Genomic DNA, 115,343 nt, shown 5'->3' on the forward strand with positions numbered 1-115,343 from the left:
ATTAAGCGAGTTCATTGGAGACTTCTTTCTAGAATTAGGTTGGTAATTACATTCTATCAGAGAAGTCCAATGGACTTTTTTCATTTTCTAATCAGCGCAAGTGTTCAACTTCATTTTACAATTTACCGTTTAGTTATTTTAATTAACTTCTTTCCTAAATCATTACTTACACTGGTTAACAGGTGAAATACTTCTATTGGAAAAAATGATTTTTTCTAAAATTTGCCCTAAAATATTATTTTTTCTTTTTCCACCATTAATTTTACTTAATTCTTCTTCATTTAGTAAATGAAATTCGTTTATTTTTGTTTCTTTCATTTTCAACCTCTTTTTAAAGCAAAATTGGGATCTACCCAATTTTCATATGTTGATTAATATCTTTTAACGCCTTAAAAACAGTTTCTTTTTTATCTTTTAAATCCCCCTATTTGAACTTTCAAGATAATATTTATTTTATGATTAAAATAATCATTTTCTCAAGCTAAATTTCTAAGAGATGCATCAAAGGCTGATTTATCATGCTTCCAGAAATTACTTAATTAAAGCAAAATTATTTTTAACCAAGATTATTCTTTTACAATTTGCGCATTCTTGTGTTCAATTAGCTCTAGATTTTACCAGTTCATAGACGTAGGAAATTTCATTAGGCCGGTAAACACCATGAAGCGTTCCAACCTTGGTAAAGCCCATCTTAGTAATCAGATGCTGCATGGCTTTGTTATCTTTATGCGTATCAATTCTGATTGAAGCTACATCATCGCGCTTGGTCTTGATGTCGTCAATAACTGAACTGAGCAGCTGGGTGGCATAGCCCTTGCCTGCATGCTGGGAATGAATGGCTACACGGTGAATAACTACATACTTGTCCGTGTCAATGAGCCACTCACCATTTAAGTGGTCATAAGAATGGTCGGGTGCGTCTACGATGGCAATTGCCCCAACGGTTTCATGATCATCAGATTCAGCCAAGAAGGCCCAGCCTTTTGCTATGTCCTCTTCGATCTGACCGGTAGAGGGATAGTCCCCCTGCCACTGGTTGACACCACTTTCTGCCAGTTGGTTGGCTCCATCCTTTAAAATGGCGATAATTTGCTTAAAATCCGCCCTCGTTGCTTTTCTTAACTGCAAGTTGCTTAACTCCTTTTTTGAAATACCGTATTATTATATATACTCACACGGCATTTGTAAAAAAAAACGTCTAACTTTTATATTTTTGCACCAATAATTTTTAGTATCATGAAGAATAGATGAAATGAAGTCTGGTACTGACAGTCCAAATATATTATAATATTGATATATAAGTACAGTACCGTCTGTATAATGGCGATTATCAAAATTTAAAGGCAGGTTAAACAATGAATAAGAAACATAATTTTTGCATCAATATTAGAAAATTTGCTCTCAGCAGTATTACTATAGCTTCTCTGGGTATACTATTTGTCAATAATAGTGAAACAGTCCACAGCGCAAGTTTAACTGGAAGTCAGTCACTACTGGTTCGTACGTCTCCAATAAATGTTAAACTTGAATACAGGGACACAGCAGGCAAGTTGCTGTCGCCATCATCCCAACCCAAAAGTGTTATTCCAGGCAGTGTAATTTTACCCAAGGCAGACTTTGATCAAGTCCTTGCTTTATATAGTAGTCAGGGCTATTCCTTTATTGCCGCTGCTTCAACTATTGTACCTGATTCAAATGGTGACTTGGTCTTACCAAATACTGTTACAACAGACCAGACCTACACAATAGTTTTTCAAGCCAATTCAACCCCTGTACGCGGTGGTAATGTAACCGTACATTACCAAGATGAAAATGGTAATAAGCTGACTGATGATGAGGTATGGGGTGGTGATATTGGTGATACCTATAGCAGCAGACAAAAACCAATTGACGGATACAGTTTTAAATTGGTTAAGGGACAAGCTGCTGGATACTTCACCCGTTTTCCCCAAAGTCTTACTTATATATACACTAAAGATGAAATAAGTGATGATACCATGAAGCCGGTTAATCCTGTTGAGCCAGCCATTGATGATCCAATTGCTGATACTACCACGAGTGAAACTGTAGATCCTGGCAGCAAACACGAAGTAGATGGTAAGAAGATAAATAAGCAGAAAGTCAATTCAAACTCCTTCCCTGTAAGAGAAAATAATTTAGCAAAGAACAAGTCAGAATTACCCCAAACCGGTCAAGATGCTAGACTCCAATGGGCAATGATAACCAGCGGAATAATTGCAGTCATCATTGCGCTTGGTAGTGCATTGAAGTTGCGCAAACATCAATAATGAATTAGGCTGTTTTGATACTTCTATAGAAGATCAAAAAGTAATATTGACGCAGACATATAGTTTACATGCTAAAGATAAAAAGGCTGTTACTCCAAAGTAACAGCCTTTTTATCTATCTTTAAACACTATGATTTTTAAGCTCCATGGAATTGCGTAAGTGAAAACACATCAAGTCCAGGCAATTTTTCCTTGCCCTTAAGATCTGGCAATTCGATGTAAAAGGCAGCTCCAACTAGATTGCCGCCCAAATTTTCAACCAACTGCTTGCATGCCCGCAAGGTTCCCGCAGTAGCTAGAAGATCATCACAGATGACCACCCTTTGACCTGGTTTGATTGCATCCTTGTGCATCTCCAAGCTGTTAGAACCATATTCTAAATCATAGGAAGCACGTTCAACATCGCGTGGAAGCTTGTGAGGCTTTCTTGCTGGCACAAACCCTATTCCTAATTCAGTTGCCACTGGACAACCCACGATAAAACCACGGGCTTCAGGACCAACAATAACATCTGCCTGCCGGCTTTTAGCGTAGTCAGCTAGTTTGTGGGTCGCTGTCCTAAATAGTTCTCCGTCTTGCAGAATAGGAGTAATATCACGAAAAATGATGCCCTCATTGGGAAAATCATCAACACTTGCAATGTGTCTTTCAAAATCGTTTGCCATAAGAAGAAAAAACCTCCAAAACTTCAATTGCTTGCTAAAGCTTCTTTGACTTTACTATTCTAACAGACTTTAACCCTAAAAGCATTAACTAGCCCTAATTAATGTCGTTTTAACTGCTGTTTCACATACATTAAGAGCTGACTGCTAGACATTTGACGCAATTCTTGGACGAACTTGACCTGGGTCTGCGTTGCCCTATAGTACCTGGAAGCCGTAAGTGGTTGTTTGCTGGGGTTAGGGTTGGCAAAAAGCTTATCTTGGTCAAGATTGACAAATTTTAATTCAAAAAAGACCCGCAAGACAAAGAGCAAGGTGGGATAGTCCACTTTTAGGAAACTTGCAACTTGACGATAATCTTTAATTGTCAGTCCCCCATGTAAATAGACATACTTCAGTACGCTGGCAAAAAGTTCCTTGCCCGGAATGCTTTGAACTGGCAATTGGTCCAGCAAAAAGCGCAAATACAGCTGCTGGTAGTCGGCTTGCAAGGCTGAGTTTAATTCCTGCTGGCTGTGCGGGGTATCCAACAAGACCGCAACTTCACCGCTGTCATTATAGTCACTGACTAAGGCTAGCTTTTGAGGATCAATATTCAAGCTGCCAATAGCTGCTGCCCTATTTTTTTCATCAAATAGCAGGTATCGATCCGCAAAGCCCATCACATGTTTTTCCTGGCGCAAGTCAACGACCGGCAATGATTTAATGACCTGGGGCGCTGCAAAAATGATGCCTTGCATTATCCCTTGCACCTTGACCTGGCCCCGAAAGCAATTTTCTTCCAGCTGGATGAAGAGCTGGTCAATATACGCCAATAAGGGCTTGGTGAGGAACTTTTTGTTAAAGCCAACCACGTCCAATTTGTCACTATCTTTAGTGATCGTTAATTTGATGTGATTTTTATCCTTGCCCATAAAAAAGCAGCCGCTGATTTGGGGGTGGGAAATACTGAAAATGGGCTGACTATTGTCTGTCCCAAATGGGCCAACTTGATTGATTGCAGCAGTTGTATCCAAGTCAAGGCCAGTAAATGGCAGTTCCCCATCATAATGCTTCACAAGACTTGTATGCGGACTATGAAAACTTTTTTCAAAAGCATCCCTCAGCGGGGCAATTTTGTCTTCTTCAAGGGACAGGCCACAGGCAAAATCATGGCCGCCAAACTTGAGCAAAAGATCTTCTTTCAACGGATTAAGGGCATCAAAGAGGTTGAAGCCAGGAATAGACCGACCTGACCCCTTGATTATTCCTTCATCGTTTTTGGTTAAAACAATTGTCGGCTTATGCATCTGCTCGGCCATTCTATTGGCTACCAATCCTAAAACGCCTTCGTGAAAATCTGGGTCATAAATTACTAGCGTATTTTTAACCTGCCAGCCCCTGGTCTTGACTTGCTTTAAGCAAGTCTTGTTAACTTGCAAGGTCAGGTCCTTACGCTCTTCATTAAGGTGCTCAACCTGATCAGCAATTTCTTGTGCCTTGTCTTCATCGTCACACAAAAGCAGTTCAACAGCTAATTGAGCATTGGCAAGACGGCCCACCGCGTTCAGGCGGGGAGCAATATTGAAGCCTACATCAGTCTCATTGATCTGACCTAAAGTTAAGCCGGCATTTTTGATTAAGGCGCGCAATCCTGGTCTTTCAGTCTGATTGAGCATTTCCAGGCCACGTTTAACAATGATATGGCCCTCGCCCGAAACCTTGACCATGTCGCCAATCGTTCCAATCATTGCCAGTTCAAGCAGTTCAGACATCGGATCTTGCATTAATTCACGGCAAATGGTATAGGCAACGCCAGCACCACAATAGTCGTCAAAGGGATAATCTTGACCTGGAAAATTGCAGTGCACCAGTGCATAACAGTCGGGTATCGCTTCTTGCATCTTATGGTGGTCGCTAATGATGGTGTCAACTCCCTGGCTATTGGCATAAGCCACCTCTTCAATCCCGGTAATGCCATTGTCAACCGTAATAATTAGCTTTGTACCATCTGCCACAATTCGTTTGTACGCTTGCAAATTGGGACCATACCCGTCACGAAAACGATCCGGAATGAAAAAGTGGACATCAGCCCCTAAAATACTGAGCGTCTCCACCATGATAGTGGTAGCTGTGATGCCATCAGCATCATAGTCGCCATAAATAGTGATCTTTTCACCATTGTCAATTGCTTGGTTAATCCGCTTGACAGCCTTGGCCAAATCGTGCATTAACTTAGGATCAGCCAAGTCTTCTTCGCTGGCATTGAGCCAGAAATCAAGTTTTTCTTTGGTGTCAATTCCACGCAAAGAAAACAACTTAGCTGCAATTGGGCTAAGTTGGTAAAATGAAACTAATTCGGGCGCCAGCTCGCTGCTTGTCCTTTGTTTCCATTCTATCATCTGTTAATTAAACCTTTTTTCTGAATCCTTGAGCAATAACTTGGACCCTTTAGCTTGTTAAATCGTCGTCGTTCATCTTTAAAACAGCCATAAATGCTTCTTGAGGAACTTCAACTCGGCCAACTGACTTCATCCGCTTCTTGCCCCGCTTCTGCTTTTCCAGCAGCTTGGCTCGCCGGTCAGGATCACCAGTATGGATCTTCCATGTAACATCTTTGCGGTATGGTTTGACAGTTGCGCGCGAGATGATTTTTGCTCCAATCGCTCCCTGAATATCAACTTCAAAGTTTTGCCGTGGAATTAGCTTTTTCAGCATTGATGTCATCTGCCTTGCCCGCTTTTGGGCCTCATCACGATGAGCAATAAAACTCAAGGCATCAATCGCCTGTTTATTTAGCAAAATATCGATTTTTACCAGGTCAGTAGCCTGATAACCGGTGATTTCATAATCAAGCGATGCGTAGCCCTTGGTCGAAGACTTCAAATCATCAAAAAAGTCATAAATGATTTCCGCCAACGGCATATTGTAGATGACATTAACCCGGTACTTGTCTAAGTAGTCCATTGTGACAAATTCACCGCGCTTACGCTGACACAGCTCCATCACTGGGCCCACAAAGTCATTAGGCACCATTACTTCTGCCTTAACATAGGGCTCTTGTACTTCCTTATACTCGCCGGCAGTAGGCAAGTCAGACGGATTATCGATTACCTTGGTCGTTCCATCATTCATAAGAGCATGATAGTCAACAGACGGTGCAGTCATAATCAAGTCTAGGTCAAATTCTTGCTCTAGCCGTTCCTGGACCACATCCATGTGCAGCAAGCCTAAGAAGCCGCACCGAAAACCAAAGCCTAAAGCAGTTGAAGTTTCTGGTTCAAACTCTAGTGCCGCATCGTTCAACTGCAACTTTTGCAGAGCCTCTTTTAAGTCATCATACTTGGAATTGTCCACCGGGTACATACCAGAATAAACCATAGGCGGAATCTGCCGGTAGCCCGGAAGTGGTTCCGCAGTAGGCTTTTGCGCTGAAGTAATGGTGTCGCCCACTCCTGTTTCCCGCACCGACTTGATATTAGCTGTCAAGTAACCTACGTCGCCCGCAATCAAAATGTCCTTTTTAACGGGATGAGGACTCAAGACACCCACTTCAGTTACTTCATATTCCTTACCCGTATTCATAATCCGAATGTGGTCACCGGGCTTAACCATGCCATCTTCGATCCGGACGGATAAAACTACCCCGCGATAGTCATCGTACTTGGAATCAAAAATCAAGGCCTTTAAAGGTGCTTCCAGGTCCCCGCTTGGTGCTGGCACGCCTTGGACAATATACTCCAAAAGCTCCGCAATTCCTTGTCCGGTCTTGCCCGAAACCTCAACGGCATCATCGGCATCAATGCCCAGCATCTCAGCAATTTCTTCCTTGGCTTGGTCGGGATCCGCTGATGGCAAGTCAATCTTGTTAATCACCGGTAAAATCTCCAAGTCATTATCGACAGCCAAATATGTATTGGCAAGTGTCTGAGCCTGGACGCCTTGGGAGGCATCAACTACTAAAAGAGCGCCCTCACAAGCAGCCAATGACCGGGATACCTCGTATGAAAAATCAACGTGGCCCGGTGTGTCAATCAGGTGAAAAATATAGTCTTCCCCATCATGAGCATGGTACTTAATCTCAACTGAGTTCATCTTGATCGTAATACCACGTTGACGTTCAAGCGGCATGTCATCCAGCATTTGATTCTTAAGCTGGCGCTCTGATACCGTATCTGTTAGTTCCAGTATGCGGTCGGCAATGGTCGACTTGCCATGGTCAATATGCGCTACAATGGAAAAGTTGCGAATATGTTTTTGATAGTCTTGTAATTTTTTGATGTCCATAAATAATTTGCATCCTTTGATTCTATTATTCTATTATAGCAAATTCACCAGGGGGATAAAATCAAATAAGCCCAATCTTGTCTGTCCCTTGACACACAAAAAGGACTGACTCGGATTAAAACGCGAGCTAGTCCCATTGAATTTGCTTTTACTGTAACTTTTCCTTCAATCGTTCAAAGAAGCCTTTTTCTTGCGGCGTAATTGATCCACCACCAGCCTTGACAAAGTCAACTAAGGCTTGTTTTTGTTCTTCGTTGATTGTCTTGGGAATTTGTACTTCAACTGTCGTTATTTGGTCGCCCTTGCCGTTGCCACGCAGGTAGGGTACACCCTCACCATGCAAGGTAAACTTTTTGTTGGGCTGGGTGCCAGCTGGAATCTTTAGCTTTTGGTCGCCATGCACAGTCTTGATCGTAATTTCATCACCAAGAGTTGCTTGAGCAAAGGAAATAGGCACGGTCGTATAAATCGTTGTCCCCTGCCGTTCAAATTCCTTGGATGGTTTGATCCGGTAACTAATGTACAAGTCACCGTAAGGCCCGCCATTCTTGCCGGCCTCACCCTGGCCCTCATATCGTAGTTGTTGACCATTATCAATGCCAGCTGGGATATTGACTTCGATTGTATTTTTACCCTGGACTACTCCCTTGCCATGGCAAGTTTGGCAGGGGTGTTCGATAATAACGCCGCGGCCATGACACTTGTCACAGACTGTTTGCCGGCGGATTACGCCCAGCACAGAGTTCTGAGTAACTGTCATATAGCCTGAACCATTGCATTTGTCACAGGTGATTGGGTGCGTGCCCTTTTCGGCACCTGTTCCCTGACAGGTTGAACAAGTCTCACTACGTGTATATGATACTTGTGTCTTTTTACCCGTAATTGCATCCATGAATTCAATAGTCAGAGTATAGTCAAGATCTTGTCCCCGCGTTGGCGCAGTCGGATCTGTCCGGCGTTGACCGCCCGTGGCACCACCGAAGAAGTCATTGAAAATATCACCGAAATCACCAAAGCCGCCAAAGTCACTGTAACCTTGGCCGCCACCGCCAAAGCCTTGACCATTGACACCTGCAGAGCCAAATTGGTCATACTGAGCACGTTTTTGCTCGTCATGGAGCACCTCATAAGCCTCATTGATTTTCTTATATTTTTCTTCTGCACCCGGCTCATGATTAATATCCGGGTGGTATTTCTTTGCTAATTTACGGTAAGCAGAGTTAATTTCTTTATCACTAGCATTGCGACCAACACCAAGCACGCCGTAATAATCTTCCTGTGCCATCTAAAAGCTCCTCACTCTCAAAAGAAAAGAACTACTATTGTGGCAGTTCTTTTCTAATTTATTCAATTATAAACCCATTACTTGTCTGGGTCTACCTTATGAAACTCACCTTTATCAGCAGAACCATCGCTTGCTTTGCCTTGAGCACCTGGATCTTGTGGACCTGCGCCCGCTTGACCACCGGCACCCTGGGCACCGCCATTTGCTTGGTAAAGCTTAACAGCTAGGTCTTGGGCAACCTTGGACAAGTCATCCTTCTTGGCCTTCATTTCATCCAAGTTGTTGTCTTTTTGGGCCTTCTTTAGTGCGTCAAGCGCTTCTTGAACCTTCTTGGTATCATCTTCAGATACTTTATCCTTGGTATCCTTCAGCGTCTTTTCCGTGGTGAAGATTAGTTGGTCAACTTCATTGCGTAAGTCGACTTCTTCTTTCTTCTTCTTGTCTTCTTCAGCATGCTCTTCAGCCTCTTTTTGCATCTTTTGAATTTCTTCATCAGACAGGCCAGACGAGCTCTTAATGGTGATCTTTTGTTCTTTGCCAGTCCCCATGTCCTTGGCTGAAACGTTAACGATACCATTCTTGTCAATGTCGAAGGTAACTTGAATTTGTGGAACGCCTCGCGGAGCAGCCGGAATATCAGTCAATTCAAAGCGGCCCAAGGTCTTGTCGTCTGCTGCCATTGGACGTTCACCCTGCAGAACGTGTACGTCAACGGCTGGCTGATTGTCAGCTGCAGTGGAGAAAATTTGACTCTTAGAAGTTGGAATAGTTGTGTTCTTCTCAATTAACTTAGTGAAGACTCCACCCATAGTTTCAATACCAAGGGAAAGCGGCGTAACATCAAGCAAGACAACGTCTTTCACATCCCCAGAGATAACTCCACCCTGGATAGCAGCACCAAGGGCCACAGCTTCATCAGGATTGATTGAGTGGTCGGGCTCTTTGCCAGCCCACTTCTTAACAGCATCTTGAACTGCTGGAATTCGCGTTGAACCACCATTTAGGATCACCTTGTCAATATCATTAACGGTGAGGTCAGCATCTTTTAATGCGTTGTCAAATGGAATCTTGGTCCGGTCAACTAAGTCAGCAGTTAACTCATCAAACTTGGCCCGGGTTAGGTCAGCTTCAAGGTGCAAAGGACCAGCTTCACCAGCAGAAATAAACGGCAGCGAAATGTGGGTTGAAGAAACGCCAGACAGGTCCTTCTTAGCCTTTTCAGCGGCATCCTTAAGTCTTTGCAGAGCCATCTTGTCTTTGGCCAGATCTACCCCATTTTCATCTTTGAAGTTCTTGATTAACCAGTCGATAATCTTGTTGTCAAAGTCGTCCCCACCAAGATTAGTGTCACCATTAGTAGATAGCACTTGGAAGACGCCATCGCCTAATTGCAAAACAGAGACATCGAAGGTACCACCACCAAGGTCGTAAACCAAAACTTTTTCATCTTCAGCTTCCTTGTCAAGGCCGTATGCCAAAGAAGAAGCGGTTGGCTCATTGATAATTCGTTTTACCTCAAGACCGGCAATCTTGCCTGCATCCTTAGTCGCTTGCCGTTGGGCATCGTTAAAGTAAGCTGGCACCGTGATAACAGCCTCAGTTACCTTTTCACCAAGATAATCTTCCGAAAACTTCTTAATGTATTGTAAAATCATTGCGGAAATTTCTTGAGGCGTATAAGCCTTGTCGCCAATCTTAACCTTATAGTCAGCTTCACCCATGTGACGCTTAATCGATGAGATCGTGTTCGGATTGGTGATTGCTTGCCGCTTGGCAACTTCACCAACCTGAATTTCGCCATCTTTAAAAGCAACTACAGATGGTGTAGTCCGATTACCTTCTGGGTTAGTAATGATTTTTGGTTCCTTGCCTTCAAGAACTGCAACTGCTGAGTTGGTTGTTCCTAGGTCAATACCGATAACTTTTGACATTGATAAACTTCCTTTCACTTATTGTGCAACAACAACCATTGCTGGTCTTAATGTTCGATCTTTGTACAAGTATCCTTTTTGTAAAACTTGGACAACATGGTCCTTTTGATCATCATTTTCTGCCTCAACTGTTTGAACAGCCTGGTGCAATGTCGGATCAAACTTGGCGCCCTTTGCCGCAATTTCGTTAATTCCATGGTCTTTCATGGCCTTAACTAGTGCATCCAAAGTCATTTGAACACCTTTTTTGAGTTGCTCTGCAGCCTTGTCCTCTACCTTAGTAGACAAGGCTCGTTCCAAGTTATCCATTGCAGGTAAGACATCCTTAGCCAAAGATTGCGACTCATATTTAATGAGCTGGGCCCGTTCATTATTGTAACGGTTTTGCATATTTTGCATCTCTGCCTGACTGCGCAAGAACTTATCTTCTAAGTCCTTGCTGTGCGCCTCAGCTTGCGCTAATTTAGCCGCCATTTTTTCCTGGGGTGATTTTTCTTGCTTAGTCTTATCAGGCTTGGCCTTATCTGTCTCTGACTTTTTAGGTGAGACTTCTGATTGGTGCCCCTGATCTTTCTTCATTTCTTTTTCGCTCGGAAACTTTTCCTTACTCACGGCTAACCTCCTTTATTTAAATCGACCGTAATATTCGAGCAGCTTCTTGGCCAATTCGTTTCTGAAATATTCCAGAAGACCAATTACTTGCGAATACGGCATGTTATTTGGGCCAAGCAAAGCAATTACGCCCTTACCATGTGAGCCAACGCTGTACTCTGCCGTAAGCAAACTATAATCTTTTAACAAGTCGTTGGATAATTCCGAGCCTAGGCTAACGCGGATTGGCTGTCGGTCGACACTGCTAGTATTTCGTTGATCAACCAAACTTGAAATCAAATCATTGTGGTCAATCAGTTCATAAAGCGATCGCAAGTTGGCAACATCGCTTAGTGTTGCACTATTCAACAAGTTAATCTGGCCATCAACATACATTTGCTCGCTAGCTGCATCATTAATTACATCTTCAACCAAGTCTAGCAATTCATCAGCATGTTCGCTGCTGAGCCTCTTGCCCAGGCCGCGATTAAGAAGAGCAGGTGTAACTTCGTTAAGCGTCTTGCCCACCAGCTCATCATTGATCATGCGTACAGCCTTTTCAATTTCATCACCATGGACATTGTATGGGAGACTGTATACTTGATTATGCACATTGCCGTCGCTTGTCACCAATATTGCCATGATTTGCCGACTAAACAGAGGAACAATGCGAAAACCAGTAATAGTTATGTCACTACTTTCTGGTCCCTCCGCAAAGGCCGTATAGTTAGTCAAATCAGACAAAATCTTAGCTGCCTCTTGCACAATTTCATTCACTTGGTGAAATGGTTGGTCAAGCTGGTCCACAATCCTTTGGTATACGGAAGACGGAATTTGTAAGGGTTCAACTAGGTTGTCCAGATAGTAGCGGTAGCCATCAGTTGATGGCACCCGCCCACTGGACAGGTGTGTCTTTTCGATTAAGCCCTCATCTTCCAGAACAGCCATTTCATTACGAATAGTTGCACTTGAAACCTTGATCGGCAGTTGCTTCATCACAGTCTTTGATCCAACTGGATCATGTGTTTGCGTAAAATCGTTAATAATTGTTTTCAAAATTAATTCTTGACGTTCGGTCAACATAAATATCGCCCTCACTTTTAGCACTCATGCTTATCAGGTGCTAACAATTATTATGATACTAGTATTTAGCAGAATGTCAAGTTGAGTGCTAACTTTTTTAAAACAAAATTGCTCTTCTGGGTCTTGCTACCATAATAGTTTATTCTAACTGGGCAAAATAAGCCTTAATCTCTGCTTCGTCCTGCTTCATCTGTTTCTTCAACTCATCCAAGTTAGCAAACTTGATCTCTCCACGCGTGTACTGGTACCACTTGATAACCATATTTTGATCATAAGCCTCTTCATTAAAGCCAAAAAGATTTGATTCAATATAGATTTTTTGACCTTTGTGAATGGTTACGTTGTAGCCGACGCTAGTCATTGAATCATACCACTTGCCCTTGATCTTAGTTTTTGTAGCATAAACTCCTAACTTGGGAACAACCTTGTTGTCCTGCCAGACTAAATTGGCAGTTGGATAGCCCAACTTGTGGCCATTGCGCAAGCCATGGCCCACAGTCCCTGACATGACATAGGCCGCTCCCAGCAACTTGCTTGCCAGCGGCATATTGCCGCTTCTAATCGCCTTTTTAATCTCAGTTGATCCAATTTTTTGGCCATCATAGGACTGCTTGGGCACATCAATAATCTTAAAGCGTCCACGGGCAAAGTGGGGGAAATTTTGCATGTTGGCAATATCTTTAGGCCCGTAAGTATAATCAAAGCCCGCCACCACCGTATCTGCATGAAGCTTAATGATAATTTCATCAACAAATTCTTGGGCGGACAACTTGCTGAAGGAGTCATTAAAGTGCATTACCAGCAGATAATCAACACCCAGCTTGCGCATCTTATAAGCCTTTTCGTCCAGGCTATCAATATAAGAAACATCAGCCTTTTGGTACACCTCTTTGGGGTGACGGTCAAAAGTCATCACCATTAGCGGTAATTTTTCTTTTTTAGCAGCTTGCTGGGCCAGCGTTATTAATTGCTGGTGTCCGCGGTGAACGCCATCAAAAAAGCCAAGAGCTAAGACGGTTTTGTCCGGGATTAAATTTTCGTCAACCGGATAAGTTAAATGGATAATTTGCACGATAAAACCTTCATTTCACCTAATTATTTTGTAAGAGCATTAAATAAGGGCGATACTTGCTGCCATCTTTTTGATATATAGCCTTAACCCTTTTATTGTACCGTAATGCCAGGCTTTTTGCATTTGTTTCTAAGGCAAGAGCGACACCATTTTTTACCTTAAGCCATTGCTGGTCAGTCAAGTCTACTTGCTGGTATTCTCCAAAGAAAGCGTCAATGGGCTGAATAAGTTCCAAAGCGCGACTTGGATCCTTGACCAAGTCATCTAACTTAACTGCCTGGCTAATATCAAAGCCAGAACTAGCAGTTCGTCGCAAGCTTGCCATAGCAGCAGGAACGCCTAATCGAGCGCCTAAGTCGTTAACCAATGAGCGGACATAGGTGCCTTTACTGCACTCAATTTTAAAAGCAAAGCTCTCTTGCCCCTTATCTTGATCAAAGACTGGTTCACCATTCAGTTCATACGATAAGACTTGGACTGCCCGCTTAGGCCGTTCTACCTCAATCCCAGCTCGTGCATATTCATATAAATGCTTGCCATTAACGCGGACAGCCGAATAAATTGGGGGAACTTGCTCAATCTGACCAAGAAAGGACTGCATGCTTTTTTGAATTGAATCACCCGCAATCAACTGGGTGAGTTGCTCTTCTTTTAGCACTTTTCCGCTAAGATCATAGCTATCTGTAGCCACACCCAGAAGACCAGTGCCTTCGTACTTCTTGTTTTTGGTATGCATTAGTTCTATCAGCTTAGTAGCCTGTCCGATTGCAATTGGCAAGACGCCGGTCACGTCAGGGTCAAGCGTCCCGGCATGGCCGACTTTTTTAATGTGCAGGAGCCGCCTTAATTGGTAGACGACGTCACTGCTAGTCATCCCTTTATCTTTGTCGATCACTAAAATTCCATTCATCATTTTATCCCCGTCCATTAAAAAAGCGCCATTCGGCGCTTTTATTAATTGTTCCGCTCTGCATCTTGTTTCTTTAAGTCAGCAAGCATGCGATCAATTTTACTACCATATTTGACTGAGTTGTCACGTTTGAAAATCAGTTCCGGAACCTTATAAACGGTTAGTACCTGCCCCAGCAAGTGCCGCATCATGCCCTTAGCCTTTTCCAAACCCGCAGCCGCTTCTTCTTCTTTTTGCGGATCTTCAGAAAGAATGCTGTAGTAAATTGTTGCATAAGACAAATCATTGGTACATTCGACCGCAGTAATCGTGACATCGCTGACGCGAGGATCACGAATATTTTTGCGCAAAATCTTAGTTAATTCACGGAGGATTTCTCCTTCAACACGTCCTATTCTGTGCTTCATGCTTTCCTCCTAATCAATTACTTAGGTTGAACTTCCTGCTGCTCAACGGCTTCAAGTTCGTCGCCAATCTTAATGTCATTATAACCTTCAATGGTCAAACCACAGTCAAAGCCTTGCTTGACAACTTTAACGTCGTCTTTGAAGCGCTTAAGTGAAGCAACTTTACCAGTATAAATCACTACCCCATTACGAATGAGGTTGACTTCTGAATCACGAGAGACATAACCAGAATCAACGAAAGCACCAGCAATGGTCCCTACCTTCGAAACCTTCCAAGTCTCACGAACAGTCATATTGCCAACTACCTTGTCTTCGTAGGTTGGCTCAAGCATGCCTTGCATCGCAGCCTTAACGTCGTCAATAGCCTTGTAAATGATACTGTATAGACGAATATCAACTCCGTCGGCCTCTGCTTGTGACTTGGCTGTCGCCGTTGGTCGAACATTAAAGCCAATAATAAAGCCATTTGATGCACCAGCAAGAGTAACATCGGATTCGTTAACAGCACCAACGCCTGCATGGACAATGTTAACCCGAACACCTTCGACTTCAATCTTTTCAAGCGATTGTTGCAGGGCCTCAACAGATCCCTGAACATCAGCCTTCAAAACAATGTCGACTTCTTTCATGTTCTCTTTCTTCATTGTGTCGAACAAGTTGTCGAGTGTCACGTGTTGCACGTTTTCACGTGCATGCTGCAATGCTTGCTGAGCTCTTTGTTCACCAACGCTACGAGCAGTCTTTTCATCGTCAAAGACGACAATCTTATCAGCAGATTCAGGAACATCATTCAAGCCCGTGATTTCAACTGGCATTGAAGGAGTCGCTTTTTCAACCTGGTGGCCCCGGTCATTAGTCATGACCCGTACCCGACCGAAACGATTACCAACCACGATTGGATCACCAGTATGCAGCGTACCTTGTTGTACTAACAAGTCAGCAACAGGACCACGTCCTCTTGACAGTCTGGCCTCGATAACCGTACCAATCGCCTTTTGCTCTGGGTCAGCTTTGAGTTCCATCACGTCAGCTTGCAGCAAGATCATTTGCAATAAATCGTCAACATTTTCGCCTGTCTTGGCTGAAATGTTAACAAAAATAGTATCACCACCATAGTTTTCTGGAATAAGGTTGTACTTCATCAGTTGCTCGGTAACATGCTCTGGGTTGGCTCCAGGTACATCCATCTTGTTGATAGCCACGATAATCGGCACATTAGCGCTCTTTGCATGGTCAATTGCCTCGATTGTTTGAGGCATAACCCCATCGTCAGCAGCAACAACTAGGATAACAATATCCGTAATTTCTGCTCCACGTTCACGCATGTTAGAAAAAGCCGCGTGTCCGGGTGTATCCAAAAATGTAATCGGCTTACCGTCAATCTTAACTTGGTAAGCACCGATCTTCTGGGTAATACCGCCAGCTTCATGGGCAGAAACATGGGTGTGACGCAAGCGATCAAGCAAGGTGGTCTTACCATGGTCAACGTGTCCCATAATAGTCACAACTGGTGGACGCTTCACTTGATGCTTAGATTCTTTGGAAGCTGCCATTCGCTTGTCGTAAAGGCTATCAATGTCAGAAATATCCTCATGGAGTTTTTCTTCTGCATTAATTCCATATTCGGCCGCGATTAGTTCGATTGCCTCCTTATCAAGGGACTGGTTCTGGTTAGTCATGACCCCAAGCATAAAGAGCTTTTTAACAATTTCAGCAGGTTCGCGGTGCAGCAACTTGCCCAGATCCTGAGCATTCATCCCAACTTCATAGACTAAAGTTTCTGGCAACGGACGCTCTTTTCTCTGAGTTGGTTGCTTCTTAGGCACTTGTTCAAACTGTCTCTTCTTATTCTTACGCTTACGTTTAGGATAATTATTATTGCCATAAGTTTGGTTTCTGCCCTTGCGTCCTGGCTTGCCTGAATTACGGGTATGACCATTGCCGCGACGGTTTTCTTCCTTAACTGGTTCTGGACCCGCAGCATGCTTTACGTCCTGCGGCTTACCTGCTGCACCAGTCGCATTTTGATTTTGCTTCATGCGGGCTGGGGACGGTTTAATAATCTTGGGACCAGTTACTTGCGGCGTGGCACTTTCTACCTTAACAACTTTTCTCACGGTATTCTTAGCTGGAGTTTCCTTGACATCTTCGCTAGTCTTATCTTTTGCGTTATTTTGAGTATAAGACTTGTGGGCTTCTTCAGTTTGCTGAGTTAACGTATTTTCTTCGACGCGTTGACGCTGCTTTAATTGCTTAAGCAAGTCTTGAGCAGCCGGCTTAGGCGTGTTTGGACGCGAATCTTGGTTTGAGCGATGATTTGACCGGCTTTGACCATCCTGAGAGCGGTTATTTGAATGGCGATTTTTACGTCGACCATTATTTTTGCCGCTTGCTTCTTCGTGTTTTTTCTCATTTTTACGAATGGAGTGGACAGAAATCTTGATTTTACCACCCTTAGGTGCAGAACTTTCGTGCTTTTTGGCGGGAGCGGGGCTGCTAAAACTTCCCTTTAATTGATTCGCTTGTGAATCCTCTAATGATGACATATGGTTCTTAACATCGAAGCCAAGATCCTTCGCCTTAGTGACCACAACTTTATTTTCGATGCCTAACTCTTTCGCAATTTCATAAATTCTTTTCTTAGCCATCCAATCACACTCCTTCATTAATCTTTTGTACTAATGCTTTGAAAAAACCGGCATCAGTTATACCTAATACCTTGCGTTCTTTGCCAACTGCATGCGAAATTTCGCTGCTGCTAAAGTCAGTAATGATTTGTGTGTCATTCTGTTCTGCAGTTCGGGCGACCTTTTCACATGTATCTGCGTGACTGTCATTAGCCAAAATAACTACTTTAACTTTTTGCGCCTTGAGGCCGATAAGGACCATTTCAAGTCCTGTAACCAACTTCCCAGCTCGCTGGGCAAGTCCCAGCAAATTTAATGCTTTTTGTTTACTTTGCAAATTTATTTATCACCAAATAATTCTTTCCTGGCCTTTTGATGATCAACATAAGAATATAATTCTTCGTAAAAGCTTTCAGGAACTTTGGTTCCCAAGCTTCGTTCAAGAATACCCTTTTTTTGAGCACGTTTGATTTCATTCGGTTCAAGTGAAACGTAAGCGCCTCGGCCTGGTTTCTTTCCAGTTGGATCAACCGAAACTTGTTTTTCTTTGTCAACCACAATGCGCACCAATTCTTTTTTAGGCTGCATTGTGTTGGTCAACAGATCCTTCCGCATTGGAATTTTTCTTTTTTTCAAAAGAACTCACCCCTTGCCTTATTCTTCGTCAGTACTTTCACTGTCATCACTTACTGCACTGTCACTAGCAGTTTCTATCTCATCTTCATCTTCTGTCACATCATCTTCTGCAACTTCTGTAGACTCTTCTGCATCTAGATCTGTGTCCTGCTCTTCTACAGAAGGATCAGTGTCTTCATCAGTGGCCGCTACTGCTTCATCAGGGACTTCAGGGTTTGCCTCTTCACTAGTCTCATCAGTGCCTTCATCAACAAATTCTACTTCTGATTCAGGTCGAATATCTATCTTATAGCCGGTTAAACGCGCAGCCAACCGAACATTCTGCCCCTTTTTGCCAATTGCTAGCGATAGCTGGTAATCAGGAACAATAACCAAGGCGCTCTTTTCATCCTCTTCATCACCGAATTGAACAGCAATGACTTCAGCTGGATTCAATGCATTAGCAATAAAGTCAGACGGGTCTTCTTCATATTTAACAACGTCAATGTTTTCCCCGTCAAGTTCATTAACCACATTTTGGACCCGTGCACCGCGCTGGCCAACACAAGTACCAACCGGATCAATATTGGGGTCATTCGACTTGACTGCAATTTTGGTTCGGTCACCAGCTTCACGGGCAATGGACACAATTTCAACCGTCCCATCAAAAATTTCTGGAACTTCTTGTTCAAATAGCCGTTTAACCATATCAGGAGCAGTACGTGAAACCACAATTTGCGCACCCTTTGGGTCAGAACCAACATGTGTCACCAAGACCCGAATTTGATCTTGTGGGTTGTAGTTTTCATTTGGCATCTGATCATTACGTGGCATCACTGCTTCAACATTACCAATTTTAACATAAACAAAGCGATTATCGCGTCTTTCAACTGTTCCTGTGATCAATTCGTCCTCATATTGCGAATATTCATCGATAATATGGTTCCGCTCTGCTTCACGCAAGTGCTGCATAATAACCTGCTTGGCAGTTTGCGCAGCAATCCGACCAAAGTTCTTTGGTGCAACTTCAAACCGAATTTTATCGCCCAATTCATAAGCCTTGTTAATCGTCAAAGCATCTTTTAAGCTGATCTCCAAGCGGTCGTCATGAACTTCTTCAACAACAACCTTTTCACTCATCAGTTTAAAGTTGCCCTTGCGTTCATCAAACTCAACCACAACGTTGGTTGCTTGATTATAATTCTTTTTATAAGCGGCAACAAGTGCGGCTTCAATTGCCTCAACGATCACGTCCTGCTTGATACCCTTGGTTTTTTCTAAAGTCGCAAACGCCTCTAGCATTTCTTTAGACATAAGTTTTAATCAGCCTTTCTAAAATTCAATTGCAAACCGAATGCTTGCAACCAGCTCGCGGGGAATAGTTAATGTCTGCCGCCTTGTTTTGATCTTGATTTCCAGTACAATTTGTTCGTCGTCATAGGATTGAAGTGTGCCTTCATATTCCTTTTCACCTTCAACTTTTTGGTAGAGGCTAACATGAACATAATTATTCAGCGCCTTTTGCCAGTCTTTCTCGGACTTGAGTGGGCGTTCAACGCCAGGTGAGGATACTTCCAAGACATAGGGATCAGGGAGTGGATCAGGGGAAATCTCATCCAGCTTAGCCGAGATCAACTCGCTTAAGCCGGCGATTTCATCCATATCGATGCCATTTTCACGGTCAACGTATATCCTAAGATAATTTTGTCCCCGTTCTTTTACGTATTCCATATCTACAAATTCGTCATTACGCGCCGCAATGATTGGTTTGATCTCTGCAAGAACAGAATCTTTAACTTTCGCCAAGTACTTTCCTCCGTAATAAAAAGAGTGAGCAGAAATTGCTCACTCCGAATCATTATTCGAACTTCTATAAGAAGTATATCACATTTATATTAATACTGCAAAAGTTTAAAAGAGTGAGAGCTGATTTTGGTCAGGCATGCCTGCCAAAACCTCATTGTTCTCAAGGTAATCCATAATTGATTGGGAGACCTTGCCCCGCTTTGCCAGGTCCTCTTTTGATAAAAACTTTTGCTCTGCCCGGGCCGCAACGATTTGTTTGGCCGCATTGATACCCAATCCGGGCACAGCATTAAAGGGGGCCAAGATGGTATGTTCGTCGACTATCTTAAAGTTTGTAGCTTCGGACTCATTGATATCAACCATCTTAATCTTGATCCCGCGTTCTAGACACTCGTTGGCAATTTCCAAAACTGTGAGCAAACTCTTGTCCTTAGCCGAAGCATCATTGCCCTGGTTTTGAATATCTGCCATTGCCTTTTTAACAGTGTTTTTTCCGTGACTCATTGCAACCAAGTCAAAGAGATCGGCACGCACAGAAAAGTATGCAGCATAGTAAATTTCTGGATAGTAGACCTTAAACCAGGCAATACGCAAAGCCATAAGAATATAGGCTGTTGCGTGGGCTTTAGGGAACATGTACTTGATCTTGAGACAAGACGGAATATACCAGTCTGGGATCTTGTCATTCTTTTTCAATTCAGCCATGTCTTCGTCGCTGATGCCGCGACCGTGGCGGACCGATTCCATCGTGGAAAAGGCCACTTCTGGCTTTACTCCCCAGTGGATAAGGTCCATCATGATGTTGTCGCGACAACCAATGACGTCTTTTAACTTGCAAGTTCCATTGTCGATTAACTCTTCAGCATTACCCAGCCACACATCTGTACCATGAGAAAGCCCGGAGATCTGCAGCAATTCTGAAAAAGTTGTCGGCTTGGTCTCTTCAAGCATGCCCCGGACAAACCTGGTTCCAAATTCAGGGACGCCTAGCGTTCCGGTCTTAGACTGAATCTGCTCTGGACTTACGCCCAAAACTTCAGGACTAGAAAACAGAGACATCACGCCCGGATCATCCGGAGGAATGGTCAAGGGATCGACACCCGAAAGATCTTGCAGCATCCTGATCATGGTTGGGTCATCATGGCCTAAAATATCAAATTTTAAAATATTATCATGAATGGAGTGGAAGTCAAAGTGGGTGGTCAGCCAGGCTGCATTCACATCATCAGCAGGGTACTGCACAGGTGTAAAGTCATAAATATCCATATCATCAGGAACAACCACGATACCGGCCGGATGCTGCCCAGTCGTTCGTTTAACACCACTGACGCCAGCAGCCAGGCGGTCAAGTTCAGCCCGGCGCAAGTTTAATTCCTTTTCTTCATCATAATGCCTAGCATAGCCGTAGGCAGTCTTATCTGCAACAGTGGCAATTGTACCCGCACGATAAGAGTTCCCCGGGCCAAACATTACGCGGATAAAGTTGTGCGCTACCGGCTGGTAGTCTCCTGAAAAGTTCAAATCAATATCAGGAACCTTGTCGCCATGAAAGCCTAAGAAAGTGGCAAAGGGAATATCTTGGCCATCTTTGACTAGTTCAGCACCACATTCAGGACACTTGTCATCAGGCAAGTCATAGCCAGAGCCATACTCACCATTTTCAAAAAACTTAGAATAATGGCACTCTGGGCAGCGATAATGAGGCGCCAATGGATTAACTTCAGTAATTCCGGACATTGTAGCTACTAAACTTGAACCAACAGATCCTCTTGAACCGACCAAGTAGCCATCCTTGTTTGACTTTGCAACCAAACGCTGCGAGATCAAGTAAATAACCGCATAACCATTGGAAATGATCGAATTCAATTCCATATCTAGACGGTCTTGAACAATTTTAGGCAGAGGATCGCCGTATAATTCATGGGCCTTGTCAAAGGTTAACCGCTTCATTTCTTCATCAGCATTTTCAATGTGTGGTGGATATAATCCATCCTTGATTGGAGCGATCTCTTCTGTAGCTGCAGCAATCTTATTGGGATTAGTAATAACTATTTCCTTGGCTGCATCTTCTCCTAAGAAGCTGAATGCTTCAAGCATCTCCTGCGTGGTGTAGAAATGCAAATCAGGCTGCTTCTTGTTGCGGTCAGGATTGCTTCTTTGTGCAGCAATCAAAATTGTGCGGTAGACCGCCTCGTGTTTTTCAAGATAGTGGGCATCCCCTGTAGCCACAACTGGCTTACCCAACTCCTTACCAAGCTTGTAAATATTGGTCAAAATTTCTTCAAGCTCAGCTTCATCAGTAATGAGATGGCTGGCAATCATTTCTGCATAATTTGCAGGCGGTTGCACTTCCAAGTAGTCATAAAATCTAGCCTTTTTACGAGCTTCATCATAGCCCTTCTGCATCATGGCGACGAATACTTCACCTTCCAAGCAGCCAGAGCCATATAACAAGCCCTCATGGTTTTTGAGCAAGTCTGACTTGGGTGTTCGCGGTATTCGATAGAAGTACTTGGTGCTAGCAAGCGAAACTAAGCGGTACAAATTTTTAAGTCCTGCCTGCGTTTGCGCAATAATTGTCATGTGCTGCGGACGAGCCCGCTTGAAGATCTGACCTCGGGCAGCATAATCATTCATCTTGCCCAAATCGTCTTCATTATATTTTTTGGTAAAGGCTGCTAGCAGCTTGAACATCAAGTAGCCAGTAGCTTCTGCGTCTTGGTTGGCCCGGTGGTGGTGTTCAAGAACAACGTTATACTTCTTAGCCAGCGAATCCAGTGTGTGTCTAGTCTGCTCCGGGTGCAGCAGGCGCGATACTTCCAGGGTATCAACCACTGGTTGGGTTACTTCTGCAAGCTGCGCTCGGCGCAAAGCTGCATTGACGAAACCAATATCAAACTGAACATTGTGCCCGCATAGCGGGCGGTCACCATAAAAGTCTTGGAATTGCTTGATGACGACCGCTTCATCATCGGCTGCTCCAACCATCTCGTCAGTGATTGAGGTTAAGTTGATCGTCTGTTCGCTTAGAGGGTGGTGTGGATTGATAAACTTGTCGAAGCGTTCAATCACTTCCCCATTTTTCATCTTAACTGCACCGATTTCAATAATTGTGTCATAAACAGAAGAAAGCCCTGTTGTTTCGACGTCAAAAATCACAAACTCGCGGTCTTCATAAGTCATTGGAGCAGGATTAAGCACAAGTAGCGCATGATCATCAATCATATTAGCTTCAAGACCATAGATAATCTTGATATCATTCTTGTGACCGGCACTATATGCTTCAGGAAAGGCTTGAACATCAGCGTGGTCGGTAATGGCTACTGCTTTTTGCCCAAATTTTTTGGCTGCTAATACAAAGTCAGTCGCTGTGTTAGTGGCATCAAGCTGGCTCATGTTGGTATGTAAGTGAAGCTCTACCCGCTTTTCTGCCCCCTCGTATTTTTCCTGGCGACCCACATGTTCAATTACTTCAAAGCAGGAAATATTAAAGACTGTATCATGAGACCACTGGTCTTCTGCCGCTGATCCCTGCATCTTAGCCCATGTCCCAGGCTTTAACGCACTGATACTCTTCATTTGCTCTTCATCAGAGACAAATTTTTTAAAGGAAATGGAATCAGTATAGTCAGTTATTTCGCCAGTGAAAATGACCGACCCATTCTTTAGTTCACGTCGGTCAACATTAAAAATATTGCCCTCAATTACAACATTGCGCGTGCCATCAGCCACTTCCTTAATCTGAGTGATTGGCAAACTCTCATCAAGCTTGCGGTTGCCATAGCGGGTTTTACGCGTTGAATAGCCTTGGGGCTTGGCATGCTCTTTAGGAGGAGCTGCATTATAGGCTTCTTGCATGACTTGCTCGTGCTGCTCTTGAAGCTGCTGGAGACTGGCCAAGTTGCTTTGTGAATCTTCCTCATCAATTTCAGTTACAAACTTTAAGTTAAAAAAGCCATACTTTCGCATCTCTTCAGCAAGTTGGTCCAGCATTGACTGCTCAATCAGGCCATCAACAACCAAGTTGTCAACGGGAATGATCCAGCGACCCTGCTCCTTTTTTGGTTTATGGCTGGAAATAAATTCACGAGCCACGGGCTGCAAAATCTGCGAATTTTGCACTGCATAATGCCAATAGTCTGTCAAATAATCATCATTGCCGTCCTGTGAGCGAACCAGCAGGCGCGTCTTGACAAAGGATGAAAAGTTGGCGGTAATAGCCTTCTGAAGTGCATTATAAGTTTCAAACTTTAAGGGTGTAGTAAAAAGAACATGAATATCCCACCTATGTTCTCTAGCGTAAACATCCACGTTCTCAATTTCGCCCTTTTGCAATACATCGTTGTCTGCAAACTGGTCCGGAAAATGAACTTGTTGCAAAAGTCGTATGAAAAGCTCGTTTTTATTAGTCACGAAAATTATCCTAACTCTTTATTGATAAAAGCATCTAATTCGGTAAGATTCATCTCCACTGCCTTTTCATCTGTTGAGCGCTTAACCTCAACCACACCATCAGCAGCCTTTTTGCCAATAGTGATGCGCAGTGGTGCGCCAACTAGGTCAGCATCAGCAAACTTAACTCCCGCACGCTCATTACGGTCATCATATAAGACATCATACTTAGTTCCATACTTTTGTTCAAGCTGTTCAGCTAAGTCCGTTTGCACTTGGTCTTTCATTTTCATCTGTACAATGTGAATACCAAATGGAGCAATTTCCTTGGGCCAGGCAATGCCTGATTCGGTTAAGTGCTGTTCCACCACAGCAGACAAGACTCTGGTCACGCCAATTCCGTATGAACCCATAATTACAGGCTGAGCGCGTCCATTTTGATCCAAAAAATCAGCTCCCATCGTCTTGGTATAGTATGTACCAAGCTTAAAGATGTGACCAACTTCAATCGAGGTAGTGAATTGGAGAGGAAGCTGGTCTATTGGATCTGGTTCTCCTTCGTTAGCAATGCGAATGTCGCCCAACTGATCAACCGTGAAATCACGGTCCAAGTTGACATTCTTGAGCTGGCAGTCGTCCTTACCTGCGCCAACAATAACATTGAACAGGTTTTTAACCGTATTATCTGCAATAATCTGGTCAGCCCAGTCAGCCTTTATCGGTCCCAGACCACCCTTGCCAACACCGGCAATTTGCTGCAGTTCTCCGTCCGTTGCCACACGCACTGAATCTGCATCAAGGAGGTGGGTCAATTTAACCTCATTTACTTGCTTATCGCCGCGAATCAAGACCAAGACATGCTTGTGCTCGTCAACAATATATAAGACACTCTTGACGATTCTGGTAGCAGGAACATGCAAAAAGTTGACCAAATCCGCAATTGTTTCTTGGCCTGGTGTTGCCACTTCTTCTACAGGAAGTAATTCTTCCTTCTCCTGCTTAAATTGGTCAAGACTAACAGCCATTTCCAAGTTGGCAGAATATGTACCTGTCTCATTGGTTGCAATTGTGTCCTCACCAATAGCAGCAGGGGCCTGAAATTCAGTTGAATTTTTGCCACCCATAGTTCCTGAGTCGGCAATTACGGGTGTTACTTTAACGCCGCAACGGCGGTAAATAGCCTCAAAAGCCCGCTTTTCATCATCAAATTGTTGGTCAAGCTGTTCTTTAGTTGCAGCAAAGCTGTAAGCGTCAAGCATCACAAATTCGCGCGTCCGCAACAAACCAAAGCGAGGACGATTCTCATCCCGAAACTTGTTTTGAATTTGATAAAGGGCAATTGGCATCTGCTTGTAGCTCTTCAGATTTTTGGCTACAATTTCCGTAAAAGTTTCCTCGTGAGTTGGGCCCAACATGCTAGGACGACCGTGGCGGTCCTCTAACTTGAACATTTCAGGTCCATACTTTTGCCAGCGGCCGGATTCTTCCCATAGTGAAGATGGCAGAAGTTCAGGCATGGTCATTTCAGGAACATCGATCTTGGCCATTTCTTCTCGCATGATCTTTTCAGCCTTGCCTAAAACGCGAAAGCCAAGCGGTAGGTATGCATAGACGCCAGCAGTAACCTGGCGAACATAGCCACCACGAAGCATCAGCTTGTGGCTTTCTACAACGGCATCCGAAGGTGCTTCCTTCAAAGTAGGCATAAACAATTTTGATTGACGCATTAATTCTCTCCCAAGAAAAACATTTTTATTCTTATTTAATAAAGTAACGGTAAATATCGTTGCCAGTAACTGCAATAATTAAAAGTAACAACAAGCCAAAGCCAATTAATTCAACGATTGCCTCGTGGTCTTCTGAAATTGGCTTGCGCCTCACTATTTCAATCAGATTCAGAAAGAACTTCCCTCCATCAAGACCAGGAATAGGAATTAGGTTGACTATTCCCAGGTTGATCGAAATCATTGCCAAAAAGGCTAAAAGGTATGAAAAGCCCATCTGAGAGACCTGTGAAGTCTGCGAATAAATGCCAACAGGACCAGATAACTTATTCAAGCTGAAGTGTCTAAACAAGTTGCCCACTGCACTAAAAATCATTCCAGTCGTCGACACAGCCGTACTCCAGCCACGCTTGAGTTTGGCCATGAAATGTTCATCACTTTGAGCCTGAATACCGATTTGGTAGGTGGTTTGCTTTTGTACTTTAACTGCCTTAGGTTGTACCCTAACTTTCTGAGTTTGCCCATTTTTAGACAGTTCAAGGTAAATTGGGTGGCCTTTGCTTTGGTCAATTTGACGGGAAACTTCTTCAAAAGTAGTAGTTTTTTGCCCATTTATTGCTTGAATAGTAGCGCCAGTTTTCACCTGAGCGCTTGCTGCTGGAGAACCCGCTACCACCTTATTAATCGTGGTCGTTGCCGGACCCGGTACAGTAAAAGTCCAAACCATAAAAACAACAAAGCCCAAAAGAATATTCATCAGAGGCCCAGCCAAATTAGTAGCAAGCTTGCGCCAAACACTAGCCTCTTGAAACTGCGTATCGCGTGGAGCAATAATTAATTCTGTCTTTGAAGAGTCAATAATAGTAGCATCGTGGTCTACATGGTAGCTAACAATCTTTTCTTCGTCACCATTTTCATAACCAGTAATTACTAGATCATCAACCAGGTCAGCCTTGGTAATCTGAACCGGTATACCCTCAATTGGCAAGTCGGATTCTGATGCATCAATTCTGGTAACCTGGTCTTGATCATTCAACTGCAAAATAACTGTCATGCCGGGAGCCAAAGCTGCACCATCGTCTTTACTGGCTAGGCGGACATATCCGCCTAAAGGTAGCCAGCGAATCGTATAGGTAGTAGGATTGCGCCTTACTTGAAACAGTTTGGGTCCCATGCCGATTGAAAATTCGCGCACTAAAATACCACACCTTTTGGCAACGATAAAGTGCCCAAACTCATGGACAAAGACCAAGAGGCCAAATACAACTAAAAAAATCAGTATACCCTTCAATTAGAACTCTCCTAGTGCACTATACCCAGTAAAGCAGCGAAAACCGGTAAGACAAACAACATGCTGTCAAAGCGATCCAATATTCCACCGTGTCCGGGCAAAATCTTACCCGAATCTTTTACGCCATAATACCGTTTGTAAGCTGATTCAACCAGATCACCCATCTGGCCAACAATCGATAAAACTAATGCAATGACAATCATTTGCACTAGTGAATAACCAGTGTCGACAAAGTAAACATAAATTGCGGCACATACAACAGCACACAAAGTGCCGCCAATAGAGCCTTCCCAAGTTTTATTAGGGCTAATTGTGGGCCATAACTTATGTTTGCCAATCTTACGACCAATCATATAGGCACCAGTATCAGTCAGCCAAACAACTACAAAAATATAGCAAAGCAGCGCTAGTCCGCTTGAACTATTCCTGATGCTGGCCATGTAATGAAAGCCCGTTCCTATGTACAAAGATCCGAGCGTGTACACACCCACATCATCAAAGGTTGTCTTGTTCTTAGACAGAACCGTCCAGGTCAACATCAGCATAATCAGTGCAAAGTAGACCCCATACTTGGACCAGTGAAAGGGTGCACCACTAAAAAAGCTGTCAGGCACCGCCCAAGTGATCGTTGCAAAAAGTGCCAGTAAAAAATTCACTGAGACCAAGATCTGCTTTTTCATCAAAAAGATTTCACTAATGCCCACTGCCGCAAAAGCCACGGTCAGCCAATCCATCCAGGCACCGCCCATTAGGACAATGGGAATAAACAATATTAAAGCAATAACTGCTGTAATTACACGTTGTTTCATATCTTTACCTAACTATCTGACTCGTCAACCTTACCAAAGCGGCGGTGACGATTCTGAAAATCACTGACAAATTCTTGTAAGTCTTGTGCAGTAAAATCTGGCCAGTTTTTGAGACTGAAGGCGAGCTCCGCATAGGCTAACTGCCACAGCATAAAGTTGGAGATTCGTTGTTCCCCAGACGTTCTGATTAGTAAGTCGGGATCGTCATATCCACCCAGTTTAGCCGTCATCAACCTGCTGGCAATCATCTGTTCATCAATCTGGTCACTGGTAATAGCTCCTGTTTCGACCAAGCTGCCTAGTTCCTTGACAGCAGAAGTAATCTCACTTCTTGATCCATAATTAAAAGCAAAATTCAAAATTAGACCAGTATTGTCTGCCGTCTCCACCATTGCTTTTTCCACGATTGCCCGTGTTTTGGCTGGCAATTCTTCTAAGTAGCCCATAATATTGACCTTGACGTTATTCTCCATCAGAGTAGGCATGAACTTATCAAAGAAGCGAACGGGCAGATTCATCAAATATGCCACTTCTTCTTTGGGCCGAGCCCAATTTTCCGTAGAAAAGGCATAAAGAGACAAGACTTTGATCCCTAGCTGGTCAGCTGCCAGGGTAATACGCTCAACGTTATTCATGCCTTCATAGTGGCCAGCAATGCGTGGTTTACCCTGCTTTCTGGCCCAACGACCATTGCCATCCATGATAATTGCAAGGTGGTTAAGCTGGTTTCTTTTTTCTGCCATTTAATTAGCCTTGCGTAATTTCTTTACGTTTTTGGTCAGCCAATTGGTCAACTTGCTTAGTGGCATCATCAGTAATCTTTTGAACTTGTTTTTCCAGATTACGTTGCTCATCTTCGGTAATTTCATCATCCTTTAGCTGCTTTTTAAGGCTATTCATTGCATCCCGACGGACATTTCTGATCGAAATTTTTCCTTCTTCAGCCAGCTGATTTACTTGCTTGGCAATTTCTTGCCGGCGTTCACCCGTTAATTGCGGAATTACCAATCTGATTACCTTGCCATCATTAGCTGGTGTTAACCCTAGATTTGAAGCCATAAGCGCATGTTCGATGTTGTCAAGACTGTTTTGATCGTATGGGGTAATTAATAGCACTCGTGGTTCTGGAATTGTTATGCTCGACATCTGAGTTAAGGGTGTTGGTGCTCCATAATAGTCAACCTGAATCCCATCTAGAATAGCGGCATTAGCCACGCCAGCACGAATTGAGCGCAAGTTTTTTTCAAAAACATTGATTGACTTGTCCATGTTCTCCTGCGCTTTTTTAATAGCATCGTTGTTCATTATTTTCCTCCTTCAATTACTGTTCCGATATGCTCACCCATGACAACCTTCTTAATGTTGCCTTCGGTATTAACATTAAACACAATTAGTGGGATATTTGTATCCATTGATAGCGAACTGGCCGTTCTATCCATGACTCTTAAGTTCTTGGAAATCACGTCAAGCTGAGTTAATTCACTATACTTTTTGGCATTTGGGTCAATTTTGGGATCAGCGGAGTAAACCCCGTCAACGCCATTTTTGGCCATTAAGATTACATTGGCGCCGATCTCAGCAGCTCGCAGCGCCGCTGTCGTATCAGTGGAAAAATAAGGGTTGCCAGTTCCACCACCCATGATTACTACCCGGCCCTTTTCAAGGTGCCGGATTGCCTTTCTTCTGATGTATGGTTCTGCAATTTGCCGCATTTCAATTGATGTCTGCAGTCTAGTAGGAACGCCGACATGCTCCAAACCATCCTGAAGAGCTAAACCGTTCATAATGGTAGCAAGCATACCCATGTAATCTGCTTGCGAGCGTTCCATTCCAAGCTTGGCGCCTGTTTCGCCGCGCCACATATTGCCGCCGCCGCATACAATGCCGATATCGACTCCCAAGTCGTGTACTGACTTGATTTCTTGGGCTAAGTGGCTGATGACCGTTGGGTTAATTCCAGTCCCCTCTTTACCGGCCAAAGCTTCACCAGAAATTTTCAAAACAATGCGATGATATTTGACTTCAGTCATGACAACCTCCTCTATTAACTTAAATTATTCTACCATACAAAGCGGACAAATGTAGATAACAAAACGAAAGGAGTCAACTTTTATCGCTTAAAGAATCAGTCATTGATCTTAACTATTTTGTAAAAATAGCACAGTTAACCAAATGCCTTTCAATCATGATGAGCAAAAGCAGATGATTTAAAGTTTTGCTAAATTTATGTATACGAACTTAAGCGATCACATTGGTAACCACTATTTTTTAAGCTGGTATAATTGGCAGTGAGGTAACACATACTTTTCCTTAAAAATAAAGCCGCCCAGTTATTTACCATGCTGGACGGCTTTTATATGCAAAAAGGCTCTTATCTATATAGATAAGAGCCTTTTACTTAATATACTTATTTCATTTGTTCTTGAACTTCAGCTGCAAAGTCTTCTTGCTTCTTTTCGATGCCTTCGCCCACTTCGTAGCGGGCAAAGCCAACAACTTCACAATTTTGTGACTTAGCATACTCAGCAACTGTCATGTCGCCATCCTTGACGTAAGGTTGGTCAACCAAGCAGATTTCACTTAAGTACTTGTTAACCCGGCCCTCGACGATCTTAGGAATAATCTTGGCAGGCTTACCTTCATTTTCGGTTTCCTTAGTGAAGACTTCCTTTTGCCGATCAAAGTCAGCTTTAGGAACAGATTCCTTATTCAAGTATTCTGGGTTGATAGCAGCAACGTGCATCGCAATGTTCTTAGCTGCTTCTTCGCTGGCGCCTTTAAGGGTAACCAAAGCAACAATTGCACCACCATTATGCTTGTAAGCACCGAATACTTCGTCATCGTTCTTTGAAACCAAGTCAAATCTTCTTAAAGTAATCTTCTCGCCAATCACAGCAGTCAAATTGGTGATTGCATCGCCAACAGTTGAGCCGTTCATTGGTGCCTTCAATGCTTCTTCAACATTAGCAGGTTTAGCTGCCAGAATAGCCTTAGTAACATCATCGACTAATTTGATGAACTTGTCGTTTGATGAAACAAAGTCTGTTTCTGAGTTGACTTCAACTAGGGCACCTGTGTTGCCGTTAAAGGCAAATTCAGCAAGACCCTCAGCTGCAATTCGGCCACTCTTCTTAGCAGCCTTGGCAACACCATTTTCTCTCAAAATGTCGATTGCCTTTTCAATGTCTCCATCAGCTTTAACTAAAGCCTTTTTGGCATCCATCATGCCGGCACCGGTACGATCACGTAACTCTTTAACTTGTTTAGCAGTAATATTAGCCATTAATGTATCCTTCCAAATAAAAGCCTAACAGTAAAAACTAGTCTTTGTCTGCGTTCTCTTCAATTGCAGTTTCATCAGCCTTGGCAGCTTCTTCATAGCCTTCTGCTTCAGCTTTTTCGCTGCCCTTAGCCATTTCTGCTTCAGCACTTTCGCCTTCATCAGCGCCTTGCTTGCCTTCGATTACGGCATCAGCCATAGCACCAGAAATCAAGCGAATAGCACGGATAGCATCATCGTTTGAAGGAATAACTACGTCAATTGGGTCTGGATCAGTGTTGGTGTCAACCATGGCTACAACTGGGATACCCAGAATGTTAGCTTCGTGAACCGCAATCTTTTCCTTCTTTGGGTCAACTACGAACAAAACATCTGGAATTCTTGGCATATCTTCAATACCGCCCAAGAATCTTTCCAGCTTGTCCTTTTCCTTAGTCAAAAGTGAGGCTTCCTTCTTTGGTAATACATCAAAGGTACCATCTTCTGACATCTTCTTTAAATCTTTTAATCTTTGTACTCGGCTCTGGATAGTCTTCCAGTTAGTCAAAGTACCGCCAAGCCAGCGTTGGTTAATAAAGTATTGACCAGCACGGGTTGCTTCTTCAGCAATTGCATCTTGCGCTTGCTTCTTTGTACCAACAAAGAGAATAACGCCACCATCTTGAGCAACAGCTCTAACAAAGGCATAAGCGTCATCTAACATCTTGATTGTCTTCTGCAAGTCAATGATGTAGATACCGTTTCTCTGTGTGAAAATGTACGGAGCCATCTTTGGATCCCATCTTCTGGTTTGGTGACCGAAGTGAACACCGGCTTCAAGCAATTGTTTCATTGAAACTTCTGACATAATAATTCCTCCTATGGTTTTAATCCTCTCAAGCGGTCATTTCAACGTCTCACCATTGTGTGGCACCAAAACGTTGATCGCCCTTGATGTATTTTACAAGTGTGTCTATTAAAGCACACCTTAAAATCATACAAGATTAGCAGGCAAGATGCAAGCCTAAAAATCAACTCTGTGCTCTTGCAAGAACTCTTCCTTCCACTTTCTCGGGTGGTGCTTGAACCAATATTCCCGCTTCATAGCCAGCCGCTTGTCATTAAATTGCTCGTGATAAATCATTTTGACGGGGCGACGGGCTTTGGTGTACTTGGCCCCCTTACCGCTGTTATGGGCAATCAGGCGCTTATCTAAGTCATCAGTGAAGCCACCATAAAAGGTGCCATCATTGCACAAAAGTACATAAAAATAATATTTTTTTTGCTTGTGGCGTTCGTCTCTGTCCTCATCTGGTTCACGAATAATGCGCTGGATCGCAGGCAGGTAGTTGCCAGCCTGGTCATGCACCTCAATTGCATCCCTTAAAAGCAGGCCATCACTTCCAGTATGCTTAACCGCTTCAATGACAACTAGGTTGCTATCTTCACCGCGATGGGCAACATAAGGCTGCACCACTTTGACGCTGAGGTCATGCTTGATACATAGGTAGGCGATATCGCCTAAGCGCTCAGGACGGTGAACCATGAAGAGCTTGCCCTTCATCTTTAAAAGGCCACTGGCTACGCTGATTATTTCTTCCAGGTTAACCAAGATTTCATGACGCGCAATTGCCTTTTTGGGGTCTGGATTAACCTTATGATCTGGGCTAACCTTAAAGTATGGTGGATTAACTACCACAATGTCGTAGGTATCTTTGCGTAAAAAATCATGCGCATCCTTAACATTCTTTTGGTACACCTTGATCCGGTTTTCCATCTGATTAAGTTCAATGGACCGTCTAGCTTGTGAAGCCACTTCTTCCTGAATTTCAACTGCATCATACTTGGCCTGGTTGAAGTAAGCCATATACATTGTAGCAGCACAATTTCCTGCACACAGGTCAGCCACTTTTGACTTATCGTTAATTGCATCCTTGGCAGCGGCTGCAAGTAGTAAGGTATCAAGCGAAAAACTAAAAGATGTCTTATCCTGGATGATTTTCAGGTCATCGCTATACATATAGTCGATCCGTTCATTTCTTTGCAAATTGTCCATAAAAATTTTATCCTCTTATTAAGCTCTGCTATAATATTCTACATCAATTGGAGGAAATTATGTTTTACCACTTTATTCGCCCAGTTGCCCGCTTAATTGTGTGGCTGCTCAACGGGCACCTACATGTCAACCACAAGGAACGAATTCCCGAAGGCAATTATATTCTAGCAGCTCCGCATCGCACATGGTGGGAGCCAATCCTATTTGCCTTAGCAGGCAGTCCCAAAGAATTTATGTTCATGGCCAAGATTGAACTCTTTAAGAATCCCTTTTTGCGGTACATTCTTAAACATGCCCACGCCTTCCCTGTTGATCGCGCCCACCCGGGACCATCAGCATTAAAGATTCCAATTAATGGGTTAAAAAAGGGAAATTATTCCTTAATCATTTTTCCGTCTGGAACGCGCCATTCAACAGAATTAAAGGGCGGCACAATCGCAATTGCCAAGCTTTCTGGCACGCCGATTGTGCCTGTTGTCTACCAAGGCCCCTTAAGCTTTATTGGACTACTCAAGCGGCAACCTTTAGAAGTTTGCTTTGGAAAACCCATCTACGTTGACCGCAAGATTAAGTTAAACCATGACAATGAAGCAGTGCTGGACAAGCAGATGCAGACAGCCTGGAATGAACTTGATTATGAGCAAAATCCCCACTTTCACTACCTGGCTAAATAAAAGATTGAATCATTTAGCGATTCAATCTTTTTTGCTAGTGTTAAAATAGACAGAATGAGCAAAATAAAATTAATGGAAGGACCAATAAATTGTTAGAAAAAGCTTTTTATAAGAAGATGTTAAGCAAATCGTTTCCTTTTCCAGTTAAGGTTACTTACTGGGATGGCAAGAGTGAAGTTTACGGAAATGGCAATCCTAGCATCGAAATTATTTTTAACGAAAAAATTCCAATTGCTTCCATCATGAATAACGCCTCCCTAGCCCTGGGTGAGGCATACATGGACAAGCGGATTGAGATTAAGGGAAGTTTGCAAAAGCTGATTTGCGGGGCCTATGACAGTACCAGCAGTTTTTTACGAGCTAAGAAATTTCGCAAGTTCATGCCTCACGACAAACATACTGAACAGCAAAGTGAAAAAGACGTCCAAAGTCACTACGATATTGGCAACGACTTCTACAAATTGTGGCTAGACCCTACCCTTACTTATTCTTGCGCTTACTTTGACGATGACAACCCGGATGACCTGGAAAAGGCACAGTATGCAAAAATTCATCACATACTTGATAAATTGCATCCCAGCAAGGGCAAAACTCTACTCGACATTGGCTGCGGTTGGGGCACCCTGATGCTCACTGCAGCTAAAGAATATGGTCTCAAGGTCACGGGCGTAACTTTGAGTGAGGAGCAGTACAAACTGGTCCAAAAGAAGATTTACGACCAAAATCTGCAAGATGTAGCTGAGGTCAAGCTTGAAGACTACCGCGAACTAGGCGACCAAGAGTGGGACTATATCACTTCTGTTGGCATGTTCGAACACGTGGGTAAGGAAAACTTGGGCCAGTATTTTGACGATGTGGCCAAGTACCTCAAAAAAGATGGCGTAGCCTTGATTCATGGCATTACCCGCCAACAAGGCGGGGCCAGCAATGCCTGGCTCGACAAGTATATTTTCCCAGGTGGCTATGTTCCTGGTTTGAGTGAAAACGTCCAGCACATTATTTCGAGCAACCTCCAAATCGATGATGTTGAGATGCTAAGGCGCCACTACCAGCGAACGCTTGAGATTTGGGACAAAAACTTTAACAAGCAGCGAGAAACAATTGAAAGCAAGATGGGCGGACGTTTTGTCAGGATGTGGGACTTATACCTGCAGGCCTGTGCTGCTTCTTTTGAGTCAGGCAACATTGATGTAGTCCAGTACCTTTTGAGCAAGGGACCATCCGGCAAGAACTTGCCAATGACGAGAAATTATATGGTTACCAAGTAACAAAACAAAAAGCATGGCTTAAAGCCATGCTTTTTTGTTAGTCCAATTTTCTATTCTTCTTTAAAGATCTTGCCTGGGTTAAGGACATAGTGCGGATCGAATAGCTTCTTAACTTCTCTTAGCAATTCAGTGTAGTCGTGCCCATAGAAGTCCTCATAGTAGTTTGCACGAGCATAACCAATGCCATGTTCACCAGACATGTTGCCATCCAAAGACTTAGCCGTCTTGTATAATTCTGAAATAACAATATTGCTGATTTTTGCATACTCTTCATCAGTCATGTCATCTGAACACAGGTAAATGTGCAGGTTGCCATCGCCGGCGTGACCAAAGTTTGGAATGCGAATATTCAATTCAGCTTCAAGCTCCTCAATCCGGTCCAAAACTTCTGGAATATGGTTGATTGGCACACAGACATCGATTTCATCCATTTTCGGCGTAGATTGCTGGATTGCCAGCAATAATTCTTCACGACACTTCCACACCTTCTTGGCTTCTTCAGAATCTGCACTCATCACAATTGCGTCTCCTGCTTTAAAGCCCTTTGCCACTTCAAGTGTCCGGTCTAATTCAGCACGCCATTCGTCATCCGTGAACGAATCAATCCCAATAATGATAAAACCATCGCCTTGTTTAATCGGAAATTGATCATCAGCAAACTTTTCCCACAGGTCAATAACCTTACGCCCCATAAACTCTACTGTAGTCGGAACCACTCCTGAAGCCAAAATAGCAGGAACAGACCTGATAGCATCATTCAAAGTTGGGAAAGGAATGACGGCATTAATTGACTTGCGTGGTCTTGGGTAAAGCCGCAACGTAATTTCAGTAACAACTCCTAGCGTTCCTTCGGCGCCAATAACTAAATCCCTTAGGGAATAGCCTGAAGATGACTTGACAGCTTTTGAACCAAACTTGTACAACTTGCCGTCGGTCAAAACCACTTTCAACTCACGAATATGTTCCCGCGTAACACCATACTTGATGGCCTTCAAGCCACCAGCATTCGTGGAAACATTGCCGCCAATTGTGGCCCAGTGCATGGCTGGAGCCGGCATGTAAGCAAAAGGCTTGTCTTCTAAGTATGAATCAAGATCATTCAACCTCATTCCCGCCTGCACGGTCATGGTTAAACTGTCTGGATCATACTCTAAGACCTTGTTCATTTTGATCATATCAAGAGAAATACCACCTTCAACGGACAAGTTTGCCCCCATCAATCCAGTTGAGTTACCTCTTGGTACCAAGGGAATGTTGTGGTCACTTGCATACTTTACAACATGCATGACCTCCTCATTGTTAACCGGTTGAATGACCAAGTCAGGCATTGCTTTAATGGTCCTGAACTGGTCATGGTCCCAATGCTCGTTTGGCTTGGTAACAAAACGCTCTGGATCGGTAATGAATTTTTGTAAATTCTCCAAATCGGTTTGATTAATCTTATGGTATTCCATAATATTCTCCTTCTTAATTATCAAAATTCACAAGTCAATTAAAACTATATTCTTAATCTACTCCTTTATGTAACCGTTATCAATAATCTTTTAAAAAATATCTTTTTCACAAATAGCCACCTTATTTTTGACCATTTTGCAGTGAATATAAGTTGTAATAATAGCCCTTGTGCTCCAGCAATTGGGCATGCGTTCCCTGCTCAACAATGTGGCCATCATCCAAAACAATAATTTGGTCGGCATCGACAATCGTTGACAAACGGTGTGCAATCGCTAATGTAGTCCGGCCGCGACGTAAACTCTTTAATCCCTCTTGGATAAGCGTTTCAGTCTCAGTATCAACGTTTGCCGTGGCCTCATCCAAGACTAAAATCTTCGGATCAGTTACCAGCGTCCTGGCAAAGGAAATTAGTTGCCGCTGGCCCTGGCTAAATTCGCCTCCACCTTCACCTACTTTGGCATGATACTGGCCGGGCAGATTTTTGATAAAACTATCTGCCTGGACGGTTTTAGCGGCTTCTGCAATCTCTTCATCAGTAATATTCTCGTTGTATAGTCTGATATTAGAATTGATGTCGCCATAGAACATGAAGGGCTCCTGCAGAACTAGGCCCAACTTTTGGCGCAATTCGGCTTTGGGATATTTCTTAATGTCAACCCCATCAATCAGGACTTCACCCTGGTAAAATTCATAAAACCGCATCATCACGTTGATAATCGAACTCTTGCCCGATCCAGTATGACCAACTATCCCCAACGTTTCACCAGGATTAACAGTAAAGGAAATATCGTGGAGAATTTCATTTTTGCCGTCATAAGAAAAACTTACATGCTTAAATTCAATCTTACCCTGGCTGACTGTTAGTCCTTCCTGGGCATCCTGCTCAGGTTCATAGTCAGTATTGTCAAGTATGCGAAAGATACGCTTACCGGCAACGATACCGTCCTGGAAGAAGGTCATCTGGTCCATCATATTGGAAATAGGGTTGAAAAATTGGGAAATATACTGGGAAAATGCGTAAACCACTCCGGCCGGAACAAAAGTAGACCGCAAAGGAAAGCCGAAGTACATCAAGGTTAATGCCAATGCCAAAGAATATAAGAGGCTAGTTAACGGTGAAAGCAAGAGCGAGTTAAGATTAATCATATAAAACCGGGTCTTCATCAGGGCTGAATTTTCCTGCTCAAAGTTACCAGTCATGCGATCTTCCTGCTTGAATTGCTGGATCAATGAAACACCTTCAATGGATTCATTCAGGTTAGTGTTGATCCGACTGAGTCGTTCCCGGTAGCTACGGTAGAGCTTGGAGCTACGCTTAGAATATTCCCAAATAATAAACAAGAGCAGGGGCAAAAAGGCTAGCACAATGATTCCCGCCCAAAAGTTAGTCGAAAACATGGCTACCAAGGCTGAAATAATTGAGAAAAATGAAATGACTACACTGGACAAAACCGTCAAGAAATTGCTCAGGGTCATCGTGTCGTTGGTTACTCGGGACACAATCGAGCCTGCAGGTGTCTGGTCAAAGTAGCGCATCCCTAAGGTATGCAATTTTTGGTAAAGTTCCAAGCGCAATCCCTCTAGCGACTTTTCCGAACCTAGGGCGAAGAAATACTCATAGGTAAACTGAAGGATGCCCTTAATAACAGATCCTAAGGCATAGAGCAGACCAGCAAACAAGATTACTTGCGTGGTTACGTCAACCTTGACCAGGTAATTGTCCAAAAAGTACTGCAGACCATATGGCAAGAGCACGTTAATAACGCTGACCAAAAAAGCACCGATACCGGCAATAATCATCTCCCTTTTGAAGTGCAGCACAAAGCGCAGCAACCGCTTGAAGATACTGAATTGTTCCCTGACTGGTATTTCTTGCGCCCAAACAGACTGCTTAGTATTTTGTTCATCCATCTTATTCACCTACCTTTTCTTCGAGTTCTTGCCTCTGCCACATATCGGCATACCAGCCATTTTGGGCCAATAATTGCTCATGGGTGCCGCGTTCAACAATCTGGCCATCTTTGAGTACAAGTATCATGTCTGCTTTCATCACTGAAGTTAGTCTGTGTGTAGCAATCATTGTCGTTTTGCCTGCCCGTTCTCGCCGCAGCGACTTCAAAATAGCTTGCTCCGTTCTGGCATCAACTGCCGACAGGGCATCATCTAAGACCAGGATCTGACTCTGCTTGAGCAAAGCACGCGCAATTGACATGCGTTGCTTTTGGCCACCTGATAAAGAAACGCCATTTTCGCCTACCAAAGTGTTGTAGCCTCCAGGCATTTGCAGGATATCATTATGAAGATCGCTCTTTTTGGCAGCAGCAACAATTGCTTCTTCACTAGAATCAGCCTCAGAAAAAGCAATATTTTTCTGAATGCTGGTTGAGAACAGGTAATTGTCTTGGGGAACGTATGCTATCTGGCGCAATAAAACGTTAAGCGGAATTTTACGGATGTCATGCCCGTTTAGAGTAATTTGACCATTATATTGGTCAAATTCCCGCAGCAAAAGTTGAATAATCGTAGTTTTGCCTGCTCCCACCTTGCCAACTAATCCCAGTGTTTGGCCAGTTTTGAGGGTAAAATCAATATTGCGCAAGACAGGCAATTGGGGTTCATCAGGATAGGCAAAGGATTCAATTTGAAATTTCAAGTCGCCTGCAATGTCCTGTGCTCCGATTTGCAGGTCAGCATTTTGGTCGGTAATTGCCGGCGTCTCCTTGAGCAGCTTTTCGATTCGGTCGTAACTAGCGCTTCCACGCTCTAAAATATTAAAGAGGTAGCCAATGGCAAACATTGGCCAGACCATGTTGCCAATATAGGCAATAAAGGAGACCAACTGACCAATCGTCAAGGACTTGCTGCTGACAAGAATACCGCCATAGATTATCGTTATCGTATATGTTAAGCCAATAAGAAAACTGCCGAGCGGGTCAAACATTGAATCCCACTTGAAAACCCGCTTATTAATTTTAATCGTATCCACAATCATCCCATTAAAGGCCTGGGTATCTTCTCTGCCCTGACCAAAGGTTTTTAATACCTTGATTCCAGAAACCGACTCTTGCGTCTTGTTGTTAAGCCGCGAAAATGCCGCTTGCGACTGGTCGAAGGCATCATGGAGCTGGTCACCCAGTTTCCAAGCACCCCAGGCCAAAAAAGGCAGGGGTAAAAGGGCCACAATTGTTAGGCGCCAATCAACAAAAATAATCATCGCTACCATCGTTGACACGCTCATGATTAGCGAGTCAACTAAGGTTAAAACCCCTTCACCCGCAACTTCCTGAACAGCAGAAACATCGTTAGTGGCATGGGCCATTAAGTCTCCTGTTCTGTGACGCTGGTAGAAGGTGCGGTCCATTTCCATAAAATGAGCAAATAGTTTTGCTCGTAGCTGCAATTCCAATTCAGCTGCCCCACCCCAAATTTGCCTGCGCCAAAAATAACGGAAACCATAAAGCAGCAGAGCAGCTAGGACGATTGCCAGAATCAGTAACCCATATTTTTGCCAAGTGATGTGGTCCAACTCTAACTGGTCGGCCATTAAACCTAGAATACGCGGCGGAACCAGGTTAACCACAGAAGTCAGCGCCAAAAAGAAGATGCCGACCAAGTAACGTTTTTTCTCCTCTTTGAAGAACCATCCTAGTTTAAAAAATATTCTCATGTCCTTTATCTTTCGTATATAAAAAAGGCGGAGACAATCCTCCGTCTTTTACTTAATCCAGCAAGACCACTATTTTTGATGCTTCATCATGTTCATCACTTGGTTTACCTTCTTGGCTGAAGGTTTTTGCCCCATTTGTGACATCATAGCAACAATCATGTCTTCACTGATTGGTGGATTATCCTTAAAATACTTCTTCATATATGTCCTAGCACCATAAAATCCGCCTACTAAGCCTACTAACAGTGCTACTACAATTAAAAAGATTGCTAATCCCATATTCATAAAATGTTCACCTCAATTTGTCCAATAAATATATCTTACCTAAAAATTAAGTAAAATTAAAGGTTAATGTTAATCTTTTCTTAAACCCTTTTTGCGTTGAGCCTCTTTAGCCTTTTCTGATGTGACTTCTTTGCCATCTTTATCAACTAAAACTAGGTTTTCAACGTCTTGTTTAAAGCTAGCCCGGAAATTCTTAATGAACTCTTGGTGTAGTTTTTGGCGTTCATTTTCTTCTTCAGACGTCAGACCAGTAGTTTTTTTCTTATGATACAGTTCGTTGATTCGGTTAATCAGCTTTTTTTCTTTATCTTCAGTCATCATTTACACCTCTCATCCTAAAAAAGTCTACCCTATTTTGGGCAATAAAAAAAGTTTAATTTATTAGAACGTTTGTTTGTGTTTATGCGGATTATTTGCTAGAATAGGCGTAACAGTAGTTTACCGATAATATTATAAGGGAGTAAGATTATGACCAACAGTCAGGATAACAAGCAAGTACAAATTCTACGCTATATATATGATACTGTTCAAAAAAGAGGCTTCCCCCCTACAGTACGTGAAATCTGCCATGCCGTTAATTTATCTTCAACTTCCACAGTCCACGGCCACTTGTCGCGTCTGGAGCGCAAAGGACTTCTTATCAAGGATGCGACCAAGCCGCGCGCGCTTGAAGTAACTGAAGAAGGCAAGAAGGCAATTGGCGTTAAACCAACTGAAATCCCAGTTGTCGGGGTGGTTACTGCTGGTCAACCTATTCTTGCTGTTGAAGATATTGAAGACTACTTTCCCCTCCCACCTGATTTGGTCAATGATGCCGGCGACTTGTTCATGTTGCGGGTGCATGGCGAAAGCATGATCAATGCGGGGATTTTGAACGGCGATAGCGTGATCGTGCGCAAGCAGGCAAGTGCAACTAACGGCGAGATCGTGGTGGCCATGACTGATGAAAACGAGGCCACCGTCAAGCGCTTTTATAAGGAAAAGGACCACTTCCGTCTGCAGCCAGAAAACGATACAATGGCACCTATCATCTTGTCTAATGTCCATATTTTAGGCAAGGTAGTCGGACTCTACCGCAGTCGTATCATTTAGCTCACTGACAGTTATCACACGTAAGAAGCCTTCCCAGTTTTACTTAAATACTAGGAAGGTTTCTTTTTTGTAAATTTCGCAGCAACTGCTCTAGTTTATCCTGTCTTCCATTAGGATTTTGACTTTCTGACCGCGCTTGCTGCAGCCTTTTCCTAATTAATTGTAAATTCTCAACTCGCTGGTTTTCAGACCCACACGTCTGGTTGTAAACCTGCCTGATTAGCTGGACTCATTGATTTACTTGCTTGTCTTTGACTTGTATCCTATTCTGGCCTAACTGTTTTTTTAACTTTAAAGGCTGCTAGGGTCTTCTGCCAAGCGGAAGTCAGAACTTTCCACATTTAATATTGATTTGCCATTCACAAATTATTGACCACATTTTTAGAAAAAGAGACTGAATTATCAGTCTTTTTTATTTTGCTTGTGAAATTTCTGCCTGTTACACGCAAGTTTCATGGACCATAATTTTCACAAAGTCCAAGTTAAAGATCTTTCAGAATTTGACTAGCCAGCTTAAGAGCCTGTTCGTGTGCACCCCGGCCCCAGTCACGTTCAATGTGCTGGTCAAGGTCACTAAGCGAGTCTGCAGTGAAGAGAATTTGGGCAAAATAAACACCGCGAAATTGAGCACATGCTGCCATCGCTGCACATTCCATCTCTACACATGAAGCACCAAGGGCCTTAAACTGCTCAGCCTTCTTAGGCGTCTCCCGGAAGAAGCCGTCAGTCGTCCAAGTCGTTACCTCCTTGACCTTAAAATCGGACTGGACCATTAATTCTTCCACCCTACTTAAAAAGGATGAATGCAAGTCAACAAAGTTGCTGGGCGCAGCATAATGAAAGGAGGTGCCTTCATCGCGAATGGCTTTTGTTGGTACTAGAAAGTAGTTTTCAGGTAGGTCAATCAGTGAGCCAGCTGACCCAATGGCTAGAACTTGCTGCACGCCATAGCCAATTAGCCAGTCAAGCAACTGGGTTGCAGCTGCTGCACCTAATTTGGCCTGGCAGAGGGCAATTTTTTCGCCAGGGAGGTCAACTTCGTAGATTAAAGTATCGCCCTCAAAGCAGTCAAACCGCCCCGCAATCCGGTGGGGGTATTGTGACAAGAACTGAGCAATGGCATCACTAGTAAGGAAGGCAAAGAGCAATTTGGATTGAAAATGATAATGCAGTTCATCTTTTTCATGGGCTGGCTCAAGCACCGCCCGCCGACTGTTGTCAAAGTCCATTAAAAATAGTTCATCCATTTTTCTTTTCCTCCTTTAATATTTTGTTCTTAATTTTACCATAGACAAAAAAGAGAACCATCCTTTCACAAGGATGATTCTCTTTTGCGATAAATTAACGGCGCTTTTCAGCAATTCTAGCTGCCTTACCGTGACGTTCACGCAGGTAGTAAAGCTTAGCACGACGTACACGACCGTGACGCAGTACTTCTACTTTAGCAACGCGTGGGTCATTAACAGGGAAGGTACGCTCAACGCCAACACCAGAAGCCATCTTACGAACAGTGTAAGTTGCAGCAATTCCGGCACCCTTCTTCTTGATAACAACGCCTTCAAACATCTGAATACGTTCATGAGTTCCTTCAACAACGCGGACGTGAACACGGACAGTGTCACCAGCGCGGAAGTCAGGAATGTCATCACGCAATTGTTCTTTGGTCAATTCTTGAATTAATGGATCCATTGTTTTCTCCTTCTACGGCATTCATCAACGCTTTCTAGCGCCAGCGGAACACCCCTAACTATTAGTGTAAAAATTACACCTAAATTATTCTAGCAAACTAGCCACATGAAATCAAGCCTGGTCTTCTTCCTGCTTGATTTCTTCTAGCATGGCTTTTTCTTTGCCGGACAAGTTGTACTCTTCCAGCAAGTCAGGTCGGTGCAGGTAAGTCGCCCGCAATGCCTCCTTGTGACGCCAGTCAGCAATCTTTTGGTGGTTGCCCGACAAGAGCACTGCTGGCACCTTCATCCCATCAAAATCTTCTGGACGAGTGTACTGAGGGTATTCGAGCAAGCCGCGGGCAAAGCTCTCTTCAACTGGAGACGCTGCATTGCCTAAAATTCCAGGAATCAGCCGCACAGTCGCGTCAATCATGCTCATAGTTGGCAACTCGCCACCGGTCAATACATAGTCACCAATTGATACAACTTCATCGGCCAGGTCATAGACGCGCTGGTCAAAGCCTTCATAGTGGCCACAAATAAAAGTCAGGTTTTCTTCGTGGGACCACTTTTGAGCCATTTTTTGGTTAAAGGTCTGCCCCTGAGGCGCAGTGATAATTACTCTGCCCTTGCTTTTTACCGTATCAAGCGCTTTTTTAATAGGCATAATTTGCAAGACCATTCCGGCACCGCCTCCATACGGAGCATCATCTACGTGGTGGTGAACATCACTGGTGAAGTCGCGGAAGTTAACCAGGTTTAGCTGCCACTTCCCATCTTCTAGTCCACGCCCGAGCATTGAAGTTGTAAGCGGCGTAAACATGTCAGGAAAAAGCGTTAGGACGTTAATCTTCATCGCGCAGTCCCTCCAATAATTCGACGTAAACTTTCTTAGCACCCACGTCAACCTTTTTTACGACCGAATCAATGTAAGGAATGAGATAGGTCTTGCCAGATTCTTCAGTGACTTCCCAGACGTCATTAGCTCCTGGTGACTCAATATCTGTAATCTGGCCTAAAAGAGCTCCAGTCTGCTTGTCTACTACTGTGCATCCCAAAATATCGCGGTAGTAAAAGGCACCTTCCGGCAAATCATGTTGCTCTTCTTGGCTCACAACCAAGGTCTTGCCCCTTAGTTTTTCAGCAGCCGCAATATCAGTAATCTCAACAAACTGGACCAGCCAAAATTGCTTGAAAGGCCGGCTGCTGGCCACTGTCAAAACCATTTCCAGATTGTCTTTTAAGGTCAACTGGCTTCCGGGAGCAAAACGGCGGTCTGGAAAGTCAGTAATCACGTTGAGCTTGAGCTCGCCCTTAAGACCGTGAGTGGTCAATATTTGTGCAACATCATAAAATTGCATTTTTTCTCCTCACCAAGAAAGAAAAAAGCTTGAAGCAACTGGCTCCAAACTTTTAACTAACAAATTCATTATTTAGTGAACTTTGATTCATGCAGCTTCTTCATTAAGCCAGCACCGGACAGCAGTGACCTAACAGTGTCTGAAGGTTGTGCACCCTTCTTAAGCCATTCAAAAATCTTGTCTTCTTCAAGCTTCAATTCCTTAGGCTCTGAAACAGGATTATAGTAGCCTACTTCTTCGATGAAACGACCATCGCGTGGCATCCTTGAGTCTGCGACAACGATTCTGTAGAAAGGCTTTCTCTTAGCACCCATGCGGCGCATACGAATTTTTACTGACATAGTTAATTTCCTCCTAAAAGATACGAGTATTAATATAGCACTTTAATTTCGTGGTGTAAAGTGTTTTCCCTTAACAGGTTAAAATTATGAGTGGTAGCGCTTGAACTTCATGCGCTTTTTCTTGTTCTTCTTAAAGTTCTTGCCCATATGCCGCATCGCCATCTTGGCCATCGGTGAGTCCATGCCCGGCAAGTTCTCCATTCCCTTGAAGTTGCCCTTGGTAATCTTGCTCATCATGTCGCGCGCCTGCTTGAACTGCTTGATCATGCGGTTAACTTCCACAATCGGTCGACCTGACCCTGCCGCAATCCGCCGCCGGCGACTTGGATTAAGCAATTCTGGATTTTCACGTTCGGCCGTGGTCATTGATGAAACAATGGCTTTAACATAGGTGATTTGCTTTTTGTCAAAGTTGACATTCTTAAGCTGGGGGTTATTGGCCATCCCAGGAATCATTTTCATGATCTGATCCAAAGGACCCATCTTTTCCACTTGGTCAAGTTGGTCCACGAAATCGTTGAAGTCAAAGGTATTTTCCTTCATCTTCTGAGCAACTTCTTCGGCCTTCTTGGCATCATAGTCCTGTTGGGCCTTCTCAATCAAGGTCAGCATGTCGCCCATGCCTAAGATTCTAGAGGCCATCCGGTCCGGATAAAACTGTTCCAGATCCGTCAGCTTTTCACCTTGCCCGGTATAAATAATCGGCTTGCCCGTCACTGCCCTAATTGAAAGCGCAGCACCGCCCCGCGTATCACCATCGAGCTTGGTTAAAATGATGCCCGTAATGTCTAAGCGACTATCAAAGCCCTTGGCCACATCAGTTGCGGCCTGACCCGTCATCGCATCAACGACCAGCAAAATATTGTCGGGCTGAGCTACAGCCTTGACCTGCTCTAACTCTTCCATTAATGGTTCATCAATTTCGAGTCGGCCGGCAGTATCGATAATTACGTAGTCATTCTTGTTTTCTTCTGCCCGTTGCAGTCCATTTTTAACAATTTGTGCTACATTTTGCTGGTCTTGTTCACTATAAACGGGTACCTGCAGCTCATCCCCAATCTGTTGGAGCTGGTCAATGGCAGCTGGCCGGTAGATGTCGCCAGCAATCAAAAGTGGACGGGCCTTTTCATCCTTCATCAAACGACTGGCCAACTTGCCAACAGTCGTCGTCTTACCCGTACCTTGCAGCCCCACCATCATGATGACAGTTGGAATGTGCTTGGACTTGTTCAAACGCGCTGCACTAGTCCCCATCATCTTGGTCAATTCGTCATTAACGATTTTGATAACCTGTTGACCCGGATTCAAGCTTTCCTGGACTTCCTTGCCCAGGGTCTCTTCTTTGATCTTCTTAATGAAGTCCTTAACCACCTTGAAGTTAACATCGGCTTCAAGTAAGGCCAATCTGATTTCTCGGCTGGCAGCGTTGACGTCTTCTGCTGAAATCTTGCCCTTGCCCGTTAAATTTTTGAGCGCCTTTTGAATTCTTTCACTTAAATTTTCAAAAGCCATGGATTATTCTCCCCTCATTTGCATTAATAGTTCATTGAGTGCACGCGCAGCTTCTTCTTGCTTTTCTGCTTGCAAGCAAGATGAAATAACCGCTAATTTTTGTTCAATTTCATTATAGTCCTTCTTCATGTGCAGCTTGGCTTCATAATTGCTTAAAAGCTTGCGACAGCGGCGAAGGTTGTCATAAACCGCCTGCCGCGAAACCTTATGGTTGGCAGCAATCTCACCCAAAGAAAGATCATTATAATAGTAATCTTCAAAATAGTCTTGCTGGCTCTTAGTCAAGAGCCGACCGTAATAGGCGTACAGGTCGCCCAACTCCTCATTTTTTTCGAGTTCATTCATTAAGTTTCACCTTGAACCAGTATAGCAAAAAAGCAGGCTCTTGACGATTGCCAAAGTCATTAACCTACCAAAAAATCCCGACTTTCTTGCATTTTAGCCAGAAAATTTGTATGATGGTTACTGATTATTTTTTAGTTGGAGGTTTATTAGCCCGAAAGGCCCAATAAGTTATCCATTAAGTTTGAAACGATTATTTACGGTACTTGAAGTCTGACCCACAGTGCCGTATTTTTATTTAACGGTTAAGGAGGCATAAACGGATAATGACAGCCTGGCTGGCACAAATAGAGCAATTAAGCCTTGTGCTCACCAATGCGCCATATGCGTTTTGCCCTTAAGTTATAGCAACAATGAGGAGTAATGTTTAAGTGAATTTATGGAAAGCAATGAACCGGAAAGAAGATCCTAGTATTTATCAGGAAAAAGACGGTCGACTCATTCGTACGCTGAAGGTACGTGACTTCCTAGCTCTTGGAGTGGGGACGATTGTCTCTACGTCGATTTTCACCCTGCCAGGTGAAGTGGCTGCTCTGCACGCTGGCCCTGCCGTTGCCCTTTCTTGCATTATTGCTTCGATTGTAGCTGGGCTGGTGGCCTTTGCCTATGCAGAAATGGCGGCAGCAATGCCTTTTGCTGGTTCGGTCTATTCCTGGATCAATGTGATCTTTGGCGAGTTTTGGGGCTGGATATCTGGCTGGGCATTGCTGGCTGAGTACTTGATCGGAATGGCCTTCATTAGTTCGGGCTTGTCTGCCAACCTGCGAGCTTTGATTGCACCATGGGGGTGGAAATTGCCGGCTGCATTGTCCAACCCGCTTGGAGTTAATGGCGGCATCCTCGACTTAGTGGCCATGATTGCAATTGTGATTGCCGCCGTTTTGGTTAGCTTTGGAGTTTCTAAAGCCTCCAAAGTAGAAAACATCTTGGTGGTCGTCAAGGTGGCCGCCATTTTGCTATTCGTGGTGGTTGGACTCACAGTGATTAGAAAGGCCAACTTCATGCCCTTCATCCCTCACTACCGGGTTACCTCCCACGGTCCCTTTGGCGGCTGGCAGGGAATTTATGCCGGTGTATCCATGATTTATATCTCCTTTTTAGGTTTTGATACCATTGCCTCCAATTCTGCTGAAGCGGTTAATCCGCAAAAAACGATGCCGCGCGGCATTATCGGTTCACTACTAATTGCAGTGGTCTTGTTCGTTGCGGTTAGCTTGGTCCTTGTTGGTATGGTGCCCTACCACCAATACCTGAATTCAGCTGAACCGGTTGGCTATGCACTGCGGCAAACAGGCTATGGCAAAATCGCCGTGGTCGTTCAATCAATTGCCATTTTGGGCATGTTTACCGCCCTCATAGGTTTGGCCATGGCTAGTTCACGCCTAGTATATTCCTTTGGTCGCGATGGCATGATGCCCCGCTTTTTAGGCAAGTTAAATGCTGACCATCGTCCAGCCAACTCTTTGTGGACGGTAGCAGTTATTGCCATTGTGATTTCAGCCTTTATTCCCTTCTCCTTTTTGACTCAGCTAGTTTCTGCTGGGACCTTGATAGCCTTCATGTTTGTTTCGATTGGAATTTACAAGTTGCGTCCGCGCGAAGGGGGCGACATTGCTGATCCAGCCTTCAAGATGCCCCTTTATCCAGTACTGCCTGGTCTGGCATTCTTAGGTTCACTGGCCGTCTTCTGGGGCTTGGACATGCAAGCTAAAAAATACATGTTGGTCTGGACCATTATTGGCCTGTTTATCTACTACCTATATGGTATTCACCACTCAGTCATTGTCACGAAAAAAGAACAATAATATTTAATCTTGAGCTCCAAAAATCAAAAACTTTTGGGGCTATTTTAATGACCAAATCAGCGCAAAAAGGCTGACTCCCAAACAAATACTGGAAATCAGCCCTAGGTGATTTTTTAATATTAAGCTAGACCTTTGCAGAGGCGTTATTTGGTCTACTTAAACATTCCTTTAGCGTATAGAAGATCATATATGTGATGAGTAAAATTAGATCCTACCGGTGTAGCAAGGAAAATTGCGCCAGCCACCAAAATGACACCTATTGCTAAAAGTATGCTTTTATTTATTTTCACAAAATCTTTTTTCAGTCCTAGAATAATGCATATTAAGCCAATTATAAAACATGAAACCATTATTATAAAACCCATATTATTACTTCTCCTTGCAACTTTTTTGGATAACTGCGCTACTTTATGTTTGAAAAGTTTCTATGACAGCTTTTATCGACTGCCTCTGCTTACTCTCAATATTATCTTTCAGGCTCAATAACAATACTTTAATTCACATGAATAGCAGTCTGTAGTCTTGGCAACATTGGCGGCTTGCAGTAGCGGCGCTTGCTGAAAAAGAGAACCAAAAGACGTTTTTAAGATGTTTTACATAATTTTAAAAAATTATCATGGGTATCACAGTTTTATATTATTACAAAAAAACATTTTCTCAACAAAATAGTGAAAAAATGTTTTTTAAATCTATATATGATTACAAGTTAGCATCCATATTGAAGGTTAACTTGGACATGTTGATGGAATCAATCATCATTTGACCCCAGAATTGTTCAGACCGCTTGCGGGTGTATGCGACTGTCTCCTGGTTAGCCTGGGTCAAGTATTCTGTCAGCTTGGCACCAGTCTTGCCTTCTGCACCAGCAATTACATCCTCAATGCGGCCCCGGTAGTACTGGTTGAGCTCATTCAAATAGTCTGTGTCCAGCTGGACAAACTGTGGATAGTGACTTTCAACTAGCACGGCTAAGGACTTATAGTACCACCAAGCATCCTTCATATTGTAGTCCATTGAGGTGTTATTGTATGAGGGATCAGTATCACTCATATTGGCAAAGAATGGCACAAATGGGGTGAAAGTAGGTCCACCAATACAGAGCCACATAATGGCTGCACGATCTTTAGGCACATCGCTTCTAATTTGCAAAATATGGGAATTCTGCGTCCGATTCAAGCCGATTGGGCGGAAACGGTGCTTTTCCTCATCACTGCCATGGCCAAAGGGATCATATGGCGTATTCTGATAGTGACTGCCTAAGACAAATTCGATGTCTTCACGCGTAATCTTCTTAGCGGCCCGACGAATAAAAGGCAAGTCCCCATCGGTTGGGTCCTGCTCAATTTCTGGATTGAAGTACTTTTGTCCGTACCAAACCCGGTTAGTGTTGTAGAAACGGTCTTGTTGACTGTAGGTACCAAAGATATGGCGGAAGTTCCAACCTTCATGGTCAACATTTAAGTGGTGGCCTGTAACAAAGTCCTGGATGCCCTCACTCCAGATAAAGTTATCGGGATCGTTAAAGTCAACTTGTTCAATTGAAACACGGTTGGCAGCCACGGCATAAGCATCATCAGGAATACGCTGGGCTACCCAATGGTGACCCGTAACAATTTCCATGTACCAGATTTCATTCTTGTCGCTAAACAAAACAGAATTGCCAGCAGGTGAACCGTACTTTTTAATTAGCTTGCCCAAATATTCCACGCCGCCGCGCGCAGAATGGATGTAAGGCAAAACAACTGTTTGCATACAGTCCTCATCCAGGCCATCCTTGACTAGCGGGTCAAAAGCTAGCGCCCTTTCATTGCCGTATGTAGACTCAGTACAAGACATTGCAACATTTTCCTGGTTAATGCCACTTTCATCGTAATAGCCCCGGTGCTTGTAATCAACGTTAGGCACGGCAGGAACGGCCTGGGCGTCTTCAGGCAGGTCCATGGCAAACTTATTCAGCCAGGACTTAATCTTGCGGTCCTTTTCACCCTTGACAGCTGGTTCAATCACGAATTTCTGCGGGGTAATGGGACGGAAGGTGTCATCGTTGCGGGCAATCATTGTTGATCCGTCCACTGAGGCCTTCTTCCCAACCAAAATCGTTGTACATGCGCTATATTCTTTCATAAAAAACTCCTTTAATCTATTTAAACCAAGTCGTGGAAAAGTCCCACGGCATAATTGGCAGCGTTAAAGTCGGCTAAGTCGCTGGCCTTTTCACCCAGACCAACCAACTTCACTGGCAACTTCATTTCATTCCTGATAGCTAGGACCACGCCACCTTTAGAAGAACCATCAAGCTTGGTCAAGACCAGGCCGGTTAACTTGGTCGTCTTGTCAAAGTCCTTGGCCTGCAGCAGAGCATTCTGCCCCGTTGACCCATCCAAAACTAATAAGGTTTCGGTCGGCTCATCTGGCGCCTGCTTCTTAATCGTACGCTCAATCTTTTCCAGCTCGTTCATCAGGTTCTTCTTGTTTTGCAAGCGTCCTGCCGTATCAATTAGCAGGTAGTCAGCATGCTCGGCTAAAGCACGACCGGTGGCATCAAAGACAACTGAAGCAGGGTCCGCCTGGTCTTGGCCGGTCACAACCGGTACATCAACCCGCTTGCCCCACTCAACTAGTTGCTCAACCGCTCCGGCTCTAAAAGTATCAGCAGCAGCCAGCAGAACTGACTTACCCTCATCCTTGAAGCGCTTGGCCAACTTGCCAATAGTCGTCGTCTTGCCCGCTCCATTGACCCCAACAAAGAGGTAGATGTTAGGCTTGCCATCTTGGTGGACGCGTAAGTGCTCATTTTCTGCGTCACCATTTTGATCATACAGGTTGACCAATTTTTCAACAATAACCCTCTTTAAGTCATCGCGGGACTTAGCCTTTTGCAGCTTGGCTTCATCTCGTAATTCACTGGTCAAAGTCTCAGCTGTCTCGTAGCCCACATCGGATTCAATTAACAATTCTTCTAAATCATCGAAGAAGTCTTCATCAACGGTCCGGAACTGGGCAAAAAATTGGTTGAGCCGGGCACCAAAACCCTTGTTAGTCTTTTCCAAGCCTTTCTCATAGAGTTCGGCCTGGTCAACTAGCGGATTATCTGCATCTTCTGTTGCTGAATTAGTAGTTGCCGGTTGAGCAGCTTCTACTTTATCCTCATTTTCAGCTACCTGATCTTCAATGTCACTTGCAGGTTCAACTGCATCTTCGGCCTCTTCTTCATGATCAGGAACCGATTCAGCTTCCTTGACTCCACCTTCTTCAACAGCTTTCTCTTTATCAGTTTCATCCTGCTTTTTATCTTGGGTCTGGTCACTATCATCGCCAAAAAGCGACTTCTTAATCTTATCAAATAAACCCACTCTTAGTTCACCTCATCTTTTAATTCTTTTAACGAAACCGACAAAACCTGCGATACCCCTGATTCTTGCATCACCACGCCGTATAGTTGGTCAGCCCGCTCCATCGTGCCCCGTCTGTGGGTAATCACGATAAATTGCGTGTGCATGTCGTAGTGTTCCAAAAACTGGGCAAAGCGGGTCACATTGGCATCATCAAGCGCAGCTTCCACCTCGTCCAGGACACAGAAAGGCACCGGCTTAACCTTGAGCATCGCAAAGAGCAATGTAATGGCTGTAAGTGCACGCTCACCACCGGACAGCAGACTCAAGCGCTGCAATTTTTTGCCTGGTGGCTGGGCCACAATCTCCACGCCGGTGGTCAAAAGGTCATCTGGATCAGTTAAGACTAGCTTAGCATTACCTCCCCCAAAAACGACGGGATAAAGCTCAGCAAAGCTCTTAGCAACAGCACAAAAAGTCTCATTAAAGCGACTAGAGACTTCAGAATCAAGCTCAGCCATAGACTTGCGCAAGTTATCGCGTCCTTGCAGCAGGTCATTTTGCTGTCCTGTCAAAAAGTCGTACCGCTTCTTGACATCCTCATACTCTTCGATTGCCTGCAAGTTGACCGGACCAATATCAGACAAGGACATCTGGTGGAGCTTGACGCTTTTTTGGAGTCGACTCCTAGTTTCCTCAGTATTGTCCTCTTCAGCCTGGTTTAAAGCGGCCTCATAAGTCAATGCATAATCCTTGCGCAATTTTACTAAGCGCTGATCAATCTTGCTAGTTAATTGGGCAATCTTAACCGAAAAGTCCTGCTGTTCGCTTGCAGCGGTCTTGCGCAAGTCATAGTTCCGGCTGGCCACTTGGTCAAGTTGGTTGATCTTGGCATCGCAGCGACCCAGTTTCCCGCTCAAGGTATTGAGTTGGTCTTGTAAGTCTTCCTTGCGGGCAGATTCCCGCTTTACTTCAGCAGCTAGTTTTTGTTTCTTTTCCTGGTCCAAAGTTCCACTTTGCTCAAGCGCGGCTAATTTGGCCGTTAGTGTCTTAATTTGATCTTGGGACTGGGCTAAAGTTCGCGACTTCTCGGCCTTTTGCTTGGCCAAGTTCTCTAGCTTATTGGTAAAGACGGCAATTTGTGGATCAAGGGCTGCCAGCTTTTCTTGGACCTGCTGGTTAAAGCTTGCATAGTTCTTAATCTGCTCTTGAACAGCTGCAATTGCTGCTTTTTGCTGGTCGATCTGCTCGTCAAAGACCACCTTCTGCTTCTCAGCTGCCACAATTTTGCCCTTGATTGTCTCTACTTGCTTAATTCGCTCTTCTGTGCGCTGAGCAAAGAGCCTGCTAGCTGCCTTAAGGCGGTTAACTTCTTTTTCTTGATTTTGAAAAGAAAGGACAGCTTCGCCTAAGTCACGGCTATAATCCTGAAGCTTGGCCTGAGAAGAAGCAATTTCTTGATCTAGCTTGCTGCTTGCCTTTGTCAGCTCATCAAAGTGGGCCTGGTCCTGGTCGAGTTGCTTCTTCAGTTGCTTGATCTTCTGCTTTAACTCGTTGAGTTCTGTAGTTGTTTGCAGTGGTGAATTATTCTTCTGGTTACGCGCACCCCCAGTCATTGAACCACCAGGTGCAATCACGTCACCGTCCAGCGTGACGATGCGATAGCGGGCAATACGCTGCCTGATCTTCATTGCATTGTCAATCGTATCAACAATCACGGTACTGCCTAGCAAGTAGTTGATTGCTGGGCTAATGTCAAGATCAGATGAACTTTCAACCAGCTCGCTGGCAATGCCCTGGTAGCCAGAATAAGAAGTTAGAATTTTAGCCGTTGACGGTGGAATCGCATATTCACGCAGTCCATCCAACGGCAAAAAAGTTGCTCTGCCCGCATGGTCCCTTTTCAACTGGTTGATAGCATCCCGCGCACTGATGCGAGTCTTAGTAACCAAGTCCTGGACACCACCACCTAAGGCGGTGGACATTGCTGCTTCCAGTCGGGCTGGAAAAGTAATTAGTTCACCCACAGCCCCAATGACACCCGGATAGCGGTCCAAGTGATTCAGGACGGTTTTTACGCCATAATAGTATCCTTCATGGCGTTTGCGAATATTTTCCAAAGCCTCATAGCGTGCTTGCACCTGACTATAGCGTTGACTGTTGCTATTTACTAGCTTGCGCAGGTCCGCGAGTTTAGTCTGGTGCTGGGATTGTTGACCCTCTAGCTCGCTAAGCTGGTCTTTGGCACTTTGATATTTTTGCTTGAGCATCTGACCCTGCTGGCGCAAGCGTTCCAATTCCTCAATCGACTTTTCCAGTTGCTCTGACACATCATCATTTTGATACTCACTGTCGTTAGCCGTTCGGCTTAATTCAGACTTGAGGTAGACTAGCTGGTTATTGTTAGACGTCTGGTCCTGGAGCAGCTGAATATAGTTTGCTCGTTGTTCTTCAAGTTGCTGGTTGAGCTGGTCAGGATCCGTGTCCAAGCTAGTCGTTAGCTTTTGCCGCTTGGCTTGCAGTTCAGCTCGACTTTCTTTGAGCTCTTTTTCCTGTTGGACTAGTTCCGCGCACTCCTTGGTCAAAGTTGCAGTACGTTTATTAAGGTCTGCCAGTTCCGCCTCATATTCTTTTTTGGTGGCTTCACTATACTGCCTGCTTTGCTGGGTTACTTGCAGACTAGTATTAAAATCGGAAAGCTTCTTTGTCAGTGCCAACAAGTCACTTTGAATTTGCTCGCGTTGCGCACTAATCTGCTTATACTCGTTTCGCTTAGCCGTAACTGCACTCTGGGATTCCTTAACCTCGCGGTCTAATTTCGATAATAAAACTTGATTTTGCTCAGCCTGCTGGTCTAATTTTTGCTTTTGTTTATCCAAATCCGCAATTTCAAAGGCCAAGAGCGTTTTTAAGTCATGGTCAAGGCCCTGCTTTTGAAATTGATATTCCTGAGCAAGTGAGCTCTGCTCATGGAGCGGTTCAATTCGCTGCTCCAATTCCTTAACCAAGTCATTGATTCTTACCAAGTTTTCAGTTGTTTGATCAAGTTGAGCGCTAGCTTCTTCCTTCTGCTTTTTAAAGTGGAGAATACCGGCCGCCTCTTCAAATAATCCTCGGCGGTCTTCTGGACGCGAATTCAGGATCCCATCGACTCTGCCCTGGGAGATAATCGCCAGACTATCCGGAGAAATACCTGAATCCAAAAAGAGGGCCCGGACATCGCGCTGGCGCACATTGTGCTTGTTTATCTGGTATTCACTTTCACCAGAACGCAAAATACGCCGGGTAACTACTACCTGGTCGTTTTCAAAGTTAAGTTCGTGGCCCCGATTGTCAAAGATTAGCGTCACTTCAGCATGGCTGGATGGTTTGCGAAATTGGCTGCCTGCAAAAATAACATCTTTCATATTAGAGCCACGCAAAGACTTAGCACTTGCTTCACCCATCACCCATCGAATGGCTTCAGTAATATTACTTTTGCCACTACCATTGGGGCCGACAACGCCTGTAATTCCGCTATCGAACTTGATCTTTGTTTTTTCAGCAAATGACTTAAAGCCATCAATAATAAGTTCAGTTAAAGGCACTAACTCATCCTCCTAGTTGAGAAGCTTCAAGGCAACCTTGGCAGCCTCTTGTTCAGCGGCCTTCTTGTTGTGGCCCTTGCCCTGTGACAGAACCTTGCCATTAACTGTCAGTTGAACAGTAAAACGCGAAGGCATCTGCTCTTCTCTCAGCACCGCATATTCAATTGCTACTGGACCATCTTGTTGCAGAAATTCCTGCAAGTCAGTCTTGTAGTCACGCGAGGAATCAAACTTGCCTGCATTAATCAGCGGATAAACCGTCAAGCTTAAAAAGTGTTCGACTGCATCCAAGCCCTGATCAAGAAAAAGCGCACCATTGAAAGCCTCAAAGACATCTTCTAGAAGTGTCTTTCGTGCACGGGCCCCCGCTTTTTCTTCACCATGACCTAGATTGATCTGCTCTGAAAAGCCAAACTCCCGGGCAAATTCTGCAAAACCCTCAGTGTCTACAATGTTGGACCGCATCCGGGTCAGTTCTCCCTCGTTTAGGTTGGGAAAGTGCCGGTAGAGGTAATTGGAAATGGCCAATTCCAGCACCGCATCGCCTAAGAATTCCAACTTTTCATAATCGCGAATCCCATCGCTGGGATGTTCATTAGCATAGGAAGAATGAGTAAAAGCTTCTTCTAAAATTTTTGGGTTGTCAAACTTGATTTTATATTTGGTATTTAATTGTTTAACAAATTTTGTACTAACCATCTTTTCAGCCCCTTATCTTCTTAGATTATACCAGTTTTTACCAGCTAAAATGAAAAAGAAAACTATTGCGTAAATTTTTGCAATAGTTTTCTCGATTTGTTGTCTAATTAATCTTGATAGGAAGGCTTATTTAGCATAGCCAACTTGGTACCATAATTGGTGCTCGTTGTTATTTTGAGATGGTTTAAGAGAATATCCTGCCACCTTACTGTTAACTGCATCAATTTCATATTCATTGTAGGTTGGGATGACATAGGCCTGATCAACCATGTACTTTTGCCATTCATGGAATTTCTGTACCCGGTACTTGTGATTAAAAGCCTTCTGCGAATCCATTTCTTCAATTAACTTTGTGTTCTCTGGCGTGACAAAGCGTGAATAGTTAGACATCGTCCCTTCACTGAACATCTGTTGCTGTGAAGGTTCTGAAGATAAAGTCCATCCGGCCATAAACATATCAACTTTCGGGTCATCATGCTGAACCTTATCATAGAAGGAGTTAAATTCAGTCAAACGGCCGCCAAGTAGCTTTACATTTAGCCCAACTTTATTCCATTGCTGGATGTAGTTTTGCACAATTGGTTCTTGGATTGCAGAACCCGACATAGCTGCAAAGGTAATTGTTAACGGTTTGCCGTTAGGCTGCACACGCCACTTACCCTTCTTCTTGTAACCAGCCTTATCTAAAATTTTGTTAGCTTTCTTTAAATTATATGTATAGCCCCTGTTAGATTTGTCGAAGTAATCACCAAACTGTGCCGGAATAAGTGTTGGAACCTGGAAACTCAAGCCGTCGGTATAGTGTTTATACACCGCATCGGTATTCATGGCATAAGCCATTGCCTGCCGCAAAGACTTATTCCCCATTTTAGCTTTCGGGTTCATGACATTCTTGGATTTCTTATCGTCCCATTTACCAACTTTGAAAGCAACGTAACGGTAGGCAAGTGGAACATGAGCAACAAAGGTTACATCTTTCGTATCTTTAACCTGCTTCCACTGGGCGTTAACCACTCGTGCAATATCAAATTTATGGCTCTTAATTGCTTGGGAAGCCGAGTTAGGATTAACTACTTGGTAGATAATCTTGTCAAGTTTTGGCCGACCACGCCAATAGTACTTATTAGGAACCCACGTTACCGATTGTCCTCGTATAATGTGGTCCACCTTGTACGGCCCAAAGTATAGCGGCTGCTTTCTTATTTGGTCAGAAGCTTCCATTTTGGCAAATGGAATATTCTTCAAGTAGTGGTAAGGAGCAGCATTTTCCCAAATATAACCATTGCCACTGTAATACATTCCCGGCTTTAGTTCCTTACAATGCAACACAGCTACGCGGCCGTTCTCACCATTTGGCATTTCAATACCAGAAATAGTTTTAGCCTTACCCTCATGGTACTCTTTCATACCATTAATGATATTAAATTGGCTGGAATAGCGCTGCGATTTTGTAGCCTTATTCGCAATAATTTCGTAGGCAAATTCAATATCTTTAGCAGTAACTTGTTTGCCATCAGACCACTTAACACCCTTCTTAACCGTAATCGTAATTGTTCTGGCTTTACGATTTAGCCTTAGGGTTGCAGGACCCTTGTCATTAATCTTGTAGTGGTCATCGGTATCAAATAAGGATTCTTGACCGGGAGATGCAACATCACTGTCAGGTTGGCTCATTGCCAGCTCTTCATTAAATACACCAGTAAAAGGAGTATCTGTTTCTTCTGCAACCTTTATTGTTCCACCTTGTTTTGCAATCTTTGCAGAACTAGCAATTGGAAACTTGCTGGCTGTTTTGGCCCCTTCATTGCTGCTGCCACCCTTACCACATGCAACCAAGGCAAGTGCAGCAGCGCTCACTAATCCAATTGAGCTAAATACTTTTGCTTTCTTCATTTAATACGACTCCTTTTTAATTTGGATGGAATAGTTTTTAAGACAAGTTAATTATTAAATAATATCACATTAAATTAATATTTCAACATATTTGTTCATTTTAATTTAACTTATTTGAAACAAAATTATTAATACCAAAAATCCCAAGCCAAAGCTTGAGATTTTAAATATATTTTATATAGTCAATGTCTAGGATTATTTAACAAACCCAACTTTGTACCATAATGGGTATCCATTAGTGCTTTCAGATGGTCTCAAAGAATAGCCAGAAATCTTATTGTTAACTGCTTTAACACTATAAGAACTTTGTTCTGGAATAACAAATGCTTGGTCAAACATATACTTTTGCCATTCATGGAATTTTTCAACTCTATACCTGTGGTTAAATGCTTTCTTAGAGTCTATTTCTTCAAGCAGTTTGTTGTTCTCTGGCGTTACAAATCTGGTATAGTTGAATGGATCTTTTTCACCATATAGCCCAAGCGGGGATGGTTCAGATGAAAGCGACCACCCTGCTTCAAACATATCATATGACGGATCATCATTATGAATCTTATCATAAAAAGAGTTGCCTTCTGTCAGTCGACCACCAGTCAGAGTTACATTCAACCCAATCTTGTGCCATTGCTGTAAGTAGTTTTGAATAATTGGCTCTTGAGTGACACCACCTGACAAGGCCATGAATTTAATGCTCAAAGGCTTGCCGTTTGGCTGAACACGCCACTTACCTTTCTTCTTATAGCCTGCCTTGTCCAAAATTTGGTTGGCCTTCTTCAAATTATATGTGTAGCCCTTAATATCCTTATTAAAATAGTCACCAAACTGGGCTGGAATTAAGGTCGGAACTCTAAAAGACATACCGTGAGTATAGTGATTCATGACCTCATCAACATTCATAGCATAGCCGATAGCTTGACGCAGTGCTTTGTTATTCATCTTTGACTTAGGATCCATCACGTTTTTGCCGGTCTTAGCGTCCCACTTACCAAGACGGAAACCTACATACCAATAAACTAATGGAATATTTGCTACAAAGTTAACACCCTTAGTGTCCTTAACTTGATTCCATTGTGAATTAATCACTTGCGTGATATCGAATTTGTGGCTCTTGATAGCTTGCGTTGCTGATTGCGATGAAACTACTTGATAAATAATTTTGTCTAGTTTTGGCTTACCACGCCAATAATACTTGTTTGGTGTCCAAGTTGCAGCTTGGCCACGTACCAACTTGGTCAAGACGAAGGGGCCGAAGTAAAGTGGCTTTTTCCTAATCTTGTCAGACGACATTAGCTTACTAAATGGCACATCCTTTAAGTAATGGTAGGGCGAAGCTGATTCCCAGAAGTAATCATTACCTGAGTTGGTCATACCTGGCTTCAATTCCTTATAATGCAGAATTACTGTACGTCCATTTTCGCCATCTGGCATTTCAATGCCAGAAATCGTCTTAGACTTACCATCATGATATTCCTTCATTCCCTTAATAAGCCCTAGTTTTGAAGTATATCGTTGTGACTTGGAAGCTTTGTTTGCCATAATTTCGTATGGATACTCAACATCTTTAGCAGTAACTTGTTTGCCATCAGACCACTTAACACCCTTTTTAATCGTGATAGTTACCGTATTGTTCTTATTATCCAATTTCATTGTGGCCGGACCCTTGTCGTTAATCCGGTAGTTATCATCAGTATCAAATAAGCCTTCATTACCAGGTGAAGCTACTTCTGAATCAGTTGTAACCGTTGATAATTCATTAGAGAAAATTCCAGTGAACGGAGAATTAGCAATCAGGGCAAGCTTTAACGTACCACCTTGTTTAGTTGCTTTATTCGGCACAGCGATTGGGAACTTGCTTGCCGTCTTACCAGCATTAGTATCGTCTGCCTTGTTGCCACCCTTGCCACAAGCAACCAAGGCAAGTGCTGCTGCACTCACGATTCCTAATGAACTAAGTAATTTTGTCTTTTTCATCTTACATGTCTCCTTCTTGTTTCAGGATTGATGAGTTTTTAAAACAAGTTAACAATTAAATAGTAACACATTAATTTTTGATTGCAATGATTATTATTGATTTAATTTAAATTTCCAAAATTAAATAACTGCTCATAAAAAAATCCCAAGCTTTTGCTTGGGATTAAAACAAATACTATTCTTAGTTATTATTTAGCATAACCAACTTGATACCATAATTGGTGCCCATTGTTATTTTGAGATGGCTTCATTGAGTAGCCGGTTACCTTATCGTTGACTGCCACAACCTTGTATGAATTATTAACTGGGATGACATATGCTTGATCAAACATATATTGTTGCCATTCGTGGAATTTCTGTACGCGGTACTTGTGGTTAAAGGCTTTTTGAGAGTTAAGCTCTTTGATTAACTTAGTATTCTCTGGCGTTGCAAACCGTGAATAGTTCCATGAAGCATTTGGGGCATACAAGGTTGCTGGTGATGGCTCACTAGCTAGACTGATTGCAGCCATAAACATGTCTACGCCTGGTGCATCGTTTCGCAGCTTGTCATAGAAGGAATTAAATTCAGTCAAGCGACCACCGGTGAGACTAACGTCCAAGCCGATCTTATGCCACTGTTGCAGGTAATTTTGCATGATTGGTTCTTTGGTAGAATCACCAGAACTTGCCATAAACTTAATCTTCAGTGGCTTGCCATTAGGTTGTACGCGCCACTTGCCCTTCTTTTTGTAGCCGGCCTTGTCCAAAATCTGGTTGGCCTTCTTCAAGTTGTAGCTGAAGCCCTTAGTATCCTTGTCGAAGTAGTCACCAAATTGAGCTGGAATAAGAGTTGGCACTTGGAATGACAAACCATGGGTGTAGTGTTGGTTAACATCAGAAACGTTCATTGCATAGCCAATAGCCTGGCGCAACGCCTTATTGTTCATCTTAGACTTTGGATCCATCACGTTCTTGCCGGTCTTAGGATCCCACTTACCAACTTTAAAGCCCATGTAGCTGTATTGTAGCGGAATTTGTGCAACAAACTTAACGTCCTTGGTATTCTTAACTTCAGTCCATTGAGAATTGACAACATCTGCGACGTCAAACTTGTGACTCTTGATGGATTGAGAAGCTGAGTTCTGCGAAACAACCTGGTAGATAATCTTATCTAGCTTAGGTTGACCTCGCCAATAGTACTTGTTGGGCGTCCACGTAGCAGATTGTCCCCGAACCAGCTTAGAAAGCTTAAATGGACCAAAGTAAAGAGGTCTCTTTCTAATCTTGTCAGAGGATTCCAGCTTGTTAAATGGAACATCCTTAAGGTAGTGGTAAGGTGCAGCACCTTCCCAGAAATAACCATTACCAGAGTTGTACATGCCTGGCTTTAATTCCGTATAGTGCAGGACCATGGTCCGGCCAGACTCACCATCTGGCATCTCGATACCAGAAATTGTATCAGCCTTACCCTCGTGGTAGTCTTTCATACCCTTGATGAGTTCAAACTTGGAGTCATACCGCTGAGACTTGGTTGCCTTGTTGGCCATAATCTCGTATGAATATTCCATATCCTTGGCTGTTACCTGCTTGCCATCTGACCACTTAACACCCTTTTTCATTGTGATAGTGACAGTATTGTTCTCACGATCAAGCTTCAATGTGGCTGGACCCTTGTCATTGATCCGGTAGTTATCATCAGTATCAAACAAAGATTCTTCACCAGGAGAGGCTACGTCAGCATCAAAGGCAGTCGAAGCCAGTTCATCTGAGAAGATCCCTGTAAATGGTGATTCAGTCTCAAGTGCTACCTTAAGCGTGCCACCTGGTTTAATATCCTTCTTAGGCATTTCACTAGGAAACTTGCTAGCCGTTTTGGCATCATTGGCATTATTATCGCCACTCTTACCACAGGCAACCAGTGCAAGCGCAGCTGCACTCACAATTCCTAATGAACCCAGTAATTTTGTTTTTTTCATTTATACATAACTCCTTCTTATTGTTGGAATAGAAAAAGTTTTTAAAACAAGTTAACAATTAAATATTAGCATAGATAATTAATAGTTCAACTGCTAAACGCCTATAAACTACTGTTATTCAGGAATCTTGATTATCATTTTTAGATCAAAGCACCAAAAAAGTGCTACTAGCAGCTAGCTCAATGTCTAACTATTAGTAGCACTTCATTAATCAATAAACCTTACTAGTTCTCACGTTGTCTTGCATCACCGGCACGTTGCAGTGCTCGACCAACATAGTTAATGCTGAGTGAGATTGCCAGCAGCAAAATTGTAGCTGGCAACCATAGCCATGGCCGACTAACAACGTTAACAGGGTCGTTGGCAAAGCCAATCAGGTTACCCAGTGATGGAACTGTTGGCGGCAAACCATAACCGATGAAGGACAAGGTTGTCTCAATACCGATATTGCCGGCTATAGTCAAGACCAAGTCAATAATCAGCATCGAAGTAATGTTGGGCAAAACCTCTCGGAACATAATCTTCAAGTCCGATGAACCAGAAGTCTTAGATGCCAGAACATAGTCTCGACCACGTTGGGACAGGACAAAGGCCCTGAATAAGCGCGCTGTTGATGTCCAGCCAAAGAGGGAGATAATCCAAACCAAAGTTATCGGACTAAATTTAGGAACAACTGTAACCAATACAATTTCAATTGGCATAGCTGGCAAGACCTGAACAAAGTCAACAATTCTCATGATAACGGCATCAATCCAGCCACCATAGTATCCTGACACAAGCCCGACAATCAAGCCAACCGTTTCACAGACAGCAGTAACACCAAGTCCAATCAAGATTGAATTTCGACCACCCATCATCAAAAGACTAAGGATGTCACGGCCACCATCATCAGTACCAAACAGGTGCCCATTAGTAGCCCAACCACTGTAAGCGTCAAGAATGTTAGTTTCTGATACCTTATCTGCGTTCAAGAACAGAGAACCACCAAAGGTGAACAACAAAGCTAATACAATAACTATGAATGCGGTCAAAGCAACTTTATCTTTGACAATTTCATGGACAACAACCCTGAACCCCGAAGTTGGAGAAGAGATTTTGCGCTTTTTAGCTTCTGTTTTCGAAGTGTTTTCTTTCTTTTCAGACATTTCTTTTCTCCTCCCTTATTTAATCCGGATCCGTGGGTCAATGATACTCATAATGATATCCGATAGCAAGTTGCCCAGCAAGGTCAAGATACCAAAGATTAGAATCAAAGCCGTCAAGGTCGTATAGTCACGTTGACTAATCGAATCAAGGAAGAGCTTGCCCATGCCTGGGTAACTGAAGACCGACTCAATAATCATCGAACCGCTCAAAAGACCAGTAATAACTGTACCGAATGAAGAAGCAATTGGTAACAATGAGTTGCGCAAGATATGCTTTCTGAAGACCACGTTTTCCGGTACGCCCTTACTGTGAGCTGTCCGGACATAGTCCTCGACCTTGTTGTCGACAATTCCTGTCCGCAAGTATTGCACAATGCTAGTAGTGGTTACCAAGGCGCTTAAAGCTGCCGGCAGCAAGATGTGATACAACTGACTGCCAATCGTTCCCCAAAAGCCTGAAGCATTAGGTGAGACCGACCCAGAAATTGGGAACCAGCCTAGAGTAAAACCAAAGAGCCAAATCCCTAAAATGTAAAAGACAAACGCTGGCACCGCAAAGGTAACATAGTTAAAAATCTGCACTGCCTGGTCTTGCCACTCGTCTTGGTGACGACCAGCAGTCACTCCCAGCGGAATTGCCAATGAATAGGAAAAGATTGTGGTCACAAGCGATAACCAGAAGGTGTTGACCGCCCGGTCCGCAATTAGCGAAGTTACTGGAACGTGTTGGATATAACTAGTCCCCAAATCACCCTTAAACAAGTTGCCCAACCAGCGAGCATATTGAACTGGAGCTGGATCATAAAGACCCGCGGCCCGCTTCAAAGCCTCTAACTGCTTAGGATCAGTGTTTGGATTGATTTGCCCACTAAATGGGTCACCTGGCATCATTTTAGCCAAGAAGAAGACCAAGATACTCAAAATGACCAACTGTGGGATCATGATTAATATACGTCTTAAGACTGTTTTCCACATTATTAGTCGCTCCCCTTTTCATTTAACGTTTCTTGTCGCACTTCATCTGCCGGAAGGGCTACCCAATGCTTGCCAGAAACTTGCTGCAAGGGGAAGACGCGACCATCTTTGTCATACCACTTGCTCTGGTCGTTTTGAAATTCTTGTTCAACTTCTTCACGGTGCTTCTTGTGCTCTTCCCTATTTTCAACGTCAACCATTGGAATAGCAGAAAGAAGACGTTTAGTGTAGATATGCATTGGATGCTTGTAGATGTCTTCCCGGCTGCCGATTTCAACTAGGCGGCCACGGTGCATAATTGCCAGGTTCTCGGACATGTGCTTAACCACGCCCAAGTCATGGGAAATAAACAAGTAGGCAATGTCATATTGCTGCTGGATGTGCTTCATGAAGTTCAGCACCTGGGCCTGAACAGACAGGTCAAGGGCACTGGTAGGCTCATCAGCCACGATCAAGCGCGGGTTAGTGGCCACCGCACGGGCAACCCCAATTCTCTGCCGCTGACCACCAGAAAACTCATGGGGAAACTTATAAATTGAATCGCTAGGCATCCCAACGATGTCTAAAAGTTCTTGAACGCGTTCACGTTCCTGGTCGGTAGTCATGTTTTCAAAGTTGCGGATTGGTTCGGCAATGATGTCTTCAATTCTCTTTCGCGGATTCAAGCTTGACATTGAATCCTGAAAGATCATCTGGACATCCTTGTTGTAGTTAAGCTTGCGGCGGTTTGCTGACCTTGTAATATCAACACCCTTGTAGATGATCTCGCCGCTAGTAACCGGCTCAACCCCAACAATTGCTTTACCAGTCGTTGACTTGCCTGAACCAGATTCACCAATCAAGCCGTACGTTTCGCCTTCATTAATAGTGATGCTGACACCGTCAACAGCGCGTACATAATCGGTAATCCGGTTCCAAAACCCTGATCTGATTGGGTAGTGAACTTTCAAATTTTTTACTTGAACAATTTCTTTAGCCATAAAACTACTCCCCACTCGCTTCATTCTGGAAGTGGAACGTCTTCCAGCAGGTACATCTTACCCAGTGGCCTGGGTCAACTTCGTGCATGGTTGGGTTCTCTTCGTGCGCACTAGCAGGAATCCATGGGATTCGTGCTGCAAAGCGATCACCTTCACGAGGCATATTCTGCAAGGACGGAACTGTCCCCTGAATTACGTGCAGGTCATCTTCTTCATCTTCGGTTTGCGGCATCGAATTGAGCAATGAACGGGTATATGGGTGCAGCGGATGTTCAAAAATAGTTTTGACATCAGCCTTTTCTACTATTTGGCCCGCATACATAACCGCAACTTGGTCAGCCGTTTCAGCAACAACACCCAAGTCGTGGGTAATCAAGATAATGCCAGAGTGGGACTGGCGTTGAATGTCTTCCAGCAGGTCCAAAATCTGGGCCTGAATCGTCACATCCAAAGCAGTAGTCGGCTCATCAGCAATAATAACCTCAGGCTTGCAGGCAATCGCCATCGCAATCACGATCCGTTGCCGCAATCCACCAGAAAGCTCAAAGGGGTACATTGCATAAGTTTCTTCAGGTTTAGGCATCCCTACCTGGTTGAACAACTCGATCACGCGTTCATGGCGTTGCTTCTCGTTCATATCCGTATGGTAGTAGAGCGTCTCGGCCACTTGGTCACCAACCCGCATTAACGGGTTGAGGCTGGCAAGGGGATCCTGGAAAATCATTCCAATCTTATTCCCACGGATTTTATCAAACAGGGTTTCATTCAAGCCTACTAGGTTCAACTCATTATACAGAATATCGCCTGTAACTTTCGTATTCTTGTGGTCATACAACCCAATAATACTTGCAGCAATTGTACTCTTACCACAACCAGATTCACCCACAACTGACAAAATCTCGTCACGCTTCAGCGTGATGTTGATATCGTCCGCAGCATCATAAAATTTTCCTTGCAAGCGGTATGCAGTGTGCAAATGCTGGATATCTAGCAAGAGATCACTTTGTCTTTCCAAAGGTCATTTCCCCTCTCAAATCTTGTAGCAATTTATTAAAGATATTTAATAAATTTATTTAATTTCTAATTATAAACATCAAATCGGTCAGATGCAAATTACAAACCGAATATTTAGAAATTATTTTTGGTGGTCTGCAATATAGTCTACAGCATCACCCACCGTCTTGATCTTTTCGGCGTCTTCATCAGCAATCTCGGCGCCAAATTCATCCTCTAGCTGCAGAATAAACTCAACCAGATCAATGGAATCAGCGTCCAAATCATTGGTGAAGTTGGTCTCCTTAGTGATCTTTTCCTTATCAACTTCAAAATTATCCGCCAGGATCGTCTGAATTTTGGTAAAAATTTCTTCCTTAGTCATTATTTTTCTCCTTATTAAAGGTATACACCAAATTACTTAGTCTGACCAAATTCTGCTCTGAACTCATCAATGATCTTCTCTTGCAAAATTTTATCAACCTGCTTGATTGTATAGTAAATTGCGCGCTGGTCAGAGCGTCCGTGTGTCTTAACTACGGGGGCATCAAGTCCAAGCAGCACAGCTCCGCCATACTTTTCGACGTCAAACTTTGACATCAAACCCTTCAGTGCCTTCTTGCTTAGTAAAGCACCAATTTTAACAAAAAGCCCATTATTTAACAAACTATCCTTGAGCAAATGAATCAAGACACTGGCTGTGCCTTCGATATTTTTCAAGACTGCATTCCCGGTGAAACCGTCTGTCACTACCACATCAGCCTTGCCTTCCAGCAATTCATTGCCCTCAATATTGCCAATGAAGTTCAACTTGCTGCTCAAAAGCAACTGGTATGCCTGCTGGTGCAGGTCGTCGCCCTTGTCGCTTTCGGCCCCATTATTGAGCAAGGCAACTCGCGGATTCTTAACACCGCGCACTCGTTCAGCATAGTAGGAGGCCATCTTGGCCCAATTCAGCAGGTATTCTGGCTTGCTCTTAGCATTGGCACCAACATCAATCATGTTGAAGCCATCGTCAGAACTTTTGACTGGTAAGGTAGGCATCAAGCCTGGGCGTTCAATTCCCTTAATCCGCCCAATAATGAAAATGCCACTTGCCAAAATCGCACCCGTATTGCCCAGCGAGAGCAGCGCATCGGCTTGACCCTGCTTGACGTATCTGGCTGCAGCAACAAGCGATGAATCCTTCTTAGACCGAATCGCCTTTACTGGTTCGTCATCGTCGCTAATGACCTCAGAAGTTCCGACAACTTCTACCCGCTCATTATCACTGCCTACTAACTCATCTAATCGCTTTTGGTCACCAAAAAGAATGAATTTAGTTTCATTTAGTTCAGCCTTTGCTTGTAAAACGGCTTGAACGATCGCTTCTGGGGCATGTTCGCCACCCATCGCATCAACTGCAATTGTTCTCATTTCTTCCCACAATCTTTCCTAGGTTCGTTCTTGCTGTAATTGTTTATATTCTATCACTTGTTTTAAATTTTTATGTAATGGATTTTGTATTTCTGGATCTTCTTTGACTAAAGCGCGGGCTACCTTCTGGGCAACTACCATCGTTTCATAATTATTGACGACATTGCCCACTTGAAACTCAGGTAGACCCGACTGGGCCCTGCCAAAGAGGTCGCCTTCGCCACGCATTTTCATGTCCTCTTCGGCCAATTTGAAGCCGTTTGTCGTTGCGGCCACTGCCTGCATCCTTTTTTTGCCAGCCTCGGTCTTGGGATCAGCCAGGAAAACACAATAACTCTGTGTCTTGCCCCTGCCAATCCGACCGCGCAGCTGGTGCAGCTGGCTTATGCCAAAGCGATCAGCATTATAAATGACCATCATGTTGGCATTGGCTACATCAACGCCAACCTCAATCACACTGGTTGCTACCAAGATATTAATCTGCCCGTCTGCAAAAGCTGTCATGATCTCCTCTTTTTTGGCACCTGGCATTTGCCCATGAAGCAGTGCTACTTCTTGGTCAGGAAAGTCATGACTCAGCTTCTTAAAAAGTTCCTCGGCATTTTTCAAATCCAGCGCCTCTGATTCTGTAATCAAAGGCGTGACGGCATATACTTGAAAGCCTTGATTGAGCTGGGCTTTTATCAAAGCATAAACTTCATCCATTTGACTGCTGGTCTTCCAGGCAGAAATGATCTGCTTGCGTCCAGCTGGCAGGTGGCGAATTTCAGAAATGCTCATGTCGCCATAAACAGTCAACGCCAGCGTGCGCGGAATCGGTGTCGCAGTCATCGCCAAAACGTCTGGTGCATTGCCCTTGTTGACCAATGCCTGCCGCTGCCCGACGCCAAAACGGTGCTGTTCATCAATGATTACCAAGCCTAGTTTATGAAAAACCACCTTATCTTGGATGAGGGCGTGGGTCCCAATTACCGCATTGATCGTTCCATCAGTCAATTCCTGGTATATTTCACGACGCTCCAATGTTTTGCTTGTGCCTGTTAAGAGGGCAATTCGCACGCCCAGCGGTCTGAGCAGGTCATCGATCTTTTTAAAGTGCTGCGTAGTCAAAATCTCAGTTGGAACCATTAAAGCCGCTTGAAAGCCAGCAGTAATTGCAGCAAAAATAGCGTAAACCGCCACAATCGTCTTGCCTGATCCAACGTCTCCTTGAAGAAGGCGCTGCATTTGGTGGTTAGAATGCAGGTCAGCAAAAATTTCATTGATCACTTGCTTTTGGTCGACCGAAAGCTCAAAAGGCAAGGACGTGGTCAACTTACCCACTTCTTTTAGGTTGTATTGTTTAGCAAAGCCCTTGTTCTTAGAATTGCTAGTACCCAGCCGGGCCAGTTCCGTTTGAAAAATAAAAAATTCACGGAAAATGGCGCTCCTTTTTGCCAATTCAGCTTCTCGACCATTTTTGGGATGGTGCATCAACTTGACGATTTCTTGCTCCGGCATGAGCCGGTACTTCTGACGCACCTCCATTGGAACAATGTCTTCAACTTCTGGCAAAAATTCTGCTATGGCCAGATCAATCAATTCAACCAGTTTCTTTTGGCGCAGGTGCCGGTTAACTGAATAAATTGGCGCCATGCCACTGTCATTTTCTTTAGCAGCTACGAACTTGAAGGCAGATAAGGACTGCCTAGCCACGTTGAATTTGCCGTAAACTGCAACTTCGCCGCCAATCTCAACCTTGTCCTTGAGCCAGGGCTGGTTAAAAAAATTGACCATGACAACATCATGGTCAATTCGCAATTTAAAACTGAGCCTGCTTTTTTTATAGCCGAAACGACTGACAAATGCTTCTGTAGCAACTACACCCTTTAACATCACCTTTTGACCATCCATGATCTGGTCAAGGGGAATCGTTTGAAGCTCGTCGTAGCGGAAGGGGAAGTAGAATAACAAGTCATAAATGCTATAAATACCTAAATGCCCAAGGGCAGCTGCAGTTTTTGTACCTACGCCCTTTAAGTCAGTTACCGGGGCAAATACCTTGCTCGCATCCATTTTTATTCAACGGAAACCAAGAAGTTGTACACTGGCTGACCACCATCGTGAACTTCAAATTCAAGGTCGTCATGCTTTTCTTCTAAAGCAGCAACAACTTTTTGGGCTTCCCGTTTGTCAGAATCACGGCCAAACATAATAGTAATGATCTCTGAATCTTCATCCAGCATTTTTTCAATCATGTCTACCGTTGCACTAACAGCATCGGGACCCGTCAACTTGATGTCGCCATCAACAATTCCGAGATAGTCATTTTGGTGAATTTCGATTCCATTGATCGATGTATCTCGGTTTGCTTGGGTAACCTCGCCAGAAACCACTTCTTCAAGCGCCTCTGACATATTGTCCACGTTTTCATCCAGTGAATTGTCAGGATCAAAGGACAACATTGCGGTCAGTCCCTGAGAAATAGTCTTGCTAGGAACAATCCCGACTGGGATGTCACTAACTTCAGCTGCTTGCTTAGCGGCCATGATAATGTTGCCATTATTAGGCAAGACAATGGCCTTCTTGGCACCAGACTTCTTGATTGCATCAATAATATCTTGAGTAGAAGGATTCATTGTTTGGCCGCCGGAAATAATGCGGTTGACCCCCTCGCTTTCAAACAGGGTGCGGATACCGTTGCCGGAAGCAACAGCGATCACAGCAAAGTCAACACTTTCCTGGTCTTGGGCACTATTATTAACAATCGTTTCATGCTGAATACGCATGTTGTCAATCTTAATCTTGCCCAGCTGGCCAAATTGGCTGCCATATGCAAAGATTTTGCCAGGATACTCTGTGTGCACGTGAACCTTGGCAATTTCGTCATCAGAAACAGCTAGGAGCGAGTCTCCCAACTTGGACAAGTATGCCCGAAATTCTTCCAGGTCAAACGGCTTTTTATTGGGAACATCAGCAGTCAAATCAACCATGATTTCCGTGCAATATCCGTTGGCAATGTCCTGAGTAGCCAGTTGAGACTGAACAGATTGGTGGTGCATCGCATTGATCATCTCATCCATTTCACCCTCATCTGGTTGGTATTGGTCAGCAAAATTTTCGCCGAGCAAGCCTTCCAAAAAGCCTTCATAGATAAAGAGCAGGCCCTGTCCACCAGAATCAACCACGCCAACCTGCTTTAACACGGGCAAGAGGTCAGGCGTTGTCTTCAAAGCCGCCTTGGCGCCTTCAACGATTGCCTTCATTACCTCTTCGACATCATCAGTTTCGCTTGCCTTATTGGCACCCGCCTGGGCAGCTAAGCGAGCTACTGTCAAGATCGTCCCCTCTACAGGCTTCATTACAGCCTTGTAGGCCGTTGCAACCCCATTTGAGAAGGCATTAGCCAGTTCTTGGGCGTTGAGCGTCTCCATGTCCACTGTGGCCTTATAGACACCTCTAAACAACTGTGAAGAAATAACTCCACTGTTGCCGCGGGCACCCATCAGCATTCCTTTAGCAAAACTCTTGGTCAGATCGCCAACGTTTGAACTGGTATTTTCAGCAACTGCCTTAACCCCACTTTCAATGGTCAAGTTCATGTTAGTCCCAGTATCGCCATCAGGAACGGGGAAAACGTTCAAAGAGTTGATAAATTCGGCGTTACGGCCCAGTCGGTGCGCGGCTACGCGAACCATATCCCTAAATTTTTTACTATCTATTTCCTTTAAAACCAAAATTATTAACCTCCGCTTGAGTTATTCGTCAAGCACTTTAACACTTTGAACGATGACATTAACAGCTTTTGTATCTATTCCAAGCTGGTTCTTCAAGTTAAACTTAACGCTCTCTTGAACGTTGCGGCTTACTTCAGATATCTTTAAACCATAGCCGACAATGATGTAAACATCAACCGTGATTTCATTATCTTCTGACTTAACGACAACGCCGCGCTTATAATTGGCCCGGTTCAAGATGCCGTCAAAGCCATCACGAATGGCATTTTTAGATGCCATTCCAACAACACCGTAATTTGATGTAGCTGCACAACCAACGACAATTGCAACAACACCGTTTGAAATATCAATCAAACCATCTTTAGTTTTGATTTTAACAGCCATGTTTGTCCTCCGTATCATGTTCTCAATATTATGAATCTATTTTATCATAGTAAGCAAGTATAAATACAATATTCCCCTTCAAAAATACTTTTGTGGTTGCATTGCCGAAAAAGATATGCTATCGTAACTGAGTATGAAAACACAAATAAAGGAGGTTTAGCAAATGGCAAAAGATTATATCACTGGTAAAAAGACCACTTTTGGTAACTCTCGTTCGCACTCACTGAATTCATCACGTCGGACCTGGAAGCCAAACCTTCAAAAAGTTCGTATTCTTGTTGATGGTAAACCAAAGCGTGTATGGGTTTCAACCAAGACTTTGAAGTCTGGTAAAGTTACCCGCGCATAATAACGATAAGAAGCCAGCGATTTAGGTCGCTGGTTTTTTTGTTTGCCATCGGATTCTATTGCCCTTACTTTTTTCTTTCACCAATACAAACAGTTGGTCATTATATTAACAAAAAAATCTTAGTGAAAAAAATATACTAGCTAACTTGCTTTTCACTAAGATTAAAATTTAAATATTTTGGTAGCGATCGATATCTTTAGATTGAATAACCGCCACAACGCCCTTGGCAAATGACAATTCAAATGTGTCTTGTCCGGGCAAAAATTCATTAGAACTTAAAGATAAGGCAAACGTGCCTTGGTAATGCGCCAAGTTGTACTTGGCCTGGTTAATATTTAAATCGCTAACAGCAGTTAGCGGCGCAACGCCAAAGTATGTGCAGCCTATCTGCCGTTTAACTGAATGCTGGCCTGGATTATAAAAACTAACCCAATTCTGGCGGTCGATCAGCTTTATCCTTTCTGCATATGCATTAAATTCAGGCTTGTTCACCATCAAAAGATTGGTTAAGAAGTGGTCGAGGCGGCCGCCTGTTGCTCCTAGCATGGTCAATTCATCAACTTGGTAGTCCAAAAAAGCATACTTCACTGCTAGTTCTGTGTCCGTATAATCTTTTTCCGGAACTGAATAACGAATGTCAGCCACTTCTTGTTCAATTCGATCTAATTCGCTTGCCTGCAAGGAGTCAAAGTCGCCTACGGCTATGTCTGGTACCAAGCCCAATTCATCAAGGAGGAGACTTCCCCGGTCTACGCCGATTAGCAAGTTTCCTGCCGCTTGCCAAGTTGCCAAAGTTTTCTTCATTTCTTCAGGCCACTGGCCTTGGGGGCCGCCCAGCAATGCTAGTGCCCTCATTGCAAAATCTCCTTTAATTCTTCAACTTGCGCTTGCACGCTGTCTTGGCAAAAAAGATAAGAGCCTGCTACAAAGATGCTGGCCCCAGCATCTCTGGCTTGCTTGGCAGTTTGGGCGTTAATGCCGCCATCGACTTCAATCGGAACCTTTCCTGCTAGTAAGTCTTTAGCTTGATTAATTCTGGCATCAGATTCAGGAATATACTTTTGCCCGCCAAAGCCAGGATATACCATCATTAGCAATACCTGGTCCAGCTTGTCCGCATACTTAGACAGGACAGACACTGGCGTATCAGGATTAAGTACTAAACCAGCCTTAACACCGTGTTCTTTTAAGTAGTCCAGCCACTTATTCAATTCACTTGCAGACATTGCTTCATAATGCAGAAGCATAATGTCTGCTCCGGCCTTTACAAAGGCGGGTACCAAGATATCTGGTTGATTGCTCATCAGGTGAACTTCTGCATCCAGTTTGGGAAATTCTTGCTTGAAGTCATTAACTAGCTGAGGTCCAAAAGACAAGTTGGGGACAAAGTGCCCGTCCATAATGTCGATGTGAAATCTTTTAATTCCAGCATTAGCTGCTGTTTTAATATCCTTTGCCAAGTCTAAATTATTAATGTTTAAAATTGATGGTGCAATTAACATAGTCTTCCTCACTTTAAGTATTCTGGCAACTTGCTATTCGTTATTTCTGCCCGCATCAAAAGGTAGTCATCATAGCGGCTTTGCTTGATCTTGCCCTCCTCCACTAGACGCTTAACCTCACACTTGGGTTCTTGCAGGTGCTGACAAGTGCGGAACTTGCACTGACTGCTCGCCCTTTTGAATTCGCTAAAGTAGTTGCACAGTTGATTAACCTTAATAGGTGACAGGTCAATCGCAGAAAAGCCAGGCGTGTCAGCTAAAAACCCCTGACCCAAGGAAAAGAGTTGGACGGTTCTAGTTGTGTGCTTGCCCCGGTTCAAGCTAGCGGAAATGGCCGCCGTTTCTTGTTTTAAGTCCTTTTTGAGGTGGTTGATCAAAGTTGACTTGCCCGCTCCCGACTGGCCGGCTAGTGTCCAAATCTGCTCAGGCCCAATAGTGAGAGGCAGTCTCTTTTCCAATTCATCCCAATCATCAAAGGTAGGGTAGCCAATCTCGGCATAATAGCCAAGGTTAGCCTTAATGGCCTCCAATTTGTCTTGATCAGCCAAGTCACTCTTGGACAAGTAAATGCTGACGTCTACTCCCTTCCAAGAAAAGAAGGTTAGATAGCGGTCTAGCAATTGTAGTGAAAAGTCTGGCTCAACCGCTGACATGACTAGCAATACCTGGGCTACATTGGCTAGTGCTGGCCGACCAATCAAATTAGTTCGCTTTAGGACCTCGACCAGGTAATTTGTGCCCTGCTCGTTCAATTGGACCTTAACCCGATCACCAACTGTGGGCTTCAAGTTGTTTTTCCGAAAAACGCCTCGGGCCCTGGTTCGCACAACTCCTTGGTCCGTTTGCACATCATAAAAGCCGGCAATAAGACCTACAACAATTCCTTCTGCTTGCCTAATCATTTATTTACTCTTTCATTCAAAATCGTTTGACCATCACGGACCACGCGTAAAGCGCCAGGGCCCTTCTTTAATTGGAAGGGGATAGAAAAGCTGGTGTCTCGCTTAATATAAAGGTCACGATAAACATTATTCTTGGAATGGTTGTCGTCATCAACATAGATTTGGACGTGGTTGCCCTGCCTGTCACCAGCATCCCCCTCATTGCTGCCCTCATGGGTAACAGTGAATGTTCTAATGGCAGTAGAGTCGTTTTCTTCTTTAGGTCCTTCTGAAACACTGACGGTAATCGTACTGCCTCGCGGTACTTTGGTGCCAGCGTCTGGACTCATTGAAATAATCATGCCCTTCTTCACCGAGTCAGAATATGACGAACTTACCTGAAGAGTCAGACCATGCTTTTGTGCATACTTCTTGGCCTCTTTAAGCGAGTATTTTTCAAGGTTAGGTAACTTTACCAGATTGTGCTTAACGTGCTCGTTGCGCCCTTTTGACACGCTCAGCGTGATCGTCGTTTGAGTTGGTTTGACTTCTACACCAGGTGCAATACTTTGAGAAATAATGTGGTCAGGTGGGACATCATCCGCAAATTGATTCTCCCGAATGACATCAAAGCCAACCTTCTCCAGCTTTTCAACAGCTGTCCGGTAGTCATCTCCCGTTACGTCCGGAACCTGAACCATGCCTGCTCCGTCGGATATATATAAGTCAACAAAGCGGCCCCGTTTTATTTGTTCTCCAGCTGGTGGTGAGGTTTCTATCACCCTGCCCGAATCAATACTGTCAGAACTTTTATGCTTGACGCGACCAACTTTTAAGCCCATCTTTTCTAGCCTGGCCCGGGCACTCTGTTCGCTCAGGTTAGTTACGTCTGGTATCCTTACTTCACCATTATTGTGGTCAGATAAAACATAAAACATTAAGCCAACTACAGCAATAGCTGCCACACCAACAAACAGCCACCACCACTTGTACTTGCGCAAGTTTTGCATAAAGGCAACCTTGTTACTTTTTTGTGGCTTTTCTTCTTGCTGGTCATCGGCATCACGCTGACTACTGTCTTCGGCTTCATGATTAGACTTAAAATTGGGCAAGATAATTGTTTCATCATTGTTAAGACCTGAATCTGCTATAAAAGCGGGTTCACTGGCACGAGCTGGATCCAGACTTGTGTCTAAGTCAGCCTGCATCTCACTGGTTGAATTATAGCGGTCCCGCGGATTCTTTGCAGTAGCCCTTAAAACCACGTTTTCAAGCGCTTGGGGGACCTTTGCATCCTTTTTTCTAATTGAAGGAATGGGCTCTTGTGCATGTTTAAGTGCAATTGCAACGGCAGAATCACCATTAAAAGGAACAGAGCCAGTTATCAGTTCATAAAGAATTATTCCCAAGGAATAAACATCGGACTGCTTGGTAACCAGTCCTCCCCGGGTCTGTTCAGGGGACATGTAGTGAACAGACCCCACCGCTGAGTTAGTCTGGGTAATTGAATTTTGATTCAAGGCAACAGCAATGCCAAAATCTGCAATTTTTATATTGCCCTTTTTATCCATCAATATGTTCTGTGGCTTGAGGTCGCGGTGAATCACATTGTGCTTATGAGCTAAAGTCATTGCACTCAAAATTTGGTCCATAATGCGCAACACAGTGTGCAGGTCAAGTGGAGCATTCTGCCGGATATAGTCCTTTAAATCAGGACCATCAACATATTCCATGACCATATAGGGAACGCCATGATCCGTGTCCACATCCAAGACCATAACAATATTGGGGTGACTCAATTCACTTGTAGCCAGTGCTTCACGCTGAAAGCGTGCCAGAGTTTGCGGCTCCTTTTGCAGGTCAAGGCGCAAGATTTTAACTGCCACCTTACGCTGCAAAATGATGTCATCAGCCAGATAGACATTAGACATTCCGCCTTCACCCAAGGTGTCAATTATGCGGTAGCGGTCACCGAGTAAGTATCCTTTGGTGATCACTGGTCTTCACCGCCTTCATTCAATACCAAGCAAACAGTAATATTATCGCCACCGCCTAAACGGTTGGCTTCATTAATCAGCTTGTGACACCGGTCCTTAAGTGTCAAGTCCCTTGTTGCCAATATTTGTTGGATCTGAGGATCAGTGAGGGAATTGGTCAAGCCATCCGTACACAGCAAAATAATATCATTATCAGACAGGTCAATTTGGCGGTATTCTGGATTGATCGTGCTGGACACGCCCAATGACTGCGTAATGATATTCTTTTGCGGGTGATTCTGCGCCTGCTGTTTGGTAATTTGACCCATTTTTACTAGTTCATTCACTAGCGAATGGTCCTCTACTAATTGGTTAAATTTGCCATCCTTGTAACCATAAGCCCGCGAGTCACCTAGATGGGCAATAAGCGCCTCGTCTGCAAAAACAATGGCCAATACGATTGTCGTGCCCATCCCGTTAAGGTCAGGAAAACGGTCAGCTGTCTTCAAAATGGTTTCATTTTCTGCGCTTAATTGCACATCGAGCCATTGCCGCGCGCTTGTACAATCATGAATGTCAGTCAGACTGAAGCTGTGTCCCAAGTGGTTGACTGCCATCGCCGAAGCGACGTCACCGCCTTGGTGACCGCCCATGCCATCGCAGACAACTGCCATTGTTGCACCACTTTTATTATTAAAAACCTGGACAAAATCTTGATTGCTCTTTCGTATTCGTCCAATGCTTGAAGCAAATGCTGTTTTGATCAAAACTTTAACCTCGCATTACAAACTTGGCAATGAAAAAGCCATCACTGCCATAACTATCCGGCAAAATCTTAAGGGTCCCGTCGGTTGCTGAAACCTTCCCAGCTGTGAATGGTTTTAGCCTAAATTGAGGATTTTCCTTCAAAAAGGCCTCAACCACATCTTCGTTTTCTTCACTAGAAATCGTACATGTGGAGTATACTAACTCGCCATCTTCAGCCAAGAGTGGCGCCACATTCTGCAAGATTGCCAACTGGATTTGAGCTAGGTTAGTCAGGTCAGCAAGACTCTTGTTATAGCGAATCTCGGGTTTGCGACGCAAGAGTCCCAAGCCCGAGCATGGTGCATCTACTAAAATTTTAGCAAATTGTCTGGACTTAAACGCTGTCGGAGCATTGCGGGCATCTAGTGCCTTAGTGCTTACCCGGTCACTAACATGCATACGTTCACAATTCTGCTTAACTAGGCGCAGCTTGTTTTCGTGGATGTCTAGCGCCGTCACGTGGCCGTTGGGTAGATTTTCTGCCAATTGAACCGTCTTGCCACCAGGTGCACTGCATGCATCAAGGACTTCTTCGTTCCCAGCAAAGTCAAAGGCACTTACTGCCAAACTAGCAGCTTCATCTTGGATTGTCAATTCACCATTTTTGAACTGGGCAGTTTCACTGATACCGCCGCGGCTTAAAACTAGTTCTTGACTGCTGAGTTCCGATTCTTGTGGATCAAAGCCTAGGTCAGTCAATTCAGCACGCACATTGGCAGCATTAGCACCTTGCGCAATGCGGACTGTATTCTTAGCTGCTTCATTGATACTGGTTAAAATAGCAGCACTGCGCTCTTCTCCCCAATGGTCAAGCAGGTACTGAACAAGCCACTTGGGAACGCTTGATTGAACACTGAGGTAGTTAACTTGGTCACTGGCATCAGGCAAGATGGGCCCACGTCTGATTAGGGCGCGCAATACGCCATTGGCAATCTTGAAGCCTGCAGAATGGTTTTTACCATACTGCTTGGCTAGGACATTAGCCTCATTCACCACTGCTCGGTTGGGTACCTTGTCCATAAAAACAACCTGATAGGCCGACATAAGCAGCAGGGGGAGCAAATAATCCTCCTTGAGCTTGGTCTTAACTAAGTCATGCAGCTGAAATTCAAGGTAAATTTTGTATTGGATCGTGCCATAGACTAGACGGGTCGCAAAGTTGCGATCAATTGGCGATAAAGCAGCATTGCGCAGACTGTTATTCAAACTAATATTAGAGTATGATCCAGCCCGCAAAACGCGAATCAGGGTTTCCAATGCAACGGCGCGTGCGCTTTTATTCTTCAACAATTTTTTCTCCTACATTGAACTTGCTGCCCTGGCCATTAAGAAAGTTCTTAACTGTCATTGCTTTTTTACCGGCAGGCTGTACCTCTACCAGGTCTAGTACCGTTCCTTGAGCAAAACTGATTGCAAAGCGACCTTCGTTTGCTACCAGGTAGCCAGCTGGCAGGTCAGTCTTTTCAGCACTCACCTTTGCACGCCAGACTTTGAGTCGTTTTTGACCGACAATCAGGTATGCGCCCGGGTCAGGGTTAAGGCCCCGAATTAAGTTATTGGTCTCAGCTGCAGTCAGTGCAAGCTTAACTTGTTCTTGATCCTTGCTGATATTAGGCGAAAAAACAACCTTGGAGGCATCTTGCGGTGTTTTAGCAGTTGGATCAGTAATGATCTGGGGGAGCGTGGCCAGCAACAAGTCCCGGCCAACTATTGCCAGTTTAGCAAAAATGCTGCCCGCAGTATCATCATCTGCGATCTTGATTGCTTTTTGAGCATAAATGTCGCCTGCATCCATCTCCTTGACCATCTCCATAATGGTCACGCCCGTTTCTTGGTCACCGTTAATCAGTGCATGCTGGATTGGAGCACCCCCACGGTACTTTGGCAGCAGAGACCCATGGACGTTTACTGCTGCAATCTTAACTGACTGCAAGAACTTGGTAGGCAAGAACTGCCCATACGCTGCTGTGACAATTAAGTCAGCGTGCAGTGCAATTAGGTCAGCAAGTTCAGGTGAGCGCGGCAGCTTGACTGGTTGAACAACTGGCAAATGCAGCTCTTCAGCAGCAATCTTAACCGCAGTTTTTGCAACTTCTTGCTTGCGGCCCACCTTCTTGTCTGGCTGTGTAACTACTGCATTAATATCATAATTATTTGCGACTAAGGCTTGCAAGATTGGCACGCCAAAGTTTGGTGTGCCCATAAAAATAACTGATGTCATTGGATTATCCCCTTTACATAATGCGCTCAGGTTCGTTATCGATGTAGACATTTAATCCATACTTTTTAACTTCCTGCGCAGAATTTTGAATTTGGTGCAATAAATTATTTAAGTTGTCTTCTTTTTTATATTTTACCAGTATTTGATAATAATATTGCTTTTTTAAGCGGGAAATTGCACTTGGCGTTGGACCCAAAATAATAGTCGCCTGGTGCAAGTGCTGCTGCAGCTGCCTTTTGATTTTGAAGGCCTCTCGCGCCGCATTTTGTTCCTTCTTGGAAGCCACTGAAATGAGGGCGGTGTAAAAGTAAGGCGGATAATTGCCAGCATGGCGAACTTTCATTTCATAAGAATAAAAGCGCTCATAATCCTGGGTCTGGGCAAACTTAATTGCATAGTGGTCCGGGTTAAAGGTCTGGATGATTACCTCACCCGTCTTGCTTGAGCGACCGGCCCGACCAGCAACCTGCGTCAGCAGTTCAAAGGTGCGTTCTGAGGCATTATAGTCAGGCAGCCATAGTCCTGTGTCAGCATTAATGACGCCTACTAGGGTCACGTTAGGAAAGTCTAGCCCCTTAGCAATCATCTGCGTTCCTAGCAAAATATCAGCTTCATGCTTGCCAAATGCATCCAAGATTTTTTTAAAAGCACCCTTGCGCCTGGTGGTGTCAACATCCATCCGAAGAATGCGTGCTTGGGGAAATAGTTCGCTTAATTCTTCCATGACTTTTTGCGTTCCCGTTCCCAAAAAACGAATCTTACTGCTCTGGCACTGAGGACAGGCTTGGGGAACAGCAGTGCTATAGCCGCAGTAGTGACACTGCATTTGTCCAGTATCCTTGTGCATCGTCAAGGAAAGGTCACAGTTGGGACACTGCATTACGTAGCCACACTCGCGACACAACATGAAGTTGGCAAAGCCACGCCGGTTGAGCATCAAGATTACTTGTTCTTTATGCAGCAGCCGAGACTTAATTGCATCATCCAGTTTAACAGACAAGTCAAACTGGCTGCCTTCAAAGTTGGCCTTTTTCAAGTCAATCAAATTTACTTGCGGCAAGTCCTGCTGGTTGGCCCGCTTGGTCAATTTCAGCAACTGGTAGACTCCCTTTTGGGCCCGTGCCCGACTAGCTAAAGAAGGGGTGGCACTGCCTAGAATTAATGGACAGGAGTTGTACTTGCTGCGCCAAATGGCAACATCGCGGGCGTGGTAGCGGGGATTATCTTCCTGCTTGTAAGAAGACTCATGTTCTTCGTCAATCACTATCAAGCCAATGTTAGTCAAGGGAGCAAAAACTGCACTACGAGCACCAACTACCACATGAACTTCTCCGCGACGGATGCGCCGCCACTCGTCATAGAGTTCGCCTTCTGATAATCCACTATGCAAGACGGCAACTTGCTCGCCAAAGCGCCCCTTGACCTGATCTACCATCTGCGGTGTTAGCGAAATTTCTGGAACTAACATCAATGCGTTTTTTCCAGCTGCTTGTACTTGACTAATCGCGTGCAGGTATACTTCAGTCTTGCCACTACCTGTTATTCCTTCAAGCAAAAAGGTCTGCGCTTTCTTATTTTTGATAGCTGGAATAAGTTGGTCTAAAGCCGCGGACTGCTCGGTATTCAACTTCTTTTCTTGCTGTTGATGATCCTGCTTATTGTAAGCAGCAAGTGGATCACGGTAAACTTCAGCTGCTGCTTTTGCAAGCCAACCCTTCTTGACTGCTGCAGTCAAAGCAGCAGTTTGCACCCCAGACTCTTGCTCGATCTTGGTCTGCATTTGTGGAAATGCTTCAAAGTTGTCAATAATATACATTACTAGCTGCTTTTGTTTAACCGCATTAGCCCTAAGCGCCTCATAGGTTTTCAGGTACTCCTCTTTCGTCATCGTCAAGGAATAACAGTTTTGCGTCTTAATTCGAGCCCGATTTTCAACAATGTATTCAATCTTAGCCTCCTGCTTGCGCAGCAAGTGGTGAATGAAGGCAATTTCTTTACTATCCGTAACCTGACTTAAATCAACAGGCTCACCTTGGAAATAAGACATTTGTCTAGCTTGCTCTGTCAATGGCGTCAAGATCTTGCGGTAATTTGCCCGCATCACCCGGGGCAACATTGCCTTAAGAATTGATATCCGATAAGAATATACTCGGTGGGCCAGAGCCTTAGACAATTCCACTAATTCAAGCGTAAGTGGGGGCTGTTCGTCAACAACTAGCAATAAATCGCGCAATTTGCCCTGAAAGTTGCTGGTTTTGCTTATGCCTACAACAAAGCCCTGCAATTTACGGGTGCCAAAAGGGACAAATACCCGCGAGCCCACCTCTACGTCACCTGCAAGTTCAGTCGGAATACGATATTCAAAAATGCGGTCTGTTTGCTTGGATGCAATATCAACAATAATTTGCGCAATCATTTAATCACCCTTTAAAAAATGACCTCCATCTCTTTTGCGATGGGGGTCATAATTACAACTATTGATTAACTTCGCGGTGCTTAGGATCAACCGTAACCTTGCCAGCCTCAATTTCCTCAAGGGCCTTTCCCACTGGTTTTAGTGATTGATATTCTTTGAGCGCTTCCGGCTCACCAGCTTCTAACTCATGTGCCCGCTTAGCTGCTAGCACTGAAAGCGAATAGCGCGAATCTACACGAGCCAATAACTTGTCAATTGATGGATATGTTACTCTCATCTTTAGTCCTCCCTGACCATTTTTCGATAGGTATCAATAACACGCCTTACACTCACATGCTCAGCATTAACAATTGCTTTAATATGGTTAACCGCATTAGCAACTGTATCGTTAATGACGGCATAGTCATAATCTTGCATAACTAAAATTTCTTTGCGGGCTTGCTGAATCCGCCCCATTATTACATCTTCTGGTTCTGTGCCTCGATTTTCTAAGCGCAGGTGCAGTGTATGCAGGTCAGGTGGCGTTAAAAAGATAAAAACGCCATCTGGCATCTTTTCTCGCACTTTGCGTGCTCCATTGACATCAATTTCCAGCAAGACATCCTTGCCTGCAGCCAGCATCTTCTTTACTGGTTCAAGCGGCGTACCATAATAGTGGTCAACATACTGGTTATATTCTAGCAGTCTCTCCTGTTCAATAGCTTCTTTAAATTGTTCTTCGCTGACAAAATAATAGTCCTGCCCGTCAACTTCGCCCGGCCTGGGCTTCCTCGTTGTCATTGAGACCGAATACTCAAACGGGAAAACTTTATTTTCAACAATTGCACTTTTCACGGTTCCTTTTCCAACTCCAGAAGGACCCGAAAGGACAAGTAACAACCCTTTTTCTACCATGCCATACTCCCCTATCAAAAGCTATTATATCTAGTTTGCACTAAAAGGAAAATATTTTCAAGTTGGGCGACTAATAAATTGATCTGCCAGCATATTTAGAATAAAAACGGATGCAAATAAAATTAACTCAAAAAGCTTGTTTTTCTGAACAGATGTTCTATAATAGATTCTATCAAACAAATGTTCGGGCTACATGAGGGGGTAATTTGATGAAAAATTCACTTAAAAAGGTCTATCATTATTTATTCGAATACGACGAAGATAAATTAAGCATCTACAACCAATATTACAGTGAAATTCTTCTAGCACTTGACCAGGCCCTTCTTCATCGGGCATACGTTCTGCTTTCATACCAAGATGGCACTAGCGAGATCGGACAAATAACGCAGCGCGTATCAGCAGGCCGCTTTGTCTTTCGGTCCAGTAACCAAAGATTGATTCGGATAATTGATATCGACAATATCTTTCGCGTTGACCTAGCATAAGCTAAAGGATAATATTGATAACTAAATAAGGGTACAGAATCTTATCAATTCTGTACCCTTATTTGTTGCTGGCCTTTTTGACTAGATAAACCGGCTGACATCGAGTTTTAAAGCCTGCATTTTTGTATGCATAAAAGGCAGCAAGATTATCAGTTTCTACATCTAAAACAAATTCACGCGTGCCTTCAGCCTGACGCATTTCCATCATTTTTTTGATGAAGAAGCTGGCAAAACCCCGCTTCCTCATGCTAGGAATGATAAATAGACCAAAGAAGTAGTCATATGACCCCGTATCGATAGCGCAATAGCCTATAATTTTCTCTTGGTAGCAGAGTACAAAGCTTAATGCTCCTTTATCCTGCAAACTTTGCGCAATATATTTTCTGGAAGTATCTAAACTATCGCCAAAGGCCTGGCTGTGCAATGCTGCAACATCTTCAACGTCTGCAGCTCTTAGTAGACATACATCCAAGACCCTTCTTAAGGGATCATCAGCCGCAATAGGCGTGGGTTCAACACTACGCATATTGTACTCACGATCATCTATTGTCAACTCCAGGTTGGCTAAAAAATCTGGGTTATGGTCTAAAAAGCTCTGCTCACTGGCGTAACAAAAATTGCTATAACCATACTGGACTAGTATTTTCTTAGCGCGGGCAATCATTGCCCTTGCCACTCCTTGATTGCGCACATTGGGGGCCACTACAACATGGATGTCAACTTGTTCTTTTGGTGAACCATCAGCATAAAGCATAACCAATCCAACCAGTTCATCTGCCTGGTAAGCCAAGACAAAGGTTGGCATATCTGCAAAATAATTATATTGGTTATTCAAGTACGGATCAGTATATGTGCCATCATTCTTATGGACGCTGGCAATTAATTTATTTGCTTGCCCTATTTCTTTTTTGGTCAACCTTACTTTTTCGATGTATTTCATTTTTGTTCTTTCTTATTAAGGCTCTTCATCAAGTCTTTGGCGTTCTGTTTGGCTGCCTGAGTAACATTGCTGCCAGCCATCATCTCGGCAATTGCCGTGATGGTCTCCTCTTGGGTAAGTGGACCAATCTGCGTATAAGTAGCCCCTTCCTTAACCTGTTTGGCAACCAGGTACTTCTGATCGCCAGCTGCTGCAACTTGAGGAGAATGGGTAATTGCTATGACCTGCTTATGTGTGCCAATTGAGTGCAATTTTTGCCCAATCGCGGCTGAAACACGGCCAGACACACCCGTGTCAATTTCATCAAAGATCATTGTGCCAACTGGTTCAACTTGGCTGAAAATTGCCTTCAAAGCTAAAATCAAGCGTGACTGTTCCCCGCCAGAGACGATTTTAACCAGTGGGAGCAACTCTTCACCTGGGTTAGGGGCAATCAAGAAGACGATTTCGTCTGTGCCCTTCTTGGTAAAGTCCTTAGTAGGAGTAAATGAGATGGAAAAGCGGGCCTTGGCCATGTACAAGTCAGCTAGTTCCTGCTTGATCTTTTCTTCAAGCGTGTGGGCAACTTTAACTCGCGTCATGTGCAGTTTTTGGGCTTCTTGAGTCAACTTGCCTTCTAGTTCAGTAACTTGTTTTTGCAAGTTTTCTTCATCAAGACCGCCTGTTTCATACTGTCCTAATTCCTTTTGCACCTTTTCATAAAAGTCAAAAACATCTTGCAAACTTGGGCCGTATTTTTTCTTCAGGGTGTTGAGCAAGTCGAGTCTGCTTGATACATACTGGAAACGCTCTTCATCGAAATCAAGTCCATCCAAAACATTTGACAGTTCACTTCGAGCATCGCTCAAGGCAAAAACGCCATCATCAATTGTCTTGGCGATGTCCTTGAATTTTGCCCCATACTCCGTTAGTTCGTTAGCAGCATTCTGCGCATTGCTCAAAAGAGCCTCAAGGCCATGCTCATCGTCATCATATAGCTGCATCAAGTAGTTGGCTGTATCGACAATTTTTTGATAGTTGCTCAGTTCGGTAAATTCTTCTTCAAGCTGCTCATCTTCATCTGGATCATTCAGGTTAGCTCCAGTTAACTCATCATTTTGGAAGGATAGAATGTCTTGCTTTTGGGCAAGTTCCTGGGCATCTTGCCGCAAGTGGCTCAACCGCGTATTTAAATTCTGCCAACTATGATAATCGGCCTGGTACTGGGCCAGTTCGGTTTTAAACTTTTCAGGAGCATAGTTGTCAACCAAATCAATCTGTCTATCCTGATTCATTAAGACCTGCTGGTCATTTTGGCCGTGAATATCCACTAAGTAGCTGCCCAGTTCACGCAAAACATTGATCGTTGTTAATTGGCCATTGATGCGCACAACATTGCGACCCTTGCTAGCCAATTCACGGCTAATGATCAGCTGGTGGTCAGAATAAGGCAAGCCATACTGGTCACATAAGGCGGCAATATGGGTTGAACCAGACGAAGCTGGCTCAACTTCAAAAAGCCCCGTAACGACTGCCTTTTTCTCCCCTGAACGAATCATTTCTTTTTGCCCGCGGCCACCCATCAAGAGCGAAACCGCATCAATAATAATCGACTTTCCGGCACCAGTCTCTCCGATTAATACCGTCATATTTTCTTGAAAGCGAACCTTCAACGCCTTAATGATAGCGAAGTTTTTAATATCCAGTTCAACTAACATAACTTTCTCCTAAAGCTCGGCAACCGCCCGGGCAACAACATCTTCTGGGCTTTTAGACCACAGGAGCTTGCCGCCTGCCTGGACATCTTTTTGCAAATGAATCAAAAACTCAATATTACCCTTGCCACCTTTAATAGGTGAATAATCCACGTCTAAAACATTGAACCCAACTGCCAATGCTTGATCAATTGTATGTTTGATAACACTGCAATGCACAGCGTGGTCGTGCACAATGCCATGCTTGCCCACATTTTCTGGACCAGCCTCAAATTGGGGCTTAATCAAACAGACTGCATCACACTGGTCCTTTAAGATCTGAAACATGGGTGGCATAATCAGATCAAGTGAAATAAATGAAACATCAGTCATCGCAAAGTCTGGCAAGCCCTGTTTAAAGTCTGCTGGCTTGCTGTAACGAAAATTCTGCTTTTCCATTACCACAACGCGCGGATCATCACGCAGTTGCCATGCTAATTGATTGTATCCAACATCAAGCGCATACACCATTTTGGCCTTGTTCTGCAAGGCTACATCAGTAAAACCGCCAGTTGAAGAACCTATATCCAGGCAAATCTTGTCGGTTAAGTCGATTGTAAAGGATTTCAGCGCCTTCTCCAACTTAAAGCCACCTCGAGAAACATACTTCTTCTTAGATGCCTTAACAAAAAAGCGCTCCTCTTGCGGAAAACTAGTGCCACTCTTGTCAATGCGCTGGTGGTTGTGATCTGAGACCAACCCCGCCATAATTGCTCGTTGGGCCTGGGTTCGGGAATGAAAAATTCCCTGTTTGGCTAGTAAAACGTCTGCTCTTTCTTTTGCCATTTACAACACCTTTTGATACAAATCAAGAAACCCGGCCAGTACAGTCCCCTTCAGTCCAGTCAGATTGCCTTGAGCAGCCTTAATCAAAGCGACTAATTTTTGCCGACTTTGCTTTGCTCCCATCAAGGTTAACGCATTGTTCTTGCCAATTTCTTGGTCCTTATGGGTGGCCTTGCCCGCCTCTTGACTAGTTTCAACGATGTCAACCAAGTCATCATAGATTTGGTAAGCACGGCCAAAGTTTTGAGCAAAGGCCAGTAGTTGACCTGTGGTCTTTTCACCAGCTTTAGCCAGGGTCAAAGCCATCTCAACGCAGGCCTTAATTAGGCAGCCTGTCTTAAGCCATTCCATCCGGTTAATAAAGTCAGCGTCTTGTGCCACGCTGGCGTTATTAGTCGAATCGATATCCAGGTACTGACCTCTAACCATTCCGTTAGCGCCGACTGCAGCAGTAATGATTTGTACCAGTTCTGCTTGTTGGCTGCCTGCAGCAATCCACTGAATGCCCAAGGGTAGCAAAGCATCGCCGGCTAAAATAGCTTCAGCTTCGCCCCACTTTTTATGGCTGGTCAACTTGCCCCGCCGAAAATCATCATTATCCATCGCAGGTAAGTCATCATGGATCAAGGAGTAGGTATGGATCAACTCAATTCCACAACCTATTCTAATTTCCTGGGACCCAATTTCATAGTCCAGTGCATCAAGCGTTGCCAAAAATAGCAAGGGCCGCAAGCGCTTCCCGCCAGCCATAACTGAATAAGACATAATCTGACTGATTTTGCCATCATCTATCTCTTGGTCTAAGTGACTAGCTAAAAATTCATCTACTACTGGCGTCCATTTTTTTCTAAACTCAGTAAAAATCATCATTATTTTTCCGGTGCCGCCGCACTCTGTGGATCTATCGCGTGTTCCGTACCATCTTCATCAATTAACTTGGCTACTGTTTCTTCAGCTGCCGTCAATTTTTTGTTTAGATCGCGGCTTAATTTTACTCCCGTCTGAAATTCAGTCAGTGCATCCTCTAAAGGAACATTACCGTTTTCAAGATTGCTGACTATTTTTTGTAATTGCGTTAATTCTTCTTCAAAATTATTCTTCTTTGCTGGCATTTTTGCTTCTCCTTGTTGATTTGATAACTGCTGTGGCCTTGCCATCTTTAAAGTGCAAGTCTACTTCGTCCTTCTTGGCGATTTGCGCAACTGAACTAATCGTTCCCTTGCCTACCTCCGTTACATAGGCATATCCCCGGTCCAGCGTCTTGAGCGGACTATAATCGTCCAGTTGCTGACCAGCCTGCGCCAGTTGGTGTCTTTTTTCACTCAGAAAGTGGCGCATATTGTCTACCAGCTTTTGGTAGTAAAAATGTTCTTGCTGCAATAGCTGCTCGGTTTTTTGGTCAGGACTTGCTGAGCGCAGCTTTTGAGCTGTTAGGCGGTAGTTTTGCCGCAGTCGTTCTAACTGGTGCAGCATGTTGCTATCAAGCCGCTCACGCAGTAGGTCCAGCGTCTGTGCCTGCTCATCATAGAGACGGGCTGGCTCGCGCATGATGACAGAGTTGTTTATCCGGGTCAGTGCTTCACGACGGACTCGGATAATGCCCTGCATGCTTGCAAGCAGGCTGCTTGCAAGCTGGTGAATATTGGCCAATTCATCGGTTAAATTTGGCGTGGCATATTCTGCAGCAGCAGTAGGGGTTGCTGCCCTAACATCTGCTACTAAGTCGCACAATGTTGTATCCGTTTCATGACCTACTGATGAAATGACGGGCATTTTCATTGCATAAACCTGCCTGACCACTGCTTCTTCATTGAACGGCCATAAGTCTTCAAGCGAACCACCGCCACGTCCAATAATTAAAACATCATACTTGTCGCCACTAGCTGCAATTTGCTTCATGGCCCTAACGAGTGAATCTGCAGCCCGGTCACCTTGCACCTGGGCTGGAAACAAGTCAACTTGGGCGTGCGGGAAGCGGCGATTGGCAGTTACCAGGATATCGTGGATAACTGCTCCTGATGCGCTGGTAATTACTGCAATATGGTCAGGAAAATGTGGCAGGGGCCTTTTATGTTCTTGGTCAAAGAGACCTTCTTGAGCAAGCTTTTTTTGCAGCTGCCTTAATTGCTCATACAGTGCGCCTAAACCAGCAGGTTCCATTGATTCAGCATAAAATTGATAGGACCCTTGGGGACCATATACGCTGACATAACCAGTAATATAGACCTTCATGCCCTCTTCAGGCTTAAACTTGACCTTGTCAAAGTGAGACCGGAACATGACAACATTGATCTTGGACTTTTCATCTTTTAGGGAAAAATACTGGTGTGAGTTGCGCCGAAAGCGAAAATTAGATAGCTCACCTTGAAGAAAAACCTTGTGCAGGTATGGGTCATTCTTAAATTTTTGAGTAATGTAATAATTTAAATCCGTGACGCTAAGGTACTTGTCATCTGCCATTTTTTCTCCTTGTCAACTTCACTACTTGTTCCATCAGCGCTTCCACTGTCAATGGACCAATCCCACCAGGAACCGGTGTGATGTAGCTTGCCTTAGGGGCAACGCTAGCAAAATCTATATCTCCCACAGTCTTGCCGTAAACGCGATTGATACCAACATCAACCACAACCGCTCCCTCTTTCACCATGCTGGCAGTAACTAGACCTGCATGACCAGCTGCAGAGATAAGAAGGTCGGCCCGTTTAGTATACTCTTGCAGGTTTTGGGTTTGAGAATGCAAAATCGAAACTGTGGCATTACGCTCTAATAAGAGCGCAGCCAAGGGCTTGCCAACAATACTGGAGCGCCCAATAATCACTATATTTCGACCTTGAAGTGGAATATGGTAATAGTCCATCAGCGCCAAAATTCCATGCGCAGTTGCTGGCTCAACGAAGTGGTCGCCCCGCCACAAGCGGCCAATATTACTGGGTGTAAGACAGTCAACGTCTTTTTCTGGATCAATGTGTCCCAGGGCTGCATTAAGGTCAATTTGACTCGGCACTGGGAGCTGAATCATAATACCGCTGACATTTTGATCTGCATTTAGTTGGTCAATTAATGCTAGCAAGTGATTTTGACTTTCAGTTGCTGGCAGCTGATAGACTCTTTGGGCGATACCGACTTCTTCTGCCCGTTTTTTCTTGGTTTTCAAGTAAATTTGGCTGCCGGCATCGTCCCCAATGTTAATTACGCAAAACAAGGGAGTAATTCCGTCCTGTTTGAGTTTCTTAACTTCTTCTTTGAGTTTCTTAACTTCTTCTTTGAGTTTAGCTGCACGTTGGTTGGCTAAACGCCTGCCATCTAATAACTGGACCATCCGTTCACTTCCCTTCTTAATAAAAATAGTCGGCCTCACAGCCGACTATTAATTATTTTGGGACAAAATTTGCCAGCAAGCCATTGATAAATGGTTTGCTCTTAGGATCAGCAAATTCATCACATAAGTTTAAAGCCTCATTAACTGCCGCTTTGGGTTCAATCTCATCACTATAGCAAATCTCATATAGGGCGACTTCCAAAATAGCAAGCGAAATCTGATCAATTCGATCAATCCGCCAACTTTTTTTGAGGTGGGCAGCAAGCTTATCCTTGAGCTCGCCGCGCTTTGCAATTGTCCCTTCAATCAGCGACTTGGCATAGGCGGAAAGTTCCTTAAGATCGAGCATTGCAACAGTTTTAGCTTCAACTTCTGCAGGAGTATACTTGGGATCTTGATTTGCCAAGTATACGGACTGCATTGCAATTCTACGACTCTGGTGTTGATTCATCTTTACTCTTTTCATCAATGTCTGAAAACAGCTTGGAGGTACCGCTATTGTCCTCTTCTTCATCCTCTGGAAATACCAAGCCTGTAACGTGGACGTTAATTTCCTTAAGGGTCAAATCGGTCATTTGCAATACTTGCTGCTTCAATGACTTTTGCAAATTCATCGCGATTTTAGGCAAATAGCTGCCTGCTTCAATGCTGACGAAGACGTCGGCAACCAAGTCATGGTCGTCATCAAGTTTTACAGCTACACCGCGGCCACGGTCTTCAAGTCCCAAGACCCGGTTAATGCCAGACCTCATGCTGCCATGCAACTCAGCAACACCATCAACTTTTTCGGCAGCAATGCCCATGATAACTTCAAGAACACTAGGATCGATTTCAATTACTTCACCGTTATTTTTATCATCTAAGACAATTTTTGAACTATCTGCCATTTTGTTTACCTCGAAATACTATTTATTCGCCCGCGATACATATGTACCATCGACGGTGTTAATAATTAAGACATCGCCTTCATTAATAAAGAAAGGTACGTTAACTACCAAACCAGTTTCCATTGTTGCAGGCTTACCACCACCTGAAGATGTATCACCTTTAATATTAGGCTCGGTTTTGGCAACCGTCAATTCAACGGTATTAGGCAATTGAATTCCTAAAGTTTTGCCCTCATGCATGATAACACTGACATCCATGTTTTCCTTAAGAAACTTAGCCTCTTCTTTGACTTGGTCATTTGGAATAGCTAATTGGTCATAAGTGCTTGTATCCATCAATACATAGCTAGAACCGTCGTTGTACAGGTATTGCATTCCCTTAGTCTCAATTTCTGCAGTTTCAACTTTTGCAGTCGACCGGAATGTGTACTCCTGAACAGCACCAGTATTCAAGCTCTTTAGCTTTGAACGAACAAAAGCACTGCCCTTGCCTGGCTTGACATGCTGAAACTCAACAATCCGCCACAAGTCATTATTGTACTTGATGGTTAGGCCGTTCTTAAATTCGTTAACTGAAATCATTGTCATATTAAGTACCTCATCTCCATAATAATATCTTACCAATTCCAACGTAAATTTACTATCAATAATCTTTAACTTTTATAAAGAAATCAATTCATCCTTGGGTAAAGTCGAAAGCGTTTCTGGCATCTGATCGTGAACCAAGATATCGTCTTCAATGCGCACGCCGCCCTTATCAGGTAAATAAATGCCCGGTTCAACTGTATGAACCATATTGTTAACCAACTCTTGCTGGCCAAAAGGCAGGGCAGGCTGACACAACTCATGAATTTCTAAACCAATACCGTGACCAATTCCATGACCAAAATATGGGCCATAGCCTTGCTCAGTGATATAGTCACGGGCAGCATGATCAACGTCGCGGCCATGATTGCCAGCTATTGCAGCTGCAATTCCGCGCCGCTGAGCCTCGTGCACAATGTCATATATTTTATGCAGCTCGCGGTCAACCTGGCCAACTGCCACTGTACGCGTAATGTCTGCCGCATATCCATGATAAAATGCACCAAAGTCGACGACTACCATGTCACCTTCTTCAATCATCTTGTCGCTGGCTACGCCATGAGCCCAGGCTGAGCGTACGCCTGAGGCAATGATTGTATCAAAGCTGGGGCCATCGCCGCCATTGACCTTAAAAAGATAATCAAGTTTAGCGCCAATGTTGCGTTCCACTGCACCAGGCTTGATCAAGGGCAATATTTCATTGAAACTGTCCATTGAAATATCAATGGCTTCTCGCAATGCTGCCAACTCTAGTTCATCTTTAACATTGCGTACGCGTTCAACCAGTTCCTCACAAATTTCGAAATCAACCTGTGGGTTTAGTTTTTGCAAGCAGTTAAACTCCACAGCAGAGACAAACTCACCTTCAACTAAAACCTTTTTTAAGTTCGCTTGCCGCAATTGCTCACTAATTTCTTGGTCCTGGTCCTTGTGCTTCATGATAACTTTTATCTCACCTGGAGCCTGGGCCTTGATCTGACCTTCAAAGCGCGAGTCAGACAATAATATCCGATCGCCTTTGGCTGTCAATATCAGTTGTGCCTCTTCACCGGTAAAGTTTGTCAAATAACGGTAATTAGCCTGGTTAAAAACCAAAAGGGCATCAGCACCACGATCTTGTACCAACTTCGTTACCTGAGTAATTCGTCTATTTAACAGCGTTAACAACCTGTCTTTTTCGTCCATGTTGAACCTCCCTAATTGCAAATACTTGCTTTCACTTTACCGCTGAAGTCTTCTGCCTATTTCAGCCCTTAAGCGCGCAAAATTTATCCCATAACATAAAAAGACGAGAAGCATATGCTTTTCGTCTTCTTATTAAGAACTAAATTACTTAGCTTCTTCTTCGGCTGGAATAACAGAAACTTGCTTTCTGTACTTGTCCAAACGTTCAAATTTAACTACTCCGTTTACTAATGCAAACAAAGTGTCGTCTCCACCACGTCCAACATTCTTGCCTGGGTGAATCTTTGTACCGCGTTGACGGTAAATAATTGTACCAGCATGAATAGTTTGTCCGTCAGCAGCCTTGGCGCCTAAACGACGACCAGCTGAGTCACGTCCGTTGGCAGTAGAACCGCCACCCTTGTGGTGGGCAAATAATTTAAGATTTAAAATATTCATCATTGTTTCACCTCTAGCTTAATTCAATCTTTTCAACTGCAACCTTGGTATAAGGTTGACGGTGACCATATTTTGAATGTGAGTGCTTCTTAGGCTTGTACTTAAAGGTAACAACCTTCTTTTCCTTGCCTTGCTTTTCAACTTTAGCAACAACCTTAGCACCCTTAACTAATGGTGTACCAACTTTAACGTTCTTGCCGTCAGCAGTAAGGATTACTTCATCAAAAGTAACTTTCTTGCCTTCTTCAACGTCAAGCTTTTCAACAAAAACACTATCGCCTTCAGCAACTTTATATTGCTTACCACCGGTTTTAATGATTGCGTACATTTACAACCCTCCAAAAAATACTTAGACTCGCCAATCGAGGTGCTTTTTATCAAAAGACTTCTAACCCCGAAACGTGCGGTTGCAGATGTGAAGGTCTCCACAAATACAACTACCTTATGATACTACTGCCAGGCTAGTTTGGCAACAATAAAAACACTAAAAGCCTTTGGCTCGATGTCTTAGCTGTGAAGCTAGATTTGCCACTTGCCGCCGTGCACCTTGGCAACACTTTCAGTAACAATAAAGGCCTCATCGTCAATTTCACGGGCCTTGGCAACCAGTTGACCGTATTCATTAGTATCGACAATAATCACCAATTGCTGCATGTCTTTTTCACTATAGCCGCCTTCAACATTGTAAACAGTGAGGCCATCATAATCTTCCTGGAGCATTTGCCGAATTTCTTCCAGCTTTTGGTTACTCATAATGCGCACCTGGAACTTCTTATCAAAGCCAGTTTCCGTGTAGCGCATCGTGATGGTCGTAATTACTTGCGAAAAGGCAGCCAACAGGAAAGCCTCGGTACCATCAACAAAAATATTCAAGACGATAATTGACAAGTCAATCACCATTAACGAAATAGTAGGATCGATGAAAAAGTATTTTTTAATAATGAGAGGCGGGATGGTCGTTCCACCAGCCGAAGCGTTAATGCGGTAAAGCATAGAAACGCCAACGCCCATCAAAACCCCGCCGTATATTACAGCCAGCATATTGTTAGAAGTCAGCTTAAAGCTAGGCGTTACTGCCATTAAAATAGGGAGCATCAAACTGCCTAAAGCCACCCTCTTCAACGTGCCCTTGCCCAAGAAAATTGCAGCTAGGACCAAAATCAATGAGTTGACGACAAAAACCGTCAGTGACCGATTAATTCCCCACACGGCATCGACCAAGATCGAAATCCCCGTTGAGCCACCGGCTGCAACATTAATGGGAGCATAAAAAAAGTTGATGGCAATGGCGATTATCTCTAAACCAGAGAGAAATAACAGCCAATATTGCCAAGTATGTGTACGTTTTTTATTTTTCATATCATCTTCCTTTCATAAAAATGTTATCTATTATTGTACTAAAAAATAACACCAATACTCAAGAAATACGCACAGGTATAACCTTATCTTAATTAATTCAGCAGTTAAAATTTATCTGACTGGCCAATTTTACTCAGTAGCTTGTTCGATAATTAATGGTCTGGTTGCCTTCATACGCGGGCAATTCATTTGCTGCTCGATAAAGAGCACGCTCAAAGGATTGGTATCCCTTGCTAGAACTAACAGCAAATTTGACATGGTATTTGCTGGCAAACTCCCGGATGTTCCAAGTACTGTCATGTGCAGCAAAGGCCGTTACTAAAATGACTATATCTAAGTCTTTAATTTGCTTTTCCATTAGCTTTTTCTTGCCTTGAAATGCATCAATCGGAATGGGGATGCCATTATAGCGGTTAACAATTCCTTCCAGCACTGCTTCATTTTGATTGTCACCCACAGCAATACCCACGCGTTGGTAATGCAAATCCAGTGCCAAATGCGGAAGATCCTCTTCCATGGCTGCTTTGCGGGGCTTCTTTTTCCGTGTTTGGCCTGCTGGTTTGGCCTGGTCCACTGGGTAGACCCAGCGAATTTGGATTGCCGCCACCGGATTTTTCTTAATGCGTACATCCCCATCATACCAAGCCAAGTCAACAATTGAACCGTCGCTGAGCTGTGGGCTGCCTTCTGGTGACTTGCTTGCATCAACAGGCAAGAGTACCACCTTGCCCCGAATACGCAATTTTTGTCCCTTGATATTGCGGCTGATGGCCAAGTGACCAGATTGGCCCTGGACTACCGCATATTTAAAAGTAGAAATCTGGTCAACTGCCATGCTAGCAAGCTGGCGGTGGCCAACAATGCGCAGAATTTCTGCTTCGTAATTGGGATTGGGTGCTGGCAAAGCTTCAACAATATCGCCGCTTTTGAGGTTTAAGTCATGAATTTGTGCCTCTGTTAGCGTGTACACACGTCGATTGCCATCATTAACCAAGTCACAGCCTGCAAGCAGACGAATAACAGTATAGCGCTTGCCCTTACGGTAATCCCGCTTGGGCCTTTCTGGAGGCTGTACTGCCTGCTTGAATACTTGCTGGTCAATTGCCTCTTGGGTAACTTCAGACTTGCGCAAAGCGTGCTCCAACTTAGTCATGCTTTGGCGCAGAGTGGATTGACCTGACACAGCAAACATTAACTTGTGCAAGGCCGTTAGCCCACTTTTTCGGGCTTGAGGCGAGTCTGGACTAGTGAGCAGGAGAGCTACGCTTAAAAGCAGTTGATTCAACTGACCAGCATCAAGGCTTACTTCAGCCGATTGGTCTGCTTGGTCAACCTTTACTCCATCATCAGCCATGCCCAAGATCACCTTAATTGCAGCCAGGCCATTGGCTAGACTTTTATCATCGCTTGCGGTTTGACTTAAAATTTTTTTCAAATTGTTGCGGTAATCAAACATATTTTTTCCAGCTTCTTACTATTAGTTACTTAAGTATAGCAATTAACCCAGTATAAAATAAAGCGAGTTCTACATTAACAACTTGCAGAACTCGCCCGGATTCACTTTAATACAATTTGGGCATACCCTTTAAAAAGCACCGCCACCAGAGCCGCCGCCAAAGCCGCCAGACGAACCACCCGAAAAGCCGCCCGAACCGCCGGAAATTGAGGACGAACCTGAAGAAATGCCCGCGGTAAAGCTACTGTTAAAGCTGCTGGCAAAACCATCTTGGTCGCTGCTGTAAAACGGTCCATAAAAGTTAAAACCGCCTTGGGCTAATTCCTCATCACTAAATTCAATCTTTAATTCCTTCAGGACTTTTTTGGCCAAGTTGAAGGCTACAGCATAGGGCATAATATCTTGCCAAAGGATTAGGTCTCCCACATCACGCATTTTAAAGCGGCCAATGTCGCCAAGCATCTTTTTAAATCCGCGCACCTTATTGGTTTCCTCAGCACCTTGACCGGTGTAGATTGAAATACGTTTGGTACTCAAAATAAACGCAGTAATTGCTAAAATGATGATTACCAGCTCGCTTAAAATGACGAATGCGCTATGTTGGTTAAAGATAACAACAGCAAAGCCAGCGGCCACAAGATTGACGACCATCAAGAAGATGATCAGCGTTTGATTGATTTTGCGCTTCTCTTCCGCCTTAGTCGATAATAAACTCTGGTCCTTAACTGCATCATAATGTTGGTCAACCCACTCATCAAAACTTTTACCCAGATTTCTGTGGTAGTAGTTCTTCAGTTGTTGGGTCGTGAACGACTGGCCATCGCCTACTTCATTGAACAATGTGTCCAGAACTTTTTCTTGGGCAGGCAGGGCAGTATCAAGCAAAGTAATACGGTAGTATGTCTTCCGCCTTTCTTTGTAGTCTTCGATCTTTACCTTTTTCTGGGCAGCTAGCTGCATTAGGTAAGCGGTGAAAGCGCGGCTATCTGGCTTAGTTCCCCTATCTAGCACTTGGGCTGACACTGGGTCAACATCAGGCAGTTCGTAATTATGCGCAAGTTGACTTTCCTTGGTAGGCTTAACTCCCTCTTTTTTAACCATGAAGCCCTTGAAAATAGCAAAAATGCCTGTTGCTGCACTTAAAACGAGCAGGACAATTTCAAAAAGCTGATTACGTTGACGCTTGCGGTTAGCTTCTTGGGCTAATATTGCCTCCTGCTTCAATACCGCTTGCCGGTGATTTTTATCGACCACGTTCTTATTTTTAGGAGTTACACTGAGCGGAAAAATCGTGTGAACTTCCAATCCCTTATCCCCGTCTAGGTCATCAACTGTCATTACAATCTTGCCCTTCTTGGGTAAAACTGCAATATGACCTGATAGCGGGCCATGGGCCCAAGCCTTTAGATCCTTAACGGGTCCTGGGAAGATAACACTGGCCTTGACATGGTCCAAGTCTGTATCCCAATTGTTGCCGATAATCATGAAATTTAGTTCAGCCACATCGCGGTAATTAGTAACTGCACGCGTAATCTGATAGCGGTATGTAACGGTCAACCGGTTGCCTGCTTCGACTTGATGGAAGACCTTAATGCGGTTCTTGCCATAATATAGTTCGTTCACAAAACTCTCGGTAGCTTTGTTTGAACCATTATTATCTCTAACCTCCACCTTGAGGCCCAAGATTTTCTGGCCCTCGTCCAAAGCCTGCGTATAATACACACCATGGGCACCGCTAACAAACTTGTAAGTGATCCGCCTCATCATGGTTAAGGAACCATCAGTATTGACCTCGGCTCTTGCCGTATTATTTTCAATATCGTAATCGACCTCATCAGCCTTAACCAGTTGACTGGTATTCACTAAGATGGTGAATAAGCCAAGAAACGACAGTAGTTTAAGTAATTTGTGTTTCATAATATTTCCTATCATCAATATAATACTTCCTTTTTATTATACAGATGATAATGTAAAAACGAACAAAAATTTTTGCCTTCCACAGCGTTAACTTTTTTCGTAAATCAAGAATATAGGTGCCATATTCAAGATAACCTTTGCAGACGAGTCACTAACCAATTCAACTCTAGCCAAATTTCTGGTTGCAATTAGCCTTAATCTTTTCTATAATAGTTAATGTTCTTGCGGAGAACGAGAATACATATGGTCTGGTAGCTCAGCTGGATAGAGCAACGGTCTTCTAAACCGTGGGTCGTGAGTTCAAATCTCACCCGGATCATTTTTAATAATTCTAACAAAAGCCTTGAGGAGCCTAAAACGGTGCTTGCGAGGCTTTTTTATTTAAAAATCATCGCCTGTATTCCCCAATACTTCTTAAATGCTTTGCATTAGTTGGCTGGCAGTGGTATTCTAATTAAGAATCTCATATGGTCATGGGATTCAAAAACTTTGAAAGTCGTCTTAGTCCTCAAACTAAGGCGGCTTTTTCTATATCCAAAAACTAAGTTAAAAGCCATCATAATTCAGTGAAATCATTAAATGATTATTCTTCAACTTTAACACTACTTTATATGTTGGATCTGTTGTTCCCACTGGCACATAAATCCTGCCACCTTTATCAAATGGCAGTGTGCTATTTTTCTTATCCAGTTCATATTCTGGATATGCTTGTTCAATAATCTGCTTCATTTGAGTCTGGTAGTCTATCTCAGCATTTGTCCCTGGCACTACGCCATCGACTGTATCTGTTTCTAGCAGACTGTCGTTGTTACTGCCATCACGGTAATTGATGGTGGCTTTTACTGGCATAGTTGAATAGGGTGCTTTTTACCCCCCCCCCGTGTTGTTTTTAGCTAATTTAGTTTTAGGTCTGATCCTTGCAACATCATATTTTTGAGACTGAACAGCTCTACCAACTTGGCTACTAGTCATTTTTTAGCCTTAACCATATTACAATCAGAGATTATAAGTAGCCCTAACGTAGCCGCTGTGACTTTCTAGCTATTTTGAACTCAATTTTTCTACTATTCATCTTTACCTACCTTTTCTATAAATATAACTTATCGCACAAAATGGCATAAGTATCTTAGCTTTAAGATTAAAAAAGAAAACGAAAACTGTCTTTTCCATTCGAATTTGTCGTTATTTCATCACTATATTAATTGCATACTTATCTTGCCTTCTAGGTTGTCCTTCTGTATGATATGAAATAACTAATTATCATGACCAAAAGTCTATTTTATATAGGAGAAACAATGAAAATATTCAAGCAAATCGTTCTCGACACGCTAAATGGCTTGTCAACAGGGATTATCGTAGCCTTGATCCCAGGAGCTTTAGTTAATCAACTAGTTAAAGCCCTCTTGCCCACTTGGCCAAGCTTGAGCTTCATTCTGGTCCTTACGACCTTTGCTGCTGCCCTCTTGCCAGCAATTAGTGCTGTTTGCGTGGGGATGACCGCCAAGTTATCCCCGATTCAAACATCATCGCTGGCCTTGGCTGCTACAGCTGGAGCTGGAAACTTCAATATGGTTAATGTGAAAGTCATAGTCACCGGGAGCGGTGATGTCATCAATATCGCTATTACGATTATGATTGCTTACGGACTGGTGCTAATTCTAGGCAAAAAGCTCAAAGCATATACAATTTTATTAGTACCACTGCTAGTTTTGCTGGTTGCAGGCGGTATTGGGTGCCTAACCCGTATCCCTGTTGGTCGCTTAACGACTCTAATTGGTGTCGGCATTAACCACTTAACGAACTTGCAGCCAGTTATAATGGGATTGTTGATTGGCATCGTTTTTGCTCTCTTGATTGTATCCCCGATTTCATCAGTTGGAATTGCTACTGCCATTAGCATCTCTGGCATTGCCGCGGGCTCGGCTAACTTGGGTATCACTGCAGCCGCATTTGCTCTTGCAATCTTTGGCTGGACTTCCAACTCGCTTGGCACTTCGATAGCACACTTTTTGGGTTCACCAAAAATGCAGATGGCCAACATAATAACCAAACCCAAATTATTATTGCCAATTGTACTGAATGCTGGAATCCTGGGTGCGTTAGGGGCAGTCTTCCAGATTAAGGGCACCCCGATGAGTGCTGGCTTTGGCTTTTCTGGACTGATTGGTCCACTGGCGGCAATGAATGACAGGTCAGCTAGCTTAGGCAATATTATTCTAATCATAAGCCTCTTCTTAATCATTCCTATTGTCTTAGGTCTATTAACCAATTACCTTTTTGAACGTAAGTTGCACTACTTCTCTAGCAAGGACTTTGAGCTTGACTTCAAGTAAAGCTATATTTGTCGGATTTTGCTTCTTGCTTGTTATAATTAAGTCATCGCAAGCAAGATAGAAAGGCAGAAAAATGATTAAATTTTATGGTTACAAGCGTTGTTCAACTTCTCGCAGTGCGCAGAAGTGGCTGACTGAACATCATGTTGAAGTTGACTTCCAAGATTTGGTAGAAGAGCCGCCCAGAAAAGCCGACTTGGTCAAGTGGATGACTGCACACCAAGATCGCGGACTTAAATACTTCTTTAACACGCATGGGCAAGACTACCACCAGCTACACTTAAAAGATAAGGTAGACCGCATGACGATTGATGAAGCAGCTAACTTAATGTCTCAAAACGGCAAACTAATTAAACGGCCACTAGTGGTTGATGGCGCTAAGCTAGCCTGTGGCTTTAGCGAAGCGACTTACGAGAAGATCTGGCTTTAACTATTAAACTCCTGGCAACTGTAAGGGAATTTTTTAAAAAAACAAAAAAGAACTAACTTCACTTTGGAAGCTAGTTCTTTTAATTAGTGATATAAATTTAAATTACCCTTTGAAAACCAATTGCCATCTGCAAATGTCATCTTTACCTTGGCAAAACGAATTTCACTCGGATTAATCTTAAATAAATTGAAAATACATACTGAGTTTACCATAATATTGAAAAACTGAGAGGCTGAAAAATGTTCTATTCTTCTTGTGTCTCGGATTTAAGCAATGCGTTTTGCTTATATTTAGCTGCTGCTTTCATAACGCAACTAGAACAGGTACAATAAGTAATTAAAAAAGGAGAAAAAGATGAAATATAACCAATATGCATACGTTAAAACGCCTTTAGCAAAGCAAATTAGCGAATTGCTGACTATTAAGTTCCTGCCAGCAGACTACCAAAAGCTTGCTTTTGACGATCTCTTAGCTATACTAGTCGAAAACACGCTTGCTGAGGTCAATGCAGAAGACAAACAAGCTCGCACAAGCAAACTATGTGAATTTGCTGTTTCTGGTGATGAAACGCTAGCTCAATTTATATCCGATAGCCCCCAAAGGATGTCTCTAAGCCAGTTTTATAACATAGCCTTGCAGCTACTTGGTTATCATGTCCATTATGACTATGACCTTGATGACCCAATCAAATTCTTAAAAAAGCAGGCTCTTCCATATGTTGCAAGTATCAGCAACACAGACGAATTAATTGCAGCCTTTTACCGCTTGTTAAACACGCGGGCGAAGAATGGCCAGCTTTTGATCGATGTGATGGCTGGCAAGGGCTACTTTTTCAGTCGCAAAGACGAATTCCCAGCAGACAAATTTGTTTTGTTTAACGGCAAAAGCTTGCCTGTCTTTGACACCCGCAATGTCGTGCGTGAAGTCGTTTACGTCGAAAGCGATCTAGATACTGATGGTGATGGTCAAGCCGATCTGCTGCAAACCACTATTTTTCGCCCAATTGAAAGCAAGCAGATGCCTGTCCCAGCACTTTACACGGCTAGTCCCTATTTTGGTGGAATTATTGATAATGAAAAGTACAATCATAACGTTGACGAAAATCTGACCGATGCCACCAACTGGACCAATCCGCAATACGCAGCATCAGCCCATGTGCCTGCACAAAAACCCACTGCTGACCAAACATATGAGCCAAGTGAACAAGCTGTCGGCAAGTCATCTTATGGGCTAAACGAGTACATGCTTGCACGCGGCTTTGCCAGTGTCTTTGCTGGTGCAATTGGAACGCGTGGTAGCGATGGTCTCCGGATTACTGGTGCTCCTGAAGAAACTGAAAGTGCTAAGGCTATCATTGAATGGCTACATGGTGATCGCATTGCCTATACCGACCGCACGCGCCAGCATGAAACCAAAGCCAGCTGGTGCAATGGCAACATTGGGATGACGGGGCGCTCATACTTAGGCACCTTGCAAATTGCTGTTGCCACAACAGGGGTGAAAGGCCTGAAAACCGTTGTGTCAGAAGCTGCAATTTCTTCTTGGTATGACTACTACCGTGAACACGGCCTAGTTGTGGCTCCAGAAGATTGTCAAGGCGAAGACTTGGACCTGCTAGCTGAAACCTGCCAATCAAACTTGTGGGATGCCGGTGACTACCTTAAAATCAAGTCCAAGTACGATGTTATGCAAAAAGACCTTTTGGAAAAAGCCGATAGGGCCACTGGACAATATTCAGACTCCTGGGAAGCGCGCAACTACCGCCACCAAAGCGATGGCATCAAGTGTTCCTGGATCAGCGTTCACGGCTTAAATGACTGGAACGTCAAACCCAAGAACGTTTATAAAATTTGGCAAAAAGTCAAGGCTTTGCCAGTTGACCACCACCTCTTCCTCCATCAAGGCCCGCACTATAATATGAATAACCTGGTTTCCATCGACTTCACCGACCTCATGAACCTGTGGTTTGTTCATGAACTATTGGAAGTCGACAACCTTGCCGACCAACAGTGGCCAACTGTGATGGTTCAAGACAATTTGCAGGTCGATTGCTGGCACGCAGAAGAAGACTGGAGTGATAGCCTAGGCCGCACCACCGTTTACTACCCCACCGATGATGGTGAACTGCAAAAAGATGGCAATGGCAAGAGCAAGCTATCCTTCACTGATCAGGGGGGCTTAGAATTCAAGGAAGCCCACATTAGTGAAACCGAATGGCAGTACAAGTTTATTTGCGGTGATGAGCACTGGGCCAAATCCAGTTTGCGCTTTACCAGCGATGAATTTATTCATCCTGTAACCCTTGTTGGTCGACCTGAAGTCAAGCTACGGGTTGCATCGACTTTGAACAAGGGGCAGCTTTCTGTTGCTTTAGTAGAACTAGGGGACCGCAGGCGCCTAACTCCTACTCCAAAGTTTCTTATGCGCGGCGGCCAAGAATTGGGCTTTCGCTTTGGCACAGATACCTTGCAAGAATTTATGCCGGATCAATTAACCCATGCCAAGCTAATCACCAAGGCCCACATGAACTTGCAAAATTACGCAGATATGAAAAAACCAGCCCAGGTTATCCCAGGTGAATTTTATGATCTATGCTTTAAGCTTCAACCAACCTACTACCAGCTCCCTGCTGGTAGCAAGCTTTGCCTAATTATCTATTCAACCGACCAGGGCATGACCAAGCGGCCAATTGAAAAAGTTGGTTATACCATTGATCTGGCAGGCACTGAAATCAAATTTAGTCAAAAATAGTAGTTACAACACCAAAAACGGATGTCGCTAAAAGAGTGACATCCGTTTTTGCTTAGTTTAAGTTTGCGGTCAAGAAAGAACGGTTTTCAAGTGCTACAAGCAAGACTCGTGCTGTATCTAGACTTGTTAGCAGCGGAATATTTTGTTGGATAGCAGCCTGTCTAATAATAAAGCCAGCCGAGTTTTGAGCCAAGTCGTGACCCATTGTGTTGATGACTAAATCGATTTGACCGTCTTTGAAGGCACTTAGAATATTGTCCTCACTTCCTGCGGCAATTTTATTCACTTCAGCAACTTGCAGGCCGTTTTGCCTCAAAAAGGCAGCTGTTCCCTTGGTGGCCAGAATGCGGTAGACAATCTGCGCAAAGCGCAAAGCTATTGGCAGGATGGTTTCCTTGTCTTTGTCTTCAATCGTCAACAAAACATTTCCACTAGCTGGGATCTGCATATTAGCACCAGCAAAAGCCTTGTAAAGGGCCTTAGAGTATGTCAAGTCACTACCCATTGCTTCACCCGTCGACTTCATCTCCGGTCCAAGATAACTATCCACATCAGCTAGTTTACTGAAAGAAAAGACTGGTGCCTTTACGCTGACCAAATCTGGTTCTGGCGCAAGTCCTCCTTCAAATCCTTGTTCTTTCAAGCTCTGCCCCATAATGACGCGGGTGGCCACTTGCGTCATTTCAATTCCGGTAACCTTGCTCAAAAAGGGAACAGTCCGACTAGCACGGGGATTGACTTCAATTATAAAAATTTCACCGGCTCGTTCAATTAGCTGCAAGTTCATGATGCCGCGGCAATTAAGCTTTAATGCCAGTTTACTAGTGATTGCGGCAATCTTTTGCTTGATTTGGGGTGTGAATGTTTGGGCTGGATATACTGCCATCGAATCGCCTGAATGAACGCCGGCATGTTCAATGTGCTCCATGATACCTGGGATCAGCACGTCTTGACCATCACAGATAGCATCAACATCACACTCCCGACCATCCAGGTAGTCATCCACCAGAATTGGATGGCTGTTAGCAAGATCAACATGGTCCTGTAAGTAGTCCTCCAATTCCTCAGGCGTATACACAATTTCCATAGCCTTGCCACCCAGTACGTAACTTGGCCTGACTAGCACGGGGTAGCCCAAGTTACGTGCCGCTTTTACAACGCCCTCATGTGTAGTCGCGGTCAATCCGCGAGGCTGCTTTAAGTTTAGCTCCTTAACTACTTGATCAAACAATTCACGATCTTCTGCTCGATCCAAGTCTTCCACGCTGGTGCCCAAAATTTTGATACCATTTTGCCTGAGTCCAGCAGCCAAGTTAATTGCTGTCTGACCCCCGAATTGAATAATGACTCCTTCTGGTTTTTCTAGTTCACACACATTCAAAACATCTTCTAGAGTAAGAGGTTCAAAGTACAATTTGTCTGATATTGAAAAATCAGTTGAGACCGTCTCCGGATTAGAGTTGATAACAATTGCTTCATAGCCCATTTTTTGTAAGGCCTTGACGCAGTGGACAGTTGCGTAGTCAAATTCCACCCCTTGACCAATTCTAATTGGACCTGAGCCAATAACTAGTACAGCCCTTTTGCTGGTGGGCTTGCTCTCGTTTTCAGCGTCATAAGTAGAATAAAAGTAAGGCGTTTGGGAAATAAACTCTCCTGCACATGTATCCACCATTTTATAAGCAGGGACTATGCCATTTTGCAAGCGCATGCGGCGCACCTCTGCTTCGTCTTCATGCCAAAGATGGCCAATGGTTTGATCGCTGAAGCCGTATTTTTTGGCAGTTTTTAAGCCGGCTAGTTCATGCTTGTGCTCAATTAGGGTCTTTTCCATCTCCACAATATGCTTGACTATATCCAGAAAGTAATAGTTGATTTTAGTCAATTCATGGACGTACCTCATTGAATACCCCCGCCAAAAGGCCTCAGCTAGGTAAAAGAGGCGGTCATCACGGGCCTTGACCAACCGATCTTCCAAGTCATCATCACTGGCCTGGTGGGCCTTGCTGGAGTAAAAGTCCTTTTGATCAATTTCTAAAGACCGCACCGCCTTTTGAAAGGCTTCTTCAGCGGTGCGACCAATTGCCATTACTTCGCCCGTAGCCTTCATCTGTGGCCCCAATAGGCGGGGTTACTTGTCAAAGGGCCAGCGGGGAATCTTGCACACCACATAGTCCAAAGCAGGTTCAAACTCAGCCCAGGTAGTACCAGTTACCGGATTTTTGATTTCATCTAAAGTCAAGCCCACTGCAATTTTAGCCGCCATCTTGGCAATGGGGTAACCCGTGGCCTTAGACGCCAATGCCGAGGAACGAGAAACACGGGGGTTTACCTCAATTACGTAGTAGTCAAAGCTAGTAGGATCAAGTGCTAATTGGACATTGCACCCACCCTCAATCTTGAGTGCACGGATGAGGTGGAGCATTTGGTATTCTTTGTCTGCCAATGTTTGCGAAGGAGAAAAGACGATAGAGTCACCAGTGTGGATCCCAACTGAGTCAAAGTTTTCCATGCAGCAAACAATCATAGCGTTGTCTGCATGATCCCGCATGACTTCAAACTCAACTTCCTTGTAACCTGCTATTGACCGCTCAATCAAGCATTCAGTTACCGGCGACAATTCTAGTCCGTTTTTAGCAATTGCAGCCAGCTCACTGCGGTTGGTGCAAATGCCGCCATCAGTCCCACCCATGGTAAAGGCTGGACGGACAATAATGGGATAGCCAATCTGATCGCCAAAGTCTAGGGCTTCTTGCACCGTCTTTACACTAGTGGATAAAGGTACCGGCTCACCAAGAGCTTGACAAAGCTGCTTAAACTGGTCCCGATCTTCGGCCTGCTCAATTGAAGTCAACTTGGTTCCTAAAAGTTCAATATGGAGTTCGTCTAAAATTCCGCTTTTAGCCAGGGCTAGTGCCATATTCAGCCCCACTTGCCCGCCCAGCGTAGGCAAAAGCGCATCAGGGTACTCCTTGCGAATAATGCGCGAGAGCGCTTCAACGGCCAAGGGCTCGAGGTAGACCTTATCAGCAATGCTGGTGTCCGTCATAATGGTTGCAGGATTGGAGTTTACCAGTACCACTTCATAGCCTTCTTCACGCAAAGCCAAGCAGGCTTGGGTGCCCGAGTAGTCAAATTCAGCCACCTGGCCAATGATTATTGGACCAGACCCGATTACCATGATTTTTTTAATATCTGTTCTTTTAGGCATGGAACTCCTCCTTTTTCTGATCAATCATTTGCATAAAGTAGTCAAAAATCCCCTCTTCATCATGGGGACCAGGCGTACTGTCAGGGTGGAACTGTACTGAGAAGGCTGGATACTTGCGGTGCCTTAAGCCTTCAACCGTTCCATCGTTGACCTCTACGTGAGTAACTTGCAGATTATCGGGATCAATTGACGAGCGTACCACTGCATAACCATGGTTTTGTGAGGTAAAGCCAATATTGCCTGTGGCAATTTCACGTACAGGGTGGTTGAACCCGCGGTGACCGAACTTCATCTTGGTCGTTTTAGCACCATTGGCCAAGGCGAAGACTTGATGGCCCAGATTCCCATCAGCGGCACGTGTTGTTCTACTTGGCGTACCATTTGCGCGGCCGCCTTCATTTCTAGTGGATCCCCAGGACCGTTTGAAAGTAGAACGCCATCTGGATGAAGGGCAAGAATCTTTTCTGCAGAGCTTGAATAAGGTAAAACAATGCAATTGCATCCACGCTGACTCAATTCACGCAAGATACTGTTCTTAATGCCAAAGTCAACCACAACTACGTTACGCTGGGATCCAGGAACTGGATAAGCCCGGGTGGTAGATACTTGCTCAACAATTTCACGAGTAACTCTAGCGGCTCGCAGCTCTTGCACTATTCTTGCACTATCCTTTACAGAGTCACATATCCGCCCACGCATAGTTCCATGGATTCGTAATTTTTTGACTAAAGCCCGGGTGTCAATACCTTGCAAGCCAGGAATGTCGAGCCCTTCCAAGAATGCAGGCAGTGTCTCTTGCATCCGCCAGTTGTCTGCTTGGCGGGCAACCTGGTGGCAGATTACGCCTTGAATGCCTGGTTCAAGCGATTCATAGTCTGCTAGCGTGATGCCATAGTTGCCAATTAGCGGGTTGGTAAAAACCAAAATCTGCCCGGCATACGACTGGTCCGTAATGGCTTCCTGGTAACCGGTCATCCCTGTGGTGAAAACCACCTCGCCCGTGCTTGCCCGACTACTACCAAAACCTTCACCTTCATATACGCTGCCATCTTCTAAAATTAAGTATCTCATTTAGTTCACCTGCTCTTGGTATACTACTTGTCCATCAACCATGGTTAAAACTGTTCGACCATATACTTCATCACCACTAAAAGGAGTATTTTCTCCCTTTGAATAGTAACCTTTTGCATCTAGCTCAAAGTGCTGGTTTAAGTCAAAAAGGGCTAAATCAGCTGGCTTACCCAGTTCGATGCGACCTGCCTCTGGCAATCCAAAAGCTCGAGCTGGCTTTTGGGTCATCCATTCTAGCAGCTGTTCTAAGGTAAAAACGCCAGTCTTAACAAAGTGGGTGTATAGTTCACAAAAGGCTGTTTCACTGCCGGTAATGCCAAAGGCTGCATGGGCAAAGCCGCCCGCCTTATCAGCAGTAGTATGGGGCGCATGGTCTGTGGCAATCATATCGATGGTGCCATCTTTTAAGCCATCTATTAGAGCTGCTTGATCTGCTTTTGTGCGCAGCGGCGGATTCATCTTGAAGTTATCATTGTTTTTATTGATATTGTCTTCGTTTAATAAGAGGTGGTGGGGCGTGACTTCACAGGTAACATTGATCCCCCGCCTTTTAGCCAACCTGATGAGTTCTACGCTGGTTCTGGTAGAAACATGACAAACATGGTAATGGCAGCCAGTTGCTTGAGCAAGCAGGAGGTCACGCGCAATTTGCGTTGTTTCGGCCAATTCACTGATGGGACCAAGTTCACCAGCTTTAGGGCCTGCATTAATGACGCCGTTATCAAACAGAGCATCATCTTGGGCATGTGCAGCCACCACCAAGCTATTTTCTTTAGCCCTTTGCATTACCAAATACATTGTTTGGGCATCTTGAACGCCATGGCCATCATTGCTCAAGGCAAATGCTCCCGCATTTTTTAATGCCTGGTAGTCAGGAATCTGACTTCCAATTTCGTTCACGGTTAAGGGACCATACTGAAGAATATGCACACAACCGCGGCGCCGGTTATTGTCAACCATCTGGCGCATTAATTCAGCCGCATTGGGCACTGGCGTAACATTGGGCATGGCGCATACAGTAGTAAAGCCACCCCGGGGCGCAGCCCTAGATCCAGTAATAACAGTCTCTTTGTCTGTTTGACCCGGATCGCGGTAATGCACATGCAAGTCAACTAGACCAGGACTGACCAGCAGCCCACTGGCATCAATTATCTGGTTTGCTTCAAGATTGCTTCCAATCGCAGAAATAAGTCCATGCTCCACTTCTAGATCTGCCTGCACTAGTTCCCTGCCCAAGTAAAGAGTGCCATTCTTAATTACGGTTGCCATTATGCCAGACCCCCCTAACTTGCGTCCGCGTATTACTGCTTCCAGCATTGCCATCCGCATGAACACGCCGTTTTCCATCTGGCGCACAAACATGCACTTTGGTGCTTCAACCAAGCTGTCTGCCAATTCAACCCCGCGGTTAATAGGACCCGGATGCATGATAATTGCATTCTCCTTCATTGCCTGATAACGACGTTCATTCAGTCCATATTGCTGATGGTAATCTGCAGCGACAAACTTGCTTTCGTTGGGGTCGCCACTATGGCGTTCATGCTGCACCCGCAAAAGCATGATGACATCCATCTGATCGATCAAGTCATCTAGTTCGCAATATTTGCCAAACTGGTCAAACTGGTGGTTATACCAGTATTGCGGGCCAGAAAAATAGACTTGGGCACCAAGCCGATTCAATAACTCCATATTGCTGCCAGCCACACGCGAATTGGTAATATCACCTACAATTGCTACTTTAAGATCTTTAAAAACTACCGAATTGCTCGTGGATGGTCATCATGTCAAGCAGCGACTGGGAGGGATGTTGACCACTGCCATCGCCTGCATTAATCAAGCCAATATCAAGTTTTTGTCCTTCATGAAGATGAATTAAGTCTTGGTAATATTCATTTTGAGAATGACGAATTACTTCTAAATCAATTCCAAGAGCTGACATGACTAGTGAGGTGTCATACAAGGTCTCGCCTTTTTTGACTGAGCTGCGTGCTGGATCAAAGGGAATTACAGTCAGCCCCAGCTTTCTTTCTGCTAGTTCAAAGCTTGTATGAGTGCGGCTAGAATTTTCAAAAAACATGTTGGTTACATATACAGGATGGGTTAACTGCGCTCCTGCTCCCCCATGCTTAAAGTATTCTGCACGCTCAATCAATGCAGCAACTTCTTTTGTACTCAAGCCACTAGTAGTAACTAAAAATGGCAGGTTGACAAGCCTTGTATTTTTCATTTTTGAACTTCTTCCTAAAAAAATAAGCCCGAAGCTTTCACTAGCTTCAGACTTATCAAAAGGGATTTTGGCCGGCTAAAAAGCATGGCCCACAAACTTAAACCCTTTTGACCCTCTCTGGAGCCAATTAAACGGTTAATCTAAATCACTTGTTATTGTGGCAGTGGCATTAATTCCACATTATCTTCTTGGTCAACTTCCTTGACGTGAACAGCAACTTGCTCACGTGCAGAAGTGGGGATGTTCTTACCCACAAAATCTGCACGAATCGGTAGCTCGCGGTGGCCACGATCAACTAAAACTGCCACTGCAATTGTTTTGGGCCGGCCTGCATCCATCAGGGCATCCATTGCAGCTCGAACAGTCCGGCCAGTAAAAAGAACATCATCGATCAAGACGACGTGCTTATCTTCGATATCAACGCCAATCTCACTAGAATTGACTACTGGATCTTGCTTGCGTGCTGCATCATGCAGGTCATCGCGGTAGAGGGTGATATCCAGCTGGCCCTGGGGCACATCCACACCTTCCAATTTTTGAATCCGCTCATGGATCCGTTGAGCTAGATAAATTCCACGCGTCTTGATTCCAACTAGAACCAGGTCCTCCGTTCCCTTGTTGCGTTCAATGATTTCATAAGTAATCCGGGTCAGCGCCCGTTTCATTGCCAATTCATTCCAAATTTCTTTTGCCATTTTTCTCCTCCAATGCCGCGTCCGTGAAAAAACGCACCCAATCTGTGTAGACTAGGTGCGTTCCTAAAGAATTCAAACTTTATTGAGCTTTCCTTGCTAGTCTCACGGGACTAATTTTAAGGACATTTAATTTAACTTAATATACAAGTTGCCTAGCAACTTGTCAACTATGAATTTATTGTCGACCATGCTAAATTCTAGTAGTGCTAATCAGTTCAATTCAACTGCTCCAACTAATTCCTTGATATCTTGGACCCCAAGCTGGTCTAGCAAACTGGGCAATTTTTCAATGATGTGCAGGCAGGCTAGTGGGTCTTGGAAGTGGGCACTCCCCACTGCTACTGCGCTGGCGCCGGCCAACATAAAGGCGACCACGTCTTCTGCACTAGAAACCCCGCCCATACCAATGATAGGTAGGTGACTAGTCAGGTGAACTTGGAAAATCTGATATAAGGCAATCGACTTTACAGCATTGCCAGAAAGACCACCAAAATTATTGCCCAAAAGCGGCCGTCGTCTTTTAATGTCCACCTGCATTCCTGTTACTGTATTGATCATTGACAAGCCATCAGCACCACCACTTTCAGCTGCCTTGGCAATCTCTACCATGCTGGTCACATTTGGGGTCAATTTGACGTAGACCGGCACATTTACAGCAGTCTTAACTGCCGCTGTTATTTTTTCCACGGCTGCTGGATGGATGCCAAAAGTCATTCCGCCTTGAGACACATTGGGACAAGACAGGTTGATTTCTAGCGCATTAAGTAAGTTAGACGCGGTTAGCTTTTGCGCTACCACAACATAATCTTCTATACTTGCCCCTCCCACGCTGGCAATTAGAGGCAGGTGGGGAAATTGCGCGTGCAAGGTGGGCACTTTTTGGTCTGCCACTGCTTGGACCCCAGGATTGGTTAATCCCACCGCATTTAAGCTGCCGTCTGCAAGAAGCGCAATTTGTGGTTGTGGGTTACCCGTTCGGGCTTGAGGCGTCGTCGTTTTTAATACCATTGCACCCAACTTGTTCAGATCAAATTGCTTGGCAGCTGCTCCGTCGCCAAAGCCAAAGGTGCCGCTAGCTGGCATCACCGGATTTTTCAAATTTAGACCGGGTAATTGGACACTAATTGTTGCCATTTTCTCCTCCAAAATGTATGCTCACTGTCATTACAATTATTTTTGGTCTACATTTTACACTTTTTAATAGTTTTTAACAGCAAAAGTTTGCTTGAATTTAATCATCGAAGGTGGTAAGCTCATTAGCAGTTAACTTTAACCGGTACAGAGAGACCGCAAGTTCAATTTGACTTAAATAGCATAAAAGTCTATTTTGATGCACTCTGTACCAGAATAGGCTTTTTTTCATACGGAGGTTTTAAATGGAAAAAGTGGTTTTTGTTGCTTTGGACTTTAATAATGAGCAAGAGGCCCGGCACTTTCTTACCAAACTAGGCAAGCCCAACCAAACCTACCTAAAAATCGGTTTGGAACTCTTTTGCCATTCTGGCCCCGACTTCGTCCAAAAGTTGGCCAATCAAGGCTATCACATCTTCTTAGACCTAAAGCTGCACGACATTCCCAATACTGTTTATCATGCTGCCAAGCAACTGGGCCGGATGAAAATTTTTTGTACAACAGTCCATGCCTTGGGCGGAAGCGCAATGATTGCAGCCGCAAAACAGGGCCTGGTTGATGGCACTCCTGACGGAAAACTTGTTCCTCAACTTCTAGCCGTCACAGAGCTCACTTCGATTTCGAGCGTAGTTTTGGCTAGTGAACAAAACTGCATGCTCCCTATGGATGAACAAGTAACTAGCTTGGCTCAGACTGCCAAGCAAGCAGGAGCTGATGGGGTGATCTGTTCGCCTTTGGAAGTAGCCAACCTTAGAAAAAAATAGGAACAGACTTTTTGTATGTAACTCCGGGTATTAGGCCGGCAACCAGCAAGGTCGATGACCAAGAGCGAGTTGCTACGCCCCAGCAAGCACGTGAATTTGGAGCGAGTGCCCTGGTTGTCGGTCGCCCCATCACCCAGGCCGCAAACCCGCAAATCACTTACCAAGCTATCACAAAGGAGTTCAAGTAATGTACCAAGAAGAAATTATTGCCAGCCTGATCAAACATAAAATCATCACCATTTCTCCAGCCAAGCCCTTTACCTTCGCCAGCGGCATGCTTTCACCAGTCTATACTGACCTGCGCCTTACTGTATCATATCCTGAGTTACGCGATTTGCTTGCCCGTGACCTCGCTAACCTCATAGAGGCTAGCTTTCCTGATGTTACCCTTATTGGTGGGGTTGCTACAGCCGGCATTCCCCATGCCGCTTGGGTGGCAGCCAAACTAGAATTGCCCTTGATTTATGTGCGGCCCAAGCCCAAGGACCACGGCAAGGGCAAGCAAATTGAAGGCCGCTTTACTAAGCATGACCGCATTGTCTTGATTGATGATATCGTCACCACTGGGAGTTCTGTACTAGACGCTGCTCAAGTCACGCAAAAAGAAGGCGGGAACGTAATCGGGGTTAGCTCCATTTTTACTTATTATTTTGATGAGACTGAAAAGAATTTTGCCCAAGCTGGCATTAGCTTCAAGCCTTTGCTCACCTATCCTGACTTGGTCCAAAAAGAAAAAGAACTGGACTACGTCACTGCGGCCCAGTATAATATCCTAAAAACTTGGCACCATGACCCGTGGAAATGGGGCGAGCAATTCCAAGCAGAATAGTCACTGATAACAAAAAAGCAGCTAATTCACGCAAGATGACTAGGTCGAATATTATTCATCTAACTAGCCCACGCGTGGAAGCTGTTTTTTATTTTAATTAAAATAGTTCATGTAAGAGCACTGAACTCACTAGTGACGTTTTATTGCCCCGTTCAAGCGCTGATGGTAGAGCCCATATACCAGAAGCAGCAAGGGAAGCAGGGTTAATTGCACCAGATAAAAATATTTAACTGGCAACAAGTCGTTCACAAAGCCCATAATAATTGGACCAAGGGCCATGCCGATGTCCAGTCCTAGATAAAAGGTACTAGAAGCTAGTCCTTGTTCACTGATTGGTGCCAGAAGCATGGCTGTCGATTGCAAGACAGAATAGATAATTCCATAGCCCACTGCCATGAAGCAGGCTGCTAGTGCCATCATCCAATTATTTTTCATTGTAGCCAGTAAAATAAGATAAATCGCCGTTGCTGCTAAACTAACCCAAAACCAGATACCAAAGCGAACTGTATCAAACAAGTTCTTAAGTCCTATTCTGATAACCAGCAAAGCTAGTGCATAAATCAAAAAGTAAGAACTGACAGCCACGCTTAAATGACGCTCTTCAGCGAAAGACACCAGGTCTGCTTGAGTGGCAAAGTAAGGAAAGGCAAACAACATTGTGAGCAAGGCAACTGGTAAAACATTAACTTGAATTATTTTGAACTTGCCTGGCCCTCTTGAATTTTGGGGCCGACTTTGGGGCTTAGCCCGGTTCCCAACAAATTGGATCGTAACAATCATCAAAAAAGAGGAAATGACAGCCGCAATAATTGCTAGACGGTAGTCAGTTTTTTGGTAAAGATTGATTGCTAAGGCTGGTGCTATTGCCATTGCTAGTGCGTTCATCAAACCATAAAAGCCCATGGCCTGTCCCACATGGGCTCGGGGTACCAAAAAAGCTAGCCAGGTAGTCATGCAAACTGTGGCCAATACATACCCTGCTCCGTTAATCAAACGAAAAAGCAGGAGCCACCCGCTGGCCGGTGCCAGCGTATAGCCAATAACTCCAATTAGGATAAGGATGCCACCAATCAATGACAAGCGGTACTTGGAGAATTGATCAGTCAAGTTGCCTGCAAGGGGCCGCAAAAACATGGCGGCAATACTCATAATACCAACAATTATGCCAGCAAACTCGCTGCTGGCCCCTAGATACTTGGCATAACTGTTAAATCAACGGATTTACAAACATGGTAGAGAACATGAAGAAAAATGATGCTGCCATGACTAACTTTACGTCTTTGGTATAAATTGACTTTTTTGTTGCCATTTTTCCTCCACTAAATTATTAGACTAACAGTACTTATTTTAGCACTGGACTAGTCTAAGGTTAAAAAAGCACTTTGCCAATATCAAAAAGCGAAAAACTGCGTCTGCAATTTTTCGCTTTTTTCTTCGCCCTTTCAAGGACAACCTTTTTATTTAATCATAATTAATAGCCCATGTAGCGATTTCTTTCCCAATCAGAAACCGTCTGCGTGTATTGTCCCCACTCCAGTTCCTTGGAGCTGACAAAGCTTTGCGTCAAGTGCTCACCCAAGGCAGACTTGATTAATTCGTCCTTCTTAAAGGCCTTAAGGGCATTATGCAAGGTTGACGGCAGCGGCTTGATTCCTGCTTGCTCACGTTCTTCTTCAGTCAAAGTGAAAAGATTGCAGTCAATTGGATCCATTGGCATCTTTGCTTTCTTGATACCATCTAGACCAGCAGCCAGGCAGGTAGCCAGCAACAAGTATGGGTTGGCTGTTGGGTCAGCTGACCGCATTTCCAAGCGCGTGTTAATTTCTTCAGCCGACGGTACCCGGACCATAGGTGAGCGATTTTTAGAAGCCCAAGAAATATAGACTGGAGCTTCAAAGCCTGGAATGAGTCGCTTGTATGAGTTGACTGTCGGATTGCCTACAGCAGTAATTGCCCGCGCATGCTCCAAGATACCATTTAAAAAGTAAAGGGCATTGTTAGACAAATGGAACTGGTTGTTCTGATCATAGAAGGCATTCTTCTTGCCCTTGAATAAGGACATATTCGTATGCATTCCATTACCGGCCTGACCCTGCAAAGGTTTGGCCATGAAGGTCGCATATAATCCGTGCCGTTTGGCTATTTCACGAACAATCATCTTGAACATCTG

At 44.0% G+C, this 115,343-nt stretch carries 98 protein-coding genes, 1 tRNA gene, 5 pseudogenes and 1 other annotated feature (1 of these 105 running past the window's edge); of the genes and pseudogenes, 13 read left to right on the forward strand and 91 right to left on the reverse strand.

Annotated features, from left to right (window positions below; genetic code table 11):
* Positions 1–162: 162 nt before the first annotated feature.
* Both AC2JF7_RS01600 and AC2JF7_RS01605 read right to left on the reverse strand, forming a co-directional pair.
* Positions 163–318 (reverse strand): bacteriocin, encoded by a 156-nt coding sequence (locus tag AC2JF7_RS01600; RefSeq protein WP_500726407.1) that lies wholly within the window; start codon positions 316–318, stop codon positions 163–165.
* A gap of 279 nt (positions 319–597) precedes the next feature.
* A complete protein-coding gene (locus AC2JF7_RS01605; RefSeq protein ID WP_500726409.1) occupies positions 598–1,128 on the reverse strand; it encodes a GNAT family N-acetyltransferase in 531 nt (176 codons plus the stop codon).
* 227 nt (positions 1,129–1,355) lie between these two features.
* Between AC2JF7_RS01605 and AC2JF7_RS01610 the strand changes: the two genes are divergently transcribed.
* Entirely contained in the window at positions 1,356–2,288 is a 933-nt protein-coding gene (locus AC2JF7_RS01610; protein ID WP_500726411.1) for a MucBP domain-containing protein, read from the forward strand.
* A 137-nt stretch (positions 2,289–2,425) separates the two neighbouring features.
* Here AC2JF7_RS01610 and AC2JF7_RS01615 read toward each other — a convergent pair whose 3' ends face one another.
* From AC2JF7_RS01615 to AC2JF7_RS01735, 25 genes are all read right to left on the reverse strand, one after another.
* A complete protein-coding gene (locus AC2JF7_RS01615; protein WP_500726413.1) occupies positions 2,426–2,953 on the reverse strand; it encodes an adenine phosphoribosyltransferase in 528 nt (175 codons plus the stop codon).
* A gap of 98 nt (positions 2,954–3,051) precedes the next feature.
* Positions 3,052–5,328: a single-stranded-DNA-specific exonuclease RecJ gene (recJ, locus tag AC2JF7_RS01620; protein WP_500726755.1), complete on the reverse strand. Its 2,277-nt coding sequence runs from the start codon at positions 5,326–5,328 to the stop codon at positions 3,052–3,054.
* Positions 5,329–5,380: 52 nt separating this feature from the next.
* Entirely contained in the window at positions 5,381–7,216 is a 1,836-nt protein-coding gene (gene lepA, locus AC2JF7_RS01625) for a translation elongation factor 4 (protein WP_500726415.1), read from the reverse strand.
* Positions 7,217–7,364: 148 nt separating this feature from the next.
* Positions 7,365–8,501 carry a molecular chaperone DnaJ gene (dnaJ, locus tag AC2JF7_RS01630; protein ID WP_500726417.1) on the reverse strand — a complete coding sequence of 379 codons (1,137 nt, stop codon included), beginning with the start codon at positions 8,499–8,501 and terminating at the stop codon, positions 7,365–7,367.
* Between the two features lie 77 nt (positions 8,502–8,578).
* Positions 8,579–10,432, reverse strand: coding sequence for a molecular chaperone DnaK (dnaK, locus tag AC2JF7_RS01635; protein ID WP_500726419.1), 1,854 nt, complete (start codon positions 10,430–10,432; stop codon positions 8,579–8,581).
* A gap of 18 nt (positions 10,433–10,450) precedes the next feature.
* The gene (gene grpE, locus AC2JF7_RS01640) at positions 10,451–11,044 is read right to left on the reverse strand and encodes a nucleotide exchange factor GrpE (RefSeq protein ID WP_500726421.1); all 594 of its coding nucleotides are present in this window, start codon (positions 11,042–11,044) and stop codon (positions 10,451–10,453) included.
* Between the two features lie 12 nt (positions 11,045–11,056).
* Positions 11,057–12,106: a heat-inducible transcriptional repressor HrcA gene (gene hrcA / locus AC2JF7_RS01645; RefSeq protein WP_500726422.1), complete on the reverse strand. Its 1,050-nt coding sequence runs from the start codon at positions 12,104–12,106 to the stop codon at positions 11,057–11,059.
* Positions 12,107–12,245: 139 nt separating this feature from the next.
* Complete coding sequence (ribF, locus tag AC2JF7_RS01650; protein WP_500726424.1) at positions 12,246–13,178, reverse strand: riboflavin biosynthesis protein RibF; 933 nt, start codon at positions 13,176–13,178, stop codon at positions 12,246–12,248.
* A 19-nt stretch (positions 13,179–13,197) separates the two neighbouring features.
* Positions 13,198–14,091: a tRNA pseudouridine(55) synthase TruB gene (truB, locus tag AC2JF7_RS01655; protein WP_500726426.1), complete on the reverse strand. Its 894-nt coding sequence runs from the start codon at positions 14,089–14,091 to the stop codon at positions 13,198–13,200.
* Positions 14,092–14,132: 41 nt separating this feature from the next.
* Positions 14,133–14,495: a ribosome-binding factor A gene (locus AC2JF7_RS01660; protein ID WP_500726428.1), complete on the reverse strand. Its 363-nt coding sequence runs from the start codon at positions 14,493–14,495 to the stop codon at positions 14,133–14,135.
* Between the two features lie 17 nt (positions 14,496–14,512).
* Positions 14,513–17,143 (reverse strand): translation initiation factor IF-2, encoded by a 2,631-nt coding sequence (gene infB, locus AC2JF7_RS01665; RefSeq protein WP_500726430.1) that lies wholly within the window; start codon positions 17,141–17,143, stop codon positions 14,513–14,515.
* A 4-nt stretch (positions 17,144–17,147) separates the two neighbouring features.
* Complete coding sequence (locus AC2JF7_RS01670; protein WP_500726432.1) at positions 17,148–17,459, reverse strand: L7Ae/L30e/S12e/Gadd45 family ribosomal protein; 312 nt, start codon at positions 17,457–17,459, stop codon at positions 17,148–17,150.
* A 2-nt stretch (positions 17,460–17,461) separates the two neighbouring features.
* Entirely contained in the window at positions 17,462–17,758 is a 297-nt protein-coding gene (gene rnpM, locus AC2JF7_RS01675; protein WP_500726434.1) for an RNase P modulator RnpM, read from the reverse strand.
* An 18-nt stretch (positions 17,759–17,776) separates the two neighbouring features.
* The gene (gene nusA / locus AC2JF7_RS01680; RefSeq protein WP_500726436.1) at positions 17,777–19,051 is read right to left on the reverse strand and encodes a transcription termination factor NusA; all 1,275 of its coding nucleotides are present in this window, start codon (positions 19,049–19,051) and stop codon (positions 17,777–17,779) included.
* Between the two features lie 18 nt (positions 19,052–19,069).
* On the reverse strand, positions 19,070–19,543 hold the full coding sequence (rimP, locus tag AC2JF7_RS01685) for a ribosome maturation factor RimP (RefSeq protein WP_500726438.1): 474 nt from the start codon (positions 19,541–19,543) through the stop codon (positions 19,070–19,072).
* Positions 19,544–19,648: 105 nt separating this feature from the next.
* Positions 19,649–23,956, reverse strand: a complete 4,308-nt coding sequence (locus AC2JF7_RS01690) for a PolC-type DNA polymerase III (RefSeq protein WP_500726440.1) — start codon at positions 23,954–23,956, stop codon at positions 19,649–19,651.
* 5 nt (positions 23,957–23,961) lie between these two features.
* Positions 23,962–25,662 (reverse strand): proline--tRNA ligase, encoded by a 1,701-nt coding sequence (locus tag AC2JF7_RS01695; RefSeq protein WP_500726442.1) that lies wholly within the window; start codon positions 25,660–25,662, stop codon positions 23,962–23,964.
* 31 nt (positions 25,663–25,693) lie between these two features.
* A complete protein-coding gene (rseP, locus tag AC2JF7_RS01700; RefSeq protein ID WP_500726444.1) occupies positions 25,694–26,950 on the reverse strand; it encodes an RIP metalloprotease RseP in 1,257 nt (418 codons plus the stop codon).
* An 11-nt stretch (positions 26,951–26,961) separates the two neighbouring features.
* On the reverse strand, positions 26,962–27,759 hold the full coding sequence (locus tag AC2JF7_RS01705; protein ID WP_500726446.1) for a phosphatidate cytidylyltransferase: 798 nt from the start codon (positions 27,757–27,759) through the stop codon (positions 26,962–26,964).
* Between the two features lie 8 nt (positions 27,760–27,767).
* On the reverse strand, positions 27,768–28,502 hold the full coding sequence (uppS, locus tag AC2JF7_RS01710; protein WP_500726448.1) for an undecaprenyl pyrophosphate synthase: 735 nt from the start codon (positions 28,500–28,502) through the stop codon (positions 27,768–27,770).
* A gap of 4 nt (positions 28,503–28,506) precedes the next feature.
* Complete coding sequence (gene frr / locus AC2JF7_RS01715) at positions 28,507–29,064, reverse strand: ribosome recycling factor (protein ID WP_500726450.1); 558 nt, start codon at positions 29,062–29,064, stop codon at positions 28,507–28,509.
* Positions 29,064–29,789, reverse strand: a complete 726-nt coding sequence (gene pyrH, locus AC2JF7_RS01720) for a UMP kinase (RefSeq protein ID WP_500726452.1) — start codon at positions 29,787–29,789, stop codon at positions 29,064–29,066. Before pyrH ends, frr begins: the two co-directional genes overlap by 1 nt.
* A 377-nt stretch (positions 29,790–30,166) precedes the next feature.
* Positions 30,167–31,042, reverse strand: a complete 876-nt coding sequence (tsf, locus tag AC2JF7_RS01725; protein WP_500726454.1) for a translation elongation factor Ts — start codon at positions 31,040–31,042, stop codon at positions 30,167–30,169.
* A 37-nt stretch (positions 31,043–31,079) separates the two neighbouring features.
* The gene (gene rpsB, locus AC2JF7_RS01730; protein ID WP_500726456.1) at positions 31,080–31,886 is read right to left on the reverse strand and encodes a 30S ribosomal protein S2; all 807 of its coding nucleotides are present in this window, start codon (positions 31,884–31,886) and stop codon (positions 31,080–31,082) included.
* Positions 31,887–32,042: 156 nt separating this feature from the next.
* Positions 32,043–33,074, reverse strand: a complete 1,032-nt coding sequence (locus tag AC2JF7_RS01735) for a GIY-YIG nuclease family protein (RefSeq protein WP_500726459.1) — start codon at positions 33,072–33,074, stop codon at positions 32,043–32,045.
* A gap of 59 nt (positions 33,075–33,133) precedes the next feature.
* On the opposite strand from AC2JF7_RS01735, the gene AC2JF7_RS01740 reads away from it, so the two are divergent.
* Positions 33,134–33,748: a lysophospholipid acyltransferase family protein gene (locus AC2JF7_RS01740; RefSeq protein WP_500726461.1), complete on the forward strand. Its 615-nt coding sequence runs from the start codon at positions 33,134–33,136 to the stop codon at positions 33,746–33,748.
* An 89-nt stretch (positions 33,749–33,837) separates the two neighbouring features.
* Positions 33,838–35,016 (forward strand): class I SAM-dependent methyltransferase, encoded by a 1,179-nt coding sequence (locus AC2JF7_RS01745; protein WP_500726463.1) that lies wholly within the window; start codon positions 33,838–33,840, stop codon positions 35,014–35,016.
* A gap of 50 nt (positions 35,017–35,066) precedes the next feature.
* Here the strand turns inward: AC2JF7_RS01745 and AC2JF7_RS01750 are convergent, their stop codons facing one another.
* The 5 genes from AC2JF7_RS01750 to AC2JF7_RS01770 all read right to left on the reverse strand — a co-directional run bounded on the left by AC2JF7_RS01750 (position 35,067) and on the right by AC2JF7_RS01770 (position 40,741).
* The gene (locus tag AC2JF7_RS01750) at positions 35,067–36,470 is read right to left on the reverse strand and encodes an FAD-binding oxidoreductase (RefSeq protein WP_500726465.1); all 1,404 of its coding nucleotides are present in this window, start codon (positions 36,468–36,470) and stop codon (positions 35,067–35,069) included.
* A gap of 121 nt (positions 36,471–36,591) precedes the next feature.
* Positions 36,592–38,382: an ABC transporter ATP-binding protein gene (locus tag AC2JF7_RS01755; RefSeq protein ID WP_500726467.1), complete on the reverse strand. Its 1,791-nt coding sequence runs from the start codon at positions 38,380–38,382 to the stop codon at positions 36,592–36,594.
* Between the two features lies 1 nt (position 38,383).
* Positions 38,384–40,138, reverse strand: coding sequence for an ABC transporter ATP-binding protein (locus AC2JF7_RS01760; RefSeq protein ID WP_500726469.1), 1,755 nt, complete (start codon positions 40,136–40,138; stop codon positions 38,384–38,386).
* Positions 40,139–40,207: 69 nt separating this feature from the next.
* Complete coding sequence (locus tag AC2JF7_RS01765) at positions 40,208–40,423, reverse strand: YneF family protein (protein ID WP_500726471.1); 216 nt, start codon at positions 40,421–40,423, stop codon at positions 40,208–40,210.
* Between the two features lie 69 nt (positions 40,424–40,492).
* Positions 40,493–40,741, reverse strand: coding sequence for a DUF896 domain-containing protein (locus AC2JF7_RS01770; protein WP_500726757.1), 249 nt, complete (start codon positions 40,739–40,741; stop codon positions 40,493–40,495).
* A 150-nt stretch (positions 40,742–40,891) separates the two neighbouring features.
* Here AC2JF7_RS01770 and lexA point away from each other — a divergent pair, with 150 nt between their 5' ends.
* Positions 40,892–41,515: a transcriptional repressor LexA gene (lexA, locus tag AC2JF7_RS01775; RefSeq protein WP_500726473.1), complete on the forward strand. Its 624-nt coding sequence runs from the start codon at positions 40,892–40,894 to the stop codon at positions 41,513–41,515.
* A 482-nt stretch (positions 41,516–41,997) separates the two neighbouring features.
* Here the strand turns inward: lexA and AC2JF7_RS01780 are convergent, their stop codons facing one another.
* From AC2JF7_RS01780 to ylxM, 7 genes are all read right to left on the reverse strand, one after another.
* Positions 41,998–42,762 carry a nucleoside phosphorylase gene (locus tag AC2JF7_RS01780; protein ID WP_500726475.1) on the reverse strand — a complete coding sequence of 255 codons (765 nt, stop codon included), beginning with the start codon at positions 42,760–42,762 and terminating at the stop codon, positions 41,998–42,000.
* A 94-nt stretch (positions 42,763–42,856) separates the two neighbouring features.
* On the reverse strand, positions 42,857–43,204 hold the full coding sequence (rplS, locus tag AC2JF7_RS01785; RefSeq protein WP_500726477.1) for a 50S ribosomal protein L19: 348 nt from the start codon (positions 43,202–43,204) through the stop codon (positions 42,857–42,859).
* Between the two features lie 111 nt (positions 43,205–43,315).
* Positions 43,316–44,041: a tRNA (guanosine(37)-N1)-methyltransferase TrmD gene (trmD, locus tag AC2JF7_RS01790; protein WP_500726479.1), complete on the reverse strand. Its 726-nt coding sequence runs from the start codon at positions 44,039–44,041 to the stop codon at positions 43,316–43,318.
* Positions 44,031–44,546 carry a ribosome maturation factor RimM gene (gene rimM, locus AC2JF7_RS01795; protein ID WP_500726481.1) on the reverse strand — a complete coding sequence of 172 codons (516 nt, stop codon included), beginning with the start codon at positions 44,544–44,546 and terminating at the stop codon, positions 44,031–44,033. The genes trmD and rimM overlap by 11 nt, the downstream gene beginning before the upstream one ends.
* A gap of 68 nt (positions 44,547–44,614) precedes the next feature.
* Positions 44,615–44,887 (reverse strand): 30S ribosomal protein S16, encoded by a 273-nt coding sequence (rpsP, locus tag AC2JF7_RS01800; protein ID WP_500726483.1) that lies wholly within the window; start codon positions 44,885–44,887, stop codon positions 44,615–44,617.
* An 84-nt stretch (positions 44,888–44,971) separates the two neighbouring features.
* Positions 44,972–46,399 (reverse strand): signal recognition particle protein, encoded by a 1,428-nt coding sequence (gene ffh, locus AC2JF7_RS01805; protein WP_500726485.1) that lies wholly within the window; start codon positions 46,397–46,399, stop codon positions 44,972–44,974.
* 3 nt (positions 46,400–46,402) lie between these two features.
* A complete protein-coding gene (gene ylxM / locus AC2JF7_RS01810) occupies positions 46,403–46,744 on the reverse strand; it encodes a YlxM family DNA-binding protein (protein WP_500726487.1) in 342 nt (113 codons plus the stop codon).
* A 368-nt stretch (positions 46,745–47,112) separates the two neighbouring features.
* Here ylxM and AC2JF7_RS01815 point away from each other — a divergent pair, with 368 nt between their 5' ends.
* On the forward strand, positions 47,113–48,546 hold the full coding sequence (locus AC2JF7_RS01815) for an APC family permease (RefSeq protein WP_500726490.1): 1,434 nt from the start codon (positions 47,113–47,115) through the stop codon (positions 48,544–48,546).
* 152 nt (positions 48,547–48,698) lie between these two features.
* On the opposite strand, the gene AC2JF7_RS01820 is transcribed toward AC2JF7_RS01815, so the two are convergent.
* The 17 genes from AC2JF7_RS01820 to AC2JF7_RS01900 all read right to left on the reverse strand — a co-directional run bounded on the left by AC2JF7_RS01820 (position 48,699) and on the right by AC2JF7_RS01900 (position 71,595).
* Positions 48,699–48,911: a hypothetical protein gene (locus tag AC2JF7_RS01820; protein ID WP_500726492.1), complete on the reverse strand. Its 213-nt coding sequence runs from the start codon at positions 48,909–48,911 to the stop codon at positions 48,699–48,701.
* Positions 48,912–49,245: 334 nt separating this feature from the next.
* A complete protein-coding gene (locus AC2JF7_RS01825; protein WP_500726493.1) occupies positions 49,246–50,670 on the reverse strand; it encodes a C69 family dipeptidase in 1,425 nt (474 codons plus the stop codon).
* Between the two features lie 20 nt (positions 50,671–50,690).
* Positions 50,691–51,899: a signal recognition particle-docking protein FtsY gene (ftsY, locus tag AC2JF7_RS01830; protein WP_500726495.1), complete on the reverse strand. Its 1,209-nt coding sequence runs from the start codon at positions 51,897–51,899 to the stop codon at positions 50,691–50,693.
* 2 nt (positions 51,900–51,901) lie between these two features.
* On the reverse strand, positions 51,902–55,465 hold the full coding sequence (smc, locus tag AC2JF7_RS01835; RefSeq protein WP_500726497.1) for a chromosome segregation protein SMC: 3,564 nt from the start codon (positions 55,463–55,465) through the stop codon (positions 51,902–51,904).
* A gap of 12 nt (positions 55,466–55,477) precedes the next feature.
* Positions 55,478–56,164, reverse strand: a complete 687-nt coding sequence (gene rnc / locus AC2JF7_RS01840) for a ribonuclease III (RefSeq protein WP_500726499.1) — start codon at positions 56,162–56,164, stop codon at positions 55,478–55,480.
* A gap of 126 nt (positions 56,165–56,290) precedes the next feature.
* Positions 56,291–58,057, reverse strand: a complete 1,767-nt coding sequence (locus AC2JF7_RS01845; protein WP_500726500.1) for an oligopeptide ABC transporter substrate-binding protein — start codon at positions 58,055–58,057, stop codon at positions 56,291–56,293.
* Positions 58,058–58,252: 195 nt separating this feature from the next.
* Positions 58,253–60,028: an oligopeptide ABC transporter substrate-binding protein gene (locus AC2JF7_RS01850; protein ID WP_500726502.1), complete on the reverse strand. Its 1,776-nt coding sequence runs from the start codon at positions 60,026–60,028 to the stop codon at positions 58,253–58,255.
* A 188-nt stretch (positions 60,029–60,216) separates the two neighbouring features.
* On the reverse strand, positions 60,217–61,986 hold the full coding sequence (locus tag AC2JF7_RS01855) for an oligopeptide ABC transporter substrate-binding protein (RefSeq protein WP_500726504.1): 1,770 nt from the start codon (positions 61,984–61,986) through the stop codon (positions 60,217–60,219).
* 224 nt (positions 61,987–62,210) lie between these two features.
* A complete protein-coding gene (locus AC2JF7_RS01860) occupies positions 62,211–63,131 on the reverse strand; it encodes an ABC transporter permease (protein WP_500726506.1) in 921 nt (306 codons plus the stop codon).
* Between the two features lie 15 nt (positions 63,132–63,146).
* Positions 63,147–64,106, reverse strand: coding sequence for an oligopeptide ABC transporter permease (gene opp4B, locus AC2JF7_RS01865; RefSeq protein ID WP_500726508.1), 960 nt, complete (start codon positions 64,104–64,106; stop codon positions 63,147–63,149).
* Between the two features lie 2 nt (positions 64,107–64,108).
* Positions 64,109–65,086: an ATP-binding cassette domain-containing protein gene (locus tag AC2JF7_RS01870; protein WP_500726510.1), complete on the reverse strand. Its 978-nt coding sequence runs from the start codon at positions 65,084–65,086 to the stop codon at positions 64,109–64,111.
* A gap of 4 nt (positions 65,087–65,090) precedes the next feature.
* Positions 65,091–66,101: an ABC transporter ATP-binding protein gene (locus AC2JF7_RS01875; RefSeq protein WP_500726512.1), complete on the reverse strand. Its 1,011-nt coding sequence runs from the start codon at positions 66,099–66,101 to the stop codon at positions 65,091–65,093.
* 120 nt (positions 66,102–66,221) lie between these two features.
* Positions 66,222–66,464: an acyl carrier protein gene (gene acpP, locus AC2JF7_RS01880; RefSeq protein WP_500726514.1), complete on the reverse strand. Its 243-nt coding sequence runs from the start codon at positions 66,462–66,464 to the stop codon at positions 66,222–66,224.
* Positions 66,465–66,496: 32 nt separating this feature from the next.
* Entirely contained in the window at positions 66,497–67,495 is a 999-nt protein-coding gene (plsX, locus tag AC2JF7_RS01885) for a phosphate acyltransferase PlsX (RefSeq protein ID WP_500726516.1), read from the reverse strand.
* Positions 67,496–67,513: 18 nt separating this feature from the next.
* Positions 67,514–69,550, reverse strand: a complete 2,037-nt coding sequence (gene recG, locus AC2JF7_RS01890; protein ID WP_500726518.1) for an ATP-dependent DNA helicase RecG — start codon at positions 69,548–69,550, stop codon at positions 67,514–67,516.
* A 2-nt stretch (positions 69,551–69,552) separates the two neighbouring features.
* Positions 69,553–71,211 carry a DAK2 domain-containing protein gene (locus AC2JF7_RS01895; protein ID WP_500726520.1) on the reverse strand — a complete coding sequence of 553 codons (1,659 nt, stop codon included), beginning with the start codon at positions 71,209–71,211 and terminating at the stop codon, positions 69,553–69,555.
* Positions 71,212–71,232: 21 nt separating this feature from the next.
* Complete coding sequence (locus AC2JF7_RS01900; RefSeq protein ID WP_500726522.1) at positions 71,233–71,595, reverse strand: Asp23/Gls24 family envelope stress response protein; 363 nt, start codon at positions 71,593–71,595, stop codon at positions 71,233–71,235.
* A gap of 163 nt (positions 71,596–71,758) precedes the next feature.
* Here AC2JF7_RS01900 and rpmB point away from each other — a divergent pair, with 163 nt between their 5' ends.
* Positions 71,759–71,944, forward strand: coding sequence for a 50S ribosomal protein L28 (rpmB, locus tag AC2JF7_RS01905; protein WP_500726524.1), 186 nt, complete (start codon positions 71,759–71,761; stop codon positions 71,942–71,944).
* A 168-nt stretch (positions 71,945–72,112) separates the two neighbouring features.
* On the opposite strand, the gene AC2JF7_RS01910 is transcribed toward rpmB, so the two are convergent.
* From AC2JF7_RS01910 to gmk, 10 genes are read right to left on the reverse strand one after another with little or no spacing between them, the layout of a single operon-like run.
* A complete protein-coding gene (locus AC2JF7_RS01910) occupies positions 72,113–72,799 on the reverse strand; it encodes a thiamine diphosphokinase (RefSeq protein ID WP_500726527.1) in 687 nt (228 codons plus the stop codon).
* Positions 72,796–73,446: a ribulose-phosphate 3-epimerase gene (gene rpe, locus AC2JF7_RS01915; protein ID WP_500726529.1), complete on the reverse strand. Its 651-nt coding sequence runs from the start codon at positions 73,444–73,446 to the stop codon at positions 72,796–72,798. The genes AC2JF7_RS01910 and rpe overlap by 4 nt, the downstream gene beginning before the upstream one ends.
* A gap of 8 nt (positions 73,447–73,454) precedes the next feature.
* Positions 73,455–74,348: a ribosome small subunit-dependent GTPase A gene (rsgA, locus tag AC2JF7_RS01920; RefSeq protein ID WP_500726532.1), complete on the reverse strand. Its 894-nt coding sequence runs from the start codon at positions 74,346–74,348 to the stop codon at positions 73,455–73,457.
* Positions 74,345–76,324 (reverse strand): Stk1 family PASTA domain-containing Ser/Thr kinase, encoded by a 1,980-nt coding sequence (pknB, locus tag AC2JF7_RS01925; RefSeq protein WP_500726534.1) that lies wholly within the window; start codon positions 76,322–76,324, stop codon positions 74,345–74,347. The genes rsgA and pknB overlap by 4 nt, the downstream gene beginning before the upstream one ends.
* A complete protein-coding gene (locus AC2JF7_RS01930) occupies positions 76,321–77,070 on the reverse strand; it encodes a Stp1/IreP family PP2C-type Ser/Thr phosphatase (protein WP_500726536.1) in 750 nt (249 codons plus the stop codon). Before AC2JF7_RS01930 ends, pknB begins: the two co-directional genes overlap by 4 nt.
* Positions 77,071–77,074: 4 nt before the next feature.
* The gene (rsmB, locus tag AC2JF7_RS01935; RefSeq protein ID WP_500726538.1) at positions 77,075–78,400 is read right to left on the reverse strand and encodes a 16S rRNA (cytosine(967)-C(5))-methyltransferase RsmB; all 1,326 of its coding nucleotides are present in this window, start codon (positions 78,398–78,400) and stop codon (positions 77,075–77,077) included.
* Positions 78,387–79,331, reverse strand: coding sequence for a methionyl-tRNA formyltransferase (gene fmt, locus AC2JF7_RS01940; protein WP_500726541.1), 945 nt, complete (start codon positions 79,329–79,331; stop codon positions 78,387–78,389). The genes rsmB and fmt overlap by 14 nt, the downstream gene beginning before the upstream one ends.
* 13 nt (positions 79,332–79,344) lie before the next feature.
* Positions 79,345–81,747: a primosomal protein N' gene (gene priA, locus AC2JF7_RS01945; RefSeq protein ID WP_500726543.1), complete on the reverse strand. Its 2,403-nt coding sequence runs from the start codon at positions 81,745–81,747 to the stop codon at positions 79,345–79,347.
* A gap of 58 nt (positions 81,748–81,805) precedes the next feature.
* The gene (gene rpoZ / locus AC2JF7_RS01950) at positions 81,806–82,024 is read right to left on the reverse strand and encodes a DNA-directed RNA polymerase subunit omega (protein WP_500726545.1); all 219 of its coding nucleotides are present in this window, start codon (positions 82,022–82,024) and stop codon (positions 81,806–81,808) included.
* A 2-nt stretch (positions 82,025–82,026) separates the two neighbouring features.
* Positions 82,027–82,641 (reverse strand): guanylate kinase, encoded by a 615-nt coding sequence (gmk, locus tag AC2JF7_RS01955; RefSeq protein WP_500726547.1) that lies wholly within the window; start codon positions 82,639–82,641, stop codon positions 82,027–82,029.
* Positions 82,642–82,850: 209 nt separating this feature from the next.
* Here gmk and AC2JF7_RS01960 point away from each other — a divergent pair, with 209 nt between their 5' ends.
* The gene (locus AC2JF7_RS01960) at positions 82,851–83,126 is read left to right on the forward strand and encodes a hypothetical protein (RefSeq protein WP_500726549.1); all 276 of its coding nucleotides are present in this window, start codon (positions 82,851–82,853) and stop codon (positions 83,124–83,126) included.
* A 58-nt stretch (positions 83,127–83,184) separates the two neighbouring features.
* Here AC2JF7_RS01960 and AC2JF7_RS01965 read toward each other — a convergent pair whose 3' ends face one another.
* The 16 genes from AC2JF7_RS01965 to AC2JF7_RS02040 all read right to left on the reverse strand — a co-directional run bounded on the left by AC2JF7_RS01965 (position 83,185) and on the right by AC2JF7_RS02040 (position 97,731).
* On the reverse strand, positions 83,185–84,066 hold the full coding sequence (locus AC2JF7_RS01965; protein WP_500726551.1) for a GNAT family N-acetyltransferase: 882 nt from the start codon (positions 84,064–84,066) through the stop codon (positions 83,185–83,187).
* Entirely contained in the window at positions 84,063–85,763 is a 1,701-nt protein-coding gene (gene recN, locus AC2JF7_RS01970; protein ID WP_500726553.1) for a DNA repair protein RecN, read from the reverse strand. Before recN ends, AC2JF7_RS01965 begins: the two co-directional genes overlap by 4 nt.
* Positions 85,764–85,772: 9 nt before the next feature.
* Positions 85,773–86,585 (reverse strand): TlyA family RNA methyltransferase, encoded by an 813-nt coding sequence (locus tag AC2JF7_RS01975; protein WP_500726555.1) that lies wholly within the window; start codon positions 86,583–86,585, stop codon positions 85,773–85,775.
* A complete protein-coding gene (locus tag AC2JF7_RS01980; RefSeq protein WP_500726557.1) occupies positions 86,586–87,455 on the reverse strand; it encodes a polyprenyl synthetase family protein in 870 nt (289 codons plus the stop codon).
* Complete coding sequence (locus AC2JF7_RS01985; RefSeq protein ID WP_500726559.1) at positions 87,455–87,697, reverse strand: exodeoxyribonuclease VII small subunit; 243 nt, start codon at positions 87,695–87,697, stop codon at positions 87,455–87,457. The genes AC2JF7_RS01980 and AC2JF7_RS01985 overlap by 1 nt, the downstream gene beginning before the upstream one ends.
* Positions 87,678–89,045, reverse strand: coding sequence for an exodeoxyribonuclease VII large subunit (gene xseA, locus AC2JF7_RS01990; protein ID WP_500726561.1), 1,368 nt, complete (start codon positions 89,043–89,045; stop codon positions 87,678–87,680). The genes AC2JF7_RS01985 and xseA overlap by 20 nt, the downstream gene beginning before the upstream one ends.
* A complete protein-coding gene (locus tag AC2JF7_RS01995) occupies positions 89,035–89,904 on the reverse strand; it encodes a tetrahydrofolate dehydrogenase/cyclohydrolase catalytic domain-containing protein (RefSeq protein ID WP_500726563.1) in 870 nt (289 codons plus the stop codon). Before AC2JF7_RS01995 ends, xseA begins: the two co-directional genes overlap by 11 nt.
* Positions 89,905–89,956: 52 nt before the next feature.
* Complete coding sequence (gene nusB / locus AC2JF7_RS02000) at positions 89,957–90,355, reverse strand: transcription antitermination factor NusB (RefSeq protein ID WP_500726565.1); 399 nt, start codon at positions 90,353–90,355, stop codon at positions 89,957–89,959.
* The gene (locus AC2JF7_RS02005) at positions 90,333–90,791 is read right to left on the reverse strand and encodes an Asp23/Gls24 family envelope stress response protein (protein ID WP_500726567.1); all 459 of its coding nucleotides are present in this window, start codon (positions 90,789–90,791) and stop codon (positions 90,333–90,335) included. The genes nusB and AC2JF7_RS02005 overlap by 23 nt, the downstream gene beginning before the upstream one ends.
* A gap of 18 nt (positions 90,792–90,809) precedes the next feature.
* Positions 90,810–91,379, reverse strand: coding sequence for an elongation factor P (efp, locus tag AC2JF7_RS02010; protein ID WP_500726569.1), 570 nt, complete (start codon positions 91,377–91,379; stop codon positions 90,810–90,812).
* A gap of 72 nt (positions 91,380–91,451) precedes the next feature.
* Positions 91,452–92,561 (reverse strand): M24 family metallopeptidase, encoded by a 1,110-nt coding sequence (locus AC2JF7_RS02015; RefSeq protein WP_500726571.1) that lies wholly within the window; start codon positions 92,559–92,561, stop codon positions 91,452–91,454.
* Positions 92,562–92,705: 144 nt separating this feature from the next.
* Positions 92,706–92,999 (reverse strand): 50S ribosomal protein L27, encoded by a 294-nt coding sequence (gene rpmA / locus AC2JF7_RS02020; protein ID WP_500726759.1) that lies wholly within the window; start codon positions 92,997–92,999, stop codon positions 92,706–92,708.
* Between the two features lie 13 nt (positions 93,000–93,012).
* Positions 93,013–93,327 carry a 50S ribosomal protein L21 gene (rplU, locus tag AC2JF7_RS02025; protein WP_500726573.1) on the reverse strand — a complete coding sequence of 105 codons (315 nt, stop codon included), beginning with the start codon at positions 93,325–93,327 and terminating at the stop codon, positions 93,013–93,015.
* 13 nt (positions 93,328–93,340) lie between these two features.
* Positions 93,341–93,418: a sequence feature (ribosomal protein L21 leader region), on the reverse strand.
* A 100-nt stretch (positions 93,419–93,518) separates the two neighbouring features.
* Entirely contained in the window at positions 93,519–94,358 is an 840-nt protein-coding gene (locus AC2JF7_RS02030; RefSeq protein ID WP_500726575.1) for a YitT family protein, read from the reverse strand.
* A 133-nt stretch (positions 94,359–94,491) separates the two neighbouring features.
* Positions 94,492–95,814: a DUF2325 domain-containing protein gene (locus AC2JF7_RS02035; protein ID WP_500726577.1), complete on the reverse strand. Its 1,323-nt coding sequence runs from the start codon at positions 95,812–95,814 to the stop codon at positions 94,492–94,494.
* A gap of 129 nt (positions 95,815–95,943) precedes the next feature.
* Positions 95,944–97,731, reverse strand: a complete 1,788-nt coding sequence (locus tag AC2JF7_RS02040) for a DUF2207 family protein (protein ID WP_500726579.1) — start codon at positions 97,729–97,731, stop codon at positions 95,944–95,946.
* 245 nt (positions 97,732–97,976) lie between these two features.
* Here AC2JF7_RS02040 and AC2JF7_RS02045 point away from each other — a divergent pair.
* A tRNA-Arg gene (locus AC2JF7_RS02045) sits at positions 97,977–98,050 on the forward strand.
* Positions 98,051–98,277: 227 nt separating this feature from the next.
* Here AC2JF7_RS02045 and AC2JF7_RS02050 read toward each other — a convergent pair.
* Positions 98,278–98,580: a mucin-binding protein gene (locus tag AC2JF7_RS02050; protein ID WP_500726581.1), complete on the reverse strand. Its 303-nt coding sequence runs from the start codon at positions 98,578–98,580 to the stop codon at positions 98,278–98,280.
* A gap of 446 nt (positions 98,581–99,026) precedes the next feature.
* On the opposite strand from AC2JF7_RS02050, the gene AC2JF7_RS02055 reads away from it, so the two are divergent.
* From AC2JF7_RS02055 to AC2JF7_RS02065, 3 genes are all read left to right on the forward strand, one after another.
* Positions 99,027–100,064 carry a PTS sugar transporter subunit IIC gene (locus AC2JF7_RS02055; RefSeq protein WP_500726583.1) on the forward strand — a complete coding sequence of 346 codons (1,038 nt, stop codon included), beginning with the start codon at positions 99,027–99,029 and terminating at the stop codon, positions 100,062–100,064.
* A 73-nt stretch (positions 100,065–100,137) separates the two neighbouring features.
* Complete coding sequence (locus AC2JF7_RS02060; RefSeq protein WP_500726585.1) at positions 100,138–100,494, forward strand: arsenate reductase family protein; 357 nt, start codon at positions 100,138–100,140, stop codon at positions 100,492–100,494.
* Positions 100,495–100,848: 354 nt separating this feature from the next.
* On the forward strand, positions 100,849–103,245 hold the full coding sequence (locus AC2JF7_RS02065; protein ID WP_500726587.1) for a Xaa-Pro dipeptidyl-peptidase: 2,397 nt from the start codon (positions 100,849–100,851) through the stop codon (positions 103,243–103,245).
* Between the two features lie 52 nt (positions 103,246–103,297).
* Here the strand turns inward: AC2JF7_RS02065 and carB are convergent.
* The 6 genes and pseudogenes from carB to AC2JF7_RS02095 all read right to left on the reverse strand — a co-directional run bounded on the left by carB (position 103,298) and on the right by AC2JF7_RS02095 (position 111,583).
* Positions 103,298–106,456 (reverse strand): annotated as a pseudogene (gene carB, locus AC2JF7_RS02070) (carbamoyl-phosphate synthase large subunit).
* Positions 106,449–107,527, reverse strand: a pseudogene (locus tag AC2JF7_RS02075) (carbamoyl phosphate synthase small subunit). The pseudogenes carB and AC2JF7_RS02075 overlap by 8 nt, the downstream one beginning before the upstream one ends.
* Positions 107,528–108,796 (reverse strand): dihydroorotase, encoded by a 1,269-nt coding sequence (gene pyrC, locus AC2JF7_RS02080; protein ID WP_500726761.1) that lies wholly within the window; start codon positions 108,794–108,796, stop codon positions 107,528–107,530.
* A 9-nt stretch (positions 108,797–108,805) separates the two neighbouring features.
* A pseudogene (locus AC2JF7_RS02085) lies at positions 108,806–109,754 on the reverse strand (aspartate carbamoyltransferase catalytic subunit); the annotation flags it as partial.
* Positions 109,755–109,906: 152 nt separating this feature from the next.
* A complete protein-coding gene (gene pyrR / locus AC2JF7_RS02090) occupies positions 109,907–110,449 on the reverse strand; it encodes a bifunctional pyr operon transcriptional regulator/uracil phosphoribosyltransferase PyrR (protein WP_500726589.1) in 543 nt (180 codons plus the stop codon).
* A gap of 210 nt (positions 110,450–110,659) precedes the next feature.
* Positions 110,660–111,583 carry a dihydroorotate dehydrogenase gene (locus tag AC2JF7_RS02095; protein ID WP_500726591.1) on the reverse strand — a complete coding sequence of 308 codons (924 nt, stop codon included), beginning with the start codon at positions 111,581–111,583 and terminating at the stop codon, positions 110,660–110,662.
* Positions 111,584–111,825: 242 nt separating this feature from the next.
* Here AC2JF7_RS02095 and pyrF point away from each other — a divergent pair.
* Positions 111,826–112,532: pseudogene (pyrF, locus tag AC2JF7_RS02100) on the forward strand (orotidine-5'-phosphate decarboxylase).
* Positions 112,532–113,173 carry an orotate phosphoribosyltransferase gene (gene pyrE, locus AC2JF7_RS02105; protein ID WP_500726593.1) on the forward strand — a complete coding sequence of 214 codons (642 nt, stop codon included), beginning with the start codon at positions 112,532–112,534 and terminating at the stop codon, positions 113,171–113,173. Before pyrF ends, pyrE begins: the two are co-directional and overlap by 1 nt.
* A gap of 129 nt (positions 113,174–113,302) precedes the next feature.
* On the opposite strand, the pseudogene AC2JF7_RS02110 reads toward pyrE, so the two are convergent.
* Positions 113,303–114,482: pseudogene (locus tag AC2JF7_RS02110) on the reverse strand (MFS transporter).
* A 162-nt stretch (positions 114,483–114,644) separates the two neighbouring features.
* Positions 114,645–115,343 carry the 3' portion of a type I glutamate--ammonia ligase gene (glnA, locus tag AC2JF7_RS02115; protein WP_500726595.1) on the reverse strand. The gene runs 639 nt beyond the window's last position, so 699 of the gene's 1,338 nt are visible here — the last part of the coding sequence; the start codon falls outside the window, past its right edge; its stop codon occupies positions 114,645–114,647.

The organism is Lactobacillus sp. XV31L, assembly GCF_059900865.1.

Coding starts and splice junctions, on each gene's coding strand:
- AC2JF7_RS01600 (WP_500726407.1), bottom strand. CDS start 318: ATGAAAGAAACAAAAATAAACGAATTTCATTTACTAAATGAAGAAGAA.
- AC2JF7_RS01610 (WP_500726411.1), top strand. CDS start 1,356: ATGAATAAGAAACATAATTTTTGCATCAATATTAGAAAATTTGCTCTC.
- AC2JF7_RS01615 (WP_500726413.1), bottom strand. CDS start 2,953: ATGGCAAACGATTTTGAAAGACACATTGCAAGTGTTGATGATTTTCCC.
- lepA (WP_500726415.1), bottom strand. CDS start 7,216: ATGGACATCAAAAAATTACAAGACTATCAAAAACATATTCGCAACTTT.
- dnaJ (WP_500726417.1), bottom strand. CDS start 8,501: ATGGCACAGGAAGATTATTACGGCGTGCTTGGTGTTGGTCGCAATGCT.
- dnaK (WP_500726419.1), bottom strand. CDS start 10,432: ATGTCAAAAGTTATCGGTATTGACCTAGGAACAACCAACTCAGCAGTT.
- hrcA (WP_500726422.1), bottom strand. CDS start 12,106: ATGTTGACCGAACGTCAAGAATTAATTTTGAAAACAATTATTAACGAT.
- truB (WP_500726426.1), bottom strand. CDS start 14,091: ATGATGAATGGAATTTTAGTGATCGACAAAGATAAAGGGATGACTAGC.
- AC2JF7_RS01660 (WP_500726428.1), bottom strand. CDS start 14,495: ATGAAGCACAGAATAGGACGTGTTGAAGGAGAAATCCTCCGTGAATTA.
- infB (WP_500726430.1), bottom strand. CDS start 17,143: ATGGCTAAGAAAAGAATTTATGAAATTGCGAAAGAGTTAGGCATCGAA.
- nusA (WP_500726436.1), bottom strand. CDS start 19,051: ATGTCTAAAGAAATGCTAGAGGCGTTTGCGACTTTAGAAAAAACCAAG.
- AC2JF7_RS01695 (WP_500726442.1), bottom strand. CDS start 25,662: ATGCGTCAATCAAAATTGTTTATGCCTACTTTGAAGGAAGCACCTTCG.
- AC2JF7_RS01705 (WP_500726446.1), bottom strand. CDS start 27,759: ATGAAACAACGTGTAATTACAGCAGTTATTGCTTTAATATTGTTTATT.
- uppS (WP_500726448.1), bottom strand. CDS start 28,502: ATGGCAGAAAAAAGAAACCAGCTTAACCACCTTGCAATTATCATGGAT.
- frr (WP_500726450.1), bottom strand. CDS start 29,064: ATGAACAACGATGCTATTAAAAAAGCGCAGGAGAACATGGACAAGTCA.
- pyrH (WP_500726452.1), bottom strand. CDS start 29,789: ATGACTGAAGTCAAATATCATCGCATTGTTTTGAAAATTTCTGGTGAA.
- tsf (WP_500726454.1), bottom strand. CDS start 31,042: ATGGCTAATATTACTGCTAAACAAGTTAAAGAGTTACGTGATCGTACC.
- rpsB (WP_500726456.1), bottom strand. CDS start 31,886: ATGTCAGAAGTTTCAATGAAACAATTGCTTGAAGCCGGTGTTCACTTC.
- AC2JF7_RS01735 (WP_500726459.1), bottom strand. CDS start 33,074: ATGGACAATTTGCAAAGAAATGAACGGATCGACTATATGTATAGCGAT.
- AC2JF7_RS01740 (WP_500726461.1), top strand. CDS start 33,134: ATGTTTTACCACTTTATTCGCCCAGTTGCCCGCTTAATTGTGTGGCTG.
- AC2JF7_RS01750 (WP_500726465.1), bottom strand. CDS start 36,470: ATGGAATACCATAAGATTAATCAAACCGATTTGGAGAATTTACAAAAA.
- AC2JF7_RS01755 (WP_500726467.1), bottom strand. CDS start 38,382: ATGGATGAACAAAATACTAAGCAGTCTGTTTGGGCGCAAGAAATACCA.
- AC2JF7_RS01760 (WP_500726469.1), bottom strand. CDS start 40,138: ATGAGAATATTTTTTAAACTAGGATGGTTCTTCAAAGAGGAGAAAAAA.
- AC2JF7_RS01765 (WP_500726471.1), bottom strand. CDS start 40,423: ATGAATATGGGATTAGCAATCTTTTTAATTGTAGTAGCACTGTTAGTA.
- AC2JF7_RS01770 (WP_500726757.1), bottom strand. CDS start 40,741: ATGACTGAAGATAAAGAAAAAAAGCTGATTAACCGAATCAACGAACTG.
- lexA (WP_500726473.1), top strand. CDS start 40,892: ATGACCAACAGTCAGGATAACAAGCAAGTACAAATTCTACGCTATATA.
- AC2JF7_RS01780 (WP_500726475.1), bottom strand. CDS start 42,762: ATGGATGAACTATTTTTAATGGACTTTGACAACAGTCGGCGGGCGGTG.
- rplS (WP_500726477.1), bottom strand. CDS start 43,204: ATGGATCCATTAATTCAAGAATTGACCAAAGAACAATTGCGTGATGAC.
- trmD (WP_500726479.1), bottom strand. CDS start 44,041: ATGAAGATTAACGTCCTAACGCTTTTTCCTGACATGTTTACGCCGCTT.
- rimM (WP_500726481.1), bottom strand. CDS start 44,546: ATGCAATTTTATGATGTTGCACAAATATTGACCACTCACGGTCTTAAG.
- rpsP (WP_500726483.1), bottom strand. CDS start 44,887: ATGTCAGTAAAAATTCGTATGCGCCGCATGGGTGCTAAGAGAAAGCCT.
- ffh (WP_500726485.1), bottom strand. CDS start 46,399: ATGGCTTTTGAAAATTTAAGTGAAAGAATTCAAAAGGCGCTCAAAAAT.
- ylxM (WP_500726487.1), bottom strand. CDS start 46,744: ATGAATGAACTCGAAAAAAATGAGGAGTTGGGCGACCTGTACGCCTAT.
- AC2JF7_RS01820 (WP_500726492.1), bottom strand. CDS start 48,911: ATGGGTTTTATAATAATGGTTTCATGTTTTATAATTGGCTTAATATGC.
- AC2JF7_RS01825 (WP_500726493.1), bottom strand. CDS start 50,670: ATGAAAGAATATAGCGCATGTACAACGATTTTGGTTGGGAAGAAGGCC.
- rnc (WP_500726499.1), bottom strand. CDS start 56,164: ATGGTTAGTACAAAATTTGTTAAACAATTAAATACCAAATATAAAATC.
- AC2JF7_RS01845 (WP_500726500.1), bottom strand. CDS start 58,057: ATGAAGAAAGCAAAAGTATTTAGCTCAATTGGATTAGTGAGCGCTGCT.
- AC2JF7_RS01850 (WP_500726502.1), bottom strand. CDS start 60,028: ATGAAAAAGACAAAATTACTTAGTTCATTAGGAATCGTGAGTGCAGCA.
- AC2JF7_RS01855 (WP_500726504.1), bottom strand. CDS start 61,986: ATGAAAAAAACAAAATTACTGGGTTCATTAGGAATTGTGAGTGCAGCT.
- AC2JF7_RS01860 (WP_500726506.1), bottom strand. CDS start 63,131: ATGTCTGAAAAGAAAGAAAACACTTCGAAAACAGAAGCTAAAAAGCGC.
- opp4B (WP_500726508.1), bottom strand. CDS start 64,106: ATGTGGAAAACAGTCTTAAGACGTATATTAATCATGATCCCACAGTTG.
- AC2JF7_RS01870 (WP_500726510.1), bottom strand. CDS start 65,086: ATGGCTAAAGAAATTGTTCAAGTAAAAAATTTGAAAGTTCACTACCCA.
- acpP (WP_500726514.1), bottom strand. CDS start 66,464: ATGACTAAGGAAGAAATTTTTACCAAAATTCAGACGATCCTGGCGGAT.
- plsX (WP_500726516.1), bottom strand. CDS start 67,495: ATGAGAACAATTGCAGTTGATGCGATGGGTGGCGAACATGCCCCAGAA.
- recG (WP_500726518.1), bottom strand. CDS start 69,550: ATGGATGCGAGCAAGGTATTTGCCCCGGTAACTGACTTAAAGGGCGTA.
- AC2JF7_RS01900 (WP_500726522.1), bottom strand. CDS start 71,595: ATGGCTGTTAAAATCAAAACTAAAGATGGTTTGATTGATATTTCAAAC.
- rpmB (WP_500726524.1), top strand. CDS start 71,759: ATGGCAAAAGATTATATCACTGGTAAAAAGACCACTTTTGGTAACTCT.
- AC2JF7_RS01910 (WP_500726527.1), bottom strand. CDS start 72,799: ATGAGGGCACTAGCATTGCTGGGCGGCCCCCAAGGCCAGTGGCCTGAA.
- rpe (WP_500726529.1), bottom strand. CDS start 73,446: ATGTTAATTGCACCATCAATTTTAAACATTAATAATTTAGACTTGGCA.
- rsgA (WP_500726532.1), bottom strand. CDS start 74,348: ATGATTAGGCAAGCAGAAGGAATTGTTGTAGGTCTTATTGCCGGCTTT.
- fmt (WP_500726541.1), bottom strand. CDS start 79,331: ATGACATCAGTTATTTTTATGGGCACACCAAACTTTGGCGTGCCAATC.
- priA (WP_500726543.1), bottom strand. CDS start 81,747: ATGATTGCGCAAATTATTGTTGATATTGCATCCAAGCAAACAGACCGC.
- rpoZ (WP_500726545.1), bottom strand. CDS start 82,024: ATGAGAGTAACATATCCATCAATTGACAAGTTATTGGCTCGTGTAGAT.
- gmk (WP_500726547.1), bottom strand. CDS start 82,641: ATGGTAGAAAAAGGGTTGTTACTTGTCCTTTCGGGTCCTTCTGGAGTT.
- AC2JF7_RS01960 (WP_500726549.1), top strand. CDS start 82,851: ATGAAAAATTCACTTAAAAAGGTCTATCATTATTTATTCGAATACGAC.
- AC2JF7_RS01965 (WP_500726551.1), bottom strand. CDS start 84,066: ATGAAATACATCGAAAAAGTAAGGTTGACCAAAAAAGAAATAGGGCAA.
- recN (WP_500726553.1), bottom strand. CDS start 85,763: ATGTTAGTTGAACTGGATATTAAAAACTTCGCTATCATTAAGGCGTTG.
- AC2JF7_RS01975 (WP_500726555.1), bottom strand. CDS start 86,585: ATGGCAAAAGAAAGAGCAGACGTTTTACTAGCCAAACAGGGAATTTTT.
- AC2JF7_RS01980 (WP_500726557.1), bottom strand. CDS start 87,455: ATGATGATTTTTACTGAGTTTAGAAAAAAATGGACGCCAGTAGTAGAT.
- AC2JF7_RS01985 (WP_500726559.1), bottom strand. CDS start 87,697: ATGCCAGCAAAGAAGAATAATTTTGAAGAAGAATTAACGCAATTACAA.
- xseA (WP_500726561.1), bottom strand. CDS start 89,045: ATGGCAGATGACAAGTACCTTAGCGTCACGGATTTAAATTATTACATT.
- AC2JF7_RS01995 (WP_500726563.1), bottom strand. CDS start 89,904: ATGGTCCAGTTATTAGATGGCAGGCGTTTAGCCAACCAACGTGCAGCT.
- nusB (WP_500726565.1), bottom strand. CDS start 90,355: ATGAATCAACACCAGAGTCGTAGAATTGCAATGCAGTCCGTATACTTG.
- AC2JF7_RS02005 (WP_500726567.1), bottom strand. CDS start 90,791: ATGGCAGATAGTTCAAAAATTGTCTTAGATGATAAAAATAACGGTGAA.
- efp (WP_500726569.1), bottom strand. CDS start 91,379: ATGACAATGATTTCAGTTAACGAATTTAAGAACGGCCTAACCATCAAG.
- AC2JF7_RS02015 (WP_500726571.1), bottom strand. CDS start 92,561: ATGGACGAAAAAGACAGGTTGTTAACGCTGTTAAATAGACGAATTACT.
- rpmA (WP_500726759.1), bottom strand. CDS start 92,999: ATGAATATTTTAAATCTTAAATTATTTGCCCACCACAAGGGTGGCGGT.
- rplU (WP_500726573.1), bottom strand. CDS start 93,327: ATGTACGCAATCATTAAAACCGGTGGTAAGCAATATAAAGTTGCTGAA.
- AC2JF7_RS02030 (WP_500726575.1), bottom strand. CDS start 94,358: ATGAAAAATAAAAAACGTACACATACTTGGCAATATTGGCTGTTATTT.
- AC2JF7_RS02035 (WP_500726577.1), bottom strand. CDS start 95,814: ATGTTTGATTACCGCAACAATTTGAAAAAAATTTTAAGTCAAACCGCA.
- AC2JF7_RS02040 (WP_500726579.1), bottom strand. CDS start 97,731: ATGAAACACAAATTACTTAAACTACTGTCGTTTCTTGGCTTATTCACC.
- AC2JF7_RS02050 (WP_500726581.1), bottom strand. CDS start 98,580: ATGCCAGTAAAAGCCACCATCAATTACCGTGATGGCAGTAACAACGAC.
- AC2JF7_RS02055 (WP_500726583.1), top strand. CDS start 99,027: ATGAAAATATTCAAGCAAATCGTTCTCGACACGCTAAATGGCTTGTCA.
- AC2JF7_RS02060 (WP_500726585.1), top strand. CDS start 100,138: ATGATTAAATTTTATGGTTACAAGCGTTGTTCAACTTCTCGCAGTGCG.
- AC2JF7_RS02065 (WP_500726587.1), top strand. CDS start 100,849: ATGAAATATAACCAATATGCATACGTTAAAACGCCTTTAGCAAAGCAA.
- pyrC (WP_500726761.1), bottom strand. CDS start 108,796: ATGGCAACCGTAATTAAGAATGGCACTCTTTACTTGGGCAGGGAACTA.
- pyrR (WP_500726589.1), bottom strand. CDS start 110,449: ATGGCAAAAGAAATTTGGAATGAATTGGCAATGAAACGGGCGCTGACC.
- AC2JF7_RS02095 (WP_500726591.1), bottom strand. CDS start 111,583: ATGGCAACAATTAGTGTCCAATTACCCGGTCTAAATTTGAAAAATCCG.
- pyrE (WP_500726593.1), top strand. CDS start 112,532: ATGTACCAAGAAGAAATTATTGCCAGCCTGATCAAACATAAAATCATC.